This is a genomic window from Bacillus sp. EAC (genome assembly GCF_002156875.1).
Lineage (GTDB): Bacteria > Bacillota > Bacilli > Bacillales > Bacillaceae_G > Gottfriedia.
The window spans coordinates 346,030-461,372 of record NZ_NCSY01000004.1 but is presented as its reverse complement, the minus strand read 5'-3'; the positions used below and the strand labels follow the sequence as shown (position 1 = coordinate 461,372).

Below are 115,343 nucleotides of genomic sequence, written 5' to 3'. Positions count from 1 at the left end.
CCTAGCATGACTTGTGTAATTGCTTTTCTCCACAACTGATCATCAACGAATACAGTACTTTGCGGAATCAAGGAAATCGTTGAACCATTTTGTAATTCCTGTAATTTCGGAATCGTTGTTTCAAATGTTTTTTGCGCTGGACCTGCAAAATTAAGGGCCGCTTTTACTTCTTTTAACCCATCTCCAGCGTGTAATTGTACACCATTCACCATCGTGTCCGCTGTAAGCGTCTCTTGTGGATTTGCTACTGTTAATCCAGCATCGATGGCACTTTGGTTTTTTGCTCCAAAGTTTTTGAAGATGAAATAGAAATCATTGTAGTCGATTCCCCAACCGGATGGGTTTGTGGTTGGAATCCAATAAATATCGTTATTTCGGTTTACTGGATCATTCAACCATGCTTTTTTTGCGGTCGGATTTGCCTGTCCATTATAAGTTGACCAAGCATTCGCTTCAGCCGTCAAATCTTTCATATCAATGACGTTATCGCCATTCACATCTCCACCTAATAGAATTGGGAAAAGACCTGGAAGATCCTTGATGGTACCTGAATTATATCCATATTTATTTTCACCAATGACAGGTGTTTTTGCGTAACCCTTGAAATGTCCTGGAACACTTGCTTCAACCGAATATGGTTTATCACTTACATCCATCGTCACGGCATAATAAGGATTGATAAACGTATAGGCCATTGTATTATTAAATGACGTAGGGTTGTCCGTTGTAAACGATTTACCTTCGTCGTTTCTAACTGTTACCTTCGCTCCTGAATCCACTGTGAACTGAGGATAGTTATTGTTTATGTTGTTTCTTGCGAAAGATTCCGCCGCCACACGACCTCGAAGTACAGAGATGGACTGACGTACATTAGGTGTATTCGTTGGGAACCATGCTACTTTCGTATCCTCACCTGACAACGTTAAATTCGCTTTTAAGAAGATGAATGGAAATGGCCCCACAATTGGGTCCGGGCTCGAAAAAGTAACATCTGCTTCAATAATATTCATATCATGGTCTAGAACTGGAACATTTCCAGATATGGTTACATCCGTGTTTTGACCAACTTGATAAACCGGATGTTTATATGGTTGACCAACCGTTAGCGCATGATCAACAGCATCTTGGCTCATCCCTTTACGAAGGAGATAATTTTTATATTCATCCGTTAGTCGGATATTGCTAAATTTATATACGCCTTGATCATTCAGCGTAATTGTAGCACCATTCATGCCGATTCCATACTTTGTTGCAATCGTCGCTTTAAACGGCTTATTGCTATCAACAACCAATTTATCATCATTCCCTGGGCCTGCATCTACTCCATTCGATGAGGTTAACGTTAAATATGGAGTACCCTTTTTGATGAAATAATAAGTCTCTTTTTTCGTATCATAATCTTCTTCACCCGAGTAGTCGACTGGATTAATAATAAATTCACTACCCATTTTGTTCGCTACATCCTCAGCTGTGACACCAAAGTGGAAGCGACCTTTTTCATCTGTATTAAAGATTACAGTTGGATTATAACTATCTTGGTAGCCGAAAACATGGTTCAATCCTTGGTCAACAGGGACTGGTGTTACCCCGTCATTCGGACTTGGAACGGACGTTTCGCTATTATTTTTCATGACATCAATGTTCGAATCATAGACAGTACCATAAAACCCTTTAATTTCTTGTCCTGGTAGGTACCCTGCTGTATCAATCTCATAAATACCGCCCTTTGAATCATTGTCCATCTTCATCGTTGGCGGTGTACCGTCAACATAGACTGTGTCTTCTGCTGTATAGCGTTTTCCTATTTTGTCCGTCGCAATCATCTCAAGAGAGTAAGCGCCTTCTGGTAAAACGGCTAATTTACTTGAGATTCCGGACTGGTCATACGTTCCATCATAGTCTTTCGTAAACGGAAGATATCCTCCATTAAAAAGGGTGATGATCGGACCGTAGTGAATACCTGGGGTAAAGTTGCTGCCGCTTCGTAACGTGTTCGTAACCCCTATATACTTTCCATCTTTGTCTTTTAAAACAACATAGATGTTTTCCATTTCGTTATTCACCGAGAACGAATAGGCTGATAGATTACCCACTGGTGTAGCTTTTATATTAACTTTAAACGAATCAATACCTTTTTCTGCTACCGTAATCGTAAATGGAATGCGATACGTTTCGCTTGCATCCGCCGCATTGACAACATTGATATACCCTTCATAGGTACCATCTAATGCGTTCGACGGAACGGTGATGGTCGCCGTTGTTTTTTCTGTACTATTTCCACCTACATTAATCGATGTTACTTTCGAACCACCAACTGAAAAATCAACTTTCACATCATTTCCAGTTCCAGGTCCTACTTTATTCGATTGCGCAAATTTCGTTGAAAGAAACTGTGTACTCACCTTAAAGGTTTTACTGCTATTTCCTTGGTTGACAATGTTGAAGTCTTTCGACGAAACGACATCATCCGTTCCGTTTGTTGCACCGTCACCACGGCCTTTATAACCAAAGAAGATGCTTCCCGTGATTTGATCAATTTGTGTTAACGCATTTGATCCATCAAGTGTCGTTGCTTTGTCTACTACTTGGACTTTTACATCCGTTTTAATTGCTTTTACAGGATCAATACGACCTGCACCGACTTGATAGATGCTATACGTTTTCGAATCTGTATTCACATCTTTTGCAGTATTCATCAAAGCTGTTTTCACGTCTGCTGGCGTGTAATCTGGATGAGCCGCAATGACAAGTGCGATTGCGCCTGTTGTATGAGGTGCCGCCATCGATGTACCTGACATGGATTGGTACGCAGAATCATAGTTGTGAGTTGCCTTGTCTTGTGATTCCCATATATCATAAGGAGCCGTTGACATGATATCTACACCAGGTGCGATCACATCTGGTTTAATCGTCCAATCTTTTACAGGACCTGTTGAACTGAAGCTTGCTAGTTCATCGCCATCTTTCTTGATTGATGTATCAAGAGTTGTTGGAAATGTAACAGTCGCATTGTCTGGGTCTGCTTTAATCGCGTTCGATAGCGCAGAACCTTGTGCTTGCGTCAAGGAAATCGAATACACATTATCTTGGCTTACACCTAAGAAGTTTGGGATATATCCTTGTGTTTCCGTATCGTCTTGATTATCCCAAATGATCATCGCTTTTACGCCTGCATTATGAGCATTTGCCATTTTCGTTTGCAAAAACTCTCCACCACGATGGACAAGTACGATCTTCCCTTTTACATCTTTTTCTTGGAAATCCGTTGCACTACCTAAACCAACATCTACGATTGGTAATGTTTGTCCTTTTAGCGCATCATCGGCATCTACAAAACTTTTACCGAATAAACGAGATTGGTAAGACGAATTTCCGTTTTTAATCGTCATCACAGGTATTTCTTCTGGTATCGTACTTGCCCCAACCGTAATCGCTAGTGGTGACGTTCCTGGTGAACCAACTGTTGCAACACCCGGACCACTGTTACCTGCTGAAACCGAACATGTCACACCCGCTAAAGTAGCGTTTGTGATCGCAATACTTGTCGGGTACAATGGGTCGTTTTGATTTGCCCCTAAAGAAAGATTGATGACATCCATATGATCTATTACGGCTTGGTCAATCCCTTTTAAAACGGAATCTGATAAACCAGAACCGCCTGGCCCTAATACACGATAGCCGTGAAGCTCCACATCTGGCGCCATTCCATTTGCTGAATACACGCCGTTATTATTCGTTGTGTTGGCTGCAATCGTCCCCGAAACATGCGTTCCGTGAGATGTGATATAGTGTTTGTAATCTGCTGGAGCCGGCACATCGACAGGACTTGGATTTGAATTATCCTTCGCTTTCACCCAATCCGGATAAATCGTTTCCATTGGGTCATGGTCATCATTTAAAACGATATTTCCTTGCGCATCCAGCGTAGGATTGGCAAAGTCATGCCCTTCATAAAGATTCCCATTCGCATCATGTGTCACCTTGTATAGATCTGGATGATTATAGTCAATCCCCGTATCTAATACACCGACTTTTACTTTTTGACCCATGCGAGGTCCTTTTTTAATAATACCAGTGTACCCCTCAGCTTGAAGTTTATCGACTCCCATTAATGACAGTCCACCTGTTGGCTTACCAACAGAACCTGGTTCTGAAGTCTGTGATGCGTTTCCAGATTCAGACACCGTATATTCCACTACTGGCCAAACGGAAGCGACCTCAGGGTTTTCCGCTAATTTTGCCACTTGATTTCCTGGAAGCGTTAACGCTACCCCATTAAAGGCATCGGTGTATTGTGTTGTGATACTCATCTTCGTTTCCACTTGCTTCCCACCGACGATTTGTGTTTTCGCCTGCTTATTCACAAAGCTTTGAAATGCGGTGTGAGCATCTTTCACTTTTTGCTGTGCTGCTGTATATTCCGACGCAAATGCTTGCGTGTTCGCTGTTGCCATACCTTTTTCAAGAGAATTTTTAATGATTTGGATCTTCGCTGGATCTGTTTTAAATTGAACAATGACTTGAATGTTCGATTTTTTCGTTAAGTCTTTTTGGCCCACACGGATTTTATTCGCGATATCCGCACCCGTTAATTTATTAATGTTCTCTTTTTGCTCAGAGGTAAGACCCGCAAGAATTCGGTTTACTTCATCTGCATTAAACTTTCCACTAGATGCAGCTTGCTGATTTTGTTTCACTTCAGCGTGTGCGAGTGTTGAACTATAAGGTAATGCAACATTTAAAAGCATTGCACTCATCGCAGAAATCGATAAAATTCTTCTTGTTTGTTTCATTCTTAGACTCATAAACTCTTTTCTGACCTTCATGATTTCCCCCCTAGAAGAGCATAATGAAAGATTTAATCATTTGCTCAAACAATATTTAGATTTTCGTTTAAATTTTATAAATATTTACAATATTTAAACGTTAATTTAATATTACTTGAGTCTACATTTTTCGTGTATTGGGGAAATATCGCACTTTTTCACTCGACTTTTGTCGACAAAATTGGTTAAATATAGCATTTAAATTTGGCATATATTTTTACAAATCCAGATCTATCGCTTGAAAAGAGGAAGTTTGAATAATGAAATAAAATCAAATATCCATTAGAGATTGGGGTAATATAAAAGATTTGATAAAAAGTGTCAGAATTTTAAGATAAAGTTATTTTCTCACATCTAAATATTATGATTTTTTAATCTTAGATCCATGTTTAAATTTAATAAACACAAAAAAACAGACAATCCGACCTTTGGATTGACTGTTTTTCACACTCTAGTTTCTTCCTTTATCAAATTTCTAAAAAACTAGTTGTTATTATATTATTTCAGGGAACTCAATTCATTACATGAATCATAATATGATCCCAGTATATATTTTCTAAAATAATTTTATTTGCAATGAAACAACGAGTCACCGAAGCAATTCATAATACTCAGCTAACAATTGTTAGTTTAACATGGAATATTATCTTGAATCGGTTATGTTCAAAATTACAAAATACATTTATCATTATATATTAAAATTGTAAACTTAAACTCAAAATACCTATGGGAAGCTTATTAAAAAAGTAACTCATGCTACTATTCTTATGCAAATGGTTGAAAATCCTAAAGTAGTTTGCGAGAGATTAGGTCATGTAAGAGCTGGAATAACAATTGATATTTACTCACACTCAATTGAAGAAATACAGAAGCAACAGCCGGTCGATTCGATAAGAACTTTAGACTTAATTAAAAAACTCGTGAAGTATTTTGTGCAGTCTTGTGCAATTATTAATATTTCATTCCTAAAAATGAAGTAATAGAAAATAAAGAAAAAGCCCAAACCCTTGATACACTTAGGTTTGAGCCTTCTAAATCGTATGATCCCAACTGGACTTGAACCAGCGACCCCTACCCTGTCAATTACAGTGTACGAGTATTATTCAATATTACTGAATATTTTAGGTCAATTAAGTCTATTAAATCAAGAGGTCACTGTAATTTTATGCATAGCATGTCTGTTATTTCTATTGTTTCTTGTATGTCTGTGCAATTTTTGTGCAATTAAATTGGATGTTCGTGAGGTAGGGTGCTATCAATATTGAAATTTCTTAAATAATAATTTGATAAAGTTCAAATTATTATTCATCATCTTTTGTGGTGAGTAAAACTCGAAACATTAACTACAGAAAACACAAAAATAAGTGCCTGTCTCAAAAATAAGAGACAGGCACTAGTAGTTTAATGAAAATGAAATATTTTTTGGATCTACAATTGAGACTAAATTGATATCTATTCAGTGTCCTTTTGTTAAGTAATACGATATCTTTTATTAAGTTCTATTTTTAAAATTTTTTAAAAAATCATTATAAAATTCCTCAGCTACTTTTGTTAATCCTCTTGTTTCTAAATAAATAAGCCAAAAATCGACTGAAAAATAATTTTCTTCCTTTAAAGGGATTATTTTTATGTCTCCGTTTATAACCATAGGACTGTCTTTCACTGTAAAATCATGTATATAGCAGATTGCTTGACTATCTTTTACTAACTCAAAAAGTATATTAATTCTATTCGATTTTATTAACGCTTTGTTTAAATTCTGAATAGAAATTTTTTTTATTGGTTTATAATCGGATTTATTATAAACAACTAATTTTGAATCTACTAAATCACTCGGAGATACATAGTCAAATGAATAAAATGGTGATTTTTTACCAACTGCGATACAAATGTGCCCCTTATAAATATGTTCATATCGAATATTTTTTTCTTTTTTTAGCTCTTCTTCAGATGCAGGGATCAAAGCAAAGTCAAAATTTTCTTTATTAATATTCTTAAGAATATCTGTAGGATTTTCCTCTACTAATTCGAAAGTTACATCTTCATTTTTCGAATTAAATTGAACCAATGTTTCATCAAGAATATAAAAAAAAGTTGGAGCTGTTAATATTTTCAAATGGCTTTGATAACCACTTTTATAATCATAGAGTTCTTTGTTTAATTCTTTAATAGTGCTTAGTAATTTACTTGCTTTAGAAATAACTATTTTCCCCTCAAAAGTAAGAGTAACTCCTGCTTTTGAACGATTGAAGATTTTTATGCCAAGCTCCTTCTCAAGTTGTCTAATAGATTGACTCATACCGGAAGGAGAAATAAATAAATTATCGGCTGCTTTTGTAATCGACATCTCATTTGCAACATTTACTATATACTCCATTTGTTCAAAATTCATAATTACACCTCAGTATTAAAGAACAATTTGATTAATTATTGTTATTTCACATGATATTTTAAATAAATATTAATCAAGTTCGGTATTTCAGTTCCCGTTTCATTATTTTGATTATACATTAATTACTCTTTGTTGATTAATTAAATATTAACTTATCCTGAAGTATTACTTCATTAAAGACACTAATTTACTAAATGTACTTAGTATGCTGGAAAATGTAGAATTTTATTAACGATTAAAGTTTTAACAATAAAGCCTTTAAAGTTAAGAAATAGCTAACCAAATAGGCGAGGTTTTATTTTATTAAAGTTAAAAAGGAGAAAGAAGACGGTTATAAAGGGGAATCAGCCATGTATGAGGGAAAAATAATTAAGTTCTATCGTGACAAATACAGACTAACTCAAGAGCAATTAGGGAAAGGTATTTGTTCCATTACTCATATTAGTAAAATCGAATTAGGTCAAACAAAATATGCACCCGAAATCATTACTTTAATATCCGAGCGACTTGGAATTAGCATGGAGATGGAAATCGAAAAACTAATAAATTTAAAACAACGCTTATTCCAATGGCATGATGCAATAATTATGCAATTGTTTGAAGAAATGGATCAAATTAATAATGAACTCGAGCAAGAAGAGTTAATTCAAATCTCAGAATATATTCATATGTACGATCTACTCCGAGCTAGATATTTACTAATGAAAAATAATCTTTCTGATACATTAAAGATCATAAATAAAATACAAGGATTAGAAGAAAAATTAACCCCTTTTGAAAGCAATCTATTAAAACATGTCTCTGGAATTTATTATTTAGAAAAGCAAGATTACATCAAAGCAATTCAAATTTTAAAAGTTATTCAAAATAAGATATATAATAATCCAGAATATTATTATCACATTGCAGTAGCTTACCATACAATTCACTCTCCAGTTCTGGCTTATTATTACGCTGAAAAATCTAATCATTACTTTAAACAAATTAATAATTATCTTAGAGTGATTGATGCAGAAATGCTAATGATCATTCAAGTGAATGATGATGGATTTTATGATGACGAGGTTTATGACGAAATTATAAACCGACTTAAAAACTTAATAACAAGTTGTGATATATGTAATGCACCTGCTCGAAAAGCAAAAATACTACATAACTTAGCTTATGTATACTTCCAAAGAAAAAATTATCATCTTGCGAGTAAGTATTTTAAAGAATCTATGTCATTAAAAGCAAAAGAATCTCCATTTTACCTACTTTCTTTAGAAGGTTTCATACGAAGTTCATTTGTTGGAGAACTAACTTCAGCTGATGAATTAATTCAAAATGCTGAAGAGGGATTAATTTTTTCAATTAATACTAATCAATTACTATATATTCATTTATTTAAACTTCTTATTTATTTGTTAAAATCTGAAGAAAAAAAATATCATCAATACTTATTAAACAAAGCAATACCAATGTATAAAAAATTTGGTTTTAATTATTTGATTAAGCGTTCTAAAAAGGAATTATTTAATTATTATTCTAAGAAAAACTTAGGTGATAAAGCATTGGAAATGGCTCAGTTATTAATCAACACTTAAATTAACAGAAAATTAAATTAATTAAAAAAAACAAGAATATCTATTAATATTCTTGTTTTTTTATATTTTAAGGGGAGTATTACTTACAATGGAACAACAAAAACAATTTATTTACTAGATTGTATCAAATGGTGCCTTTTATTAAGGATTAAAATCAACCCTTATTTTAAAGCACCATTGATTTTTTTTATTTATTTTTTATCGTACGTTTTACAGAACTACTTTTGTTTCCAGCTTTATCAACCGCAGATAAAGTAATCGTAATCGTACCTTTATGTTGTTTTGGTAATTTCACCGCAAATGTGCCTTTGCTTGTTACTTTAACTTTTGCAACAACTTTATTCCCTATTGTTACAATAATCGTTGCATTTGGTTCTGCTTTACCTTTAATCACTACCCCATTATTTGTACTAGAAATCAAACTTGAGATGACTGGTGCGTTTGGAGCTGTACGATCTAACACTGTTGTTTTAGACGCAGAACTTTGATTTCCTGCTGCATCTTTGACATATACAGTTAGAACTGTTCCTGCTTTTTGTTTACTTACTTTAATACGATACGTACCTTTTGCATCTGCTTTTCCAGTTGCTATTATCTTGGTCTGATTTTTAATAGTAATCGATGCGTTAGCTTCTGTTTTGCCCGTAATCGCAGTGTCGTTGTTATCGATCGTATTAATTACCGGTGCATTCGGTGCAGTTCGATCTAAGACGATTGTCGATAGTGTCATTTGATCTCCTGACGTTCCTTGCACATTAATTGTTAAAACTGTACCTGCTTTTTGTGGACTAATGTTGATTAAAATTTTACCTTCTGAATTTACTTTTCCTGTTGCGATAACAATATCTTTATTTTTCACAATAATATTTGCATTTGGTTGAGATGAACCTAAAATGCTTGTGTCATTATCATCAACTGTATTGATTGTTGTAATACTTACTGGTGGTTCTACAACAGGTGGCTCAACATAATCTTGTCTTACAACTGTTAAAGCAAAATCTCGAGTCGTGCTTGCATTTCCTTTAGTAATTGTAGCTGTTAATGTGACTAGGCAATTTCCATCTTCAAATTTTGGTCGTAAAACCGTTCCATCTGCTTTGATGACTGATGGATTATTTGAAGACCATGTTATTGTCGTATCATTCGTACCTTTTGTTGGTAAATTTAAATTAGTTGTTACAGCATTTTGATCAGTATTGTTTTGCTTGATCAAATTCCATACAACTGACGATTTAGCTGCCAAAACTGCTGGATCATCATTCGTATCTTTACTTCTTACATAAAAACTATAAGATTTCGCGATGGCAGCTGTACCTAATCTGAAAATGGCAGTTAATCCAACAGCCTGATTCTGTGCAGGACTAGTCACTTTTCCATCATTCGCTATAACTTCTGGAGTATTTGATAACCAAGTGATCGATACGCCATCATTTCCAATGCTTGTTGGTAAAGATAGGTCATGTGTGATCACATATTCTGCTTCATTTTCACCAAGTAATTTTTTGATATCAAGTGATTGATATGCTCGAAGAACCATTGTTTTTTCTTTATTTACACTATCTTTTAATACAGTTAAGTTAAACGTTTTATACTGAATACCACTGTTTCTAGTTATTTTCGCTACTAACTCTACATGAGCATCATCTTCGTCAAATAGTGGTGGATATACTCTACCTTGATTTGTAATGTGCTTTGTATCGTCGGAATTCCAAGTAATTTTAGAACCATTCGATCCTCTTGTTGGTAATGATAAAACTTGAGTTACATCCCCTTGATCAGTGTTCCCTGCACGTATAACATTCCAGTTAATAAATGAAGAATCTTCATCAACTGCTAATGAGTCATCGTGAATTTTAGCGTCCACTGTAACGTTAAACGTCTTCACAGCAGTTGCACCGTTTACAGTCGCCGTAGCAGTAAGTGTGATGTTTGTGTCTTTATCTGCTCTATAAACCTTTCCATCGTTTGTGAGTACAGACGAATCACTGCTACTCCAACTAATATGCGCTTTATTAGCTTCATCAACGAAAGGTAGTGCCAAATTAGTTCTAACGTGAGTTTGATCTGCGTTCTCACCTTTAATTCTGTCCCAAGTCAAATTGTTTGCAGCTATTGTTGCTAATGGTAGATCAGAACTTTCTGCTGCTCCAAGACGATAGATAACCACATTCGAAACTAATGGATGGTTTCCTGCTAATGGGTGACTTGGATTTGCACCCATTGTACTTCCTCCATCGATTTCAAAATAGTTTGGGCCTGGTTTAAGTTCCCCAGAAGACATACTAAAGTTATTTACACCAGGGGCTTGTTCATAGCCTGCTGGTATGTCTTGAGAACTATTTGGATTGTCAAATGGAGAAGTTCTCCATTCTGAATTTTCGTCAAATAAGTTTTTGAGTTTGTATTCACCATTCCAACTTACCCATGTAGCATAAAACTTGTCACTAACTGCCGTTACCGAACCTTTCACTGTATACGTTGAATCATACGTGAAAAATGTTGCAGTATTTGTTGAATCAATAATCGCATCTTCAAATTTGACTTTTGGTATATACGAATTTTTGTGTACAGGTACTTGAATGGTTGTCTCGTGACCTAAATAGTCAATCATTGTTACTGGGAACGTGCTGTCTCCTTCCGGTATACTACCCGGATCATCGTAACCGACTTTTTCAAAATTAAAGAAATAGACATCTCCTACTGGAACGTCATATGCAGCATTAGGGTAATAATAAGTTGACGCTTTTCGTTGTTGATTTCCAACTAACAAGATTGGAGCCAGATCTGGATTCGATGAATAGGTTTTATTGTTACCATACGGCGTTACAAGATAGCCTGAAACTCTTGGATCGAATTGCTCCGCAACATATACACCGTTTCGATAATTATCTAACAGTTTGATTTCTTCATTTCTACTAGCATCTTTATAAGGAACAATATTAATTGGTAGATCAGTATCTGTTCCACCATTCTTAACTGTCACTTTATCATCTGCCACAGTTACATCAAAGGTGATGGTACTTGCATTCCCCATATAGTCCGTAGTTGTAAGGACGATTGAATGATCGCCATTTGCTAACACAACTGGATATCTGAACGTTTGTGCAGTTTTATCAGCGGTTGTGATACTTCCCATTGATTTTGGAGAACCTCCGTCAACAGCAACCTCTACTTTGTATCCTCTTGAATTCGGGATCGTATCTTTCACTGTCGTATTAAGCATCAGTGATACAGGATCCACGCTATTTTCTTTGTAGGCTTTTAGACTACTCGCATTTAATGAAATCGTCGGTGCACTTGTATCGACGAAGGTTTCGATTCCAATGGCTGGTATGTTTGCGTCATTCCATTTTTCACCTTCTCCTAAGATGACAAATTTCACCGCATACTCGCCTGCAGGTAAATCAGTTGGGATCGTCATGTGACCTTTAATATCATACTGACTGTAGACACCATATGCAGGTGTTTCAGTCATGAATTGGTTAAGGTCAAGATCGATTGGATCTCGAACGACCGTACTATTATCGTAATAATTTTTCAAAATAACTGCTTGAATTTTCTTCACGACATTTTTTCGACCAACGGCATTGAAGTTCAAACTAAAATCGTCAACAGGTTTTACATTTGCCGTCCAATAACTGTTTGGCACGTTATCGTTTAAAGTTGCCGAATGTAAATCGATCCAAACATGGTTACTTGTTTTATTCACAAGTATGATTTGGTCTTTCCCTAAATTCCCAACTTTATCCATTGGTGCAATATGAAGGAGATTCAGTCCCTCATTAAGTCCAGAAACTTTCATTTCATAAGACCCATCTTCATTTTGTTTCACATCACCATGATAGTTATAGTACGGCTCACTTCCATTGATAGCTAGGTATACATTCCCATCAACTCCGCCAGCGTCCCCATCATCCATTGTCCAGCGTACAGTATAGCTGTCTTTATTAGTCACCTCAGGATGAGTCTTTTCATCATAATCTGCTGATCGTTTTATATTTAGAGTCGGAGCTTTCGTATCCTTATACATAGGTACATAAACAGTCGGTTGCGGTTTTGCATTCGGTGCATCTGCTGTTGCTGTTACCGCAAAGTAATACTGTCCATCTGGAACAGGTACCGCTTGATTATATAAATACCAAACCCAATTCTCTGAGAGTTGAGAAGGAAGCCCACCAGAATATGGATCAGATTTCACCTGCCACTCTTCATTTGAAATATGAGTAACAAGATTATGCTCCTTATCAACTACATCTATTTTTAAGTTACGTGCGTTTCGGAGTAAAGCAAGCGCTGGGACTGGGTACATTCCAGGACCAAAAGCATAAAACTTGTCACCTAACGCAACTTGAGCTGGCGTTTGTGGTTCACCAAATATCTGGTTGTATCCAAAATAAAAACCACCTGCTTTAAGTGCTAATTGTGTTCCTGCACCTGACTCCGTCCATACATCTGTTGTTTCTTTCGTATCAATGATGTTTGGCTCATCCCAATTCCCGTAAAAACCATTATATGGAACGTTTAATGTTGGGTTACTTGAATCTGTCGGTACTAAATAAATATAGCCCTCTATAAACGTGTTTTTTATCGTAGAGTCTGCTAAAGATAATGTAACCGTAACTCGTTTCGTTGAGTTTGCCGGGATTGTAATTTGATTTAAATCGAATGATAAGTTTGCATCATCCAAATATCGACTACGAATATTGTCCGAATTTGTTTTAAGTGAGTCCTTTAAAACATCCGTCATGACAGTGCCATTTAATTTGTACGTAACAGCCTTATCTGAAAGATTTTGAGCAGTTAGTGTAAATGTATTCGCTTTACCAATTTCTTTCAAACTAATACTGCCAGTACCAGCTGAACCTGTTACGACAATTGGAGATTTCACAGCTAGATCTGGGCGAATCATACCTGCTCCTTGTCTTCTAGGTTGGTATTCAGTCATATAATCAGTACGATCACCAGGATTGTTTGAATTGATATAATCTCTCTTTGCAGGAATAGCTGTATTCATGATTAAATTCTTTGTTAATAGAGAAAAAGCTCTTGTTCCTGGTTTAAATCCTTTTTCTTCTAAAGCTTGCATAACATCAGCTACCGCACCTGCAACATAAGGAGCCGCCATTGAAGTTCCATCTTCACTCTCATAGGCATTGTGCTTACTAGTATCTGCTGTTCTTACAGAAGAAACAATTGCATGACCTGGAGCCATTACTTCAGGTTTTAATAATAAATCACTTGTCGTTCCCCAAGACGTAAAATCTGTTGGTTGTCCTGGGTTTGATTCAGAAAAGGCAGAACCTAATTTTTCGTCTGCAATTTTAAATTTGATTGTCGGAATACTACCTCCAACAGTAGGAACTGAATCCAAAACTGATTGTAACGCCATTCCATCCGCATAACTAATAAATGAAAATGGAATCGTTCCAAATCCTTGAGGATCAGGAGCTGCACTAGTAGCTGATGAGTTATAGACGATAACTCCTGCCGCACCCATCTGTTTCGCATTTGCTACCTTCTCCGCAAAACTAATCGTCCCACGTTTAATTAATACGATATTATTTCTAACTTTGGCCGTTAACTTAGTCGTGTAATCCGAAAGTACGCCAGTGCGGTCATTTCCATCAATATCTTTTCCTAGAGAAACTAATACATAATCTTTGTCCTTGTTTGCCGTCCAATTCCAATCATCAAGTCCTTCTCCAGAAATGTTGTGTCCGACAGCTGTGTTAAAAAATTGAACAGTGTGTTTTGCTACAACATTATTTGCTGCTGCGACTGTAAATGAATCTGGATAAACTCCTGGATTACCAATTTTATTTAAGTCAGGTGTTTGTCCAATTTTGATTGTCTCACCCATCCCACCTGATCGATCTGAATATGCATTAGAGGCATTTCCTGCCGCAACTACGACTACATGCCCCTCGTCAGTTGCGTTACGGATCGCAATTCCTAATGGATCGTTAGCATCTCTCGTATCGAAAGAAGATGAAGAACCTAGACTCATGTTAATAACATCTGCTCCTAATGCCGAAGCATGATCAATTCCTTTTACAATATCTTCTGTTAATGCACCAGCTTGATGGTCCGAGAACACTTTTTCTGCAATAATTTGTGCTTCTGGTGCTACCCCTTGAATAACAGGACCAGATCCAGCTGCGATACCTGCCACGTGAACACCGTGTGAGCTAGTTTGATTAGTTGGATTTTCCACACGTGGGATGATATCGTCATTTTGATCAGCCCAGTTGTATCCATCTACAACTTTAAGAGAAGTAGATCCATCTGCACGCTTAAATTTTCCCGTTTTAATTCGTGCTTTACTCATATCTTTCGGATCAGGAAATGCCTCATGAGTATAGTCCACGCCAGTATCAACTACCGCGATAACCATTCCTTCTCCTTGATAACCATTCGGTTTTCCTAGAGCAGCACCACTCCATAAATTTTTGATTCCAGTAAGATCATGCTGTTGATTAACAGCTGGGAAAAATGTTTGTTGTAACGTAACTGCTTTTACATCAGGTAATGATTTTATATAGTCGATATCTTCATATTTAATATTATCAATACTAAAACCTTTAAAAATGTTCTCAAATTCATGTTTAAATTCAAAATTATTACTACTCTTCGCTTTACCACTAGATAATTCGTTCATAATTTTGTTTTTTGTAGTTTCTATATCTTGCTGGATAATATTTGTTGCTTTACTCACAGACATTTGATTAACGCCAACTGCTGAAGTCATTTCAGAAACCGTTTGACCCTTCAGTTGAACAATAACCGAAACCTTCTCGTCCGGTTTATGTGCTTCTATATTCGAAAGATTCTCTTTATCTGCTAATTTATTTTCTTTATCTCTAGCAGCTGCATCCTCAATAGCCTTATTACCTTTTTCTTTTAATCTCTCAATCTCTTCTTTTGATAAACTAGTTGAATTTGGGTTACCTTTACCATTTGTAACAAAAATGCCTGGATTTGGATCAGGTTCTTTCGTAAGCGATGGATTTTGATTATTTTCTTCGGCATGTACAAATGACAAGTTAGACAATACTAGACCGACCATCGATAAAAGGGACAAACAGTTCATAAAACTTTTTCGGTAAATCTTAAATTTCTTGGAATTCTTGGTTTTCATATTTACCCCCCCTGACTGAGCAAACTAATTGTGGACTTCACCAGCTCAATCAATCTTCATGTTGTATAAATTCAAGTATTTAAACTTTTCTAAATAATCAAATTTATAATCTGATTATACTTTTGCAAGTATCCACGGTAAATCGGGGTAAATCTACATAAAATCCTCCGATTAAAACTGATAAAAAACGACAAAATTCTACATTTTTTATCGAAAAATACAATTAAATATTTTGTTTTTATATGAATTAGTAAAAAAAACGAACTAATTTTAAAATAATCTAAAAAAATCCTATTTTTTATTCGGGCGAATTCCGCTTTTCGACAACTATTTTTGAAGCTTCTAAATAATTTGGCGAAAATTCCCATGTGTTTTTACCTTACAATTTCGAATTGTATTATAAGCACATTTTTATTCTATTTAAGGTTAAGTAAATTAAGTAAAAAATAATTCACCTTAACGTTATCTTTAATAGTAAAAAAATAGTAATCAAAATGACAAAAAATTTTAATGAACTAAGCTTTAACATTAACTATTACAATCACAAACGAAAAGACAAAAATAAAAGACATCAGTCCGGTTAATTACCGAAATCATGCCCAGGTATCTGCCTAACATTTGTGTCTAACTTTTTAGGTTTAGCATAAAAAGGTAACGGGTTCTCTTTAGAGGGAGAAACTTAATAACACTTTCTTAAATCGCAACTAATTTAACAATTCAAATCGAACAGTAAATAGCAAAAGGGGCTGTCTCATAAATCTATTTTTCATGACAAACACACGCCCCTTTACATTTTAGAAGCTTGATATATCAATATTTTTGTATGCTTTCGTAAAATTTGTTGCTATTTTCAAAAGGAAATCCGTCGATTCCCACTACTACCACAGGAGTCTCGCACCTTCCGCTCCAATCACTTTCTTGGTTTTATGTGATATTCTTGTAATCTAAAATTGCCCAGCAAAATGATTAATATATACTTTATTACTAACTTTTTTATACTGCCTACATCTATAAGTTTGTCGCTCTCTTTTTTTAACGATTGAGTAGCTCTTCCTTAGTATTGTCTTTTTTATGAAATAAGTAAGTTTATTTTCATGATAGTTGAATTAGAGTCTGAATTAGGAAAATTTAGTACATACTGAATATTAGGAAATAATAATTAAATGACTAGAGGTGATAAAATATTAAACCGATTGATGAACTAAACGTTACGATTAGTCTGAATAAAAATATCGAAATGATTAAAGAAAAGTTGAATAACACAGCTGACTTATCTATAAGACCTCTTCAAATAGGCGGAGCCCAAAAATACGAAGGCGTACTTTTATATATTGAAAATCTTGTTGATTCACAGGTTATTCGTGATAATATCATTTCACCTTTACTTCGAATACGGAATTCAAGTGAACTAGATCATCAAAACTTAATGAATAGTTTAGCTTATCATCATATCCAATCTCCATCCGTCGAAATTAGTCAGTCGATTGAAATGGCTGTAAACGGTATTGTAAGAGGGAAAACACTCGTCATGGTTGGTGGATTTGATCGAATCGTGATCGCAGAAACGACTCAGTGGCAACAACGTTCAGTTGAACAAAGTAGTCGCCAACGTTCACCTGGTGGTCCAATGATTGGGCTGTCAGAGCAATTAAAAGTGAACTTAAATTTAATTCGCAGTTTTATTCAGTCACCTAATTTAGTCGTGGAGTCAAAACAAATCGGGCGTTTTTCGAAAACAGACCTTTCGATTGTCTACTTAAAGCATAAAGTGGATCAAAAAGCATTAGAAGAAGTTCGAACCCGCCTTGACACATTGGATGTTGAGTACGTTTTAGAATCTAGGGTGGTGGAAGATGCATTGGAAGGAAGAAAGAAAACAATCTTTCCGCTTGTCTTCCTTACTGAAATGCCGGACGTTGTGGCTGCTGCTTTATATGAAGGTCGAATTGCCGTATTAGTGAACGGCACTCCAATGGCTTCCATTGTCCCATCTTTATTTGTTCAGTATATGGCACAACCGAATGAATACTATACAAAATCCGGAAAACTCACAAACCGATTTATTTTGTTCTTTTGTTACTTTATTTCAGTGCTCTTGCCAGGAATCTATGTTGCCGTCGCTTATTTTCATGAAAATTGGTTTCCAGCAAAATTTGCTAAAAAGTATTTTACACATTCCGATACCATCCTCTCATTTTTTTTTGAAATGTGTATACTGTTACTCATTTTATATTTATTGATCTTAGTATCCTTCAGGATTCAAACCGATATGATTATTGTGGCTTCTTTGGTGGGTACAATGGTGGTTAGTACGACGGCTGTTGATGCCAAACTCATCCATCCGCTTAGCTTGATAATTGTAGGGATTGCTTTTCTGACCAATTTACTGTTTGTCACAGGTGGAATGGCCAATGCTGCTTTTACGTTACGCTTTTTCTTTTTAATCCTTGGTAGTTTCTTTGGTTTAACAGCTATGGGAATAGGATTCATACTGTTGATAATTTATATGTCTCGGTTACGCTCAGTTGGTGTTCCGTACTTAGCACCGATCATTCCGTTTCGACCACAAGAGTTCAAAGACGTCTTTTATCGTGGAGATTTAAAGAAACTGATTAATAGTCCACATAAATATCCGCATGACGACAAGGAATAATTGATCATAACCGAGTTTAATATTCGCCTATGAAAAAAGGACCTTCAATTGGTATTCTCCCTATATAGTAGACAGTAAAAAGAAAGGTACTGTTCTGTTTACTGTCTACTATATGGGTAATTTTTTTATGGGGAAAATTAATGTCTAGAAAAGGAATAACCTTAGCCCTATAGAATACAGGGCTAAGGTTACTTAATGAATTTCTATTTTATTACTGCTTACTTGACAGGGGTAGTCCATTCATGGCTACTCTTTTTTCTATTATATATTATCTTTATTTTAACCCTAATTGACTTAACACAGTATCCAAAGTAACACCCTTATATGAAGTTTTTGCTTTAGGTGGGTTTGGAACTGTACTATTTTGTAATCCGAAATTTTTAATAACAAAATCCATATCCTTTTTATCTACAACTCCATCGAAGTTCATATCTGCTCCTGATTTATTAGTACTCCAATATGTTTGTAGATATAGTGCATCTAAAATATCTATGACATTGTCTTTATTTGCATCTCCAGCTTTAGCATCACTTAAAAGATAACCTATTCTTTGTCCTAATGTTTCTCCACGAACATCACTGGATAATAGGAGTTGTTTATTATACATTGTAAAATGTCCTGGTACATCTACTTTAAGCGTATAATCATTTTTATCTGCTTTCAGTGTATTCACAGAGTAATTACCACTTTTGTCTAAAATTGGTGCTTCAGTTACTGTTTTTCCATCGTATGAAGTAACAGTTACTTTTGCACCTATAGTACTTTGGTCTAAAGTATAATTAGGTTCACCTGTTAATGGATCTAGATTTCCCTCAAATTGTAATGAACCATCTAGTCTTGAATATGTTTGTTTCTTATTAAGACTTTCCATATAACAATAGACATTGTTACTTAATGTATTTGATTGATCAATTGTAACTCCACCCTTTTCCATTCTAGACCAGTCAATCGGCGTTTCCGCTGCATATCTGTCAGCTGTTTTTAAGTCAAAATTAACTAATTCCATATCTTCTGGTAAAGGATTATTTCCTAAATACGTAAACTCAATTGTATAAGTCGTGAAAATGTTCGAAGACGTTGATGTTACAGAAACTTGAGCATTACCATATTGTTTAACTTTATCATTTACAACAATATTATTAATTGTTCCGAAGTCTCCATTATCACGGAAAACTGGAATCGTAATTTTAGCTGTTTTTAGGTTTTTCATATTATTCGAACGAAGTGTAAAATTCACTGTATCTCCTGTTGATATCTCTTGTTTATTAGCTTTTATATAATAATATGGGTACGTGTTTGAAACAAAAGCTACTCTTAACATATTAGTAGCGTTATTAGTAAAGTTTCTTGCTGCATCAAAACCATAAAACTGGACTTTTAATGGTGAATTACGCTTTTGAACTAGTATTTGATCGTTGTAATTTCCGTTTTTATCAGTTTTGATTGGTTCAGATGGCCATGGTCCATTATAAAATGAAACAACTGAATTACTTGATTGATCGATTGGAATCCCAATACGATTAGCATCCGCCACTTCAGGATCATTTACATTCATATGAAAATCATATAAAAATTGCCCATTTGAATCGAATTGATTATCTGTATATTCAATAACTTTTTGATCTAATCCATCAAAACTTGAAGTCATAGTCGGTTTGCCTTTTTCATAGATGAAATCTGCTAATTTCGTAAATGTCTTCCCTTGATCATTTGTTCCAACCATTTTTAATTTATAGTGTCCCGTTTTCGCAATTATCCATGAATCGCCAATTGGATTTTTAGAATCACCTGTAATTGGTAAATAAGCTCCACTAAATGCATAAATTCCATAAACTTTGTTTTCTTCGGCTAAACGACTATCTAATGTTCCAAGGAAACCTATATCTTCACCAGTTGTTCCATCTTGTAATATCACGTCTATATATTTCATATGTGACTTTAATGAGAAAAGAATTCCAAGTGAAGGATTTGAAACATCTGGCCAAGCATCATCACCTGAGAACATTGGATTATCTATCGTAAAAGTATCAATTCCTTCATTTACAACTCGTCCTCCAAATGGAATTTGGTATGTTTCAGTTGGGTCAGCATCGTTCGTAAAAACGATATATCCTTCATAGGTTCCTTTTTCAGCTGTCTTCGGTATGAATAAATTAAACTTAATATTTTTTTGACCAATACCGTTTAACTTTACTGAAGCCGGTCCAGTTAGTGTCACTCCATTTTGAGCAGCATCTTTTGATCCTCTTAATCCTGTTTGGAATTTAACATTTACACTAAAGGTTTTTGACTTTTCACTGCGATTTTTTAACGTAACATTTCTAAAATCAGTAATATCTTGGTCATTGAAACCATACGAACCAAAACTGATTCCACCTGTTAACTCTTTCATTGATTTTTGTTTTCCATTAATAATAGTTGGAGTTTTGTCGACTACTTCTAACTCAACATTCGAGTGGATCGCTTCATATACATCAACTCGTCCGCTTCCAACTTCAAATACACTATAATCTTTTGAAAGTGGATCTGCTGTATTCATTAAAATAGACTTAATGTCATCTGGCTGTAAATCTTTGTTAGATTGAAGTAATAACGCAGACACACCTGCGACATATGGAGTAGCCATTGAAGTACCTGACATTCGCTCATAGGCGTATTTATAATCTCCAGATTTTGTGCCATCAACTGTTTTATCGTTTACATAAAATGGAACTGTCGACAAAATTGATACACCTGGTGCAGTTACTTCTGGTTTAATATCATAATTTACACGAGAAGGACCTCTTGAACTAAATGATGCTAATTCATCTTTAGCTGTTTGTACCTTTGAAAAATCTCCATATGTGAAATCTGATACACCAGTTTTCAATGCAGCTGAGATTGCTAATCCTTCATCGTTCGATACTGAGAATGCAGGAATTGCATCCATTGATTCACCTATAAATGATTGAATTGCTCCTTCTGCTTTGTTTGTTTCATCATTATACATCAGTACGCCGATTGCACCTTTTGCTTTTGCATTTTTGATTTTATCAATTAATGCAATCGACCCACGTTTAATGAAAGCAATTTTGCCATTTACATCTTTTCCACTATATTCATATGAATTTCCTAATCCAACGTCTACTAATTGGAAGGTTTGTCCTTTTAAGCTGGTTAAATCATCTTTATAGTTTCTCGCTAATTGTCTTAAAGAATAATTTTTCCCATTTTGTACACCTGCGTATTGATAAACATCAAGTGCGATTGATGATGCTCCAACAGTTAATGCTAATGCAGCAGCTCCTGGTGAACCTAGTGTATACATTTGATCGCCACTATTTCCGGCTGCTACAACAGTTGTTACTCCGCTTAATACCGCATTGTTTACTGCAATTGAAGTCGCGAAAAGTGGATCATTAAGTGATGCGCCGAGTGACATATTAATAACGTCCATACCGTCCTGCACTGCACGATCTATTCCTGCAATAATATCCTCACTTGATCCACTACCATAAGCCCCAAGAACTCGGTATGAATAAATATCTGATTCAGGTGCTGCACCAACCGTTTTATATTCACTATTAGCTACGCCACGTCCCCCAATTATTCCAGCAACATGCGTACCATGTTCAGTATAATAAGTCGATGAACCACTAAGTTCTGGTTGACCTGATTTCTTCCAATCAGCATATGTTGTTTCCATTGGATCATTATCGTCATCGACGAAATCGTATCCACCTTTAAATGCATCCTTCAAATCTGGATGGTTATAATCAATCCCTGTATCCAAAATACCAATTTTAATTCCTTTTCCTGTAATACCTTCAGCATGTAATCGGTCTAGTCCATCATATGGTGTATAGTTTGCAACATTAAAGTCATCCGCCTTTAATTGTTCACTATCTTGGTTTTGAGAAGGTGGGTCTATCGTAAATGTCTCGTTACTCCAAACATTCTTTACAGCTTTTGATTTTAATAGATTCTTAATTTGATTCGCTGGTAGACTCATTGAGACACCATTAAATGCATGTTTATATGAACGATTTATCTTATAATTTACTTTTTTACTTTTTTCATCGGTTAATATTTGTTCAACATCTTTCGAAAAAGTTGCATGGTCTTGATCGACTAATTCTGATGCACCGGTTTCTGTTAATGTTTGCCCTTCCACACTTGCTTCAATTTGAGCAACTTTAGCAGGTTTATTTGCAAACTCAACAATGACATTTGTTTGGCTTGAAGAGTTTAAATCAATATCGGAAGAAACTTGTAGTCCTGTTTCTTCACTTGTTGAAAGTTGTTTAAGGGCTGCCCTTTGCTCTGAAGAAAGACTTGCTAGAATATCCTCTGCTTTTTGGGGGCTTGCTGCTTTTGAAACATTTGATACTTGTCCAAGTGCACCTAGAATAAAACTTGATGTTAAGGCTAAAACTGTGAAGCTTTTTAGAACTTTACTTTTTTCTCTCTTTTTCCCCATTTTTCTTCCTCCAAGTTTCATTAATTAATGCATATGTATCTGTTAATGAATATCGAAACAATTATTCTATAAAGCTATAAGTAGTGTTATTTTAGAAATTATATTTCGAAAGATATCCATGACAAGTTACTTATGTATCTCTATTATTAATAAGAGTCAGGTTTCTGTATATTGGGGTAATATTGTATAATTATTCCTTCCAAAAAACGCTATCTCTCATTAGTTTTTATAAAGATATTTGTCATGAAAATGAAATGAAAGTAGAACTTTCGATTAATTACTAATAATTTGTTATTTATTTTGTCGAATTTAGAGTTGGAATGAATTAAGATTCGGGGGATATATTGTAAAATCCAATAAATTTGTTGGATAAAATTGAAATGACTATTCAATTTTTTTTATATTTTAATAGGTTAATAAATAATAAAAAACTGAGTTCTATGTTATTATCCCCTTTAATTAGACAGTGTAAGAAAACCACAAATATTATGTGGATGTTACACGATACTTGAAGGGGTTTTTTTATGGCTAAAAAGGGACAAACATTTCAATCCTATACTGAGGAATTTAAACAAAAGGCTGTTGAAGCTTATTTAAATGGCGAATGAAGTTATAATTCTCTTGAGGAGAATGGCTATAACAATAAATAGTAAATCTACATGCCACGGGGTATATTTTATATAATTCAAATCGAACTTATTGAAATTAAAAAAGCTGTAAACCTAGTATTACCAAGGCTTACAGCTTCTCTAAAAGTATGATCCCAACTGGACTTGAACCAGCGACCCCTACCCTGTCAAGGTAGTGCTCTCCCAGCTGAGCTATGGAATCGTAATTTAAATGTAAATTAATTATAAATTTTGATAATAATGAAGTCAAATCTTTTCATCGACATTTTTAGCAAGTTTAATCAGAAGCACATCAAGATTAGCAGTTTGATGTGCTTCGTTAGTTATTACATTGTTTGTTCTTCCACCGTTACATTTACTTGTTTTCCCTTAATAAACAAGCTTAGTAAAAATGAGATAAATAAGACGCTTGTAGAAAATACGTATAAAGAATTGATACTATATTTATCTATTAAGAATCCACCTAGCATCATACTAATTGGTGCAGTAATGGCTGATAAAGTTGAGAAAATTGCCATGACTCTTCCATAATATTGTTTGTTTACAACTTTTTGTACGTAAGTTAAGACTGGAATTAGCATCGTAATATTGAGCATGCCGCTACCAATAAACACGACAATTAATAGCGTTAAGTAGATTGTATAGGATAGATATTTCGTATCATACAGACTAAAAAATAGAAACTGGCTTATGATTGCTAAAAACATAATACTAAAAGCAATTTTTAATAGCTTAAAAGGATTTTCTGCAATTTTTAGCTTTGGTAGAATTAGTGTACCACACACCCCACCTAGTGCTGAAGCTGAGTATAGATAGGATAAATGCATTTCTGGTGCATGAATGTATTCCTTCATTAAAAATGGTAAAAGGACAGATTGAATCGGACCATTTGCTAGATTAATAATGTTTACCATAACTAATAACCATAAAATTGGTTTGTTTTTGGAGATAATATACACGATTCCTTCCTTTAATTCGCTGAATACATTCTTGGTTTGTTTTCTTTCTTCTTGAATTGAATTTTCCTTAATAAACATTGCTCCTAGTCCAGAAAGTAAATAGGATATCCCATTAATAAATACGAGTATCGTAGGACCTAAAACTGCATACATGATTCCTGCTAAAAGAATACCAAATACATCTTTAATACTATAAGTTAAGGACATTAGTGAATTCGCTTTAAGTAAGTCCTCTTTATTAACAATTGATGGAACTAATGCTTGAGATGCTGGGGCAAATAACGCTCCATTAACAGCGATCACAAATGTGGTGAAATAAAGTACGTATAAAATCAATTGTTTTTCATCGATTAAAACCATTGTCAAACCACAGCCTATAACTGCGATACCTCTAATAAATTCAGTTATATAAATAATTTTCACTCGATTCCACCGATCTGTATAAACGCCTCCTAACGGTGTTAATACTAACCAGGTTACCGCTCCAATCATACCGTAAAATGATAATTGAAGTGCCGAATGAGTTAAGTGAAGAATATATAATCCAATTGCAAAATTGAAGAGTACATCACCGATACTCGAAGCAAATGTGCCACTAAAAAAATAAAGGAAATTTTTGTTTTTTAAGATGTTAATCATTCATATCCCCCCTATTCCTCATTATAGAGCACAAGGGAATGGTTTGATATGCAGCAATCGTGAGAAATAGCGGCTCCAATAAACCAACTAAAAGTCTAAATAAACAATAAAGTTCTCACAATCGATTATTTTTTAACTTTAAGTAACCTTGTTTATAGAAACGATTACTTTCAATAAAGTAGTTCCAGATATCTTCTACTATTAAATCATTCAATAAATTTTGGTGCCCATCTTGTTCATATCGTTTTTGTAATTCCTCAACCTTTTCCTTATTAATTACCTCATTTGCATTAATCATTTCAAAAATTTCATATAAGTATTGATAATACTTATCTACAACGGCTCCACGATCAAATTGTATGCTTTCATCAAATTTATTTTGAAATAAATATGCTAAAATTTGCATCAAACTAGTATACTCACTTAAAGTTTGATCTGTATTAAGTAAGGTTTTAATGTGATTAAATAAAGTCGTTGCATTTTCTTTCTTCTCTTTTATTTGTATGTATAAATAGAGTGTCAGTGTGGTAAGTAAAATATCATTTCGTTTTATTTTTTGGGCATATAAAATAGCTTTTTCAAAGTAAGATTCGTATAAATCCATTGAGCCTAAATGATAGATTAATATGCCTTGAAATTGATGGATTAAGCTAACACAAATAATATTGACCTCTTCTAAGTAAAAGCTTAATGCTTTCTCTGCGTAGATGACTGCACCATAATAACTTCCTAATTTAAAATCTACATTTGCTAAGAAATAATATAAATGCCCTGATTCCATCGATTCTTTCGCTAGTACTAATTTTTCTTTTGCTCTAATAAAATCCTTCTCTTTTACAAGTAAATTGATAGCCTCGTAAAAAAAGTATCGATGCTTTTGAACCTTATTTAATAACCCCTCAACGCTTTGAATCGTCTTTTTTGCTTTTTTAAATTTGTCTTGATGATTCGTACCACAGTAAAATGCGAGCTTCGCTATGTAATAATCGATGATTAAAGGCGAGTGAATTAATTTATTTTCGTTACTTTCTAATGATTTATAAATCTCTCTCGACTTTATAAAACCATTTAAATTTAATTCTTCAAAAAATGAGACAAGCTTATCTTTATTTCCTTTTACAAAGTGATACTCATCCGTGTATTCAATATGTAACTCCTGAAAAATTAAACGAATCATTTCTAAACTCGGTACAACCTCACCGTTTTCTATTTTACTTAAGTAAGAAGGCACGCATATCCCTTCACTTAATGCTTGTTGACTCATATTTTGATTGATTCGATTAATTTTAATAATCGAACCTAATACAGTTAGATTTTCTTTTTGAATTAAAAGTTTAAGGTTGTTCATGAAAATCACCACATTTCCTGTCCAAATCTCAAAAATTATTTGTCTATGTACCCAGAACTAACATCGGTCATTTCTTATTGTTAGTTCTTTTTCCTTACTTCAGAATATTCCGCTGACGTACTACTCTTTTTATTTACTGTAGTTGAGGTACTTGTATTCTTTCTCTTTCTTTTCTTTCTTCGTTTTTTGCACTTTTTCTTCTCTAATTCTTTTTCCAGCTCTCGTAATCTAGCTAGTACTCTTTGTTCAGAAACAGCCGAGATAATTGAACCACCTGCTTGGATCCAGCTACCACTATACTTTACTAATTCACTCAGTTGAGCATTCATTTTTATATGCTCACTTATTGTATATTCTTCACTTTCAATCGCATATTCCAAGACTGATAATCCATCTTCCTCTTCTAACTCTCCATATTCGCCAATTAATACTTTCTCATCGATAATCTCCAAATCAATTAAACCTGCAATTGCTTGTAATGTATTTCCTATCGACTGCAATAAGTTTCCTATAATGCCTAGTGGAGCTTCTCCATTTGGAACGAGTTCAAGGAATTCAGCAATCGCAGCAAGTAACCCACCAAAAGCTTGTTGGGCGTTACCTGTTACATTTAATTTTATTTTCTTAACCTCATTATCTGTTGTATTTATACTAAATAATACTGTCACATTCCCTGATGCCTGTATTACTTCCCCTGCTTCTTCTAATTTAAAGTCATCAGATGCGCCAACTTCAATAATATTCCCAATGGCTTGAAATGAATTTCCGCCAAAATCTAATTGTTCACTTACGTAATCCCATCTTTTCTTATCTTCACCTTTTAAACTCCTCAGTGGTGTACTACCGATTGCAGCCGCAATGGTCCCAATGGCGGTAACCCATGATCCTATTACCACAACTTTTTGGTTAGTCAAATTTCTAGCCACCAATCCTTGAAAAGTCAATGTGACATAGTATATTCAACTATGTTACCTAAACGTTCCAAATGGGCCATGTTAAATTTCACTTTGGATTATCTTCTTAAAAAAGGCTCTTTTCTAAAAGATTGTTATTTTTAAAAGGTTTTTTAAAGCAACCTGTAAATAAAGAAAATGATGAACGGATATGCGAGACTCCTGTGGGAGTAGCGGGACAGATGAGACCCCGCAGTGGTCAAAAAGGTAGGCATGCTAATACCACGACGTCCTGTCGTAACGCATGCATGACCCACATCGTGTGGGCCCAGGAGGCTCATCGTACGCCACACTAAAAAGCGAGCAACCTGGAGTGAAAATCTACAATTCTCCATGTTTACTAGCAACAAAATTTACGAAAACAGCCTACAAAAATTATCCGATTTTCGTTTTAAAAAATTCAATTTTCGTTTTTTCACCAACTATGAAAATAAGATCTCCACTCTCAAAACGAACATCACCTATATTTGAGACAATTGGTTCACCATTACGTATGATTAAAACAACATTAATACTATATTTCATTGAAAAACCAATTTCCCTTAATGTTTTACCAATTAATATATCTGGAATAACTGTTTCAACCCCGGCAACATTTTTTGTGATTTCAATGTATTCAATGATTCCACTCATTGCTTCTAGTCGTGCGGCTTTGTGACCTGCCTCTTCTTCAGGATAAATAACTAAGTCCGCTCCAATACTTTCTAATATTCCTCCGACTTCACGATTAATGGCTTTACATACAATTCTTTTTACTTTTCTTTCTTTTAATCTTCTTGTTATTAAAATCGAAGTTAACGGATCACTTCCGATTGCAACAAAGACCGCGTCAAATTGAATGACATTTAAATCCTCTAGCAAAGCCTCTTCGCGTAAATCACCAATTACACCATACTCTGTGTATTCTTCGAGTTCCTCTAGTGTAGCTTTTTTTTTATCACATACTGCAACTTCATGTCCTAATCGATCTAATTCTTTTACAATTCCTCGTCCAAATCTTCCTGCACCGATTACCAAAAATTGCTTTACCATTTTGTCACTCCTCTATCCAATCGCTAAGTCTTTTTCAACATATTTAATCTTTTGTTTATCCACTCTCAAGACGAAATAGATCATCGTAAAGATACCTATTCTCCCTATAAACATTAGTAAAATTAAAATAACTTTAGTCATACTATGTATATTTGTTGTAATCCCTAAAGAAAGCCCTGTATTTGTGATTGCTGAAATCACCTCTAACAATATTAAATCTAATGAATATGACTCAATGATTGTAATAAAAACTGTTGCAAAAAAGATTAAAAACAAAAAGCTCATCGCAATAACAAAGGCACGATCTACTACAGTTCTTTTAATCGTTGCTCTAAAAATAATGGTGTCTTCCTGTGATCTAATCACGGCTATCATCTTCGCTACTAGGACTGAAACTGTCGTTAAACGAATACCACCTGCAGCACTCGACGAAGCACCACCAATATACATCAGCATTAAAATGATCAATATAGCTGGTAATGTTAAATGTGCAATATCAAGTGGAGCAAAACCCCCATTACGAGTCGTTACCGATAAAAAAATAGAATTTGTAAGTTTATCGAATGTAGATAAATGTTTAAAGGCATTGTTTCTTTCTAATACCCAAAAAAGTACAGAACCAATAATCATAAACGAAAAATGGAGCCTCATATTAATTCTTGTAAATAATGATTTCTTCTTTTTATATGAAAAAATATACTCCATAATTGTTGGATAGCCTAATCCCCCTATAAAAATAAGTGCTGCAGTCACAAATAGTACAACATTATTCTTCTGAAACGATATTAGACTATTGCCAAATAAATCAAATCCAGTATTTGTAAAACTGGCAATAGAATGAAATGAAGTAACGAGAATAGCCTCAGGTATGGTGTTATATTGATTTTTAAACTGACCGTAAAATATTAAACCACCAATGAATTGAAAAATAAGCGAAGTAAATAAGACGGATAAACTTAATCTCCTAATTGATTTCATACTGCTCTGGTTTTGGTCTTTAGATAAAACAAGTAAGTTTGAGATTGTCATCCGTTTACCGATTACCATAAATCCATAGCTTATAAATACAACTATACCAATTGCACCAATTTCCATTTGGATCATTAGCAAAAGCTTGCCCCAAATATTAAATGTTTCTACAAGATTTACTGTTGTTAATCCAGTCACACTTATTGCACTAGTTGAAACAAATAAACTATCTATAAATGAAAGATTAGCAATTCTAGTAAATGGCATTGAGTAAAGACTTGCAAAAACGAATGTAATTAAAATATAGGCTATAAACATGTAATGAAGTGGATTCTTTTGTTTCTTCCTTTTTTTCATCTAATACTTTTCTCCTTCTAAATCTCCTCAAGAAAATTTATGGAATAAATTGTTAATTTCATTTACTTTCTATTCTACCTATTTTCAAATAAAAATAAAAAACTTTTAAATCAATTAAGTTAAATTGATTTAAAAGTCTATTTGAAATTACTTTTATTTTCGATTAAGCTGATGTTGTGTTATTTGTTTCAATTTGTAGTGACGACACATCTTTTTGTTGGCGAATTAAATACATAAATACACTTACAATTACGATTGTCCCTCCAATTAGTTGGAAGGTTGACAACATTTCATGAAGCAAGAAAAATGCTAAAATAGAAGCACCAACGGGTTCACCTAAAATGCTCATTGAAATGGTTGTTGCATTTACATAATTTAATAAATAGTTATTAATGATATGTGCTAATGAAGGAATAATTGCTGACGCGATAAAAATCAACCAATCTTTTGATTCATAATGAAAGAAGTTATCCATTGTAACTAGATTATAGATTGTTAAAAATGCCGCCGAAAAAGCAAAAACCCAGAAGCTATAAACCCAATGAGATGTATTTTTAACAGTTGTTTGTCCAACCATTAAGTAGAGTACAGCTGCGATTACACTTAAAAATGATAAGATATCACCTTTAAATGCTGTCATACTTAAACCTATATCACCAAAGCCAATTAAAAACACACCGATAATTGCTATAATCATACATATTTTCGAATGAATGGATGTTCGTTCTTTAAAAACAAAATAACCAAGAATCATCGCTACAAGTGGTTGAAGAGCTAAAATAATTGTTGAACTTGCAACTGATGTAAATACTAATGAACCATACCAAAGGATAAAATGAATTGCTAACATTAATCCACCTAGAGCAAAAGATTTATAATGCGATTTTTCTAAGGCTTTTAATTCGCTTTTGCGCTTTAATACGATTGGTAGCATCCATAAACATGTAAACCAGAGGCGATACATACTTAAAACAGATGGAGATGCATCTGTCCATTTAGCTAATATTGCAGAAGTTGAAATGGCAATGATTGATATGATTAATAAAGAGATCATTGCATTCGGTTGTTTTTTGTTCATGTTTCACCTCGATTTTAACTTTTTTTGTAAGCGCTAATTCTTTTTACTTTTCATAATTTTTTCAATGAAGTAACATTAATTATATCATCCTAGTGAATAGAAGAGGAGACATTTTATGATTCAACAAACAAATGGTACTAGAGAAGAACATACTCTTTTTAGTACGCATATTCAAAAAGAAATTACATTTACAATATACTATTCAAGCCAGTACACTCCGTTAATAAAACATCACCTTTTAATTGCCCAAGATGGCCAAGATTATTTTAACCTTGGGAAAATTCATCGTGTGATCGAAAAACTAACAAAAGAAGGCTCAATCCAACCTACGATTATTGTAGGCATTCCTTACTCATCTCCGGAAGAACGTTTTTCTCTATATCATCCATCACAAATTGGACAAAGAAATTATATTCGCTTTTTAGCTGAAGAGTTACTTCCATATTTAGATAATCATTTACCTTTACTTGGATTAGCACATAGTAGAACTTTAATCGGAGATTCTCTTGGTGGAACAGTTTCATTACAAGCAGCCTTTACATATCCAAATACTTTTGGACAAGTCATAATGCAGTCCCCTTTTGTAAATGAAGATGTGACAGACTTTTTAAATAAAATTAATTTAACGTCTATTTTATCAATCATTCAAACAGTGGGAAAACAAGAAGATAATGTTTTTACGCCGAGCAAACAGTGGGTCAACTTTGTAAAAGATGGACTGCATTTAAAAGAAATGCTATCTAAATTCCCTGTAGAATTACAGTATTTTGAGTACGATGGTGACCATACTTGGACGAATTGGGAGAAACAATTAGAAGACTTATTAAAAAATAGTCTAGCTAAATAAGTCGTTGAACTTATCGATTTTCTAAAAATTTGGTATAATTAAAATTAGTTATTCTTATATATAGTTAATTATTAATAATTAAAATATAAAGTTTCGAAAACAGGAGGTAATATTTATGAAATGTGGCGTTGTTCTTTTCCCATCTAAATTCGTTCAAGATAAGGCTAATGAGTATAGAAAACGTTTTGATCCAGCTTATACGTTAATTTCTCCTCATGTGACAATAAGAAGTGGATTTGAATTAAATGAGGATCAGCTTCCAAATGTTATTGCTCAATTGCATGAAGTTGCTAAACAAATTGAACCTTTTGATTTGGAAATTAATAAAGTTAGCTCTTTTGCACCTGTAAATAATGTCATTTATTTTAAAGTTACACCTGTAGAAGCTCTTAAAGAGCTTCACTTAAAAATGCACACTGGTGCATTTCCTGAAACAAAAGAATATGCTTTCGTGCCTCATATTACAATTGGTCAAAAATTACAAGATGCTGAATTCTCGGATATTCTAGGACAGCTTAGTATGATTCAATTCTCATACAAGGAAGTCGTTGATAGTTTTAAACTAGTTTATCAATTAGAAAATGGTGCTTGGGAAGTTTATGAAACATTTAAATTAGGTGCGAAGAAATGAACATTCGTACAATAGTTGCAGCAACAGATAAAGAAATTCAAGACGCATTAAATATTCGAATTGACGTTTTTGTTGAGGAACAACAAATTTCAAAAGAATTAGAGTTTGATGGATTAGACGATGAATGTATCCACTTTGTTTCCTACGATGGTGAGCAACCAATCGCTGCAGGACGTCTTCGAAAGATGGAAACGACTGGTAAAGTACAACGAATTTGTGTACTTAAGGATTATCGAGGTAAACAAATTGGGAATGAAATTATGAACTTAATCCATAAAACGGCTAAAGAACATGGGATGGATCATTTAGTCCTTCATGCTCAGGAGTCTGCGATACCTTTTTATGAAAAATTAGGTTATCACATTTCTTCTGAACGTTTTTTTGAAGCTGGTATCCCTCACGCAGAAATGAAATACACATTAAACTAATAGTTAAAGCTAAGGTTACATTTGTAAGCTTAGCTTTTTTTATTTTTATTAGGCTGTTTTTATGAGCTTTGTTTCTATTAAAAAAGTTATTCGTGGAATTCCACTACAGGAGTCTCGCATATCAGTTCGTCATCTTCTTTATTTACAGTTTGTTTTAATAACCTTTAAAAAAACAACAATCTTTTAGAAAAGAGACTTATATTAAAACATTTACGAATCTTCCAATTCCCGTAATCTGACTAAAAGTTTTTTGAGTCTCAAAATCTTCAATCAAATTATTAATTTGAGTACTTTGATAAATTGTCATAGCATTTTTAAATCTTTTTTCTTGATTGTTCTTGGAAAATTTTATTTTTGGAACTTTTGTAAACATAAACGGCGCTTGTAAAAAACCGCTTTTCTGTGCAGCAAAGTGATGATAAGTTGAGTAATGCAAAGGTGGAATATATCCCATTTTAATTCCCTCTTTCCTTTATGAAAAAATATACTTTTTTCCAATTAGACTTATTCACTGTTCGTACACAATTCTTTTTGGTAACATAGATGAGTCTGCTTTAAATTTCAAGGGGGAACAATATGAAACTAGCACGTTACCAAAACCAAACAATTAATTTACCAGAATTCCCTCGTTCTAGATATGAGGAAATATATCAAGCGAGTATCCGTGGTGAAGTTAAATGTATACATTGTCATTCAAATTTGTATTTAACTTTATCCATATATGATATTCCTCATTTTAATCATACGAATAAAGAACAAAACAAAGAATGTTCGAATGCTTTAATTGAAATAGAGAAGGATTTCGAACCAAAATCAGTTGAAATCTCAGTCATAAAAGAAACAAATGATAGTGGTATTTTTAATCTGCCAATTAAAAGGTCAATTTCGTCTACTACTACAATTGAAAAAGTAGAAGAGGAGAAGTTTAATTCCAGATTACCTTTCTATCATATTCCTCCTTATCAAAAAAATGAAAATCATAGTAGTAATCAAATAATTAACCAAATGTCTTTAGACGAACAACAGTGGAAAGCTGTCACACACACAGGTTCACCTTTACTCGTACTTGCTGGAGCAGGAAGTGGTAAAACACGTGTAATTACTACTCGAGCGATGAATTTAATGAATAGTGGTACATTGCCTCGTGAAATGATGCTCGTTACATTTACTTCTAAGGCATCCTTAGAAATGAAAGAACGTATGAAAAGTTTTGGTTTTCCGATCCAGCAAATGGAAATCGGGACATTTCATAGTATTTTCTATAAAATGCTTTTACGCTTTGATCGTGATAAATGGGATTCTAGTCGGTTAATTAAGTCAGATTTTCAAAAGGAGATTATGCTAAAGCAAATTGGAAGAAGACTTGAAATAGACGAAAAGTCATTCGCATACGATCAAGCGATTCAACAAATTGGCTTATGGAAGAATTCATGTATGTATCCACACGAAATTCGTTCCGCTGATGCATGGGAAGAACAAGTTGCATCCCTATATGAGGGCTATGAATCGATAAAAAAGGAAAATGGTCAATTTGATTTTGATGATATGCTTTTAGGTTGTTATGAAATGCTAAATGAGAATCCTGAGTTACTTACTCATTACCAAAATCGATTTACATGTTTATTGGTTGATGAATTTCAGGATATTAATAAAATACAATTTAATATCTTAAAAATCCTTTTTCAACATACAGAAAATATTACTGCTGTCGGTGATGATGATCAGTCAATTTATGCTTTTAGAGGCAGTGATCCAAAATTTATTTTAGACTTCAAAGAATATTTTACTGGTGCTAAAATCTATCATTTAAGTGAAAACTACCGATCATCCCACGGGATTGTCTCATTAGCAAACGAAGTAATAAAGCCTAATAAAAATCGATTTGTAAAATCAATGCATGCTCAATATGATTCTGATAAAGTTCCTTCTTTTTTCTTTCCATATGATGAAGAAGAAGAAGCTACTATGGTCATTAGCGATATTAAAGAAAAAATTAGTAATGGAGCACATCCTTCTCAATTTGCTATTTTATATCGAACAAATACAGCATCTAGAGCAATATTTGAACGTTTAATAGCTACTAGCTTACCATTCACTATCGATCAAGATGGCGACTCATTTTATGATCGCCCAATTATCCGAAAAATGATTTCTTTCTTATTATTAATAGAAGATGAAGACCATCAATCTGCTTTAAAAGAAATACTCCCTGTATTTTTTCTAAAGCAACAAGCTTTTCAAGAGGCTAAAATGAATAGTGTCCTTCAAAACCTTTCATTTTTAGAGGCATTTACAACAATAAGTAGTGCCGCTACCTTTCAGCTTAAAAAAATCGAAAAGCTTATTAGTGTATTACGATACTTAAAACGAGCTACACCATTAGAAGCAATTGAACGAATTGAAGAAAGTCCGGCATTTGTTGACTACATCAAGAAACGTGGGAATGAATCAAATAAAATTGAAAGACCTTCTGATGATTTAAGAGATTTAAAAGTAGTTAGTAAAAATTTTAAATCAGTTCGAGAATTTGTTGATCATGCATTTCATATTGCAGCTAAATTTAAAGAATATAAACAACAAAAAAACAAGTCTTCTAATGGCTCTATTTCCCTTTTAACTGCTCATCGATCCAAAGGGTTAGAATATGACTTTGTATACATTCTTGGCGCTGTAGATGGTGGATTTCCACATGATTATGCATTAGAGTCATTAAAAAATGGTTCGCTCGATCAATTAGAGGAAGAACGCCGTTTATTATATGTGGCATGTACAAGAGCAAGAAAATTATTATATTTATCAATTCTTCAAAAACGAAGAGGAAAAAAAGCCAATCCATCAAGACTAATTAAAAGTTTTATTCGAAAAGTCACCGATTAACTTAATAGACATAAAAATAAAGGTGAGCATAGATTGCTCACCTTTTTCAAATTGGTTTTTATAACTAACGAGTTGTTCTTCTTCCACTACCACAACCACAGCCTTGTTTTTTTACATATCCATCGGGTTGACTTTGTTGTGTATATTGATTATTTTGCACTTGATTCGTTTGTTGCATTTGCTGTTGTTGTTGCATTTGTTGCCATTGTTGTTGTTGGATTTGCTGCCATTGATAAGGTGTATATTGCCCCTGTTGTCGATTATACATAGCTTCCCTCCTAAAAAAAGTATTCTTCTTAGTATATGAAAGGAATAATTAATCGTTCAGACAAATATCACAGACTTAACCTATTAACCACTGCTTCTACGACTCCTGCGGCACCAGCTATCGATAATAAAATGATTACAATTTCTCCCACATGTGGAAATAATACATATATTAATAGTAAAAACGCTGTACACCACATCCCACTACACCAAGTGCAACTTAATAATTCGCCAATAAAATATTGAATACCTTTACCTTTTATTTTAGTATAAGTGACGGGCATCCCGTCTTCTTCTATAATGATTTCATCAATAAACGGCCTTCTAAGAAATGATGTTATTTTATCATAAACGACTAGTCTAGTTAGTCGAAAACTGGCAAGTGTTAGAAGGACTAACAGTAACCACGTCATATTAATCATTTAGATAGCCTCACTCTTCAAATGTATATATTTCATGTTGCTAATTGTAAATTTATTCATACTATCAACACCATATACCTTTTTTGATTTCTATCTTATAAGCCCATTTATCCAAAAAGCAAAAATCAGCAGTAACCGATTTTCGCCACTTTAATATCATATTAATGTAATATCCATCTTAAATGATAAGGAGTGAAAAAGATGAGTTGCAAAGATAACCACAATAAAAGAAAAAACAACTGCGTTTGTGACGTTGTAAAATTCATAAATGAATTACAAGATTGCGCAACACACAGTTGCCCAACAGGTTGTGATGTTCCATTCTTAGGTGCTAACCCAAATGTACCTCTTGCAAATACTCGCCCTTTCCTATTGTATTTAGCGAACGGTGAATTGTTTAGAGTACCAGCATTCACAAACAACAGAAATCAAGGTCAAGATGAAAATAAAGATGGCAACAAAAACAACAATTGCGTTGATACAGTTGTGTTCCGTGTTGAAAGCGTAGATGATTGCTGTGCAGTTTTAAGAGCATTAGTTCCAGCTGACAATAATAATAATAATAATAATAAAAATGATAATAATTCTTTCTGCGATTTAGTAGGCAATCTGTTCTTCGCTGCCTCTAACACTTGTGTTACTGTTGACTTAGATTGCTTCTGTGCAATCCAATGCTTACGTGACGTTCACGTTACAAATCTGTAAGAAATGTAAACTAAAAAACTATGGGTGGTAGATATCATTATCTACCACCTTTTTACAAGCTTAAATTCCAACCATTTGAATACTTTCTATATCTTTTAAAGGAATTTCAATATTATTATTTCTCGATGCGATCTTTACCGAAACATTTCCTTCGCTATATGCAATGATATAGCCTATAAATAAATCATTATTTGTTCGAATACGACATTCGACTTTCGGGATATAATGAGGTTTATTAACCATAAACTGGACTTTTTCTTCGTTCGTCATCGCTTTAAATGGTTTTTTTACCCAACCTTGATCCACTGGTTCTTGATCAGTCATTTCTTCATCTTCTTCATCGAATTCATCGAATTCTTCTACTTCTTCATATTCTTCATCTTCTACATACTTCGAGTCTACATATTCTTTCTCTTTTGTTTTTTGGTCTTGCTTACCTACTTTCACTACATAAGATTGTTGTATATTTAATTTGGCTTCTTCAAGGTCAGGTTGAGCAATGTATAGTAAAGGTTTTACTGCTTCTTTTGATTCTTTTCTTGCCATTGTTGTTCCTCCCTCGTAAGTGTGCTCTTATAAAATATATGTAAGGACAACAATTCTCATGTTAGTTTTTTTAGCACTGAATAAGCTATCACTTACTCTTTTTGTATACATTGCCCATCAACAATTGACTAATTTTATACATATTTGTAGAAATTGGACAAATATACTAGTACAAACAATTGACAGGGCACATATAAATACATTGTAACCGCACAGAAAAAACAAGGAGCGATGAAAAAGTGAATAAAGAGTTATTCTCAGTATTCGTAGGTAAAGGAGTTAAGATTGGTCGAGGAGGTCACGAATCTAAAGAAGGTTTGTTACTTGGTGCATATGATACGCATATTGCTCTTTTTAACGAGCAAGAAGGTGTAATTTATTACTCATATTCTCATTTAAAAAGTGTAACTTCATTTGCAAAAGGTAAATTAAGCTATGATGAGATGTACAATACGATTGAATTATTACCAAATGATAATTTTGTAGATTTATTAAATTCACAAGTTAGAGGATGGGTAAAAATTAATCGTGGTGGCCCTGACAAAGTAGAAGGTATTCTTCTTGATGCAAACAGTGATTATGTAGAAATTTCTTTTAACGATGAACTAGTTTATATAGCTACTTATCATATTAAAAGTGTAAGTTTCGGAGAAAGATTTGAAGTTTACGAAAGAAGTAATACGACAAGCCAAACATTAAGAAGAAGAAAATAATGTTTAGATCGGTCGTTTTATACTTATAAAACGACCCTTTTTTTAACAATTATTTTTCATGCCATTCTAATTATGTGACTCATCGTACCATTAATCTTGATTTTCTATTATGAAACATAAAATCATAATTTCGATAATTTATGTAGTAGTTAAAACTTATACTTAATTTTGAGTGGTACTTCCATATTTTTAAATCAATAAAGGATGTATGATTACCTAAATATCATAAAAATCTAACTAAAATCATACAGATATCATTTATTTTAGACAGGCACTAATACAATTTGACTATCTTTAAATGAAACTATTTCTATAAATATAGACAAACTATCAATTCTACCAGATGAAATTCTAAATCTTTCTCATTTTTATAACAAACTATCATGACCATCATACAAAGTCTAAATATATGTAGATTCATATGGTTTATCTTTAAAGAAAGGAGAAAATCATGGCAAGTTTTAAAAATTTTCTCAACAAACAAGTTACAATCGAATTATCTGGCAAAAATCTTGTAACTGGTATCTTAATTGAAGTTGGAAATGATTTAATCGTTGTTTTCAATGGAGAAAATTTCCTCTATATTCCTCTGCTGCACATTCACCACCTTTCCGAAAGTTATATTGAAGAGTCTTATGGAACGGTTCCTTCATTACAAGAATTAGAACATGAAAAAGATGACTTATCTTTACGTAAAGTACTAACAGCAGCAAAAGGAATTTTCGTTGAAATTCAACTCTCAACCGATCAGTCTTTTCATGGATATATTACGACAATCATGAATAATTATTTTGTTTTTTATTCACCGATTTATAAAGTAATGTATATCTCATTACAGCATTTAAAATGGTTAACCCCTTATCTCACTGAACAAACCCCGTATATGTTAAGTAATAATTTACTACCTGTTAATCCTTCGAATATTCCACTAGCAAGAACGCTAGATGTTCAATTAAATAAGTTATTAGGTGAATTAGTCGTAATTAATAGCGGTGAGAATAATGAATATATAGGTAAACTCGATACAATTGATTCAAATTTTATACAATTAGTTACATCAAGAGGAGAAAGTCTATTAATAGGTCTACGTCATTTAAAAACAATATTTATCCCTTAAAATATTACACGTTCAATTAAAAAAGGTGCCCAATTATGTGAATATCACAAATCAGGCACCTTTATTTTTTTGATGAATTAACCCATAATATGATAGCCAGAGTCTACATGAATATTTTCTCCAGTTATTCCTCTTGCTAAGTCACTAAATAAGAATAAAGCAGAATCTCCTACTTCTTCTTGCGTTACATTTCTACGTAATGGTGCTTTTTCTTCAATCTCTTTTAAGATTGAGTTAAAGTCTCCTACACCTTTTGCTGAAAGCGTACGAATCGGTCCAGCAGAAATAGAATTTACACGGATATTATCTTTACCTAAGTCATTTGCAAGATAACGCACTGACGCTTCAAGGGCAGCTTTTGAAACACCCATTAAATTGTAGTTTTGCATTACGCGTTCTCCACCTAAGTACGTTAAAGTAACAATACTTCCGCCTTCGACCATAACTTGCTTCGCTTCACGGGCAACTGCTACTAATGAATAAGAGCTAATATTTTGTGATAATAAGTAACCGTCACGGCTAGTGTCTACAAAGTCACCTTTTAAATCTTCTTTGTTTGCGAATGCGATACAATGAGCAACTCCATGAATCGTTCCTACTTGCTCTTTAATAGAAGCAAAGCATTTTGCTAAGTCTTCATCACTTGTTACATCACATTGAACAAGAATGTTTCTTGGGTTTTCAAGACTATCAGATAATTCACGTACACCTTTTTCTAGTCTTTCATTTGCATAAGTAAAAATTAAATCTGCTCCTGCACTATGTAAAGATTGTGCGATTCCCCAAGCGATACTACGGAAGTTTGCAACTCCCATAACTACAAACGTTTTACCTTTTAATGATATCATAATTCCGCTCTCCTTTATTATTAGTTATTAGTAGTAGATACTAAAATAGTAGCACAAATTATTTCAATTGGAAATAGCAAAGTTAGTTATTATATTTATCACATAAATTCATAAGAAAATCATTAAATTAGTGACAGTTCAAAGTTTTGAATTCCTTTCATGACAAAAATAAACTATAATGATGATTGGCGTACATTAAAATTACCTATATATAGTCATACTAATAAAACATAATATAGAGAGGTGAGGACATGAAGGAAGACCGTACATCTCCCTTTCAAATTGATTTTAAATTACTTTTTATTCTATTTTGTATAGCTGCTGTTAGTTATTTAGCAATTACAAGTGCACAACCTAGCCTTCCTGCAAATCTAAGAAACATAAACTTTGCTGCCCAACAAATTAAATGGTATATCATTGGTTTCGTTGGAATTGCTGTCATAATGATAATTGATTTTGATCGTTATAAAAATGTGATCTGGTATATGTATGGAATTGGTTTACTTCTATTATTAGGATTAGAATTCCATGTTCCAGGCGCTAAAACCATTAAAGGTGCAACTGCATGGTACAGTATTCCCGGTGTGGGTAATTTCCAACCATCGGAGTTAATGAAAATTTTCATGATCATTATACTAGGAACAATTATTTCAAAACATAACGAAACTTATGCAGTTCGCGGAAAAAGAGAAGATTTTCTACTTTTAGGTAAAATATTCGGTATCGCTTTACCACCTTTATTACTTATTGCAAAGGAACCTGATTTAGGTAATACAATGGTTATGTGTGCCATTATCGCTACGATGATCTTAGTGTCTGGAATACGCTGGCGCTACATTTTAGGACTAGTTGGCCTTACTCTTGCACTAGGTTTATTCATGGTTTATCTTTTCTTATATCATTTTGACTTTTTTACAGCTCATGTATTAGAAGAGTATCAATTGAACCGTTTTTACGGATGGCTAGCACCATATGAATATCCTTCTCAAGGATATCAGCTAACACAAGCCCTAATGGCTGCTGGTTCTGGTATGTTATCAGGAAAAGGATATCATAATGGAGAAGCTTATTTCCCTGAGCCACATACCGATTTTATTTTTACTGTAATATGTGAACAATACGGATTTATTGGAGCAAGTATTGTAATTTCTTTCTTCTTCCTATTAATATATCGTATGATTCACATTGCTTTAGAGAGTAATGACAAATTCGGAAGTTATTTATGTGCTGGTGTAGTAGGTATGTTTACCTTCCAAATCTTCCAAAACATTGGAATGACAATTGGTTTACTGCCAATCACAGGAATTACATTACCTTTCGTAAGCTACGGGGGAAGTTCACTTGCAACCAACCTTCTAGCAATTGGTTTTATCCTAAACGTAAGATCAAGAACAAATAAATATATGTTTTAATTAATTCCGTGGAGACACATCGTTTCATAGGTAAGCTTAAATTGCTTCTAACGTATAAAATTTGATGTAGACTTTAAACATTAAAAGGACCAATGAAGGTTGAGAATTCACCTTTAATGGTCCTTTTTATATTGAGTTTTATTAATTCTTTATGCTCGATAATAAAAGATTGTTGATTTCCACTTCGTGATGCTCACTTTCCGCGGGGCTATGCGTTGAGCCTTCTTGGCGCTATGCGTCTTGCGTGAGTCTAAACTGTCCCGCATCTCCCACAAGAGTCGAGCACCTTATGCTCCATTCAACTTCTATTACTAATCGATTGTACTTAACGTTAGCCTGACCATAAAAACACTCTTTTAATGGAACCCTTTTTTAAGTATCAGCATTATACACTAACAGAGCGATTCTTTAAAAAGTCGCATTTCTTTTTGAATTATGAAGAATTGCATATACTAACCTTAAGCTATTTTGCCTGGGATATTTCTAATCCGAAAATTTATAAAAGGACTGATTTGATGAGTTATGATGTGATTGGGGATATTCATGGTTGCTATGATGAATTCGTACAATTGACTCGAAAACTTGGTTATTCATGGGTTACTAATGTACCAATTCACCCCGAAAATCGAAAATTAGTTTTCGTAGGAGATTTAACAGATCGAGGGCCACAATCATTAGAAGTCATTAAAGTTGTTTACGAATTAGTTATGAAGCAGAAAAATGCATTTTATTCTCCAGGTAATCATTGCAATAAACTGTATCGGTATTTTCTTGGAAGAAATGTAAAAATTCAACATGGACTCGAAACAACAGTAGCAGAATTAGACGCTTTGAACGGGAAAGAACGCCAACATATTCAGAATATGTTTATAAAGCTTTATGAGGCCACTCCACTTTATCATGTATTAGATCATGGAAAATTAGTTGTAAGCCACGCTGGCATACGAGAAGATATGATTGGAAAGCATTCAAATAATGTTAAGACATTTGTTTTGTATGGTGATATAAATGGAGAGGTATTACCAAATGGTATGCCAGTAAGAAAAGACTGGGCAAAAGAATATAAAGGGAAATCATTAATCGTCTATGGTCATACTCCTATAAAAGAGCCAAGAGAATTAAATAATACAATTAATATTGATACAGGTGCTGTATTTGGAGGGAAACTAACTGCGTTATCTTACCCAGAGCTTAAATTTTCTTTTGTGCAATCAACTATGCCTCTAATTGAAGAGAAATTTAGCCACTATGAGGACTAGCCGTAATTTCCAAATAAAAAAGTAGGTAACCTAAAGGTACCTACTTAATTACTGAATAAGCTGCGTCCGCTCTTCAGTTATTTTAGTTTCTTCCATCCCCATGGTAGAAACACTACATTTACTAAAATAAGCTATTAGACTACTATTGTCAATAAATTCTACAAAATTTAGACAAATAATCCACTTGACATATATGAAAAAATTTCACCATTTCATTTGGCAGTTATTTGAGATTAACCAGTCGGATAAATCTTTTGGGAAACCGATTTCAAACAAATATTCTTTTTTTTCAATTGGATGTTCAAATGATAATTTAAAACTGTGTAGTGCTTGTCTACTCAACGAGTCAGTAGAACCACCATATAGATCGTCTCCGACTAACGGATGCTGAATGTGTGACATATGTACACGAATTTGATGAGTCCTACCAGTTTCAAGTTGTAATTGGACAATTGAATAGGCATCCAACGATTGGATTACTTCAAAATGAGTAATTGCTTCTTGCCCTTCATCCGAAACTTCTCTTTGGATTATACTATCACTCTTTCGTGCAATTTTAGCCCGTATAGACCCCTCTTTTTGATCCAAAGTCCCATGGACAATTGCCATGTACTTTCGACTAACACTTTTTAATTCATTTTTAGAAAATAAGTAATGAATATAACGATTTTTTGCGATTAGCATTAAACCCGATGTATCTTTATCTAGACGTGTAACTATATGAATGGTTGATTGAAGACCAATCTTATTATAATAATGTAATATGCCATTAGCTAATGTCCCTGTTGGATGTTCCCTTGAAGGAATACTAGGAATACCAGCAGGCTTATTTACGACCAATACAGCGTCGTCTTCAAAGATTATTTCAAATGGAACATCCTCAGAAATTAAATCTTCACTAGGCTTTTCGATTGGAAAGCATACAGTAACAATATCCTTTTCGTTTACTACGGATCGAACCGTCTTTTCTAACTCATTAACTGTTATTTTTCCACCTTGAAATTTAATATCGGTAAGCGCACGTTTAGAGAGTTCCTTTAATTTTAGGAACTCTCTTAAGAGCATACCATCATGTTCTCTGTGTGCTTCCCATGTTAAACTAAACTGTTTCATTTCTTCACCTATTCTTTTACAAAAGAATCCACTACTCGTTTCCAAAATGGGAAAGGTCTAAAACGAGCAAAGCGTACTTTTTCTTGTGCAACTCGGCATTGAATCGATTTCACGTCTTGATGAACAATTGTTTTATGATCTAATGTAATTTGAAAATTGGCATTTCGTACTGGTTTAAGTAAACATGTATGATGTTTTGGTAGTACAAGTGGTGAACCTATTGTACGGAAAACACGATTATTAATCGAAGCCATTTCAGCGATCTGAATTGCTTCAATCGAAGGATGAATAATCGCTCCACCTAATGCTTTATTGTAAGCAGTACTGCCTGAAGGTGTAGAAATACAAAGTCCATCACCTCTAAACGTTTCAAAATGTTGACCTTTTATTTCAACATCAATTACTAAAGTACCTTCAAGTCCTTTAATCGTACATTCATTTAAGGCAAGTGTTTGGGTTTCTTTACGACCGTCTTTATAACGGATGATCACTTCCAATAGTGGATATTCCACTACTTGGAAAGGAGTTTTAGCAATTGCGATAACTAGCTTTTCAACTTCACTTGGTACCCAATCCGCATAAAAACCTAAATGACCAGTATGAACACCTACAAAAGACACTTTATCTAATAGATGTGTATATCGGTGAAATGCATGAAGTAATGTTCCATCTCCACCAACCGATATAACAATCTCTGGTTCAGCCTCATCATATTTAAAATTAAAACTCTCTAAATAATCCTTCATACGCTTAGTAAGATTATTAGATTCCTGATCACCCTTTGACATTATAGCGAATTTCATTTTCTCGCCCTTTCCTTATTGGTCGTTTTTTTTCGAGAATTCAGCTTGTGCTTCTTGTATTTCCCCTCTAATAAGCGACATCTCTTCATCAAGTAAAAATGCTGCTTCAGCTGCTCGTTGTAATCGCTCAAGAATGTTTTCAGGGTATTGCCCTTTATATTTATAGTTTAGTGAATGTTCAATCGTAGCCCAGAAGTTCATCGCAAGCGTACGTATTTGAATTTCAACAAGAACGTTTCTTTCTCCTTCAATCGTTTGAACAGGATATTCTACTACTACATGATAAGATCGATATCCACTCTTCTTTTTGTTCGTTATATAATCGCGTTCTTCTACAATTTTAAAATCTTTCCGTTTTCGAAGAAGTTCAACTACAGTTTTAATATCTTCAACAAATTGACACATCATTCTCAGACCAGCAATATCTTGTAATTCCTCATTTAACTTTGATAATGGAATTCCCTTTTTGATCGACTTATTAACAATACTATGAATAGGTTTAACACGACCTGTAACGAATTCGATCGGTGAATGTTGACTAGTCTCTTCAAACTGCTTTCTTATGCCTTTTAACTTGATTTTCAATTCACTTACTGCCTGTTCATAAGGTGCTAAAAAACTTTCCCATTGACCATTCATTTAAATCACCACCAACTTACTTCTCTTCTAAAAATACCTTTTGAATTTGTTTTACAAATTCTTCCCCATAATTAAAGTTACCTTCTACATTTTGAACTAAATAGGTTAGTTCATCATTCCAACTATTTAATTCAAGCTGACCGTCTCTAGATTGTAGAAAAACCTTTTGATGTTGATCATTTGCCTTTTTAATATGAGCCCAAAGTGTGACTGGGATTGTAATATATACAAACTCTTCATTTTCTTCTATTATATACAGTAATGAATTTTGTTCAGAATCTGCAATCATCGTACCAATCTCATGGCAATTATCAAAATTTAGGGTTTCATTATCTTCTATTTTAAAAAATAAACCATCTTCATTTTGAATGATTTCTTCTATTGTAAGCATTTTTCTCATTGTAAATCCTCAACCTTTTTAATGTATGTATTTTATTCAAATTTGACCAATTCTATTGTAACATATCATATATAAATTAGACGACTAGCTCTATCATTTACATTAAATATACAAAACATAAGGAGTATAACATGGCGAAAGAAATTGAAATCGAATTTAAAAATTTATTAACAAAAGATGAGTTTGAAAAACTTCAAAATTATTTTCAAATAAGTGATCATGATTTCAAAACTCAAATTAATTATTACTTTGAAACACCAACTTTTTCAATTAAAAACTACGGAGGAGCACTTCGCATACGTCAAAAGTCCCAAACTTTTACCTTAACTTTGAAAATTAGACAAGCTATTGGTCACTTAGAAATTCACCAAAAATTATCTGAAGCTGTAGCCAACGAAATGCTAGAAACGTGCATTATCCCTGATGGTGAAGTAAAAGATACGCTACTAGAGGACAATATTTCATTAGTAGATTTGGCTTTATTAGGAGAATTAAAAACAAAACGAGTAGAATTGGCTTATGAAAATGGACTGTTAGTTTTAGACCATAGTACTTATTTAAATCAAGAAGATTATGAATTAGAATATGAAGTGTCGGATGAAATGATTGGCAAACAAATTTTCATCAACCTTTTAAAGAATCATATGATACCCGAGCGTAAGACTTTAAATAAAATTAAACGCTTTTTTAACGCAAAACAAGGGTTATTGGGAGAGAAATAGAATGGATGTTGGAGTAATCCAAAAATTAATTCAGCTTCAAGCATTATCGAATATTAATCAGTTATCAGGTACGAAACAAAGTGAAAAAGGCGATAGTGCAACTTCGATATTTGGAACTTTATTTAATGACGAACTTGCTTCAATGGGTTCAACTTCAAATATTATCGATGTACCTCAACCTCAATTAAGCTATGGTGAAACCGTTGCTCAATTGTTAGGTAGTAACTTTTCATCTTCAATTCAACCAGTGATCAATGAAATTTCTTCATCTTTATCTTCTACTAGTTTTACGAGTAGTAAAATGGCAAAAGGTGACTTTGATGAGATTATTAATGAAATGGCCAAAAAATATGATGTTGATCCAAAGTTAATTCAATCAATTATTAAACAAGAATCAGGTTTTAATCCAAACGCAGTTAGTCATGCTGGTGCTAAAGGTTTAATGCAAATTATGCCATTTAATTTTGAATCATACGGAATAACAAATCCATTTGATCCAAAGCAAAATATTGAAGCTGGTACTCGTATGATTAAATCACATTTGACAAAATATAACGGAAACATCGAACTTGCACTAGCCGCATATAACGCTGGTAGTGGCAATGTTAAAAAATATGGTGGAGTTCCTCCATTTAAAGAAACTCAAAATTATGTTCGTAAAGTAACTGACTCATATTACGCTTAAAACCATATCAGAAATGATATGGTTTTTTTATACTTTCATAAATTTAGAGCAAAATAAAAGAAGTTTCACGAATAATAGTGCGTCATATTTGAAATATTAACAATCCGTTGCTACAATACGAATAGAGACCAAATGTGTTATATCTTACAAAATAAAATTTAAGCCTGTTATAGTACGGCTATATGAATTGCATTAAGGGTGAAATATATGAATGACAAACAATTTAAAACTGAATCAATCAAACATCCCGAGCATAATTGTACAAAAAAGGCGATTGAATTGTATGTATTCATAGATCCTCTTTGTAAAAATTGCTGGGATTTTAGCACACTTTTAAAAAAGTTTCACTTAGAATATGGTCAGTATTTTTCAACAACTTTTATTCCTGTAAATCGATATTACACGACGAAGCAATTGCTAGAAAAAAGGCCATCCCCACTCTCATTTGTTTGGGAAAAAACAGCCAGCCGTTCTGATATACTTTGTGATGATCATTTATGGATTGATAATAAAGAGCTTTATCCGTATTACTCTGCTATTGCTATAAAAGCCGCCGAGCTTCAGGGGCGAATTGCTGGAGTAAATTATTTAAAAAAATTACAAGAATATTATTTCTTAATGGATTATGACATTACAAATAAAGATGTTCTTATCCAATGTGCAAAAGATATCGAAATCGATGTAAATGAGTTTATTGAGGATTTACATAGTCCCTTATCGATTAAAGCATTTCAATGTGATATAAAGGTAACTAAAGAAATGCACGTGACTGAAATTCCAAGCGTAGTATTTTTTAATGAGAACATTGAGGAAGAGGGCTTAAAAGTATCAGGACTTGAAAATTATCAAACTTATGTTAACCTTTTACAGTTAATGCATAATGAAAAAGTTGAAAAAAGAAACCTTCCAGTACTCCTAGATTTTATAAGATTCCAACCATTTGTTACGATAGATGAATTATGTACGATTTATGAAAAAACAACTCAACAAATTGAGTTGGAGTTAAAGAAGTTAATTTTACTTCGAAAAGTGAAAAAGATTGTACAAAAAGATAACATCTATTTTCAATACTTAGATATAACTATATTTTAATTTACACTTTGTTAATCTGTATTCTCGAATCTTAATAAGAATAGTTGTAATAAAAGAAAAAGGACCTAGTTTTCACTAGGTCCTTTTTCCGATGTCAAAATTGACATCTAGGGGATGGGAGAAATTTTCACGTTCAACAAAGGGGTATTTGTGTTTGTGAAGTAATTCACACCCCTATAATAACATCTAAATAATCTATTTAGCAACTGTTTGAGAAATAATTCACATTTTTGACACAAACTAAAAAATGACATAAAAAAACGATGCAAATTACTTGCACCGTTTTTATGATCAATTATAAATCATCTTAATTATAGCTTTTTAGTTGAATAATAATTCTTCCATTTCATTTAACATCTCTTCAAAAACTTTTAACGCTTCAACAATTGGTTCTGAAGAAGTCATATCTACTCCTGCTTTTTTCAATACTTCGATTGGATAATCAGAACTTCCTGATTTCAAGAATCCTAAATATCTTTCTACAGCAGGTTGACCTTCTTCAAGAATTTGTTTCGATAATGCAGTAGCTGCACTAAAACCAGTAGCATATTGATAAACATAATAGTTGTAATAGAAGTGCGGTATTCTACTCCATTCTAATCCTATCAATTCATCAATAACTAATTCATTACCAAAATATTTTTCGTTTAATTCATAATATGTTTTCGTTAATAAATCTGGCGTTAATGCCTCACCATCTTGAGCTAACTTATGAATAGTGTGTTCATACTCAGCAAACATTGTTTGACGGAATACTGTGCCTCTAAACGTTTCTAAGTAGTGATTTAATAAGTATAATCTTTGTTTAGGGTCTTCCGTATTTTTTAACATGTAGTCATTTAAAATCGCTTCGTTACACGTAGATGCAACTTCTGCAACAAATATAGAATAATCACCGTATACATAAGGCTGATTTTTTCGTGTGTAATAACTGTGAACAGAATGTCCAAACTCATGTGCTAAAGTAAATAAGTTGTTTACATTGTCCTGCCAGTTCATTAAAATGTATGGATTTGTTCCATAAGCACCTGATGAATAAGCTCCACTACGTTTCCCCTTATTCTCAACAACATCAACCCATCGATTTTCGTATGCTTCATTCAGAATATCTACATACTCATCTCCAAGCGGTTTTAATGCTTTTACTAAAATTTCTTTAGCCTCATCATATGTTACTTCCATTTTTACTTCTTCCACTAATGGTGTATATAGATCATACATGTGCATTTCGTCTAATTTCAAAGCTTTTTTACGAATCGCCACATAGCGATGCAATAAATGTAAATGGTCATTTACAGTCGATACTAATTGATCATACACTACCTCTGGAATCGCATTATTACTTAATGCTGCTTGACGTGCATTCTCATACTTTCTCACTCTTGCATTAAAGTTATTCTTTTTAACAGAACCACCTAGTGTACTTGAAAACGTATTTTTATACGCATCATATGTGTGGTATACGGCTTCAAAAGCATCTTTTCGTACTCTTCGGTCAGCACTTTCTAAAAAGTGAGTATATCGCCCGTGAGTGATTTCTACTTCTTCGCCATTTTCATCTTCTATGGTCGGAAATTTTAAATCTGCGTTATTTAACATTCCAAAAGTATTACTTGAAGAAGATAATACTTCTGACGCTTGAGCCATAATCTCTTCTTCGGCCGCTGAAAGTACATGTGGCTTCTGTTTTAAGATTTCTTCTAAAGAATGCTCATATAATTTCAAATCAGCATTCTCTTCTAAGTATGACTTCAACTTTTCATCAGGAATTGTTAATAGTTCAGGCACAAAAAATGACATTGCACTTGATGCTTTTGTGTATAAGTTTTTTGCACGATCATCTAAAGCTTGGTATGTAGAATTAGTCGTATCTTGATCATAACGCATATGAGAATATGTATACAATTTACCTAACAAAAATGAAATTTCGTCTTGTCTTTTCAGCGCATTTAAAAGAGCTGATGATGATTCTCCTAATTTCCCATTGAATTCAGAAAAAGTCGGAATTAGTTCTAACACTTTTTTGTATTCAGCTTCCCATTGCTCGTTTGTCTCATAGATATCTTCTAATTTCCATGTTAAATCTGCTTGTACTTCATTTCTAGTTGGTAATTTTTTAACAGCTTTTTGTTCTAGCATGTCTGATCCCCCTAAAATAATTATTAGTATTAATAACATTCCAGTGTCTGAGTTATTGCCCATTCGAACCAGTTGTATTATTAAACAGCAAATCAAATGCTTTACTAGCTGTCAGACAGTCTTCATCCAAAGCTTGTTGGAATGATGTTGGAATAATAGCATTCGCTATCTTCATTATTTTACCATTTTTCGTCCGTTTTACGATTCTAAAATGTTCTAAAAAATCAATATAATTTTCTACACAATTCTCCATATTTATTATTTCTTTAAATTGCAATTCATTGACTTTCCACACACCACTTATTATTTGATTGTTTAAATAGAATTTCAGCTCATTTAAATCAATCGTTTCTTCCAATTGAGCTGGATGAATAAATAATAAATATAACATTCCTTGCCATACAATACAGTGTTCACTTAAAACATAATTACTATTTAATGGTACTCCAATAATTGAAGGTAAATAATCTATTTGAAGATTATATAAGATCTCCTTCAAGCGATAAAAATTACCTTTGTAGTTTAAATGCTGGCTTTTTCGATAAGTCATTTTCAATTTTGTCCAAGTAGTAATAAAATCTTTTTTTCGAATGGTGGAATGATTTGAGAACTTCTGAAGATTATAGTGTTCAATTTTAATGTCCATTATTTTACCGGCAAAAATATTTGAAGAGAATGCGATTATTGATGATAAGATTCTAAAGGTTTTAGATGAGGAATCATAAAAATAGAGTGTAGGATAATTGGGGTTTATTAATGAATAAATTGATAATGGATTTAGAGTAAAAGAAAATCTACCTTTTTGTGAAAGTAAGTTTTTTCCTAAAATCCAAAATACTTTCATACCTATCAGCTTATACGATTCAGTTCTTTGCTGAATATCTTCTAATGGTATTTTTGAACATTGGTACTCTATACTAATTTTCTCATTTTCAGCTTGAATCATAAGATCTGGACGCTGATTTATTTCGGGAATAAATTGCTCAATTAATACCTCCACAGAATATCTATTAAAGAAATGATACAAATCAAATTTCCCATCAAGATGCTGCTTACTTTCTTTTCGTTCATTTACACAATCATTTAATTGGATATGGGCAAAATGTGCCCTCCTTTTATTTCCTGTTTTCAGTCTGACTGCATTCTGACAAACTGGACAATAAAAAGGTCCATTTTTTTTCATTTTTACGATTTCGTCAGTTACGGTAAACTCAAATAAATTAATTTGAGATTTATCGGATCTTAAAGCAATTATCATAGACTTACCTCCTTACCCGTATATTCCTTGTAAGTATCTCTTTTTCCTGCTGAAAAATTAAAATCGGATTTTAACATAAAAAGCCGACTACAACTTGAATTTTCAAATTGTAGTCGGCTTTCATTTCTTTATAATAGTGGAGCCATCAATCTAGATAAGGATTCAAATATCCGTTTATAAAATGCTCTCTTTTTAAAATCACTCAAGAGTATTGCGTCAGAATCAATAATATCCTGATTAAAGTCCTTCACTAAGTGTTTAATACTTTCTTCTAAATATAGAAATGCTGTTACTTCAAAATTCAAATGAAAACTTCTCATATCCATATTAGCAGTACCTACAGATGCAACCTCACCATCTACAATTAAAATTTTGCTGTGTAAAAATCCTTGTTTATACTCGAAAATTTCGACACCTGCTTCAAGTAATTCTGGAAAATATGAACGCGATGCATAAAATACGATTTTTTTATCTGGACGGTCCGGTATTAGTATTTTTACTTTTACCCCACCATTAGAAGCGACCTTTAATGCAGTTAATAAATCTTCATCTGGAACAAAATACGGTGAAGCGATTTGAATACTTTCCCTTGCACTCGTAATCATTGCGAAGAATAAATCTTTTATCACTTCATTTTTTCGATCAGGTCCACCTGATACTAGTTGGATTGCCCCAGTAGAATGTTTATTTTCAATAGGAATATCAAAGTAGTTTTTATCATCAATAATCTCGTTCGTCATATAGTACCAATCTTGTAAAAAAATAAACTGTAATGACCGAACTCCTTCTCCATTTAAAAATAAATGGGTGTCTCTCCATTTACCAAAGTATAGATTTTTACCCAAATATTCATCACCTATGTTTAAACCTCCAACAAACCCTACCTTGGAATCAATAACAATAATTTTACGATGATTTCGATAATTTATCGTATCATTAATAACAGGGATTTTAACAGGTGAAAAAGGTAAAACTTCTACACCTTCTTTTAATAAATCTCTTACGAATGACCTAGATAATTTCCAACTTCCAACTGCATCATATAAAAAACGAACCTTTACTCCATTTTTTGCTTTATCAATCAAAATTTCTTTAATTTGTTTTCCAATTTCATCATCTCTTACAATATAAAACTCGATATGAATATGATGCTTTGCTTTTTTTAGTTCTTCAATTATCTTAGGAAATGTCTCACTACCATTAGTTAGTACCTTTGTTTCTGTATTCATCGTAACTGGAATATTACTTTGTTTGGATGCGATATTGATTAAATACTCCAGCCTTTTATTATTTGCAATAAACTCTTCTACTTCCTCATAATTCGATTGTTTTAACAGCTCACTTGCATTTTGGTCAATTATTGCTTTTTTACGGTAGATTCTCTTTTTTTGATAATTTTGTCCAAATAGAAGGTAAAAGAAAAATCCAAATAGAGGGAAGATAGCTAAAAGTATTATCCAAGTTAATGTTCTAGCGGGATTTCTATTTTCCAAAAATATGATGATTGCTACACCAATTGCTGTAATGGAGAACATTAACGTTATCGTTCTAATAATCGTTGAACCCTCAAAAAAAGCAAAATTCATTAACCAAATAAATTTAATCGTTGGAGAAGCGAAATATAATATGCATATAATAATTGTTAAAAATAATAAAAGCTTTAATCGAAATTGCATATAGTGTCTCCTTTTAACAGAAAAGAAACCGATCCCTATGGCATCGGTTTTTACAGTAATGGAAAAATGGATCTAAAATGCGGAATAGCTGTTTTTTCATGGATAATTTTGCCGTATTCTTCTAGAACATGAATCGTTAGCTTTGAGCGATGTCCATATTCAAGCATCATAGATGACAAATATTCAATTTGAGTTTCATCATAAATATTCTCTTCAAACTTAACATGTAGATAATAGAAATCCTGATAAGAATATAACGAACTTTCATATGACTCTTGGATGACAGAATGAGATAATGAAATAAAATCTTCTAGATTTTTAAAGTACAAAATAATTTCATTTTCATCTTCTTCCATTGATTCAAAAAGTTCATCATCTTCCTCATCTTCATCTGTTTCATCATCTTCATCATCTACAGAAAGAAATGGAATTTCTAAATTTTTCTCACCTTCACCTAAGTTAACCTCGACTTTTTTACCATCTTTCGAAATGACTGCTTTTGTCACAACAACTTCGAGACCTTTGTCTAGTGCCTGTACTTGAATCCATAGGGGTCCACCAGCAATGAATTCTTCAGTTAAATGTGCTTCATCGATTAATTCCCAAAAAAGTTCTTCACTTCTTTCTCTATCTAACCAAACTTCATCTTTAGAGAATCCTCTCTCTTCAATGTCTAAGTAGGATATGGAGAACTTAAACGTGTTTTCATTGATTCTTTCTATTTCCATTGTTTTCCCCCTCCTTATTGAACAACAAGTAAATTGCGTTAGGCTAAATAGAAAAAATAAATTTATGATAAATATAAAATTCTGAAATAGTAACTTAAAAACTTACAGTATAAAAAATTAGCCAAATAGGTAAATTTTTATCTATCTTACCATGAAAAAATATTAAATGCGAATAGTAACTACAATTATATTTTATGTTACAAATTCATTTTTTGGAAATAAAATTCACCTATTTTTTTAAAATCATCATATACCTATTATTATTAGGACAATCATCTATAAAGCAATTTATTAAGTGAGGTGAATACATGATTGATCTACCATATATATGGTCTATTGTTATGATTGTCACGATTGACATAGTTTTAGGTGGAGATAACGCCATTGTAATTGCATTGGCGTGTAGAAAATTACCTTTGAAACAGCGAAATATGGCCATTGTTTTTGGAAGTATAACCGCAATTATTTTACGAATTGTTTTAACGATTGGAGCAATTTATGTTTTAAAAGTTCCCTTCCTTCATTTCATCGGCGGAATACTACTTTTATACATAGCATGTAAGCTTATAATTCAGGATGAAGATACAATGTCATCCGTTAAAGAAAACTATACTGTTTTTCACGCAATACGAACAATTGTGTTTGCAGACTTAGTTATGGGAATCGACAATGTCTTAGCAATAGCTGGAGCTTCGAATGGAAATCCAACGCTTGTTATATTGGGTTTATCAATTTCAATACCAATTATCATTTGGGGAAGTAAAATTGTATTATGGTTTTTAGAACGATACCCAATACTAAGTTTTGTTGGGGCCTCAGTTCTTTCTATAACAGCAAGTAAAATGTTAATTGAAGAACCTCTGATTAGTCGATATATTAATGGTCGCAATGAGATTGAATTTATAATGTATACTCTTTGCGTATTCATTACAATATTAGTTGGATTTTACTTTAATACAATTCGATATAAAAGACGAACATCATAAATGATTAGAAAAAAAAGCTGTAAAAAGTAGTTTAATTACTTTTTACAGCTTATTATATCTTTATGATTAAGTATTTGTATTATATGATTGAGAATCTTAATCAATAATTGTATCTTTTTTCACAATTCAAAACAGAAATTTACTCATTTACTAAACGTTGAGCTTCTCGTAATTGATATGTGCGAACAGAACGTGGTAAGAATCTTCTTATTTCATCCTCGTTGTAGCCAACTTGTAATCGTTTTTCATCAATAATAATTGGTCTTCTAAGTAGGCCAGGATATTTTTGAATAATTTCATATAAGTCTTGTAATGGAAGGCTCTCAAGGTCTACATTTAATTCTTGGAAAATTTTAGATCTTGTTGAAATAATTTCATCAGTTCCGCTCTCAGTCATTCGTAAAATTTGTTTAATTTCATTAATAGATAACGGTTCTGAAAAGATGTTTCTTTCTTTGTAAGGAATGTTATTATCTTCTAACCACATTTTTGCTTTACGACAAGACGTACAACTTGGTGAATTATACAAAATTACCATTTTGCTCTCCCCCTAACTATTCTTTCCTTTAAAAAAGTTATATAGTTATGTGTTATACTTTATAAGTATTTGTTAATTATAATAAGTTTAATCTATCACTATATGTTCACATTATACAATAATGCTGTAAAGAAATATAGACTATTTGTAAAAAAACTTAAAAAAACTTGTACAAAAGGTGTACAATTTTCTGTAAATTTAAAAACTTAGGTCATGCGTTAAAAACAACAATCTTTTAGAAAAAAATTTTGTTTTTATCCCTAAGTACATTTGTAATCAAGATCGAATTTAATTTAAATAAAGTAACTTTGTAATTTACAATATATATTAAGTAAATTCTCACTTTTCCCTTTATTATTTCCACATTTTTTAATACAATAATAGTAACGCTTACATTTCTAGGAGGCTTAATCAAATGGCAGCATATGGAATTGATTTATTAATTGTTGCAGTTTTAGTAATTGGTATAACTGCATTAAATGGTGTGTTTACAAACGCTATTGGCGAGAAGATATTTGGAAGAAGTAAAAAAAGTCAATTTGTTGATATGTCTAACCGAATGACAGCTAACTTTAAACAAGTTGGTGGCGAAGGAAAATATCGTAAAAAAACGTATTAAAAACACCGTGATGGTGTTTTTATTTTGCTTTTTTCACTCTTTTTACTTCTCATTTATTGTTCTACATGTTTAGTTTGATTAATGTCCTCAAATTCTTTCCAATTTCTTTTCTAATTTCACACACTTATTAAATAAACAGCTACTAATATGTACAATAATTGTATAAAGGAAAGTTGTTTACCTAAAAACTGTTTCATTTTTATAATGGTTATTTTACGTTTCCAGAATATACTTTCACATTCTTTACAAACTAACTGCTTTATATTTTTTTCTAAGAAACCTTTTTTAACAACAATCTCTTATCAAAGTGCCTAAAAAAAAACCTAGTGAATATCACTAGGTTTTTTCAATTATTTATAAAGTTGTTGATAATTTTTAAATTCAGCTTCTGAGCAAAGAACAAAATGTCCTGGACGAACTTCTCGTAATTTTGGCTCTTCATTTGCATAATCATGTTGAGATGGATCATAAACAATACGTTTACGATTGCGCTCATAAACAGGATCTGGAAGTGGAATCGCTGATAATAATGACTTCGTATATGGATGCATTGGGTGATTATAAAGCTCATCACTATCTGCAAGTTCAACAATTTTACCGTGGTACATTACACCGATTCGGTCACTAATATACTTAACCATTGAAAGGTCATGGGCAATAAATAAATATGTTAAACCTTTTTCCTTTTGAAGCTTTTTCATTAAGTTAACAACCTGAGCTTGAATTGAAACGTCAAGAGCTGAAATTGGCTCATCGGCAATAATAAAGTCTGGTTGTACTGCTAGTGCTCTTGCGATACCAATACGTTGACGTTGTCCTCCTGAGAACTCATGAGGGAAACGATTAGCATGCTCTTTATTTAAACCTACTGTTTCTAGTAAGTCATAAACCATTTTTGTACGCTCTTCTCTGTTACGAGCTAAGCCATGAATGTCGATTCCTTCAGCAATGATGTCGGCAACTTTCATACGTGGATTTAATGACGCGTATGGATCTTGGAAAATCATTTGCATACGACGGTTAAATTGTTTTAAATCTTTACGACTTTTCTTACCATGTACATCTACGCCATCAAATATTACTTGACCGTCAGTTGCATCATATAAACGAATGATTGCACGACCTGTAGTTGACTTACCAGAACCTGATTCACCTACTAGACCGAATGTTTCACCACGGAAAATGTCAAATGAAACATCATCAATCGCCTTAACTGTCGTTTTACCAGTATTGAAATATTGTTTTAAATTCTTAACTTCAACTAATTTATCAGCAGTCTTATTTGACATTTACTTCACCTTCCTTCATACGTCGGATACGCTTCTTAACTGACTCAGGTGGTTCAACATTTGGTGCATCTTCATGAAGTAACCAAGTAGCAGCGTAGTGTGTATCAGACACTTTGAACATTGGAGGTTCCATCTCAAAGTCAATTTTTAGAGCATTTGGATTACGTGGTGCAAAAGCATCACCTTTAGGAGGATTTAATAGATCCGGTGGCGTACCAGGGATTGCTACTAACTCTTCTCCTTGTTCGTTATCAAGATCCGGCATTGAAGCAAGCAGACCCCATGTATACGGATGTTGAGGGTTATAGAACACATCATCAACCGTTCCGAATTCAACTACTTTACCTGCATACATTACAGCTACTTTATCAGCAACATTAGCTACTACACCTAAATCATGTGTAATGAAGATAATTGCCGATTCAGTTTTTCTTTGAATTTCTTTCATTAATTCAAGAATTTGCGCTTGAATTGTAACGTCTAGTGCTGTTGTCGGCTCATCCGCAATTAATAATTTTGGATTACAAGCTAACGCCATTGCGATTACAACACGTTGTCTCATACCACCAGAGAACTGGTGAGGATATTGTTTAAAACGCTCTTCAGCATGTGGAATACCAACAAGATTTATAAGTTCTAAAGCGATTTTTTTCGCTTCAGTTTTGCTCATTTTTTGGTGTTTTAAAAGACCTTCCATGATCTGATAACCAATTGTAAGTGTTGGGTTAAGAGATGTCATTGGGTCTTGGAAAATCATCGAAATATCTTTTCCTCGAATAGCTTGCATTTCTTTATCGCTTAATTTCGCTAAATCTTTACCATCAAATAAAATTTCGCCGCTTTTAATTTTACCTGGAGGGCTTGGAATAAGCCCCATTAATGCTTTAGATGTTACTGATTTCCCTGAACCTGATTCACCTACGATTGCTAATGTCTCACCTTTTTTAAGATCAAATGAAACTCCGCGTACTGCTTGAACTTCACCAGCATGAGTATAAAAGGAGACACACAGATCTTTTACTTCTAATAATTTACTCATAGTTACATTCTCCTTCCAGTTTTTACTTACTCATTTTTGGATCTAAAGCGTCGCGTAATCCATCAGCAATTAAGTTGAAACTTAAAATTAATAAACTGATAACAATCGCCGGAATTACCATCATATGTGGGAAAGTTTGTAAAGACTTAAATCCTTCACTTACTAATGACCCTAATGATGCGAATGGTGGTCTAATTCCAAGACCGATAAAGCTTAAGAACGCTTCAGCAAATATCGCATTTGGAATTGTGAACATCATCATAACAATAATTGGTCCCATAATATTAGGGATTAAATGCTTACCAATTAATTGTGCACTTGTAGCACCTAAAGTTTTTGATGCTAGTACGAATTCTTGATTTTTAAGTTTTAACATTTGACCACGAACAATTCGTGACATACCAATCCAACCTGTAATAACCATCGCTAAAGCGATTGAAAGGATACCCGGATTTTTAAATACAAGGATAAATAGAATTACTACGATTAGATATGGAATACCCATTAATACTTCTGCTATACGTTGCATAATCGTGTCGACCCTACCGCCGTAAAAACCAGAAATACCTCCAAATGTAACACCAATTAACATATCGATTACTGCTGCTAATAAACCGATCATGATTGAAACTCGTGCACCTTTCCATGTTCTAACAAAGATGTCACGGCCTAAATCATCTGTTCCAAACCAGAAGTTATGTTTAATACCTTTTTTTGCATATTGGTCAACACCATTTTGGTCTATACCGTCAAATGGTAAGAATTTTACGTTTTCTAAAATACCGATTTTAGGTGGTAATTTTGATCTTTTTAAATCTTGGTCTTTGTATGAATATTTACTCATCATTGGACCGAAAAGTACGAAGAATACAATTACCGCTAAGATTGTAAATCCTAACATCGCACCTTTATTTTTCAAGAATCTTCTTCTAGCATCTTTCCAAAACGAATCTGATGGTCTAGAGATTTTTTCAGCTTGGGCTAAATCTAATTCAGCAGGTTGAAATAAATCTGATGAAATTTTTTGTGCAGTATTCTTATTCATTATTTATTACCTCCCGCTAAACGAATTCGTGGATCAATTACACCGTATAAAATATCCACTAAGAAAATTACGATTAATAATAAAGCACTATAGAAGATGGTAGTACCCATAATTACTGTGTAATCATTTGTTACGATTGAGTTAACAAATTGAGAACCTAGTCCAGGTACTGCATACATATTTTCGATAACTAATGTACCAGTCATTAAGTTTACAGCCATTGGGCCTAAAATTGTTACTACTGGTATTAATGCATTACGTAATGCATGTTTAATGATAACTCCTACTTGAGATATACCTTTTGCTCTCGCAGTAACGATATATTCAGAGTTCATTACTTCAATTAGCTCAGTTCTTGAGAATCGAGCAATATTTGCTGTTACGAATACTGACAATGCAATTGTCGGTAGAATCGTATGTTGAAAACTTTCCCAATAAGCAACTGGGAAGATTGGAAATTTAACTGCTAAATAATATTGTAATAAAGCACCGAATACGAATGATGGTATGGATATACCTAAAACTGCTAGAACGGTAGATGAATAGTCATATATAGTATTGTTTTTTAGAGCTGCAATGATACCGAATATTAATCCTACGAATGAACCTAATAATAATGCTTGTGCACCTAATTGTGCAGATGGACCGATACGGTCTTTGATCATACTTGTTACAGAACGGTTATCATATCTATATGAATCTCCTAAATCACCTGTTGCTAGATTCTTCATATAGTTTAAATATTGAACTGGTACAGGCTTATCTAGTCCATACTTTTCAAAAATAATTTGCTTTTGTTCAGGCGTTAATTTCTCCGCATTCTTTAGTGGAGAACCCGGTAATAACTTCATTAAGAAAAATGTAACAGTACAAATTAAAAACAGTGTGACAAACATGTAAATGAATCTTTGTAGCACGTAACGTCCCACAACAGCACCCCCTTGTTAATTTTAAAAAGTTTTTATTTTTTTGATAATTCTTTCTATAAAAGTAGTGAGCTTAGGGTATATTCCTTACACTCAACAACACTTTCTACTATAGTTTTTGATACTTAATGACGAGCAATATAATCAAGCTCGTCTGTTTTTAATAAATCAGGACAATAGTACGATTCTTAATCAGGATCAATTGCCTTAAATTATTACTTATTGATGATGAATTTACGAAACCAGTCATAATGTAAGCGTATTCTTTACTGCATTCCAGGTCAAGTGTTTTTCAGTGAATATTCAAAATCTTCCACTTGCAATTATACGTATTTTGAACACTTTCCAACGAAAAGCTAACAGTTTTTTAGTCATACATTTTTAACCTGAATTGTTGCACTCTAATCTATATCGTCGTTCGATCACTTAAAGATTTATAAATCAAAACTGGTACAAATGATACATTTTTTAAGAAACTCAGTCACTTAAGGTAAATTGTTAGATTTACTCGTTAAATTCTTTATTTCTATATGACTGGATAATTTGTTAGTATATCATTTTGAAATAACAATTTTCACTTACAACTCATGATGCAAACCTCCTAGGTGATTGTTCCACGTTGGTTCATATTGTACGGAATTAATATACAATTCTGACTTTTTGTTGTAGAATTTTCGATAAGTATCGATTCTTTTCTACAAATTTTATTATACATTTTTGTGAGAGTTTTACAACAATTTTGACAAACAAAATTTAATAATTTGTTAAAATTAAATGAATTCTCTTAAAAATGTTAACAATTAAAATTAAATGGTAAAGTTAACTTGTAACAGCTTACATTATTATTATAATATAATGTTATATGGTGTTCAATATATATTTTTTTCAAGGAGGAGCAATAACAACAATGTCTAAATACTACATATTCACCTTGGTACCAACGGTTTTACTCGCTTTAATCTATTCATTTTTTCAAGGAACAACAGATTTTTTCCTTCATTTTACAAATTCCATTTTCTATATTGGACTAATATTATTTGTGATAGCTGGCTTTTTATTAATTGTTCAAAGTGGCTTCTTTAATATTACAAGATACGGACTTCGAAAAATTTTCGGTTCAAAAGATGAAAAAATGGCACAAATGACTGGAGATGAATCACTAACTGTTAAAAAGGATATGATCTATAGACGTTATTCTTTCTCAATTACAAAACCGTTATTATTGTCTTCCATCACATTAGTAATTTTATCTTTTGTGTTTAGTTTTATTCTTATTTCATGATTCATGTATCAACATCTTGAAAGTTGAATATAATTAAGATATTATCTATAGAAAGAATATAATTGCTATGACGAAGAGTAGTAAGCAGATTAAGCATGTTAAGAGAGCTTGTGGTTGGTGAAAACAAGTCGTGCAAACTGTCAGAATGGACTTCTGAGCTTCGAACCGAACGGTGCAACCTTGTAGGCTTCGACGTAACTCAAACGATAAATGAGGGCATGTTTTCATGCACGAGTGATTCCTAACATGGAATAACTAGAGTGGTACCGCGGTTTAATCGTCTCTATTTTTTAGAGAGATTATGCCGCTTTTTTTATTTTTATAATGAATCATGGAGGTATTTTAAAATGCAAACGATTTTTAGTGGAATTCAACCTACATCAAGCGGAGGGATTACTTTAGGTAATTACCTTGGCGCAGTAAAACAATTCATTGAACTACAAAATGATTACAATTGCTACTTTTGTATTGTTGATCAACATGCAATAACTGTTCCCCAGGATAGACTAGCGCTACGTAAAAATATACAAAGTTTAGCTGCTATTTATGTAGCAGCTGGATTAGATCCTGAAAAATCTACTATCTTTATTCAATCTGAAGTACCAGCTCATGCCCAAGCTGGATGGATGATGCAATGTATTTCATACATTGGTGAATTAGAGCGTATGACGCAATTTAAGGATAAATCCGCAGGCAAAGAAGGGGTATCGGCTGCTTTATTAACTTACCCACCTTTAATGGCTGCAGATATTCTATTATATGGAACTCATTTAGTTCCTGTTGGGGATGACCAAAAACAGCATTTAGAACTAACACGTGACTTAGCAGAACGTTTTAATAAGAAGTTTAATGACATTTTTACAATCCCAGAAGTTAGAATTAGTAAAGATGCAGCTAGAATTATGAGCTTAGCTGACCCTACTAAGAAAATGAGTAAATCAGACGAAAATCAAAAAGCTACAATTTTTGTGTTAGATGACCCTAATCTAATTGAAAAGAAAATCAAAAGTGCTGTAACTGATTCTGAAGGTATCGTGAAATACGATAAAGAAAACAAGCCTGGTATTTCAAATTTATTGAGCATTTACTCAGCATTTACTGGTGAAACAATTCAAGAATTAGAGACTAAATACAACGGTAAAAATTACGGAGAATTTAAACAAGACGTTGCAGATGTTGTTGTAAACGGCTTAAAACCTCTGCAAGATCGATATAAAGAAATTATTACTTCATCTGAATTAGATGACATATTAGATAATGGTGCGTCTAAAGCGAATTTCGTTGCAAATAAAATGATCAAGAAAATGGAAAATGCAATGGGACTAGGAAGAAAAAGAAAGTAAAACGAAAAGTGGAAGCACCTCGGTCAGCCCCGACAAGCATAAGTCGAAGTGCGGTGAAGGTTGCTTTTTAACCTTTGCTGCACTTTGGCTTATGACCTCGAGGGGCTAGGTGCTGGAACTGGACAATCCGAAAAGTGGAAGCACCTTGGTCAGCCCCGACAAATGGAAATGTGGAGAAAGCTCGCTCAGCTCTGAGGGGAAAATCTCCATTCAACAGTAGGAGTGGAGGTTTTTCCACTTCGATGATGAATGGAATTTTACCGAAGAGCTAGCTTGTGGAACTAGACTAGCATAAGTCGAAGTGCGGTGAAGGTTGCTTTTTAACCTTTGCTGCACTTTGGCTTATGACCTCGAGGAGCTAGGTGCTGGAACTAATTTATTTAATGTGCATTTCTTAATTATAAGAAATGCTTTTTTTTATGGCTCTTTTCTAAAAGGAATATTATTGGAACTGCAGTTGCAAGACTCCCGTGGAAATTACGAGACAGGTGAGACCCGTCGCGTATGCGCCGAGGAGGCTAAAGGTCCGTCCTATAGAATGCGAGCATCCTTTTAGTGAAATCTAGCCCCTGTTACACAACAATAATAATATATTAAAAATTGATACTTTTTTATTGTAAAACGATAAATTTTATTTTAAAATCAAATTAATATTAAATAAGAGAGGTGCTTTTATTGAAACGCGAAACATTATTTTTAAAGTTCGTTGTCGTCCTTATCGGACTTCCTGTTCTTGCTTTGTGTATATATGTGTTTCCTGAGATCACTGAATATTTTGCAGAATTAAACCCAAAGTTTGATTATTTGCAATATCCCTTTTTAATAGGGTTGTATGTGACAGCTATGGTATATTTCGTTGCATTGTACCAAACTTTAAGACTTTTAGGTTATATTGACAAGAGCCAAGCATTTTCGGAACTATCTGTAAATGTCTTGAAGAATATCAAATTCTGTGCCATTACGATCAGTGGCTTTTTTGTGGTATTTATGCCTCTCTTATATCTCATGGCAGAGGTAGACGATGCGCCAGGAATAATTTTAATCGGAATGGTCATTATTTTTGGTTGCATTGTGATCGCGGTCTTTGCGGCTGTTCTTCAAAAGTTATTAAAAAATGCCATTGATATCAAATCAGAGAATGATTTAACTGTGTGAGGTGTAAACAATGGCGATTATAATCAATATTGATGTGATGTTGGCTAAAAAGAAAATGAGCGTGACAGAACTTTCCGAGAAGATTGGAATTACAATGGCGAATCTTTCTATATTGAAAAATGGAAAGGCAAAAGCGATACGAGTATCAACTTTAGACTCTGTTTGTAAGGCTTTAGAATGTCAGCCTGGAGATATTTTGGAATACAAAATTGACGAAGACACTCAAGCAACATAATAATACACATTTACTACCAAGTGTTTATGTAATTGAAACGACAGTTATCTGTCGTTTTTTTGTTTTTAGATTTAATAAGTCGATTCAAACCATAAATGAAGAAGCATTGCCTATTTCTTCTTTTTACGATGTTAATCTGGTATACGCAATCTTACAAACCCTTTCTTATCAATAAAAAAAGCAGAGATAATTCATATACGAATTACCCTGCCTTTCAATTTGCTTTTAAATATTTTCTTGCTGCGCTTTTTCCAAAGTGAACAGCTATAATAAAAGCATTTTCATTAGTTTACTTTTTGTTCATGTTCCATTTCCCATAGCTTCTCAAAGAATGGTTGCCCTTTTACGATTCGCCCACAAAGTTGCTCGTGTCGTTCTGACCACCCAGACTTAATTTCTTCATATAATTGTGACCAAATATCCTCAAATGTAGAATCTTGTATATGTTGATACGATGTTGGATTCCATTCTGTATACCAATATCGAATTTCTGATGGATTTTTTGACGAATGAAGTTGATCTAACGCCATAAACAATAATTGCTTTAATTGTCTCTCTTTTCTCGTTAATCCGCTCATAATTATTGGAGACGGAGAAAGGATATGATGTTCCTTCTGATCATCACTTACAAAGCATTGAATATTGTAGTTATTCGCTTCAACTTCCGCTGTCATGTCATACACCATTTGTTCCTGTCTTGGTATTAAGCGGCTTTTTCGAATTGGAATATTATATCCAATTGTATCTACTGCAATGATTCCATTGCCGTCAGTTACGACAAAGCAATAATCTAGTTGAATTCGTTCATGATTTTTTCGAACATAAGACTTTTGAAAAACTTCAGTTAATAGACCGGATGGAAGTTCTAATAATTCATTTTCAATGTACTGAAATAACTCTGGAGTAACTTTAATGATTGGAACTTGGTCTAATAATTCAACACTATCATCTTTTCTCCATTCAAAAAAATGACAGACATTGTAACCATTTTCTTCACCTTCAAACCAATTGACCCATACATCATGTAAATACAACATTTACTACCCCTCACTTCACAACTGTATGTAACTTTCAGTATGGTCAGTGATTCACTAAATTATTCCATTTATCCACTGAATTACAAAAAGTGTTCTTCAAACTGAATGTCTTTTGCCAAATTCGTATGACTTTTACGCCACTTCAAATGAGTATACGAGATAAATATTAAATAGTCTTCCATAAATTTATAAATTGATTGTTTTCAAAAAATATATTGCTATTCAGCAGTTATTGGTTGATTTCCGCTTCAGGATGCTGGCTTTGCGCCTGCTGGGTTTCACCTATCCCGCTGCTCCCGTAGGCGTCTCGCACCTTCCGCTCCAATCAAAATCTATAACAAAACCTGCTAACAACAGTCTTTTTGAAAAGAACCTACTCATACAAGCAACTTCCCAATGAAACCGCTTGCAGTCAAAGTGAAATATAATTTATTGCATTATCTTTTATCTTTTTGCTCGAAGTTCGCATTAGCCTATCATTTGACCATTCTGTTTGTTCCAAACAATTTTTAACAATATCATAACCGACACCGTAACCCAATAATTTTGGAATTCCATTTCCACCATACAAGTATTTGGAGAAATCTTCATCATTACTTGGTAATTCAAGATGATCTTTTAAATATTTATTATAATAGTATTCACATTGTCTAGTTGAATACAGTTTAGTCCATGGAGCCTGAACTTCTTCGCCATATCTTTCTAAAACAGCATGCTCTGCTAGCCCCTCTAAAATCATTGCATCTAATAATGTTACTTTTTTATTTTTATAAAACTTAGTCAATCTTACAATATGATGATACTCATGTAATAATACGGCTTTATGTTGTAAAATTCCTTCTAATGGAGACAAAAATAAACAAATACAGTTTTTATATGCTAATCCACCACGCTGATAAGTTGAATTAAGAAACATTCCTCGAGCTTGTTGACATGGAAAAATAAATATAGGTACATCCGGACCATTAAATTCCTTCTTGATCTTATTAAACTCAGTCTGTAGACTTTTCCATACATTATTCTTAATAAGTAGTTTAAAATCATTTTTACTATCTTTTGAGAGCTTTGATAAGCCATGTGAAAGGAGATAAGTGTATAGACTTTGTTCATCATAATTAGGAAAATACGGAAGCAGCTTTTTCATAATTGATTTCTTATCTTCAATTATATCTATCCATTTATAAGTAGGCATTACCCCAATTCCATCACCTCATTTACTATAAGGTATGATATTGACCTAGAGATAGTTACTTGATTATGAATAAATCTGTTTTCGTAAACTTTTGTATTTTCATATGTAGATCAGTTGATTTCCTCTCCCATCAATTTCTAATATGCATTCAAAATACTTTTAACAACAATCTTTAGTAAAGAGACTAAATAAAAAAAGCTTAGGAATAATCCTAAGCTTCTTTGTTGAATTCTTTAAATGCTAGAGTAACGTTATGTCCACCAAATCCTAATGAATTTGAAATAGCTGCTTTTACATTAAAAGGTCTAGCTACATTTGGTACATAATCTAAATCACATTCGCTATCTTTCTCTTGATGGTTAATCGTCGGAGCAATCACTTTATTATGGATCGTTAAAGCTGTAATAATTGCTTCAATCCCACCAGCAGCTCCAAGCATATGTCCAGTCATAGATTTTGTTGAACTAATTGGTACATTGTATGCATGCTCACCAAATACTTCTTTAATTGCCATTGTTTCAAATTTATCATTAAGTTCAGTACTTGTTCCATGAGCGTTAATATAGTGAATATCTTCAGTTGATAGTCCTGCATCATCAAGTGCCATTCTCATCGCACGAGCTCCGCCTTCTCCACCAGGAGCTGGGGCTGTAATATGATGAGCATCTCCAGTAGTTCCGTATCCAACGATCTCAGCATAAATTTTTGCACCACGAGCCAACGCATGCTCTAATTCTTCAAGGAAGACAATACCTGCACCTTCACCAATAATAAATCCGTCACGTGCATTATCAAATGGTCGACATGCTGTTTCTGGATCTGGATTTAATGATAACGCTCTTGCTGCACAGAAACCTGCAAGACCCATATCAGTAATTGGAGCTTCTGCGCCACCAGTGATCATTCCAACCGCATCTCCGCGTTGAATAATTTTAAAAGCATCTCCAATTGAACTTGCACCAGATGCACAAGCAGTAACTGTACAACCGTTTGGACCTTTAGCTCCAGTAAGAATAGATACTTGACCTGATGCCATATCCGGAATCAACATTGGAATAAAGAAAGGACTTACTCGTCTTGCACCTTTAGATTGGAATGTATTAAATTGTTCTTCATACGTTTCCATTCCTCCAATACCTGAACCAATCCAAACCCCAACTTTTGGAGCATTTTCTTCATTAATTGTAAAGCCAGCATCTTCTAAAGCCATTTTTGAAGCTGCGATTGCATAATGTGTAAAACGATCCATACGTTTTACTTCTTTTTTATCAATATATTGTTCTGGATCAAAGTCTTTTACTTCACCAGCTATTTTAACAGGGAAATCATCAGGATTTTTACGAGTTAGAACTCCAATACCACTCTTTCCATTCATTAAACTTTCCCACATTGTATTTACATCATTACCAATAGGTGTCACTGCACCTAAACCTGTAATTACTACTCTTTTATTCATTTGATTCTTTCTCCCTTCAACTAGTTTATCTTCCAAATCGAAGTGCTATTGCGCCCCAAGTTAAGCCTCCGCCAAATCCAACTAAGACTAGGACATCATCTTCTTTAATATTACCTTTTTTATATTCTTCAACTAAAGCAATCGGAATTGATGATGAAGAAGTATTACCATGACGGTCAATTATAACACTCATCTTTTCTTTCGGAAGTTGTAGTCTTTCTCTTGCCGCATCCATTATGCGAGTATTCGCTTGATGTGGAATTAAGAAACTAACTTCTTCTTTTGTTAAACCAGCCAATTTTAAAACATTTTCACAAGAGTCACCCATTTGACGAACTGCAAATTTAAACACTTCGCGACCATTCATTACAAGATGGTCTCCACTTTTAAATAAGTGTTTTCCACCCGTACCGTCTGCACCTAGTTCGTAAGATAGAATTCCTCTACCCTCACTAACAGGTCCAATGATCGCAGCACCTGCACCATCACCAAATAAAACTGCAGTATTACGATCTTCCCAATTAACAATTTTCGTTAATTTTTCAGCACCAATTACTAATATTCTATTGTAAGTTCCTGAATTTACAAATTGAGTAGCTGTAACAACACCATATATAAATCCTGCACAAGCAGCACTAATATCCATTGCAGCCGCATTTTTTGCTCCAAGTCTTTCTTGAATCATACATGCTACCGAAGGAAATGACGTATCTGGTGTCACAGTCGCGACTAAAATTAAATCAAGGTCTTCTGCTTTTACATCAGCATCTTTTAATGCTGCAACAGCTGCTTCATATGCTAAATGTGATGTATCTTGTTCATCTGAAGCAATTCTTCTCTCTTTAATTCCTGTACGACTAACAATCCATTCATCAGAAGTGTCCATCATTTGTTCTAAATCATAATTTGTTAATTTTTTTTCGGGTACGTATGAGCCAATACCTAATATTCCAGCATTCATTAATATCCCCGCCTATCTTTTTAGTTTTATACTTAATATTATTATCTGGTACTAATTTTATGAAATAAAAAGTATTTTGTCTACTCTTTTATCTTTTTAATTTTTGATTCCCTTTTAAAATACACTATGTAAAAAGGAAATAGTATGGAAACTATTCCCTTTTAGTAACACCCTATCTCATTTTCGATTTTGTCAAGTTTATAAAATATGGCTCCTTTTAAATGGTTTTGTTAAATCGAATATCCCTTTAAAAAGTTGATTGGAACGTAAGCTCCGTTAATCCTACGATGTTGAGCTAAAAAGACTTGCCACCCGCCTTAAGGAATGCGAGCACCCTAAAGTGGAAAATTCACTCTTAATATAAATGAAAACATTGTTGAATTTGTTGTTTTTGTTTTTGAATGCCATCATCCAACGAAGTAGTTTTTAAGATGACAAATGGAGTTGCATCAATATGTTTTCTCATTTGTGAAACGACTATCCCATCAAGCATTTCTTGCATTCCTTTAAAATTGCTTTTTTCTGGTAAAAACATACTATGTTTAGCTGTAATAACGTATTTATGTTCTTTTAATTCTTTCTCAGAAATCAGTCTAATCGCTTTCCCAACATCCTCAACGTACAAAATTTCATTTGATCCATAAACATTTTTAATCAATTCACTTTTCTTCCCTAATTCTGAAACAATTATTTCATGAATTAAACCAGACGAAGGTTCCCACGGACCATATAATGATGGAATTTCAATAAAGGTAACTTGACATTCAGAATTTCTTTCATTCGCTTGTCTTTCTAATTCAGATAGGCTTTTTGTAGTCGGCAATAAAAAAATTACTTCCTTCGCTTTTGAACTGATTACATTATACTCAGCTTCAAATTGTTCTAATTGAGTACTTGCCTCGTTTAAATTTATATCATCGAAATAATGACAAATGAAAATTATATCGTAATGCTCATTTTCTGATATGAATTGTTCTTCCTCAACAAATACTACTTTGGAATTTCGCCCGATTGAAAATATTTTTTCTTCACATATTACATCACTTTCATTTCCCTTTTCCGTAATTACTGCAGTAACATCATTATACTCCATTAATTGACAGACCAGTTCATATCCAATGAATCCACTCGAACCTATTACCGCACATTTTTTCATCGTAGCCCTCCTTTAGTTAAGATTTGAGGCAACTTTATCTTTACAATAATCTTTGATATTTCTTCAAAAATTTTATTAAATTACTTCCACAATCAAATTTCTTTTCTTCTAATGAAATAAGGATTGAAATAGGTAAGTTATTTCTATTTCTTTCATCTTCTAAAAGCCGAATATCCCGTTTCCATTTGAAATGATTTCTAGTCGTTGAATAAATTTTTATTGGTGAAATCGTTTCATAAAAGAAACATTCTCGCCCAACAGCCGAATACAAATCGGTCGTTTTATAAGCTTTTAAAATTTCATGCACAGTTCTCTTATAAAAAAGTTTATTTTCTCTTTCCAAATCTAATTCATTTTTTAAATTTAAGGAGGGATTTATTAAACAAATACTTCGGACTTTGTCTTTTAAATGGGATAATAATTTACAAACGACTAATGCTCCAGTTCCTTCACCAATTAAGTGAATTGAGGGATTAAGTATTTCTTTTCTCATTACTGAATGATATAAACTTTCAGCTAATTCTACCGCATCGTCCGATCCCCAATTCTTACCATATAAATTGGAGGTAAATACGGTATAGCCCTCTGAAGTTAATTCGGAAAGAAGTTTTCTTTTATCAAAATGTTGTAGTAAACAGCTTTGATCATTATCTACGTAATGTGTATTCCCACCAATATAAAGAACGCCAAACCCATTTGGCCTAATTGGCAGGTGAATTACTGCATATTGATCTTCTTGTTGAAAATACCTTTCAGTTACTGGCATTCTTATCACCTGATTATTTAAATTAGTATTTTGGGAATAATAAAATTGGTATAAATTAATCCAGAGTTTTTCCTTTTTTAATTAAAACTTTTTAATTAAATCTTCAATTATCTATTTACTAGGTATATAATATGATAAGAACCAACTAGAATAGGAGTGATTTTAAGTGCGCGTAGTAATGGCATTTTTCTGGTGCTTTATTTTATCTCATATGGGAGCTTATGTTTTAAGTTCTATGACTGGCGGAGAATATAACTTTACTTCTGCTTCATTAATGGCAATTGCCTTCACAGCAATTATCATGATTTTAAGCGAAGCAGTTATTCCAAACGATCCAGCTCCAAAACACCACTAAAATCTATATTTAACATATGTAGTAGAACCCAAAAACGTTCAACCGATACATACATATGAAACAAATTGTGGTTAAACAATTGTTAAAATACCTATGTTTCGATTGAATCTATTGAGTATTTTGATTTTTGTAAACGCATAAAAAAGCGCCTCGAAGTTTTCGATTAGCGCTTTTTTATTTTATATTTATTTCTTTACTTTAAGCGCTTAAATCATGCGCTTCATTTTTTTATCAAGTTTTATGCTTATATGACCATTTTCGATTGTGGTTTTGCGTTTCAGGAAAGACTTCGCCAGCTTGCAATTTAATTTGTTTCGGACGATTAACATTGCTTCCGGTCTCGCCAATTTCAATATAAACTCCGTTATTTGGTGCTTTATCACCTGGTCGAAATTGATGTGCTTGGCCCATTAAAAATTCCTCCTTCCAAATACATTCTTATTGTCCCTCGAAACTAATAGAAATTTCTTTGAAAAAGATGGTACTATTAGTAATTATTGGAGTTAAAATCATATATATATTTTTAATAATATAATCCAACAATAACTATAAAAGGTTGATGAAAATGAATTCGAAATATTTAATAGCATTAGACTTAGATGGTACTTTATTAACAGACGAAAAAACCATTACTGAAAAAACAATGAAAACTATTGCTCGAGTGAAGGAAGCTGGTCATGAAGTAGTAATAGCAACTGGTCGACCATACAGAGCAAGTAAAGCGATTTACCAGCAATTAGATCTAACTACACCTATTGTTAACTTTAATGGTGCTTATGTGCACCATCCTTTAGACTCTTCCTGGGGAGTATATCATGAGTATTTACCATTAGAAGTTGCCCAAGAAGTTATTAGTTCATGTAGAGAATATGAATTAAAAAATATGTACGCAGAAGTATTAGACGATATTTATGCTGAAAAGCAAGAAGAAGAAATTATACCAATTTTCCACTATTTAAAAGATGATATTATACATGGAGATCTACTTAAGAATTTAAAAAATTCACCAACTTGTCTTCTGATTGATAGTGATGAATCACATGTAGCAAGTATTCGTGAACACCTGTCAAATGTGCACGCTGAGGTAATTGATCATCGACGTTGGGCTGCTCCACATCATATAATCGAAGTTGTAAAAGCAGGTATGAATAAAGCAATTGGACTTCAAAAAGTTGCGTCTTATTATAATATCCCGAGAAAAAATATTATTGCATTCGGTGACGAAGATAATGATTTGGAAATGATTGAATATGCTGGTCATGGTGTCTCAATGGGTAATGCCATTCATCCATTAAAAAATTTAGCAAAACATATAACACTTAGTAATCAAGAAGATGGGATCGCTATTTTCTTAGAAGATTTTTTTAATATGAAATAAATAACAATCTCAGAAAAATTAACCAGACATAACAATGTCTTTTCTGCTAAAGATAATAGAGACTTCTCCAACAGGTAATAACCACTTTTTGATACCATTCAATTACTATTTGGAATTGCTATGGAGATTGTCAAATGCTTTCCTAACTGGGAGGGAATTCATCATGGGCAAAAGTAATAAGTCAAAGCGCTTTATACAACAAAGTTCTGATTCTGTTACGAAATACTCTGAAAAGTTCCCTTATCATTTCACTTTAGCCGAAGCTGAGGAACGTAAGGCTAAAAACAAAAGCTATTAACAAACATGCTTAAGCCAATATAAGCAAAAAACAACCATAGGATTATACCTATGGTTGTTTTTTTTATTCAAACTGCTGTAATGGAGCAATCAATGATTTTGTAACCTGGTCGTCTTTATTTTTTTCGTAAATGACAAGTGTGATTACACCATTGTTCGGCAAACTCTCTTTTGGTATATCTAAACTAAAATCTAATAAGTTAACTGAACCACTTTTAATTTTAACTGGTAATACAGTTTCATCAATTAGATTATTGTGTCCATCTTCAACAGAATAATAAATAGTATCTTGATCAGATAAATATGTACCTTTTACCTCGTAATGACCATTTTCACCACTAATTACAATTTTAGACCCATTATCATTAACTGTTGAAACTTTATGATAAGAAAACGATTGTTGGATTGGTTGGATCGCACCTTGAACATCTTTATCATTAATCGATTTTGCTACAATATTTGCTGTTACTTCATAATTACCAAAAGGAAGATTTTTATCTGCAAGGTTTACTTGCTCTTGCCAAACCTGGGCCTTTTCTTCAGGTATCGTTACATCAGTAATAGCTTGTGCATAAGATAAATCTTTTGATGATTGGTATATAACTTCACCTTGTGCATTTTTAATTGTATAATCAATTATTTGCGCTGATGGGAAAGTTAATTTAGCAGGAATTGTATCTCCATTACGAAGTGAATATCTCATTGTAACAAGTCCATTTGCTTCTGTAACTTCTAATTTCGTTGAGAGTTTAGAAATATCAATATCATTATTCTGTTCAATTGTTTGTTTTGTACTTGGTGTTGGCTTTATTTCCTTTTCATTATTTGCTCCACAGCCAGAAAGTAGAAGTGAACAAGTTAATAAGAGAATGTATCTCTTTTTCAAAATAATCTCCACCTTTTTAGTATCCTTATTCTAAATTATACCAAAAAACTGAAAAATAGGTTTAAAAAAATAAAAAAGGTAGGGAAGTCCTACCTTTTTTTAGGCATTGTTAAAAATGTTGATTTCCGTTACAGGATGCTCTCTTTCCGTGGGGCGTGAGTTGAGCCTCCTCGGCAAGCCTGCGGGGTCTCATCCTTCTCGCTACTCCCACAGGAGTCTCGTACCTTCCACTCCAATCAAATCTCTATATAAACTCTTTGATTCAAATCCTGTTAAATCTTTCAGAACAATGCGTTTTTAATATCAACACTAAACATAAACAAGCGTTGTTTTAAATAATTTATTGAAGGAGTGTTTAATTAATCTACTTAATATTTTCTAAATTCACCAAGTACGTCTACTGTCTGTACAACGTTCGTGAAAGCTTTAGGGTCCACTTTTTTAATAATACGCTCTAAATCATATAATTCGTAACGAGATAAAACAATCATTAAAACGTCTTTATCTTGGTTAGTAAATCCACCTTTGGCATCCATAAGCGTAATACCGCGAACTAATTTCGAATGAATTTCCTTGCTTAATTCCACACCTTTTGTAGTAATGATCATTGCTGTTAGTTTTACGTGGCTAGTATGAACACTATCGATGACTCGTGTAGTCACATATAAATTAATTAATGTATAAAGTGCTTTTTCCATCCCATAAAGTTGACCTGCAGTAATAATAATTATCGAATTAAATAGTAAGAAATAAGTGCCTACGGGCTTACCTTTTGATTTAGATAATACTAGGGCAATAATATCTAATCCTCCAGTTGAACCACCGTACTTCAACGTCATTCCAATACCGATAGCAGCAATTAATCCACCGAATACAGCATTTAGTAAAATGTCATCTGAAAAAATCGGTTTTACTGGTAAAAGTTCTAAGAAAAATGTCATTATTGCGACACTAAAAAAACTATAATAAGTAAAAGAACGACCTACTTTTTTCCAAGCCAATATGATTACTGGAATATTTAAAATGGCTAATAATATCCCCGTAGTTGCTGTAAATGGAGTATAATCCGTAATAATATTTGCAAGTAATTGTGCTAATCCTGCAAAACCACTTGAGTAAATATTAGCAGGAATTAAAAAACAATTCATCGCAAAAGCGTTTAAAAATGCTCCAATTATGACAACAACCAGCTTAATAATAAGCTCTTTATTTCTTTCCAACTCTATTCCTCCCCAAAATAAAAACAACTTCTATCTATATGAAAAAACTTTAAAATAAGACCGCTCTTACATAATTAACTTAATAAAGGCAAAGCTAATATTATCAACTTTGAAAAGGAGCTTAAACATGCCAAATACTAGTGATAACGATAAAAAAGCAAAAGATAATAACGCTTTGATTGAAAAGAAACATGCTCAAGAACATAAAAATGCTCAAGCTGGTAAAAAATCTTTTTCTAAGAGTGTTGATCATCTTTAATTCCGTTCGTTTAATTAAACTTAATACAAATTTAAACTTCTAAATTAAACTCAAAATTTTATCCAATAGTTTAAGTATATTTATTTCTTTATGAAAGACAATAACAACTTTATAAACTATAAAAAGCCTTATTATTAATAAGATTCAAAAAATAGCTGTTCATCTATCCCTTTTATAGAATAGATGAACAGCTATTTTTCATTTCTTCTACTTACTATCTACAAAAGTTGCAGCGTCGTTAGTGTTCAAGGTTTCTTCTCTAAGATGATTACCTTTTAGTGAGACTGACGCTGACTCCTTTTCGTATCCACGCCATTCCTCAATTTCAGGTACGTTAAATCTTTCTAAACTCTCCAAACACATCTACTGTTTGAACGATATTCGTAAATGCTTTTTCATCAACAGATTTAATAATTCGATTTAAGTTATATAATTCATAACGAGAAAGGACGATCATAAATACCTGTTTCTCTTGATTCGTAAATGCCCCTTTTGCATTCATCGTAGTTATCCCTCGAATAAGTCTTGAATGAATTTCTTTTCTGAGTTCATCACCTTTTGTAGTGACGATAAAGGCAGTAACTTTAATATGACTAGTGTGAATAGCATCAATAAATCTTGATGTTACGTAAAGGTTTATTAACGTATAAAGTGCTTTTTCCATTCCGTATATATAACCAGCAATTAAAATGATTATCGCATTAAATAAGAAGAAATATGTACCGACTGGTTTTCCTTTTAATCTCGAAAGTACAATGGCAATTATGTCTAAACCACCTGTAGAAGCTCCATATTTTAATGTGTAACCTATCCCAATTGCTGCAAAAAGACCACCAAAAACTGAATTAAGTAAAATATCATGTGAAAACAATGGGGTAACTGGAATGATTCCTAAAAAGATTGTCATGACCCCTACACTTAAAATAGTAAAATAAGTAAAAGAATGACCTATTTTTCTCCAGGCTAATATGACGACTGGTATATTTAAAATTGCTAATAACACCCCTGTAGAAACGTTTATTGGAGTAAAATCACTTATCAAATTTGAAAGTAATTGAGCTAACCCTGAAAAACCACTCGAGTAAACTTTTACCGGTATCAGAAAGCAGTTCATTGCAAAAGCATTTAATAACGCTCCGAGTATAACAACTAGTACTTTAATAACTAATTCTCTTTTTTCACTCACTTACTAGCCTCCTAATTGTTCATAAATATAGTATGCCTGTAAATATAGAAAAAATAGCAAAAAAACCACTTCAAATATTGAAGTGGTCACGCTAACTAATACTTACTCTTTTTTTTCAAACATTTCTTTAGCGTAAGTCCATCCACCTTCTTGGTAGACTTTATCTTCTTTCATTAAGCGCCCAATTGAACGTTTAAATGAAGCTTTACTTACTCCGAATCGAGTTTTTATATCTTCTGCATCACTCTTATCCCAATAAGGCATAGCTCCACCACGACTCATAATATACTCATATATTTCTGCCGCCTCTTGGTCCATTCCCTCATGTACTCTAGGTAAAAGTGAAACATTTACACTTCCATCCTCTTTAATATCTATAATACGACCACTAACTCTTTGACCAATTCGTGGTTCTGATTTACGTTGAGATTCATGTATAAATCCAATAAAACGTTCATCAGTTAAAATATATGAACCCACTCGTAAAGTACGATAGATTATTCCTGATACATTTTTATTTAACATACTGTCTTCTGCTGGCACAGAATATTCCTGCATGACTGGTTCAGTTGCTAGCTTAATTAACAAGCGACCTTTATTTGTTTGTTTAAGCGTACAAAAAATTTCATCATCTTCTTGTGGCCAAACTTCTTCTAAAGGAGGTAGATCACCTTTTTCTAATAGAATATCTTTTGAAATACCAATATCCACAAATACACCTATGCCATCTAATTTATCTACTACTTTCGCAAATCCATAGCCTTCTGTTGTAATGTGCGGCATACTCATTGTCGATGATAAACGCCCTTTAGAATCATGATATAAGAAAACTGTAACTTCTTGGTCTAACTCTATTTCACCTTGTGTCTCATTTCTATGTAAAAATACCTCTTCATGATCTTGGACAAGCATATACCCAATATCTGTTTCACGACTGCACACTAAAGTTACAATCTCTCCTGCTTGTAAACTCATTCTTTGTTACATCCTCTCTTCACTTTCAAACTAAAATTTATTATATCACGCCAACTGAAAGTTTGTTACTTCGACTATCATACACTATAATACAAGTATTAACGATTTGGAGGGATTCTATCTATGTCAAAAGAAAGTTCATTTGATATTGTTTCTAAGGTAGACTTACCAGAAGTCTCAAATGCAATTCAACTTGCAACAAAAGAAATTGCTACACGCTATGATTTCAAGGGTAGTAAAAGTTCAATATCTTTAGAAAAAGAAGAGCTTGTTTTAGTATCTGATGATGATTTTAAATTGGAACAATTAAAAGATGTATTAATTAGTAAATTAGTTAAACGCAATGTACCAATTAAAAATTTAGATTACAGTAAAGTTGAATCAGCTTCTGGTGGAACAGTTAGACAAAGAGCTAAATTAGTTCAAGGAATTGATAAAGAAAATGCAAAAAAAATCAACACGATCATTAAAAATAGTGGTTTAAAAGTAAAATCACAAGTTCAAGATGATCAAGTTCGTGTAACAGCAAAAAGCAGAGATGATCTACAAGCAATCATCGCCGCTGTAAGAGCTGCTGATTTACCGATTGATGTACAATTCTTAAACTACCGATAGAAATACATAACAAAAAAGGATGACAATTTGTCATCCTTTTTAATTTATAGATCTTTAAACTAAATTGTTGATTTTCATGAGTATCAATTTTTCTTAAATACGCCATTACAAATAACAAAGCCAAATAAAAAAATTAAAATAAAGGCTCTTTTCTATACGATGTTGTTTAAAAAAAGGTTTTGTTTTGCCAACAGTAAATTAGAAAATGATTGAAAAGGAAGGTGCGAGACTCCTGTGGGAGTAGCGGGACAGTTGAGACCCCGCAGGCGCGAGTGCGCCGAGGAGGCTCAACGCACGCCCCACGGAAAGCGAGCATCCTGGAATGGAAATCTAGAAGTCTCTATATTTATAGCATTAGAGTTTTTTTAAGCCTAAAAAAAGAAGCTACGGACTGAATTTCCCTTAGCTTCGAATTAATTCTAAATTTTCTTTTCGTGCGCATGTTTCTCTAATAATCAATTTATAAGGAACAAGAATACTTTTTTCTGATCCATCTGGCTCTTCAATTTTAGAAATAATATTTTTAGTAGCCTCGTATCCTAATTGATAAATATTAATATCAACTGATGTTAAAGGTGGATTTGCAAGTTCCGCAAGAATTGCATTATTGAAGCTTACAATCGAAATATCATTTGGTACTGAAATGTTATGTTCTTGCAATACACTAATAATTCCTAATGCTAATACATCATCTGTTACAACAATAGCGGATGGTAATTCTTCAAGATTTAATAATTGATTAACCGCTTTTCGACCGCCATCTCTTGTAAATGAAGTGTAGATAATTTCCTGCTCACTTACTTGTAAACCGTTTAATTGCATCGTATCTTGGAAGCCTCGTAAACGATTTTTCGTTACAAGCAAACTACTCTCACCACCGACGAATGCGATTCTTTGATGCCCTTGATCAATTAAATAGTTCGTCACTTCTCTGGCAGCTGCATAATTATCATTATCAATATAAGTAATATCCTCAATATAGTGATATGGTTTTCCTACTAATACAAATGGAAACTGTTGCTCAGTTAAATAATCAATAATATTATCATTTTCTTTCGAGTACAGAAGTATAATTCCGTCTACCCTTCTTCCTCGTACTGTTTTATTAACAGTTAATTCAACTTCTTCTTCGTTTTTACCAGAAATAAAATAAAGTGAATACTCTTTTTGATTTGAATAAGCAGTTACACCTCTAATAACTTCTGCAAAAAATGGATTTTGAAATGAAGTATCTAATGCAGGCGGAAGTACTAATCCAATTGATTTTGTTGAACGGTTAGCTAATGACCTTGCATTTAAATTTGGATGGTAATTCAACTCATCCATAACTTTTCTAACTTTTCGTTTTGTTTTTTCACTAATTCTAGGACTATTTGAAATTACACGCGACACCGTAGAAGGTGCTACATTTGCTAATTTCGCAACGTCCTTTATCGTAATAGTCATTTTAATACTCCTTATCCCCAATGTTTGTAACCGTTCTCATCTATCTATTTAGCTAAGCGCTTTAAAGATTCCTTCAAATCAGTAAAGCACTTAGTCTTTATCATTTAGGCTATTTTATATACTTTAACAATCGTTTAGAAATGAGCCTCTTTTTAATTAGCCTACTTGTCATTCATTTTACGTTGGCGGCGACTTGCAAACCATAGGAAAATGATGAATCCAATAAAAATTGATGGAATTGCAATAATAACCCCAATATTTAAACCTGACTTAGGTGCCACTGCGTATATGTTTGATGACTCTCGTTTTAAGACGATGTCAAATCCTTCCTTTGACGGACGGACTAAATCATCATTTAAAAGACCTCTTAGTTCTTTATTTTTATTTACAACATCATAATCCAAGTGAACCTTATGATCATATGAGCTATTATTTATCGCTATAATCGTAGTCTCATTTTTAAATGTACGTTTAAATAGTGTCATGCCTTTTTTGTCATAAAGTAACTTAGAATCACCTTTAGTTAGTGAAGGTAACGTACTTCTTAACTCAGTCAGATTTTTGATATAATTCGAGAAATCCTCATCCGATCTGAAATCCATCCCTTTACGATTATCCGGAATCTTTCCACCATTTAATGCAATTTCAGTTCCGTAGTAATTCAATGGAGTACCCGGTGTTGAAAACAAATAAACAAGTGCTAATTTTAATCTGGATGGAGGATACTCTCCCCTTTTCAGCGCAATTGAAACAAATCGCTCTGTCATTTCGTCATCTACATAATTAACTAAAGATGTTGAATTTAGTTGATTAGACATGTCATTTTGATAAGTATATAACTCTTTAAGCGCCTGATTTTGCGAAGCAAACGTGTTGACAAGCTTGTTTACTAATGGCAGATCAGTAATTCCATCAAAACCTACGTTTTGATATTTTTTCATATCCTGATTGCCTTGCTGACTCAAATCAGCAATTAATACAAAATCAGGATTTTGTTGTTTCATTTCTTTATTAAAAGATTCCCAAAAAGATGTTGGAACATGATTAACCTCTTGTAAGTTATACCCATCAATATCCGCTTGATTCATCCACCATTTTCCTAAATCAATAAAATATTGCTGAACTTCTTTGTTATCCTGATTAAAATCTGGTAATCCATTTATCCACTTTTGTTCAAAACTTGTACTATCTTTAGAATTGAACCAGTTTGCATAATCTTTATTTTTTGCGAATTCTCCATTTGGTGAAGAATTATTTACCACAAAATCAAGATAGATTTTTAAATCACGTTTATGAGCCTCTTTTATTAATTTTTGTAAGTCCTTCATCGTTCCAAATCTTTGGTCAATCTTTTTAAAATTTGTAACAGAAAAACCGTCGTAAGAATTAATATCATTTTCAAAAATAGGTGAAATCGATATTGCTGTATATCCATAATCCTTTAAATAGTCTAGTTTTTTTGTAATTCCTTCTAAATCGCCACCTTGCGATTTATTTAGATCATTCGGATCCGTATCTTTATCATTTCTAGGATTCCCATCAAAAAATCGATCGACTAAAACACGGTAAATCATATCCGTTTTTAAATCATCTTTTTTCTCTGCAAATCCGATACTTGGCATTGTATTAAAAAGTAATACAAATACAAGTATTATTGAACTTAATCGTTTCATTTTTTCTCCCCCTGCAACAACTGTGCATGTACATTTTTCGGTCTCTATCATTATTTTGCAAAATATTAGAAGGAAATACAAATATTATATTAAATATCATAGAAATGAAAACGATTGCACAACCTATTTTTATTATACTGCTTACTGTTTATATAGCAAGAATATTTCTAACATATTTATACTCAACAAACATTTAACAATTAAAGGACGGTCCCATGCAAATTGAATCAATTTTTCATCAGCCATACGATCAATATACATTTTTAATAAACGAGCTTACTTATTGTATACGATTACGTACAAAAAAGGGAGATTGTTTGGGTATCGATTTCTATTATGGAGATCCATTCCAATTCAATGAAGCTGGATGGAAGATCGAGGAAATCCTTCAGATGTATCTTGCATTTTCAACGGAACATTTTGATTATTGGGAAGTCACTGTTTCTCCACCAAACAAGAGAATGAAATATTTATTTTATTTAAAAAGTGAACAATATAGCGTTTTTTATGGTGAAGGTGGCTATTCCAATGAGTTTATTTCGCATGATTTATCATTTTGCTTTACGTTAGCTTATTTACATCGCAATGAACTGATCTTACTTCCTAACTGGGTAAAAAAAACGGTATGGTATCAAATTTTCCCAGATCGCTTTGCAAGTGGTAATCAATTAAATAATCCAAAAGATGCATTAGCTTGGGGATCGAGTAGACCCACACAGTCAAGTTTTTATGGAGGTGACTTAGAAGGCATTATTCATAAAATAGATTATTTAAAACAATTAGGAATAACTGGTATCTACTTAACGCCTATATTTGAGGCAAATTCAAATCATAAATATGATACGATTAATTATTTTAAAGTAGACCCTACATTCGGGGACGAAAAAGTATTAAAAAAACTCATTCAAACATGTCATCAAAATGATATTCGTGTGATGCTAGATGCTGTTTTTAATCACGCCAGTGCGTCATTCCCCCCTTTTCAAGACGCCCTACAAAATGGTAAAAACTCACCATATTTTGAATGGTTTCATTTTATGAATGGTAATCCTGAATCGAACGAATTGTCTTATGAAACATTTTCATTTGTAAAAGAAATGCCAAAACTCAATACAGAAAATAAAGAAGTTCAAAACTTCTTATTAGAAGTAGGAGCATACTGGATAAAAGAATTTGATATCGACGGATGGCGTTTAGACGTTGCCAACGAGATTGATCATCATTTTTGGAAATTATTTAATAAAAAGATGAAAGGTATTAAACATGATTTATTTATTGTTGGAGAAATTTGGCATCATGCTATGCCGTGGTTACGTGGAGATGAATTTGATTCAGTCATGAATTATCCTCTTTTGAAATCATTACTTTCATACTTTGGGTATCAGTCAATTTCAACGGCTACCTTTCAAAATTCAATAAATGATCTTATTTCACTCTATCCACTGACAATATTAAAAGCATTATTTAATGTCTTAGGTACCCATGATACGCCTAGAGTACTGACACAATGTAATTTGAATGAAAAACGAGTAATTCTATTATTTGTTTTTCTATTTACATTTTACGGTACGCCATGTATTTATTACGGTGATGAAATCGGGCTTGAGGGAGGTAATGATCCTGAATGTAGAAGTTGTATGGAATGGGACTCATCAAAACAAAATACGATCATTTATGAATCTATAAAGAAATTAATATTGCTTAGAAAACAATATCCTGCTATAGAAAACGAGGGCACGTTTAAATGGCTTTTTACCGATAATGATCAAAACCTACTGTCTTATGAAAGAAAAACGGAAAATTTATCGATTGTAATACTTATTAATAACTCATGTGAAAATCGCTCAATATCTCTTCCCTATCATATTAAAGGGAAAAGGATTATTAATTTATGGAACAATGAACAATTTGCTACAGATTCAGATTCAATCATGATTGATATACCCCAAGTTGATTTTATCATCTTGCAAATTGATGCACAGACTCATAACTTCTGAGTCTGTATTTTTATGCATATTTTTAATCATGTTACATTTTCTTACATTTCACTATTTTGTTAGCGTTTTCATAAATATTTTTTAAAAAAAATTGAATTTTTACGAAAATATTTATTGAATTTTGCATATATTCTGAATATGATATGTTATATAACATTTAATGTTATAAAATCTAACATTAAAGAAATGGGGAATGAAAATGAACGGTATTCAATCTGCGGATAGTGTATTTCTCTTTATTTCAACCGTCTTGGTTATGATTATGACACCTGGTTTAGCTCTCTTTTATGGAGGGATGGTTAAAAGTAAGAACGTATTAAGTACGACCATGCATAGCTATTCTGCAATGGCCATTGTTTCAATTCAATGGGTACTTATTGGTTATTCACTTGCATTTGGTCCTGATGTAAAACACCTAATAGGTGATTTTTCTTGGGCAGGATTAAAAGATGTAGGGTTCTCAGCAAATGAAAATTATAGCGCAACAGTTCCACACAATCTCTTCATGATGTTCCAACTAATGTTCGCAATACTTACTCCCGCTCTTATTTCCGGTGCTTTCGCCGAAAGGATGAAATTTTCTGCATTTCTACTATTCACATTACTTTGGACAACACTTGTATATGATCCATTAGCTCATTGGGTTTGGGGAGTTGATGGATGGTTACGTAATTTAGGAGCTTTAGACTTTGCTGGTGGAACTGTAGTTCATATTTCGTCAGGAGTGTCTGGTTTAGTTTTAGCATTATTATTAGGTAAACGAAAAGATTTTGGTTCTTCTTCTCCCCATCATTTACCTTTAACCGTTTTAGGTGCGGGGTTATTATGGTTTGGATGGTTCGGTTTCAATGTTGGTAGTGCATTAACTTTAAATGATGTTGCATTAACTGCTTTTATTAATACGAATACTGCCGCTGCTACTGCCTCGGTTTCATGGGTTCTAGTTGAGTGGTATGTAAATAAAAAACCTACTTTACTTGGTGGTGTTAGTGGTGCTGTTGCTGGATTAGTTGCGATTACACCAGCATGCGGATTTGTTACACCACTGTCTTCTATAGCAATAGGATTCTTTGGGGGAATCATTTGTTTCCTTGCTGTAACCTATTTAAAAAACAAATTTGGTTATGATGATGCATTAGATGCTTTTGGTTGCCATGGTATTGGAGGTACATGGGGAGCTATTGCGACAGGATTATTTGCTACAAAATCAGTAAATAGTGCAGGTGCAGATGGTTTCTTCTATGGAAATGTAACATTATTGTGGAAACAACTCATTGCGATTGGAGCAACTTATGTATTTGCAGGAGTTTTAACTTTCCTAATTGTGAAAGTGATAAGCTTATTCATACAAGTTCGCGTCGATCAAGAAGAGGAAAATCTTGGTCTTGATTTAGCGATTCACGGTGAAAAAGCATATCATGATGCAAGTATATAAGGAGGGTTTTAAATGACTGCGAAATTAACAAAAATAGAAATTATCACTAGACCTGATAAGTTTGATATATTAAAAGATGCTCTCTCAAAGGTTGGAATTACAGGCATGACTGTAACGAATGTATTAGGGTGTGGCATGCAATCAGGCTATACAGAAGTCTACCGGGGAACGAAACGTACTATTAACCTTCATGAAAAAATTAAAGTCGAAATCGTTGTATGTGACGTTCCTGTCCAATCTGTTGTAGATGCAGCTAAAAAAGTATTAAAAACAGGCAAGCCAGGCGATGGCAAAATTTTTGTTTACCCAATCGAAAATGCGATTAAAATTCGTACTGGTGAAGAAGGTAGAGACGCATTACAAAACGACTATTAATCAAATACAAATAACCTAGTCATTTAACGGCTAGGTTTTTTGTATTTACTAAACTCACACTTCAATCTTACTTTAATTCTGATTTTTGCTTTCAGGCAAAATAAATCTTCAAACAGAAGTTGATTGGAACGGATATGCGAGACTCCTGTGTGAGTAGCAGGACAGATGTGCCCCATGGAAAGGGAGCACCCTGTAACGGAAATCAACATTATTTTTTACAGAGCCAAATAAAAAAAGAGGTGAATACCCACCTCTTTTTATGCCTTAATATTGATATTGTACTTTTTAAACCAAACATGAATTTGATATAGATGAGCAAGTAATTGTGGACCAGACATCAACTGACCATACCACGGTACTTGAAATGCATTTCCTTCACTTTCAACTAAATTATTAAGCTGTTCTTTATCAAAAAACTCATATAGTGCTGAGCTTTTATCCTTTAAACTTTCTTTTAATTTTTGGACGACCAGTTTTGTATACACAGGGTTATGCGTTTTTGGGTAAGGACTTTTTTTGCGATATAAAATTTCATCTGGCAATAATCCTTCCAACGCTTTTCTTAATATACCTTTTTCTCGATTACCATACATTTTTAATTCCCAAGGAATATTCCATACATACTCAACTAAACGATGATCTGCAAATGGAACACGAACTTCTAAACTAGCACCCATACTCATTCTATCTTTACGATCTAATAATTGTGCCATAAACCATTGGCGATTTAAGTAAAACAACTGTCTTCTTTTCGCCTCTAAATGGCTTTCTCCTTCAAGAATTGGCGTTTCACTCACCGTCTCATTATATCGATCCTGAACATAAGCAGCTAAATTTAATTTACAACTCCATTCACCTTTTAACAGATGCTGTCTTAATTCAGTTGACCTCATCCAAGGAAATGCCGGTCTATTTAAATCTTCTTCTCTATGAAACCATGGATAACCACCAAAAATTTCGTCTGCACACTCTCCTGATAAGCCAACTACGAATTTTTGTTTAATTTTTTGACAGAACCATAATAAGGATGAATCAACATCTGCCATTCCAGGTAGATCACGACATTCTGTTGCTTCTTCCAAATATTGCACAAGTTCTTCATTTGAAATTACACATCGTTGATGATTCGTATTAAAAGTAGATGACATTAAATCAATCCAAGGAGCATCTGAATTCGGTTGAAAAACACTAGATTTAAAGTACTTTTCATTTTCCTCATAATCAATTGAATAGGTTGTTAATTGTCCCTTACCTTCTTTTGCATAATGATTCGCTGCAATCGCTGTAATCGAACTCGAATCAACTCCACCTGATAAAAATGTACATAGTGGAACATCAGAAACCAATTGTCTGACGATTGCATCCTTAACTAGGAATTGAACTTTTTCAATCGTTTCTTCAACTGAATCTGTATGAACATTGCTAACTACATCCCAATATTTCCAAACACGTAATCCATTTCTAGAAAATATCATCGCATGCCCACCACGAAGTTCTTTAATCCCGTTAAACACTCCATTACCAGGTGTGCGTGATGGTCCTAATCCAAATACTTCAGATAATCCTTCCTCTGTTAATTCAGCTTTTACATCAGGATGAGCTAATATCGCTTTTACCTCCGAAGCAAACAACAATCTTTTATAATCTTCCTTATAAAATAAAGGTTTTACACCTAATCGGTCTCTCGCAATAAATAAGCTTTCTTTTTCTTCGTCCCAAATTGCAAATGCAAAAATACCATTAAATTTGTCTACACAAGCCTCTTTCCACTCTATATAGCTTGTAAGCAGCACTTCTGTATCTGAATGCCCTTGAAAAGTGTACCCTCGTTTTAAAAGTTCTTTCCGTAAATCTTCAGTATTGTATAACTCACCGTTATAACATAACGTATAAGTAAAATTCCCTTTAGACTTACGCATTGGTTGTTTTCCACCTTCAGGATCGACAACAACTAATCTTTTATGACCAAAATTGCAATGATTCGATGCCCATACATTTGTATCATCAGGACCACGTTTTGATAACGTGTCAGCCATTTTTTTTGAAATATCGGTCAACTTTAACAAATCATTTTGATAATCTGCCCACCCAGTTATTCCGCACATATTTCAATTTCTCCTTTCTGGGCTATTTCCCTATAGAAATAAATTTAATTCTATATCGTATTATTGTTCATAAAAATAGGTGCCATAAACCATAAAAAAAGTTACAAACCCATCCTTATTTGTCCATGCGTTTTTTCAATTTTTGCATAGTTATAAAATAGTAAAGTTATGTCAATAAATGAAAAAAGTAGCAGCTAAATTTTAAACTAAACATGATTTAAAATTAGTTGAAAACAAAACACTCCTATTAATGCCTACGAGGCAAGATATGTTAAATCTCTAACTATGGAACGATTATCGACTTTAAAATACAGTTAGTTGAAAAGGAAAAATATACTTTCACCTTCTTATTTTATGTTTACACAAAATGTCCGAATCATTAAATTTTCCAGATAACAAATCTAATTATATTATCGAAAAGAATTTAGAACGCTTGTAACTGGAGGTTACTTAATGCAATATAAGCTTCGAACACAACTTTTTAAAGAGCAACCTCGTGCTTTTACCATTGGAACAATTGAGGAAATTAATGATGAATGGGTCTTTTTCGATGATGAAACTGATGAAGCCTTTTTACTCGAAGAACTTATCGAAGTAGAATTTGAGGTTTCTATAAATGAAGAATGGACACCAGCTTCATTAAAAAATGGGACGTATAGTATCAATCATTCAAAAAAGAAAAAATTACAAAACGGTGACTTATTGCGAATTCAAAAGAAACTATTATATAGCTTTGATTCATTATTAAAGAATTTAAGTGATGAATCGTTTTATTCTTTAGCGTACTTACTTAATACTCACGGGTTTTCTCTTTACGACTGTCTATACTGTCATAATTTCCTTTCATTCCAACCAGAAGATACGCCTGTAGAAGGGGTAAATTTCATCGTTTTTGATAACGGAGAACTAGTTTGCTCTTTGTACCATCAGTTTAGAATTTCACCAGAAGAACAAAACCATCGATTTGAATTAACGAAAGCGACAGGTAACCGTTATTTATTAACTCAACTATCATAAAACTATAATTGCTTTATCAAATAAAAAAACTGCCACATCAAAATGTGGCAGTTTTTTTATGCAAAGAAATGAAAACCTAAAGGTAATCTGAATCCTATGTACAATAAAGCTAAAATAATAACAGTAAAAACTGTAGCTGGAATAACCATTTTTCTTTTTTTCTTTGAAGAAACAGTAAAGTATTCAAATACCCCTAACATGATAATGCCAAGTGTCATTTTGATATTGTACAGCATTTTAATATCTGACGGCATTGCATCCTTATCTAAACCGATAAATAAATACAGACCAGTTCCTAAAATAACAAAGTATAATAAACGTAAAATCATGTGAGCTATTTTCACATTTTGACCATTTTTATACCCATGTCCAACATAAAGAGCTAAAATAATAGCCAATACCCACGAAGTAATATGTAAGTGAACCATTTCATTTCCTCCCAAATTTCATATTCCAAATTATCATATCATACTATCGAATAAATTAATAAATTTAGCCATAACTCTAAAAAGAAGAAATTCTAATTTTGTCACAAATTCGCCATTTTTTAAGAAATACCTACTTTTCTAGGTCTTAAAAGTCACTAAATCAAGGCCCATATAAGGACATATTACTCACTTAATAACTGTTTCATTGAAATTATCTTTCTTAAAACTTATGAACATATCATACGATCTTAAATACCGTAACTTTATTCCTAACATCCATTTAAAACATCGTGACTTTCGAAGGATTTTGTTTATTTTTAAATATCAATCTAAAGGAATTGTAATCTACTGTCGAAAATAAATATATAGAGAACAACACATCTTTGTTTTTCGACATTCCACAACCTTTTTACTACAAAAACGGTTGAAATTCCACTTTTCATATGAAGTATTTAGTTGGGAATTGTAGTTATTTGTAACTTTTACACTTCTTTTAGCGAATGCCTTTTCATATGAAAATGATTTTGTATAATAGCATTACATACATCGCGAGACCTAGACATAATTCCCTATTCTTGAACAAAGTTGGTGACTAAATTGCTACTTCATGTTATAGAGAAAAAACGCGCTCGCATGGTATATTTTGCGGGGCGGTATGGCTTTACGAACAAGAGAACTGTATTATGCAGTCAAGAATTGGACAGGCTCATGAATATGATTTCTATTTCTTCTTTTACTAAAAAGAGAGCATAATAGCTGGTTGCGATTAGAATGTATTTTCTAATTGCGATTAGCTTTTTTTCTTTTTCATTAAATAGGATAACGCCTAAGTAATACACTTACAGTAATCACGTTTTAGGGCATTTAGCCATATAATACATAATCATAAAAAGACAAAGGATGTACAATCATGCCTGCTTATGTTGGAGTTATTAATATTGTAAGTATCGGAAGTAGCGCTGTAGTAAACGTTGGCGACGCATATCACATTCAACCTAAAAGTAATTCTCAAACATATGCTGGCGCTGGCTCATTTAATACAGGTGATAATGTAACTGTTTATAACAACAAGAGCATTTCGAATGTTTATGATCAAGATCAAATTGACCAACCAATAGTTGGAAACATGTAGAGGAGGGTGTTGTTTGAATATATATATACATCAAACAATTATTATCAATCAGCTTAAAACTGGCGGAATTGTCAATTCATCTGTTTTTCAAATAGGTACCTCAGGAAATATAAATGCAAAAACGATAACAAATAATACGGGCGATTATTTATCACCTGCACCACCAATTACTGAACCAGGTCAAATCGTTCGAACATCCCAAGAAGACTCGATTTAATTCCTGTAGCAAATTGAAAGCGAGGGAATGAAATGAATCAACTCGAAATGAGATACACTCAGATCGAACAAATTCTGTATGAACAATCACAAATGATTGAGCAATTAAAGAATCGAATTGTTCAACTTGAAACCACTGTACATGAGCTTTCCCAACGACCTGAAACAACGATTGAAAAAATTGAATATAAATTTGACCAATTAAAAGTAGAGAATTTAAATGGTTCGTTATCGATTGGATTGAATCCACTTCAAGCCCCAACATTTGATGATTTAACAGTTGAAAACCAACAAATTACAATTAAGTCAGATACTCAAATGAAAGAATTAAAATCGTATATTCAAGAACGAATTAATTTCCATTTAAAAGAAGAAGCATTTGAAACAATCCATCAATTAGAAATGGAACTGAGATGTTCTGTAGATGATTACTATCGTCAAATGATGATTGATGATATTCGAAATCAAATGGATATACGGATACCTTACTATATAGACTTATTTAAAAATAAGCCTAACTTTGAAGAAAATCCTATGAAGTATTCTGAAGAAGTTGTATTACACATGTTACGAGATATTCAAACAGCTTATCGTGCATTTTTACAAAACTTACCTAATAATATCCGAAAGGAGAATAAAGGATGAATTTAAATGTAACAAACTGTAATTTACAAGTTGATACAATAAAGTTTACAGCAGTTTCATCATCCTCATTATTTTTGATCGGTGATGCTCATAACATATCACTATCCTCCATATTTGATACTCCCCCCGAATCGTTAATTATTGGACCATTTGTGCCTTTATCTATAAGCTAATGTTTAAGATTGATCCTAGATTTCGATTAGCTGCAGTGGAGAGATTCGATGTGAACTCTACATTATTTTCTAGTATTCTACAATTTGGGGATGTCTTTTCGATTAATTCAGAATCGAACGCTCTTGCATTACATCAAGAAGGAAAAATCATTGCCAATCCAGAAAGAGATGTTTTCGAAATTTATCCAGTTTATAAAGTAGTACCGACCCATGATCCTTATGTTCCAATTGTTAATTTGAATCGAGTAAATATTAACCCTACAATCCAAGTTGGATACATTACTTTTAACGGTATCAGTGCGGCAAGTGTCTCACTCATTGGATCAGTTCATAGTGCATCCATGTTATCACGTGTTCATCAAATACGACGTTTTGAAAAAGAAACTCAAATACAGTATCAATCTCATTCCAGTGCTACTTCTACACCGATTCATGAAGAATATATTACTGGTGCTACTGGTACACCGACAATACAATCTTAAATAAGAAGGGAGAGAGATTAATGCCTACATTTCTAGGAGCAATCGTTATACAAAACAATGAAGGTAGCATTAATACAGGTGATTTGAACAATATTTCACCAAAAACTGCTACAAAATCATACTTTGGTTCCGGTTCAGGTAACACTGGATTTATCCCAACTACTGTAAGTGGTGCAAGTGCTACAAATACACTTGATGCAGATTTAGCAGATCAAAATGACGTTGCGACATTATAATTCTGTAAAGTACTCCGAAAAAACTAAAAAGAAAAGCGATGCCCATTGGCATCGCTTTTCTACTTTCTTTAAACTTATTTTTAAAGTTCAATAATATGTCCACCGTCAAAGAAATAAAGAAATTTTGATTTGATCCTCTTTTCCATCCCTGCTTCAATTGCTCTAGTATAAAGATCTAATTGGACCCCATATCGTCTAATTGCTTCATTTCTTAATTCATCAATCGAAGAAAATGAGTCCGTTCGATCTGTTTTATAATCGATCAAAATGGCCTCATCACCCTCAATTAAGAGTAAATCAATAATGCCTTGAATTAGGACAACTTCTTCCTCGTCTTCCCAATCTTTATATATTTCATTTGTTGGCACACCAAAACTAAATGGTACTTCTCGTAATATCCGATTCGATTTTTGAACTAATTGACCTAATTCAGACTGACAAAACTGATAAATATCTGAGCTATTAACCACTTCTCCTTGTTCAATAGTGATTAATTCTTTTGAAATCATCTGATTTACTTGTTCCTGAATTTCTTCTTTAGATGAAACTTGTAAATAATTTAGATTCTGCATAACTGCGTGAGTAGCCGTTCCCTTCTCGGCTTGATTCATCTTAGTTTCAGACATAAATTTAGGTCTCTCTAGTGGGAAACTTTTAGAAGATGTATAACTCCCGGTATATGGATCTTCTTCCTGCATTTTTCGTTTCAACTCAGTAACAGATTGTTTTGGTCTATATAATGTAGATTGATTGTATTTATATTTCCAGTTTAATTGATGTTCTAGCGTTTCTTTCCATTGATTATTATCGAGTTTAATGGCTTCTTTCAACTGCAATGATTGATAAATACTTGATTTGTTATTTTCATCCTCTTCTTGTTCCAATTGTTTAATCGTAGAAGCATCAACTATGGAATAAGTCCACCTACATGGATAAAATTGAATTTCATTTGAAGTATTCCATAACTCATCTTCAATTCGAATTGCATTACTTGATTCATGTCTAATTACTGATGGTCCAATCCAATCAAGATAGCATTTTGCGCCACTGATTACATTTAGTGGCAGAAGCCAATCATTATGGTTTTCAACTTCTTTCCATTTATCAATTGTTTTTTGCGATGTGTCCTTCGCTCTTCCTACTAAAATCAATTTTTCTTTCGCACGTGTTAATGCTACGTAAAGAATACGTAATTCCTCTGAAATTAATTCTTCCCGTTCTTTACGTTTAATCGTTTCTTTCAACAATGTAGTGTTTGTCGTACGATAGATTGGATGGACATAATTCATGCCCAATCCTAATTCCTTTTGTAAAATAAATTTCCCATTAAGGTCCTGCATATTAAATTGCTTTGATGTATTTACCACAAATACTACTGGGAATTCCAAACCTTTACTTTTATGAATAGTCATCATTTGTACTACATTCTCTTGGTCACTTACTATTCGAACCTCGCCTAACTCCTCATCTCTCTCCTGCATTCGATCTAAAAATCGAAGAAATTGAAATAGACTTCTATAATTCGTTTCTTCTAACGATTTAGCTCGATCAAATATTGTTAATAAATTGGCTTGTCTTTGTTTTCCACCAGATAATCCGCCTACAAAGTCAAAATAAGTAGATTCAATTAATACTTTCCAAATAAAAATTGATAAAGACTCCCTCTTAACTAACTGTTTCCATTTCGTTAATTGAAGAAAGAAGTTTACTAATTTATGTGATAATGCTTGTTTACTTTTATCAAAATTATTCATATAAGCAAGACACGCATCATAAAAAGAACCTTTTTTCTCATTTAATCTTATGAGTGTTAACTCTCGTTCGCTAAGACCAACTATTGGAGACCGTAATACTGAAGCAAGCGGAATATCTTGAATCGAATTATCAATAATTTTTAATAGATTTAGAAAGACTGCTACTTCAATTGTTTCAAACAAATTATTAGATTTCTCCGCATAAAGTGGTATTCCAAGCGACTTACATTCCTCGATATATAAATCTGCATTTGATAGTGAACGTCCTAATATAGCAATATCACTATATTTAATTGGCCTCATTTCACCTGATTTTTCTGTAACTAGATAATGACTTTCAACTAGTTCTTTCATTCGATTTGCTACATATCTTGCTTCAATTCGATCAAGTTTTTCCTCAATTATTTCTTCACTTTCTACTTGTTCATCAGAAAATGCTTCATCGTCAGTCTTTGTTAAAAGAACTAATTCCGCTGCACTATCCTCATATTCAGGATAATTCGCGCCAAGCTTTAACATGGCATCTTCATCGTATTCGATTCCACCTATTTCTCTTCCCATAATTTGTTGGAAAATAAAATTTGTAGCATCTAACACTTCAGATCTACTACGAAAATTTTTAGATAAATCGATCCGTAAACCTGTATTGCTATTTTGTTCTTTTTCAAAGTGATTATATTTCGTAATAAATAATTGCGGTTCAGCTAAACGAAATCTGTAAATTGATTGTTTAACATCACCTACCATGAATAAGTTACCTGAAGCACCTGTTCCTCTAGTAATTAATCTTAAAATCGATTCTTGTACATAGTTAGTATCTTGGTATTCATCCACTAAAACTTCAGTAAATTTTTCTTGATAAACTTTAGCTACAGAAGAAGGAACTAGTTCATTCTGATGATCCTTGTCCTTTAATATTTGAAGTGCATAGTGTTCTAAATCATTGAAATCTAATATCCCATTTTCTAGTTTCGCTTGCTTAAACATTACAATAAATTGATTGACTAACCCTATTAACTTTTGACATAGTGGCTTTAATTCATGAATTTGTTTTAATTGAACATCAATATGTCGACTAAAATATTTATCTTTTATATCATCAATTTTCTTTTTAATTTCATCTCTAAAACTCTTTGCAAGTTCTTTCTTGTGTTGATCCCCTTCAGTCTTTTTGATGATAGGAAGTCTATTAAAAGCTATATTTTTTAGTTCATCATTAATAGTTTCCCAAGATTTTTGTGTGACATGAAGTAACGATTCTAATCTGAAGCATTCTTCCTTAAATAAGTCTGCGTATTTTATTGGACCATCTGGACTGTCTATTAAATCAAGTGCCTGCTTATATCCGTTGATGCAAGTAACAATGTCCCCTTGAATAAATTTCTTTAGTTCTTTTATGAACGGAATATCATCAACTTCTTTATTCATGACATCATATTGATCTATAAATGAATTTAAGAACTCACTTGGATTCGGATTTGAAATGGCATGTCGATATAATTTTAAGATTAATTTTGGTAAATCATTATCGTCACGGTCGCTCGTATAACGATCGATAAAATCGAAAAAGTGTATATTCTCTTCATCGCTATATTCATTCTCTAATAATTCTTCCAAAACCTCATCCATTAATAGTTTTATTTCCACTTCTTCTGCAGTTCGGAAATTCGGGTCTAATTCAACCATATAATAATTCGAACGTATTACTTCAGTGCAAAACGAGTGAATTGTAGAGATAGACGCCTTATTTAACAGGGAGGCCTGTTTACGCAAATGTTCTGAACTAGGATTGAGTTCCAATTGCTTTTCTAATGCGATTCCAATTCTCTCTTTCATTTCCTGTGCACTGGCTTTTGTAAATGTAACGACAAGTAATTCATCTACATTAATCGCATTCTCATCACGGATAATTTTTTGAATGATTCGTTCAACTAATACCGCTGTTTTACCAGATCCAGCGGCTGCTGCTACTAAAATATCTGACCCTTCCCTATCAATTGCTTTTTGTTGATCCGCTGTCCACATAGTCTTTTTTGCCTTATTTTCTTCCTGACTCATCATATTTCACCGCCTCTATCATTTTATGTAACGCTTCATCATCTTTTAAAGGAGGGAGAATACGATATTCGTTTCCTTTTACATTTTTATCAAATTGACAAACAGATTTAAATGAGCAATAAGTACAAGGGATTTTATCTTTTTGTTGATATGGATTTGCTTCAACAACCCCTTGAAAAATTTGTTGGCCAGCTTCTGTAAATTTTTGTTTAATATAATTCGTCATCATCGGATATTGCTCGAGATTTACAGTTTTTGACTTTGCTGTGTATTCACCACTTTTTTTAATTGCGACCGGAATTATATCCGAAGATCCGCCATCTTCAATCAACTCTTCATCCATTAATATATTGCTCTCTCGGTTTGCTAATAATAGTCCATTCATCTTAAACTTTTTAAAGATTTCATTTTGAATATCATCCAGTCCAACAAACTTATTACCAACATCTACTATTGGATTTTGTACATGGAAATATAAAATCCCTGCAGGATCTGCCGGCTTTCCAAGTAAGTTGTTGGAATTCGCAACCGCAATATCAAGATAAGTAAGTAACTGTAAAGCTAGTCCATAATAAACATCAGACAATTTTAATTCTTTATTTGTAGATTTATAATCTAGTATTCGTAAATAATCACCGTTTTCACTAGATGCCTGGTCAATACGGTCAATTCGTCCATTTAAAACCATTTTTCGTTTTTGATCAATTGGAAGGTCGTAGGAATTTAATTGCTTCCCTGCACCAAAAGGAACCTCTAATGCAATTGGTATAAATTTCCCCGCACTCTCTTGCTTACTCAAGATTGAAGAAACCTTTGATATAACATCTTTCATTTTTTTCTTTAAGAAGAGATAACGATTTGTGCTAAGTAATATTTCACGTTGAAACTTTGGAGAGATTTCGTCCACTACTTTTGAGGCCAATTCCTCGCACTCAGAATTAGTTAAACCGCTCCAGCTTTTACCCTCTTGAAGGAGGTTTTCTCCAATAATTGTTAAAGCACTATGGAATAATTGCCCCATATCAAATGCTTCAAATTTATATATTTCACGGTCCTGCAGTTGCAAACCATAACGAGCGAAATGAGCATAAGCACATTGATGGAAAAGTTCTATTCGCGACACTGAACCTTTCAATTCTTCCCCATAAAGCTCCGTGCTTAAATCCTCACCAAGTGGTTTGGCAATATTGTTATACATCACACTATTTAGTACTTTATAAAGCTTATCTTTGAAGTCACCGTCTTCGCGGAGTAAATTATAAACAGTCCACCAAATATCCATATTAACTTCTCGATCTTGTGAGGACCAAATTTGAACTTGCGACACTAAGTGAGAAATAGCCGTACCATGATTTGTTAAATAAGATAACTGATCATCGGTAGCACTAAATGTTAAATCACCACTTTCAAATCGTTTACGTATTGTTGGAAAAATTGTTTTAATCCTTTGAATAATACTTGAAGGTGTCAAAATTTTCCCTTCATCATTTGCTAATGGGTAACTAACGATTAAGCAATCACTTGCTCTATTCATCCCCATATAGATATTAAAGTTCTCAGCGAATAATTGTTGTTTACTAGTAGGTGCGACTTCAAGACCAAATGATTGTAAATATTCTCTTGCTGCATCACCTAATAATCCGTCCTCACTTACTTTACTAGGAATGACTCCTTCATTTACTCCTAAAATATAGGCACATTTTATATTTTGTAATCGAGAGTGATCGAAGTCAGCAATATTCACTTGATCTAAAGATGCTGGAACATTTGCAAACTGAAGTGAAAGAAATCCTGTTTGTAAAATTTGAAAAAATGTTTTACGAGACATTTTTTCAGTTCCAATTAATTCAACACATTCATCAAGAAGTTGGATGAAACCTTTCCATACTTGATCATGATCCTTACTTTCTATTAAATTTGACTGAGATTCTGCCTCATCTTTTAACCTTTGAAGCTTTCTTGAAATGTCCATCGATTCAATATACTGATATAGTGCGACACACATTTCTTTTACATTTTGAGCTTTCTTCAGTTCATTTTGAAGTGTGAGTATAGGGTTTACTAATAAATCACGTTCTTTATTTATAAGGTCCTCAAATTCTAATTCTTCATCTGTTTTCCCAATGGAAATCCCATCAGTGGAGCGATATTTCCGATAATTCCACCGTTCATCTTTTGTCCACTTTTTACCTTGTTTTCCATAGGCAATACAATAGTTTTCGAATAGTTCGAGATGCTCTCTATTTTTATGTACATCACTATCATATGGATAAACTAACTCTGTTTTATATGCAGTAAAAATTGCTTCATAGCGCCAGTTCTTCTGAATGATATCAAATGTTGCTTGTAATAAAGTAAATAATGGATGTGTTAACATTGAGCGTTTTTCTTCTATGAAAATGGGTATTTGATATGTATGAAAAATAGTAGATATCAGATGTGAATATGAATCACTATTTCGAAGGAAAATAGCGATATCACGGTACCTATATCCTTCATCACGAACCTTTCTAATTATATCTCTAGCTATTGCATGTACTTCTGTTCTACGATTAGCAGCAGAAATAACCTCTAATCCTTCTGAATCGAATGAGGCTTTTAGTGGTCTACGATCAAAATTTTCTTCAAAGTATTTTAAAGCATTCGTTTTACCTCTTTGATTTACTTTACATATTACTGGTGCTTCTATTGATAGATTCAAGCTTAAAGCTAATTGTTTCATTTGAAAATATAACTGTGCTGGTTTGTGAAACAAGTTTAGTTCATGAGGTAAACCATCATCATAAGGTTGGTCTAATGTTAATGAGAACTTCACTTCGCTGCAATGCTTCATTAACATCTCAACGACACTTCGCTCTTGTGGAGCTAAATCATAATATCCGTCTATGTAAATAATACTGTCCTTTAGATAATCACTTTTGGGAATTTCTTGAATAAGAAGATTTAAATAATCCTCTGAATCAAGATACTTATCCTTCATATATGTATTAAAAGCCTCAAAAACGATTTGAATATCGTTTATTTTTTGTTGGATAAAAACGCGATCATTTGAAGATTGTTGCTCCATTTGATGAATAACAGTTGCCAATTCCTCATCTGAAACTTTGAAACCTTTAAATTCAGCGATGAGTGCTGACAATTCTTTATAAAAACCTTGTTGGTCAGCAACGTGATGAAATACTTTTAATTCTTCTTTTCTTTCTTCAATGATTTTACGAAGAATCATTGAAATTCCAATCTCACCAATATGTATTCTACTTATTCCACCAGTTTCTTGTAATACTTTCCAAGCTAGACGAGTAAAACTAAATACTTGTGAATTTAAAAGTGCTTTCTTTTCTTGTCTTTTTACAAGTTCATATTCCATTTGAAAGGTCATTTGATCTGGAACAATTAATATAATATTTTTTAGTTCATTTTTTATTCTTTTTGACATTTCATTTAAGATTGAATATGTTTTCCCACTACCTGTACGTCCTAATATGAATTGAAATGACATATCATACCCCTTCCTTTCTAATCTATTAATGTTCAAAATTAGTTAATTTCCGCTTCAAGATGCTCGCTTTTCCGCGGGAGGCTGCTTTAGCCTCCTGGGCCCACAAGACGTGGGTCATGCATGCGTTACGACAGGATGTCGTGTTATTAGCATGTCTACCTTTTTGGCATCTTGCGTGAGTCTCACCTTTCCCATTACTTCCACAAGAGTCGAGCATTACCTTTCCAATCATCATTACTATCAACAGTATGAATTGACAGTACTTACTTATAAAGAAAAGCCCCCAAAAAGGAGCTTATTTGTTAAAATTCGTATTCATATTTGAAAGTGGCCAATATAGCAAATCTACTTTACCAACTATTTTATCAACTTTTACAAAACCAAACAAACGACTGTCATAACTTTTTGGACGATTATCCCCTTCTACAAAGACGTAACCTGACGGAACTCTAGTTTTTCCTGTTATTTCGTTCAAGCTAAAATCCCCAGTAAAAGGAACACCTTTTAATATACTTTTATATTCATTAAGATATGGTTCGCTCATTTTCTTGTTATTAATATAGAGATGATCGTTTTTATATTCAATCGTATCACCCGATAATCCAATAACTCGCTTCACATAATCCTCTTCTTTATTTGCATGAAAAACGATTACATCAAAACGTTTAATTTCTCCCAATTGATAACCAAACTTGTTGATTACTAGTAAATTTCCATCTTTTAGTGTAGGCATCATTGATTCTCCATCAACTACATACGTTGAAAACAAAAATGTCCTTACAATAAAAGCAATTGCTACTCCTAGAATTAATGCCTTACCCCAGTCAAAAACTTCTTTTTTTAACATTTTAGTAGCTCGCTCCCCTGAGTAATAATTAGTTATTGCTCATCAGATGGTTGAGGCGTACCGTTATTCTTTGATGTATTCTCGTTGATGTTCATACGTTTCTCAATCACTTTTCCAACAATCCATAATACAAAAATAAAAATTCCTATGTATAATGCTTTTATCGGATTTCCAAAGACTGAAGTTAAATCCTTACCTAAATAACTAATCACAGCAATCATCGTAAATTTCCCTAATACAAGAGCAATTAAGAATTGAGTAATTTTTATACGAGATAAACCTGCAACTATGTTAATTAAAAAGGAAGGTGAAAAGGGAAATGAAAACATTATAAAAATTGGACCAAATCCTCTTTTTTCAATCCATCCAATTGAAGACTTAACCTTTTGATGCTTATTTAGGAAAGAAAAAAATCGTTTCTGCCCAAACTTTCTCACGAGATAAAATAATAAAATTGAACCTAAACAAGATCCAATCCATGAATATAAAAATCCCAATAAAGGACCAAATGCTGCAGCATTCGCAAATACGAAAACGACCAGAGGTAGTATTGGAAATATAGCCTCAAGAAATGGAATTGAAATCCCGATTAATGGACCATAATCTTTGTATTGCTGAATTAGATGTAAAAAATGTTCCTCTGTAAAAAAATCCTTTATGTCAAAAACGCTCATCTAAATATGAATCTCCTTAAACCATTTTTCAATAATGATATCCTTACTGTTAACATTATCACATATAACTATTTATTCAATAATAATAAATGCTACTATTAGTAATTTTTCATGAATTATTCGTTCCTTTTTAAAATGTTAATTGTACCATTGTTACTTCTAATATAGCGTTTTGTAAATTTCCACTTCAGGATGCTGACTTTCCGTGGGGTGGGCGACGGGCCTCCTTTGGCACAATCATGCCTGAGGGGGCTTACCTTTTCGAAAACAGCACAATATAAAAAAACTACTTCTTAATCTCACCGAAAGTAGTTTTAATATAACCTATTATTCCTATTTATTTTTCGTGCACCATAACCCCTTTAATATAAGATGTAATTTCTTGATCTGGAATTAATTTGTAGGATTTTTGTTTATTATTTTCGGGATTAAGTCGATCTTCATAGATCGCTCGTAAGTGGGCCGTACGATACAATTGATTTTCAAATGAACCTCTAGAAATTTCTAACGGAATTTCTACTCCGTTAAAAAATTCAACTACAGACCGATTGAACTTTCCGCCTTTGAAACTGCCAACATGGTTGTAGGAGATCCAAGAACATTCTATTTTCAGGGAAGATGAAGTGGGGAAAAAGAATATTTGATTCATCGCACTAATGGCAATTGGTGGTTTGTGAGTAATAGAAATCATTTTTTTCGTGCCTTCTCTTCTCCCTTTATAGCTTGATCCAAAGTAAGCACAACTTCTTTCTATTATTTCAAGTGGTTTCATCAATACATAGAAATTGTCGTCTGTTTCATAAACTTTTGAAATTACTGCTAAATCGACTGTAAATTCTGGAATAATAGCCATAGTCGATTTATTTACCTCGTACTCTGTTAATACCTTTACTTTTCCTTTCACATGATCCATACTTTGCCTCCTCCTAAGCCTCATTCTACTAGTTAAAAAATTTAAAGATTTAATAGCTTTAAGACAAAATTTTGCGAAAACAAGGTTGCTAAATGCAATAATATCATAAAAAGAAAATCTTACTATCTAATTGTGAATTGTTTAACATAATTGTCAATCTTTACTAAAAACCTTAGATATGTGTTGGATTTTTGCAGTACGTTTTATTTTAAAATTCCCTAATATATTAGAAGTGGTTAACTCTAGTTTTGCTTTAGGGACGCTGACAATATTATAGTCAAGTCAACGATTTATCCGACATTTAGTCATAAATTGAACAACTTTACTAATAATTAGTGGAATATAAAAAACTATCCTAATTAAATTAGGATAGTTTGGATTTTTAATTATTTTTCAGTAAATTGTTCTTCTTCTGTCGACCCTTTTAATGCTGTTGTTGAAGATGTTCCTCCTGTTATAACTTGAGCCACTTCATCAAAATAACCTGTTCCGACTTCGCGTTGATGACGTGTTGCAGTATATCCAAATTTCTCACTAGCAAATTCTGCTTGTTGCAATTCTGAATAAGCACCCATTCCTCTTTCTTTATACTTTCTAGCAAGCTCGAACATACCAAAGTTTAAAGCGTGAAAACCAGCAAGTGTCACAAATTGGAATTTATAACCCATTTCAGCAATTTGTTCTTGGAATGTTTCAATCGTTTTTTCATCTAATTTCTTCTTCCAGTTAAACGAAGGTGAACAGTTATAAGCTAAAAGCTTCCCAGGGAACTGAGCATGAATTTCGTCTGCAAATCGTTTTGCATCTTCTAAATTCGGCTCTGATGTTTCACACCAAATTAAATCTGCATACGGTGCATAAGCAAGACCACGCGCAATTGCTTGGTCAAGCCCCGCTCTTGTTCGATAAAAACCTTCAGGGGTTCTTTCGCCTGTAATAAACTTTTGATCGACAGGATCAATATCACTTGTTATTAAATCCGCTGCATCAGCGTCCGTTCTTGCAACAATAATTGTAGGAACACCCATTACATCAGCTGCTAATCTAGCTGAAATCAAATTACGAATAGCAGTCTGTGTCGGTAATAAAACTTTACCACCTAAATGTCCACATTTCTTCTCAGAAGATAATTGATCCTCAAAGTGAACACCTGCTGCACCAGCTTCAATCATCCCTTTCATTAATTCAAACACATTTAATTGTCCACCGAAACCAGCCTCTGCATCAGCAACAATTGGGGCGAAATAATCAAGCTCTTCTCCGCCTTCAACGTATTGAATTTGATCAGCACGTTGAAAAGCTTGATTGATCCTTTTTACAACAGCAGGAACAGAATTTGCAGGATATAAGCTTTGATCTGGATACATTTGCCCTGATAAATTTGCATCAGCCGCTACTTGCCATCCACTTAGATAAATTGCTTTTAACCCTGCTTTTACTTGTTGAATAGCTTGATTTCCAGTAAGTGCACCAAGTGCATGAACATAGTTTTCTTCGTTTAATAACTTCCAAAGTTTTTCAGAGCCTCGTCTTGCTAGTGTTTGTTCAATGTCAATTGAACCTCTTAATTTAATTACTTCTTCAGCTGAATATGGTCGAGTAATTCCATTCCATCTAGAATCAAACTCCCAGCTTTCTTGTAATTGAGCAATACGGCTTTCACGATTTTTTTTCATTTTTATTTCCTCCTAAATTTTTATAAGTAGCTATAACCTTTTAAAGTTAGAAAATCAGCGAACTCATCATTACTTATTAAGTCATCAAATAAATCAATTGCTTCATTAAAACGTCTAGCTTTAAAGCGATCTTTACCAAGCTCTAACTCTAGCTTCATCATCTCTTCAATTTTTAGTAAATCTACTAATGGAAGACTTATTTTTGTACCATCTTCTAATACACCTTTTTCATGACGAACCCATTGCCAAATTTGTGCGCGAGATATTTCAGCAGTAGCTGCATCCTCCATTAAGTTATATAAAGGTACGGCACCTCGACCACTTAACCAAGCTTCAATATATTGAATAGCTACAGTGATATTCGTTCGAAGACCTTGCTCTGTAATGACACCATTTGGAAGTCTCACTAAATCTTCTTCTGTAACATTTACATCTTCGCGTTTAACGTGGATTTGATTTGGTGTAGGCATATATTTATTGAATTGTTCAAGAGCAACAGGCACCAACCCAGGATGTGCTACCCAAGTTCCGTCATGGCCATCTCTAGCTTCTCTTTCTTTATCTTTTCTTACTTTCTCAAAGGCATTTTCATTTCTTTCCTCATCATCTTTTATAGGAATTTGTGCAGCCATCCCTCCAATTGCTGGAGCATTGCGACGATGACAAGTTTGAATTACTTTCTGTGAATATGAACGCATAAATGGAACTTCCATCGTAACGACTGAACGTTCTGGAAGAATAATAGATTTGTCATAACGCATCATCTTTATAAAACTAAATATATAATCCCATCTTCCACAATTGAATCCTGCAGAGTGGTCTTTTAATTCATATAAAATTTCATCCATTTCAAATGAAGCAGCTATTGTTTCAATTAACACAGTTGCTTTGATTGTTCCAACAGGAATATCCAACTGGCTTTGAGCAAATAAGAATACATCATTCCATAGTCTTGCTTCTAAATAACTTTCCATTTTAGGTAGATAAAAATAAGGACCTGAGCCATTTTCAACTGACTGTTTTGCATTATGGAAAAAATAAAGACCAAAATCTACTAGACTACCAGACATGGATTCTCCATTTACTGTGATATGTTTCTCCTCTAAATGCCAACCCCTTGGTCTAACAATTAACACAGCTGGCTTTTCTTTTAACTTATAGGTTTTCCCATTCGACTGAAGTGAAATTGTGCGATTTACAGCATCTCTTAAATTAACTTGACCTGAGATTATATTTTCCCAAGTTGGTGAAGTGGCATCTTCGAAATCAGCCATGAAAACAAAAGCATCTGAATTTAGTGCGTTAATAATCATTTTCCGATCAACTGGTCCTGTTATTTCAACTCGTCTGTCTTGTAAGTCACTCGGAATTGGCGCAATTGTCCAATCACTTTCACGAATATGTTGAGTTTCGTTTAAAAATTGAAGCTTACCTCCATTTTGTAAAAAACGCATTCTGTCTTTCCTGTTTAAAAGTAACTCTTGTCTACGTTTTTCAAACTGTGTGTGTAATTGCTCTAAGAAACTTAATGCCTCACTCGTAAGAATGTCTAATGAACCTTCCACTTGTTTACCAAGTACCTTTATTCTTGAAAGCTCAGTCGTCATGTTGTTCCTCCTATCAGTTATATAACAGTTATTGTTTACTTACGTTATTATATAACAGATAATTCAAAATGGATATTAAATTCAGAATTTTTTTTCAAAAGATTTTTCGACACCTTTAATCAGAATAAAGGGAAGGTTCACAATTTATTTACAGGTTTTTTACATAAGATTCTGACTTCTTTATATTTCCTCAACATTAAGATTGTAGGATTAACATTGTAATAAGATTACATAATACCTAGGGGGAAAAAATTAATGAAGAAAGTAATTCCTGCGTTGGTTGTAGCATCTACAATCTTAACGAGCCAAGCTTTACCAGGTCTCCACGATTCTGTTAGTGCCGCTACTAAAGTAACATCAGTAAAATATGTAACAGCTAAAAAACAGATTTCGATTGATGGATCATTAAGAAACATTGCTACTATTAAACACGGTAGTAAAACTCTTTATTCATTAAAAGACGTAAGCTCAGCATTAAAAATTACTACTATCTTCAACAAGAAAAACAACACGACTGAATTTAAAGTAGTTTCTGGTAAAAACAAAACAAGTTTACTATTTAACTCTAAATCCAAGGCAATTCTTTTAAATAATAAAAAGTTTTCTATGACAATAGTAAACAATAAAGGCGTACTTTACGGAGACGTAAATGTATTTGCATCAACTTTTGGAAAAGAAGTTTTAAAAGCTGAAAATACTTCAACAGTTTATATTAGTTCTACAAAACTACTTCAAGCCGATACTTATGAAACTCAATTTATCGCTGGTGGAAAATTACTTGTAACTGGTGATACTGAAGAAGCATCAAATTCATATATCGTAAATCCAATGACAATGAAAATCGAAAAAACTTTACCATACCAAGATTTAACTGTTTCGAATGATGGTAAAAGTGCTGTTTATGTGGATGACGAAGGAATTATTAACATTGTTGATTTAAATACTGCCAAAGTTTCTAAATTCGATCAAAATGTTGAACCAAAAACAAGTGTTATCTGGTCTACAGATAATAAAAAGATCTACTATATTGAAGGTGACAAAAATGCATCAATCTCAGAATTAGATCTTACATCTGGTGCGTTTAAAGTTCTTGTAGCTGACAAAGTAGAAAATAAATCAGATTTAATCGTTGCTTCAGTCTCACCTTTGAAATTTATCTATAATGTTACAAAAACAGCTACTTCAACAATAGATCCAATCACAGGAGAACAAACTGAAATTGATGATTCTAATGCAGGACAAGATTTATGGTCAATCGATGCGTCAGTTTCTGGAGCTACTGCAGTTCAATTAACAAATTCAAAAGATAATAAAGTTTACCCTACTATTCTTCCAAGTGGTTTTTATAGCTACTTGTCTCAAAGCACGGAAGATGAAAATGCTTTAGAAAAGTTAATCGTACAAAACCCATTAACTAATCAAGCTATGCATTTATATGCAGGTAAAGATTTCAGTTTAATGACAAAAACAATGGATGGAAAAGTATTAGTTGTTCAAATGCTAGCTTCTGGTGATCAAGTATTTGAATTAACTGAAAGTGGAATGTTAAAACCAATTTTTAAATCGGTTAAAAGAATTAACTCACTAACTGCTTTAAATACAGCAAAATTAGCTTTCACTTATGGTGATGATGGCGAAGAAAAAACTGCTTATGTAACTAATGGCACTGTAACTTATATCACAAAATAATAACAAAAAGGGGAAAAAAATCATGAAATTAACAACTAAAAAATTATCTATCGCAGTATTATCTACAGCTCTTGCATTTGGTGTATCTACTTCTTATACAAAGGAACATGCAGGTGCTGCAATCGATAAAAACCGTATTGTAATTGCAGGTTCAACTGCATTACTTCCATTAACAAACCAAGCTTCAAAAGAATTTAAAAAATCAAATCCAAAAATTAAAATTTCAGTTTCAGGTTCATCTTCAATCGCCGGACCACAAGCTGTAACAAAAGGTTCTGCAACAATCGGTGCATGTGACTGGGATGCTACTACTGAAAAAGTTACTGGTCTAAGTACTTTCTCAAGTTTAGAAGCACATAAAATTGCAGTTATTCCATTCGCTGCAGTAGTTAGTAAAAATAATCCTGTTGATAACCTTTCAACTTCAGATTTAACTGATATCTACACAGGTAAAATTAAAAACTGGAAAGAAGTTGGTGGTCCAGATCATACAATCAACGTTTATACAAGAAGCGTTGGTTCTGGAACTCGTGTAAACTTTGAGAAAAAAGCATTAAAAGGTGAAGATATTAAAGACTCAGGTTCAAATGTTTCTAAAGCTGCTAGTAGTGGTGCAATGAAAACTAGTGTTGCTGGTGACAATTATGGTATTGGTTACATCGATTTAGCTTATATTACGCCTTCTAGTGGATTAAAAGCATTAAAATATAATGGTGTAGCAGCTACAGTTGCTAACGTAAAAGCAAAAAAATACCCAGTCTGGGGCTATGGTTACCTTATCACTAAAAAGAATGTTTCTGATGCGAACATGAAGTTTATTAAATTTATGCAAAGCAGTAAATTCCAAAACAAATCATTAAAAAGCTTAAAATTTATTCCAGTTAAAGAAATGAAATAATAAAAAAAGGATAGCAAGCCCCAAATATTTGGGGTTTGTTTTTTCGAGAAGGGGGATTTTCAGGTGGGTGTTCCACATATAGAGAGCAATCAGCTTTATAGTCAATTAGATAAGAAAAAAAACGTATATCAGACAACTTTCTTTAATCGTTCATTTTTAATTGCCTGCCTTTGCAGTTCTTTATTACTAGGAATTATTCTATTTGCAATTGTTTATTTTATTGGAAAAACAGGTATACACGTGTTTCATGCTGTTTCATTTAAAGAATTTTTCTTTTCATTAAAATGGGAACCATATGACAATCATTTTGGAGCAGCCTCTTTTATTATTGGTACGCTAAGCTTAACAGCCTTAACTTTACTATTTACAGTACCTATTTCTTTAAGTATAGCCATTTTTAATACACAGTTTGCACCTGCTTGGTTACGAAATATTTTATCATTATCACTTGATATTTTAGTTGGGATCCCTTCAATTGTTTATGGATACATTGGATTAACTTTATTAGTCCCTTTCCTTCGTGATTTGTTTCACACTAGCCTAGGAAGCGGATTACTGTCTGCCTCACTTGTATTAACATTAATGTGTATTCCTACTGTAGTAAAAATTTCGGAAGATTCATTTATGGCCGTTCCAGCCGATTTAAAAGAGGCAAGCTATGCACTCGGAAGTACACATATTCAAATGATTCGTCGAGTATTAATTCCAACTGCTTCTTCGGGTGTAACGACAGCTATTATTCTAGGAATGGCTAGGGCAATTGGTGAAACTATGGCTGTTGTTATGGTTATTGGAAATACTGCACAGCTTGCAAAGTCTCTTTTTATGCCAACTTCTGTTCTTACAAGTAATATAGTAATGGAAATATTAAATGTGGATTATCATTCAACATGGAATTACGCACTTTATATGATGGCATTTATCTTATTATGTATCTCCCTGATCTTAATTGTCATAATTAGAAACTTACGTAAAAAAGGAGCATGAATATGAGAACGACTCCTATAAACATCGAAAAAAGTATAAAGAAAAATAGAACAATTAATAAAGTAATCAAATTCTTACTATCTGCTATTACAGTTTTCTCATTTTCAATCATTCTTTTTTTATTATTGAAAATTATTAGTAAGGGACTATTTACGATTAATATCCACTTCTTAACTGGCCTACCAGAAGAAATTGATGCTGGTGGAGGTGTTGGCCCTTTCCTATTTAATACTTTTTATGTTTTATTAATCTCTCTAGTTATTTCAATTCCGATTGCATTGGGTGCTGGGATCTATTTAGCTGAATATGCAAAGAAAAATAAAATGACAGAATGGATTAGCACTTGTGTTGAAGCACTCGCTTCAGTTCCCTCACTTGTATTTGGTTTATTCGGATATGTATTATTCGTTGAAGTGTTTGATATAGGATTAACTGTTATTGGTGCTGCAATTACACTATCATTCTTAAATTTACCTGCATTAACGCGTATTACTGAAGAATCGATCCGTAATGTACCTTTAAGTTATCGTGAGGCAGCCTATTCATTAGGTGCATCAAAAGCTACATGTATTTTAACAATCATATTACCTGCAGCATTAAAAGGTATCTTCACTGGAATTTCTTTAACAGCTTGTCGAGCATTAGGTGAATCGGCTGTAATCCTACTTGTCGGAGGAACAAGTGCATCAGATAAAATGTGGGATTTTTCTCTAACAGGACCTGGAGCGACCCTCCCTGTACAACTATGGTATATTCAATCTGAGGCATTAGTAGACGATGCCAGGAAAATAGCCGATCAATCTGCAGCAATATTAGTCATCATTATTCTATTATTATCATTAATTCTTAGACTCCCATTTATGTTTAAAAAATATAAACAATAAAAAAACATCCTCTTAGGATGTTTTTTTTCGACTATTTTCATTAACTACATTGCTATAAAAATAATTTGTTTAGCGTATCTTAATTTGTTTATTTTCCTTTTTTCGCTGCCTCTAAATAGTTCATGCGTTCAAGCATAGTTGGATGATCATATCTAAAGAACTTCACAATGAATGGTGGGTTCACCTGAGATAAACTGTTTTTTGTTAATTTTTGAAAAGCAGTAATACCTGATTCTGGATCATTCGTTAATTTTACTGCAAATAAATCTGCTTTTTTCTCTGCATTTCTTGAGACAGTATTAGAAACCGGTTCGGAAATGAAGCCAACAATTCCACTAAACAATAAAAACAGTGTTAAGATAACAGTCATTTTATCTGATGAATTTAGTTTTCTTTTGTTTGATAGTGCATATTTCATTAAACGATCAATAATATATAAACCGACTAAGCTGCCTGCCAATGTTCCGAACATCGCTTTATAAATATCTTTATTCACATAATGGGACATTTCATGAGCCATTATAAACATAATTTCATCTTCAGTTAATCCTTTTAAGGTAGTATCCCAAAGGACAATTCTTGCATTCTTACCTATACCGGTAACATATGCATTATATGTAGTTGTTTTTTCAGACATATTTACTTCATATACCCTATGTGCTGAAATATTTGCCTCTCCGGCTAAAGCAACTATTTTCTTTTCTAATTCCTTATTCTTTAATGGATAAAAGTCATTGTACAATGGATCAATTAAGACCGGTTGAATAAACGTTAAAAAAATTGTAAAAGGAATACTTAGCAACCAAACAGATATCCACCATTTTTTAGGCTGCTTCTTAATCAGGAGATACACGACATACAACACTAAAAACGTCATCCCAAAATTAACCCAAAAACTGATAACCTCGTCTTTCATCCAAGCACTAAAAGATTGAACGGACAATCCATACTTTGTTGATAGGTGAAATCGATATATATCGATTGGAAACGTTATTAAATAGGTTAATATGGACACGAAAAAGTAATACAAAAAGACTTGAATAAACTTAAATCTAGTTAACTTTGATAATGAGTTACCTAGTTTCTCCATAAATCCACTAATTAATAATAGTGATAAGACGATCCAATCTAAAGGTAAACTAATAAAGTATAAAACATTTTTAATCGTACTATAGCTCGTCGTTAAATTAGCTTCTTTATGGTTCATAAATGTATTTGGATCGACAAATGTTCCTTGATATTTAGAAGGAAGATTAGCATCTGTAAAAACATAAAAGTATAACAATACAAGTATGATATAAATCGCATAACCTATTAAGATAATTTTTGATGTTTTAGATTTAGTTGTATTTTTCATAACATCCCCCCACTTCTATATTATCAACTTTGTCCAATTTTTTAGAACTTCAACCTATTTAAATTATAGATTTAATATTGGAATAAATCTCCATTTTAATTAAAACTTAAAATTTTTTTGCAAATTTATGCAGATTTGTAGTTTTTCACTCCAGGATGCTCGCTTTACGTGGGGCGGGCGGTGTGCCTCCTCGGGCCCACACGATGTAGGTCATGCATGCGTTACGACAGGACGTCATGGTATTACATGCCTACCTTTTTGACCACTGCGGGGTCTCACCTTCCCGCTACTCCCACAGGAGACTCGCATATCCGTTCATCATCTTCTTTATTTACAGTTAGCTCTAAAAAAAAGTAATCTTATAGAAAAAAGGCTAATAAAAAAAAGTACACCTGATCATGGTGTACCTTCTTACTGTAAATTTTATGATTGAACAATTGATTCCTTTAATGCTCTTCTTAATATTTTACCTGTCGCATTTTTTGGAAGTTCTGCGATAAATTCGATTGATCTTGGCACTTTATACTTCGCTAAATGTGCTTTACAATACTCAATCAACATCATTTCAGTTAATGCAGGATTTTTTGATACGACATATGCTTTGACACTTTCGCCAAAATTATCATCAGGTAAACCAATAATTGCACATTCAACAACATCAGGATGATTATATAAAATTTCCTCTACTTCTCGAGGATACACATTAAATCCTCCAACAATAATCATTTCTTTTTTTCGATCAACGATAAAGAAGTATCCGTCTTCATCTTGTCTCGCTAAGTCACCAGTATATAACCAGCCATCTTTAATCGTCATTGCCGTTTCCTCAGGCATATTATAATAGCCTTTCATTACATTCGGCCCTTGTACAATTAATTCACCAACTTCACCTACTTTTACATCTTCACCAAGTTCATTAACGATTCGATTAACTACATTACTAATATTCGTTCCAATTGAACCAGCTTTTCTTGGACGGTCTAATGGATTAAATGTAGTGACCGGTGAAGCTTCAGATAATCCGTATCCTTCTGAAATCATCACATTAAATTTTTTCTCAAAATTCTCTAATAATGCAACTGGAAGTGATGATCCACCAGAAATACATAAACGAATTGATTCAAAATCTTCTGTTTTTCCTTCTGGATATTGATATAAGAAATTATACATCGTTGGTACACCTGCAAATACCGTTGCCTTTTGTGAACGAATAATATTAAATATTTCATTTGGGCTAAATTTCGGTACAAGTATAACTGTTGCACCATACATTAGCGGTGCATTTAATGCTACTGTTAAACAGAAAACGTGGAATGCTGGTAGCGTCGCAATAACCTTTTCAGAGCTAGTAAAGCCTAAAAAGTGCCCTGCATCTATTGCATTTGAGTAAAGGTTTTTATGTGTTAGCATTGCTCCTTTTGGTTTACCAGTCGTACCTGAGGTATATAAAATGACTGCTAATTCATCATCATGTAATTCTGGTCCTTGGAATGATTCATCTCCAAGCCCAATTACGTTTGTAAACGATTTCAATTTATTGTCTGTAAATTCATAAGGATTCTCTTGCTTTGTTTCACAAATAATGAAGTGTTCTATTTTCGGAAGAATTGGTGAAGCTTTTTCAACTAGTGGGAGAAATAAATCTAAGGTGATGACCGCTTTTGCATCGCCATTCGTAAGAATATAAATTAATTCGTCTGGTGAATAGAGTGGATTTACTGGAATTACTGCAGCTCCAACTTTTAACGCACCAAATAGGCCAATAATAAAATGTGGAGAGTTACCAACTACTAAGGCTATTTTATCTCCTTTTTCAATTCCCATTTTGGAAAGTCCACTTGCAAACCGTGAAACATATGTATTCAGCGTCGAGTAACTATACGATTGCCCTTCAAAGACAATTGCAGTATTTTCTGGATGTTTTAGTACAGATTGTGAAAGTGTATGAACTAAATTCAAGAAATGACCCCCTTTGAATAATAATTTAAAATATTCTAAATATATTATATTGCTAGAAAACATTTCTGACAAGTAAGAATATTCAACTTCCTTATTTATATGAATTTTATTTAAAAAACAAAAAAAAGAATGGTTTCCCACTCTTTCTTAAAATAACAAACTCATAAATTCTTCTATTGATACGTTTCCAAAATAATGCTTTAAATCAACTTCGCTCAGTTTATTTTCTATTTCTTGTTTATCAAATTTTGTTCCAATTAGAATCTGTTCTATATCAGCCACATCCCCTACTCCAAAGAAGTCGCCATAAATTTTAACAAACTCTATAACTCCTTTATTCACTTCTAAACGAATATCAATCTGACCAACTGCAAATCGCTTACTTTGCTGAATATTACATTTTGGTGATTTCCCATAATTCCAATCCCAAGAACGATATCTTTTTTCGGCAAGTTCTTTTATATTCTTAATATCGTTTTCTGTCCATTCGTAACGCTCAATTGAACCAAGTTCTTTAAAGATAGATTCTAATAATAAATCTTTAAATTGCTGAATTGTTAGATCTTCTTTTAAAAACTCTTTTATATTTGCTACCCTGCTTCTAACCGACTTGATTCCTTTTGATTGGATTTTCTCAAGTTTTACATTTAAAGCATTTACAACTTCATCTATATTACTATCAAAAAGTAATGTTCCATGGCTAAACATTCTGCCTTTAGTAGAAAACTGAGCATTCCCCGAAATCTTTCTACCCTCAGCTAAAATATCATTTCGACCACTTAATTCTGCATTTACCCCAAGTTCTTTTAACGCTTCTATCACTGGTTCTGTGAACTTTCTAAAATTATGAAAACTATTTCCATCATCTTTTGTAATAAAACTAAAGTTAAGATTTCCTAAATCATGATACACTGCTCCTCCGCCAGATAATCTTCTAACTACGTGGATATTGTTATCATTTACGTAAGATGCATTAATTTCTTCAGCTGTATTTTGATTTTTACCTATTATAATTGAAGGTTCATTGATATAAAACAGAAAGTATGTATTTTCAGGATCCAAATTTTTTAAAGCATATTCTTCCATAGCTAAATTTAATGTTGGATCAGTGATTCCTCTATTATCTAAAAAAAGCATTTTAATCCTCCTAATTTCTAAAACGTTTTCCATTCAAAACCAGTATAAGCTAGATGGATACGACCATTATAATACTTTTCTGCTTCATTTAATAAATGATTTGTATCACCATTATGAGGTAAATGGGATAAAAGTAATTCCTTTACGCTAGCTTTGTCAGCTATTGTAGCAGCATCTTTACTATTCATATGCCCCGCTTTTGTTCCGTCTTGGTCTTCATACATATTGCAATCACATACTAATAAGTCTGCATTCATTGAAAAAGGTATGAACTCTTCCTTATAACTCGAATCTGCAGTGTATACAACTGTACTATCCGCTGTTTCAATTCTCATTGCAAAACAATCTACTGGATGCTTAGTTTTCAGAAACTGAATAGTAAAAGGTCCTAAATTAAGCACTTCATTTGGTTTATATTCATATCCCTTTGTTGATTCCTTATAAGTTAAAGCATTGAATTTATCTTTGTCTAGGTTATGACCATAAATAGGTAAAGCAAATCCATCTGTACGTGCATTAATAATTTTGTAGTATTGTAGAACTCCGATATCAGCAATATGGTCATGATGATAATGTGAAATGATTACACAATTTAGGCTCTTAAGATCTATGTAATTTTGCAAACTAGCTAAAGCGCCAGACCCGCAATCGACTAGTAACCTGAAATTTTTTTCCTCAATTAAATAACATGATGTGGCTTCTCCCTTTTCAGGATAGCCTCCCCAATAACCAATAACCGTCACTTTCATAACGACACACTCCTTAATGACAATATTATTATTCTTTCCAAATTCAACATTATTAGATACTTACTATATGTAGTTAGGTATTTGAATTATTTTTTAAAATTGTACTAATACAGATTGACACTTTATACATTGTAGTAATACAATACTAATAAGATAAATTAAGGGAGTGGACAGCATGTTAATTAAAATGTCTGAATTTTTGAAACTTTTACCTAAGAAAAAATGTTTACAATGTAATTCGGCGATTGAAGAACAACATGATTGTTATAGTAACACTTGCTCAAATTGTTTAAAGAACAGTTTTTAAAAAGAATAACTTTAATATAGAAAAAAGCAGTCAACCATTTGAAAGTTCCATTTTAGGAAAATCAAATAGGTTTGACTGCTTTACTTTTTATATTAATTTAATGCCGCTTCTCTTTGATTAGAAAATAAAAATTCAATCGTATCTTTAACTGCTTTTTCACCTTGATCTATACAATCTGGTAAACCAGATCCATAGAAAGAGCAACCTACTACAGATACACCTGGCATTTCACTTTGTAAATATTTCTCCATATTATGTGTACGATCTAGGTGGTTTATCGTATATTGTGGCATTGCTTCCTTCCATCGCGAAACAACATAAAATTCTGGTCGCTCTGTTATTTCCATTGTTTTTCTTAAATCTTCTAATACAATTTCAACAAGCTCTTCATCTGTTTTATCGACTATCTCTTGGTTATGAGGTCGTCCTACATAACAACGTAATAAT

The 115,343-nt window shown here is 33.0% G+C and carries 98 protein-coding genes, 1 tRNA gene and 1 other annotated feature (2 of these 100 only partly in view); of the genes, 43 read left to right on the top strand and 56 right to left on the bottom strand.

Annotated elements, in window-relative coordinates:
- A protein-coding gene (locus B7R65_RS09695) for an Ig-like domain-containing protein (protein WP_088042556.1) crosses the window boundary here: on the bottom strand, positions 1-4,826 show its 5' portion. Its footprint begins 3,919 nt before the window's first position; only the first 4,826 of its 8,745 coding nucleotides appear in the window; it begins with the start codon at positions 4,824-4,826; its stop codon lies off the left edge, out of view.
- Between the two features lie 767 nt (positions 4,827-5,593).
- Here B7R65_RS09695 and B7R65_RS21505 point away from each other — a divergent pair.
- Positions 5,594-5,806, top strand: a complete 213-nt coding sequence (locus B7R65_RS21505) for a hypothetical protein (protein WP_218780413.1) — start codon at positions 5,594-5,596, stop codon at positions 5,804-5,806.
- Between the two features lie 512 nt (positions 5,807-6,318).
- On the opposite strand, the gene B7R65_RS09690 is transcribed toward B7R65_RS21505, so the two are convergent.
- Positions 6,319-7,218, bottom strand: a complete 900-nt coding sequence (locus tag B7R65_RS09690; protein ID WP_088042555.1) for a LysR family transcriptional regulator — start codon at positions 7,216-7,218, stop codon at positions 6,319-6,321.
- Positions 7,219-7,568: 350 nt separating this feature from the next.
- On the opposite strand from B7R65_RS09690, the gene B7R65_RS09685 reads away from it, so the two are divergent.
- Complete coding sequence (locus B7R65_RS09685; protein ID WP_088042554.1) at positions 7,569-8,804, top strand: helix-turn-helix domain-containing protein; 1,236 nt, start codon at positions 7,569-7,571, stop codon at positions 8,802-8,804.
- Positions 8,805-8,991: 187 nt separating this feature from the next.
- Here B7R65_RS09685 and B7R65_RS09680 read toward each other — a convergent pair whose 3' ends face one another.
- Positions 8,992-15,942 (bottom strand): immunoglobulin-like domain-containing protein, encoded by a 6,951-nt coding sequence (locus B7R65_RS09680; RefSeq protein ID WP_088042553.1) that lies wholly within the window; start codon positions 15,940-15,942, stop codon positions 8,992-8,994.
- A gap of 1,237 nt (positions 15,943-17,179) precedes the next feature.
- Between B7R65_RS09680 and B7R65_RS09675 the strand changes: the two genes are divergently transcribed.
- Complete coding sequence (locus tag B7R65_RS09675) at positions 17,180-18,595, top strand: spore germination protein (RefSeq protein WP_088042552.1); 1,416 nt, start codon at positions 17,180-17,182, stop codon at positions 18,593-18,595.
- Positions 18,596-18,869: 274 nt separating this feature from the next.
- On the opposite strand, the gene B7R65_RS09670 is transcribed toward B7R65_RS09675, so the two are convergent.
- From B7R65_RS09670 to B7R65_RS09630, 8 genes are all read right to left on the bottom strand, one after another.
- Positions 18,870-23,054: a S8 family serine peptidase gene (locus B7R65_RS09670; RefSeq protein WP_088042551.1), complete on the bottom strand. Its 4,185-nt coding sequence runs from the start codon at positions 23,052-23,054 to the stop codon at positions 18,870-18,872.
- A gap of 758 nt (positions 23,055-23,812) precedes the next feature.
- Positions 23,813-23,885, bottom strand: a tRNA-Val gene (locus tag B7R65_RS09660).
- 124 nt (positions 23,886-24,009) lie between these two features.
- On the bottom strand, positions 24,010-25,281 hold the full coding sequence (locus B7R65_RS09655) for an MFS transporter (RefSeq protein ID WP_088042550.1): 1,272 nt from the start codon (positions 25,279-25,281) through the stop codon (positions 24,010-24,012).
- A 115-nt stretch (positions 25,282-25,396) separates the two neighbouring features.
- Positions 25,397-26,629: a helix-turn-helix domain-containing protein gene (locus B7R65_RS09650; protein ID WP_088042549.1), complete on the bottom strand. Its 1,233-nt coding sequence runs from the start codon at positions 26,627-26,629 to the stop codon at positions 25,397-25,399.
- 80 nt (positions 26,630-26,709) lie between these two features.
- Positions 26,710-27,543 carry a DUF6944 family repetitive protein gene (locus B7R65_RS09645; RefSeq protein WP_088042548.1) on the bottom strand — a complete coding sequence of 278 codons (834 nt, stop codon included), beginning with the start codon at positions 27,541-27,543 and terminating at the stop codon, positions 26,710-26,712.
- Between the two features lie 414 nt (positions 27,544-27,957).
- Positions 27,958-28,614 carry a potassium channel family protein gene (locus B7R65_RS09640; RefSeq protein WP_088042547.1) on the bottom strand — a complete coding sequence of 219 codons (657 nt, stop codon included), beginning with the start codon at positions 28,612-28,614 and terminating at the stop codon, positions 27,958-27,960.
- A gap of 12 nt (positions 28,615-28,626) precedes the next feature.
- Positions 28,627-29,940 carry a TrkH family potassium uptake protein gene (locus B7R65_RS09635; protein WP_088042546.1) on the bottom strand — a complete coding sequence of 438 codons (1,314 nt, stop codon included), beginning with the start codon at positions 29,938-29,940 and terminating at the stop codon, positions 28,627-28,629.
- Positions 29,941-30,103: 163 nt separating this feature from the next.
- Positions 30,104-31,018 (bottom strand): DMT family transporter, encoded by a 915-nt coding sequence (locus tag B7R65_RS09630; RefSeq protein WP_088042545.1) that lies wholly within the window; start codon positions 31,016-31,018, stop codon positions 30,104-30,106.
- A gap of 115 nt (positions 31,019-31,133) precedes the next feature.
- On the opposite strand from B7R65_RS09630, the gene B7R65_RS09625 reads away from it, so the two are divergent.
- From B7R65_RS09625 to B7R65_RS09615, 3 genes are all read left to right on the top strand, one after another.
- Positions 31,134-31,865 (top strand): alpha/beta hydrolase, encoded by a 732-nt coding sequence (locus B7R65_RS09625; RefSeq protein ID WP_088042544.1) that lies wholly within the window; start codon positions 31,134-31,136, stop codon positions 31,863-31,865.
- Between the two features lie 115 nt (positions 31,866-31,980).
- On the top strand, positions 31,981-32,496 hold the full coding sequence (locus B7R65_RS09620) for a YjcG family protein (RefSeq protein ID WP_088042543.1): 516 nt from the start codon (positions 31,981-31,983) through the stop codon (positions 32,494-32,496).
- On the top strand, positions 32,493-32,924 hold the full coding sequence (locus tag B7R65_RS09615; RefSeq protein ID WP_088042542.1) for a GNAT family N-acetyltransferase: 432 nt from the start codon (positions 32,493-32,495) through the stop codon (positions 32,922-32,924). The genes B7R65_RS09620 and B7R65_RS09615 overlap by 4 nt, the downstream gene beginning before the upstream one ends.
- A 196-nt stretch (positions 32,925-33,120) precedes the next feature.
- Here B7R65_RS09615 and B7R65_RS09610 read toward each other — a convergent pair whose 3' ends face one another.
- On the bottom strand, positions 33,121-33,378 hold the full coding sequence (locus tag B7R65_RS09610; RefSeq protein ID WP_088042541.1) for a hypothetical protein: 258 nt from the start codon (positions 33,376-33,378) through the stop codon (positions 33,121-33,123).
- A 122-nt stretch (positions 33,379-33,500) separates the two neighbouring features.
- Between B7R65_RS09610 and B7R65_RS09605 the strand changes: the two genes are divergently transcribed.
- Complete coding sequence (locus B7R65_RS09605) at positions 33,501-35,801, top strand: ATP-dependent helicase (RefSeq protein ID WP_088042540.1); 2,301 nt, start codon at positions 33,501-33,503, stop codon at positions 35,799-35,801.
- Between the two features lie 64 nt (positions 35,802-35,865).
- On the opposite strand, the gene B7R65_RS21720 is transcribed toward B7R65_RS09605, so the two are convergent.
- Positions 35,866-36,069, bottom strand: a complete 204-nt coding sequence (locus B7R65_RS21720; RefSeq protein ID WP_088042539.1) for a cytochrome C oxidase subunit III — start codon at positions 36,067-36,069, stop codon at positions 35,866-35,868.
- 67 nt (positions 36,070-36,136) lie between these two features.
- Positions 36,137-36,490, bottom strand: coding sequence for a DUF1360 domain-containing protein (locus B7R65_RS09595; RefSeq protein ID WP_088042538.1), 354 nt, complete (start codon positions 36,488-36,490; stop codon positions 36,137-36,139).
- A 201-nt stretch (positions 36,491-36,691) separates the two neighbouring features.
- Between B7R65_RS09595 and B7R65_RS09590 the strand changes: the two genes are divergently transcribed.
- Positions 36,692-37,195: a CotY/CotZ family spore coat protein gene (locus B7R65_RS09590; RefSeq protein ID WP_088042537.1), complete on the top strand. Its 504-nt coding sequence runs from the start codon at positions 36,692-36,694 to the stop codon at positions 37,193-37,195.
- A 60-nt stretch (positions 37,196-37,255) separates the two neighbouring features.
- Here the strand turns inward: B7R65_RS09590 and B7R65_RS09585 are convergent, their stop codons facing one another.
- Complete coding sequence (locus B7R65_RS09585) at positions 37,256-37,741, bottom strand: CotO family spore coat protein (protein WP_088042536.1); 486 nt, start codon at positions 37,739-37,741, stop codon at positions 37,256-37,258.
- A gap of 239 nt (positions 37,742-37,980) precedes the next feature.
- On the opposite strand from B7R65_RS09585, the gene B7R65_RS09580 reads away from it, so the two are divergent.
- Together B7R65_RS09580 and B7R65_RS09575 are read left to right on the top strand one after the other, a co-directional pair.
- Positions 37,981-38,454 carry a spore coat protein gene (locus B7R65_RS09580; RefSeq protein WP_088042535.1) on the top strand — a complete coding sequence of 158 codons (474 nt, stop codon included), beginning with the start codon at positions 37,981-37,983 and terminating at the stop codon, positions 38,452-38,454.
- Positions 38,455-38,905: 451 nt separating this feature from the next.
- Entirely contained in the window at positions 38,906-39,571 is a 666-nt protein-coding gene (locus B7R65_RS09575; RefSeq protein ID WP_088042534.1) for a DUF2642 domain-containing protein, read from the top strand.
- Between the two features lie 77 nt (positions 39,572-39,648).
- Here the strand turns inward: B7R65_RS09575 and fabI are convergent, their stop codons facing one another.
- Positions 39,649-40,419 (bottom strand): enoyl-ACP reductase FabI, encoded by a 771-nt coding sequence (fabI, locus tag B7R65_RS09570; protein WP_088042533.1) that lies wholly within the window; start codon positions 40,417-40,419, stop codon positions 39,649-39,651.
- A gap of 251 nt (positions 40,420-40,670) precedes the next feature.
- Between fabI and B7R65_RS09565 the strand changes: the two genes are divergently transcribed.
- Together B7R65_RS09565 and prpE are read left to right on the top strand one after the other, a co-directional pair.
- Positions 40,671-41,831, top strand: a complete 1,161-nt coding sequence (locus B7R65_RS09565; RefSeq protein ID WP_088042532.1) for an FtsW/RodA/SpoVE family cell cycle protein — start codon at positions 40,671-40,673, stop codon at positions 41,829-41,831.
- A 515-nt stretch (positions 41,832-42,346) separates the two neighbouring features.
- Positions 42,347-43,090: a bis(5'-nucleosyl)-tetraphosphatase PrpE gene (gene prpE, locus B7R65_RS09560; protein ID WP_088042531.1), complete on the top strand. Its 744-nt coding sequence runs from the start codon at positions 42,347-42,349 to the stop codon at positions 43,088-43,090.
- A 204-nt stretch (positions 43,091-43,294) separates the two neighbouring features.
- On the opposite strand, the gene B7R65_RS09555 is transcribed toward prpE, so the two are convergent.
- Genes B7R65_RS09555 through B7R65_RS09540 form a run of 4 tightly spaced genes read right to left on the bottom strand, consistent with a single transcriptional unit; the run spans position 43,295 to position 46,045 of the window.
- A complete protein-coding gene (locus tag B7R65_RS09555) occupies positions 43,295-44,203 on the bottom strand; it encodes an RluA family pseudouridine synthase (protein WP_088042530.1) in 909 nt (302 codons plus the stop codon).
- 8 nt (positions 44,204-44,211) lie between these two features.
- Positions 44,212-45,006 (bottom strand): NAD kinase, encoded by a 795-nt coding sequence (locus B7R65_RS09550; protein WP_088042529.1) that lies wholly within the window; start codon positions 45,004-45,006, stop codon positions 44,212-44,214.
- A 15-nt stretch (positions 45,007-45,021) separates the two neighbouring features.
- Positions 45,022-45,645, bottom strand: coding sequence for a GTP diphosphokinase (gene yjbM / locus B7R65_RS09545; protein ID WP_088042528.1), 624 nt, complete (start codon positions 45,643-45,645; stop codon positions 45,022-45,024).
- 16 nt (positions 45,646-45,661) lie between these two features.
- Positions 45,662-46,045 (bottom strand): UPF0738 family protein, encoded by a 384-nt coding sequence (locus B7R65_RS09540; protein ID WP_088042527.1) that lies wholly within the window; start codon positions 46,043-46,045, stop codon positions 45,662-45,664.
- Between the two features lie 131 nt (positions 46,046-46,176).
- Between B7R65_RS09540 and B7R65_RS09535 the strand changes: the two genes are divergently transcribed.
- The 3 genes from B7R65_RS09535 to B7R65_RS09525 all read left to right on the top strand — a co-directional run bounded on the left by B7R65_RS09535 (position 46,177) and on the right by B7R65_RS09525 (position 48,544).
- Complete coding sequence (locus B7R65_RS09535; RefSeq protein WP_088042526.1) at positions 46,177-46,767, top strand: CYTH domain-containing protein; 591 nt, start codon at positions 46,177-46,179, stop codon at positions 46,765-46,767.
- 1 nt (position 46,768) lies between these two features.
- The gene (locus B7R65_RS09530) at positions 46,769-47,452 is read left to right on the top strand and encodes a lytic transglycosylase domain-containing protein (protein WP_088042525.1); all 684 of its coding nucleotides are present in this window, start codon (positions 46,769-46,771) and stop codon (positions 47,450-47,452) included.
- 207 nt (positions 47,453-47,659) lie between these two features.
- A complete protein-coding gene (locus B7R65_RS09525; protein ID WP_088042524.1) occupies positions 47,660-48,544 on the top strand; it encodes a DsbA family protein in 885 nt (294 codons plus the stop codon).
- A 321-nt stretch (positions 48,545-48,865) separates the two neighbouring features.
- On the opposite strand, the gene pepF is transcribed toward B7R65_RS09525, so the two are convergent.
- From pepF to mecA, 4 genes are all read right to left on the bottom strand, one after another.
- Positions 48,866-50,683 carry an oligoendopeptidase F gene (pepF, locus tag B7R65_RS09520; RefSeq protein ID WP_088042523.1) on the bottom strand — a complete coding sequence of 606 codons (1,818 nt, stop codon included), beginning with the start codon at positions 50,681-50,683 and terminating at the stop codon, positions 48,866-48,868.
- 52 nt (positions 50,684-50,735) lie between these two features.
- Complete coding sequence (locus B7R65_RS09515; RefSeq protein WP_088042522.1) at positions 50,736-51,941, bottom strand: competence protein CoiA; 1,206 nt, start codon at positions 51,939-51,941, stop codon at positions 50,736-50,738.
- 128 nt (positions 51,942-52,069) lie between these two features.
- Positions 52,070-53,617: a cardiolipin synthase gene (cls, locus tag B7R65_RS09510; RefSeq protein ID WP_088042521.1), complete on the bottom strand. Its 1,548-nt coding sequence runs from the start codon at positions 53,615-53,617 to the stop codon at positions 52,070-52,072.
- A 50-nt stretch (positions 53,618-53,667) separates the two neighbouring features.
- Entirely contained in the window at positions 53,668-54,345 is a 678-nt protein-coding gene (mecA, locus tag B7R65_RS09505) for an adaptor protein MecA (protein WP_088042520.1), read from the bottom strand.
- Positions 54,346-54,656: 311 nt separating this feature from the next.
- On the opposite strand from mecA, the gene B7R65_RS09500 reads away from it, so the two are divergent.
- Positions 54,657-55,331 carry a TerC family protein gene (locus B7R65_RS09500; protein ID WP_088042693.1) on the top strand — a complete coding sequence of 225 codons (675 nt, stop codon included), beginning with the start codon at positions 54,657-54,659 and terminating at the stop codon, positions 55,329-55,331.
- Positions 55,332-55,470: 139 nt separating this feature from the next.
- On the opposite strand, the gene spxA is transcribed toward B7R65_RS09500, so the two are convergent.
- Positions 55,471-55,869 carry a transcriptional regulator SpxA gene (spxA, locus tag B7R65_RS09495; protein WP_056473638.1) on the bottom strand — a complete coding sequence of 133 codons (399 nt, stop codon included), beginning with the start codon at positions 55,867-55,869 and terminating at the stop codon, positions 55,471-55,473.
- Between the two features lie 415 nt (positions 55,870-56,284).
- On the opposite strand from spxA, the gene B7R65_RS09490 reads away from it, so the two are divergent.
- Positions 56,285-56,488 (top strand): hypothetical protein, encoded by a 204-nt coding sequence (locus B7R65_RS09490; protein ID WP_088042519.1) that lies wholly within the window; start codon positions 56,285-56,287, stop codon positions 56,486-56,488.
- Between the two features lie 350 nt (positions 56,489-56,838).
- Here the strand turns inward: B7R65_RS09490 and B7R65_RS09485 are convergent, their stop codons facing one another.
- The 4 genes from B7R65_RS09485 to opp3b are packed head-to-tail and all read right to left on the bottom strand — an operon-like array spanning position 56,839 to position 60,790.
- A complete protein-coding gene (locus tag B7R65_RS09485) occupies positions 56,839-57,777 on the bottom strand; it encodes an ABC transporter ATP-binding protein (protein ID WP_088042518.1) in 939 nt (312 codons plus the stop codon).
- On the bottom strand, positions 57,767-58,816 hold the full coding sequence (locus B7R65_RS09480) for an ABC transporter ATP-binding protein (protein WP_088042517.1): 1,050 nt from the start codon (positions 58,814-58,816) through the stop codon (positions 57,767-57,769). Before B7R65_RS09480 ends, B7R65_RS09485 begins: the two co-directional genes overlap by 11 nt.
- A 22-nt stretch (positions 58,817-58,838) precedes the next feature.
- Positions 58,839-59,861 carry an oligopeptide ABC transporter permease gene (opp3C, locus tag B7R65_RS09475; protein ID WP_088042516.1) on the bottom strand — a complete coding sequence of 341 codons (1,023 nt, stop codon included), beginning with the start codon at positions 59,859-59,861 and terminating at the stop codon, positions 58,839-58,841.
- Positions 59,861-60,790, bottom strand: coding sequence for an oligopeptide ABC transporter permease (gene opp3b / locus B7R65_RS09470; protein WP_088042515.1), 930 nt, complete (start codon positions 60,788-60,790; stop codon positions 59,861-59,863). Before opp3b ends, opp3C begins: the two co-directional genes overlap by 1 nt.
- Positions 60,791-61,694: 904 nt before the next feature.
- Here opp3b and B7R65_RS09465 point away from each other — a divergent pair.
- From B7R65_RS09465 to B7R65_RS21495, 5 genes are all read left to right on the top strand, one after another.
- Positions 61,695-62,069, top strand: coding sequence for a DUF3899 domain-containing protein (locus tag B7R65_RS09465; RefSeq protein WP_179194826.1), 375 nt, complete (start codon positions 61,695-61,697; stop codon positions 62,067-62,069).
- Between the two features lie 58 nt (positions 62,070-62,127).
- Positions 62,128-62,357: a binding site (T-box leader), on the top strand.
- Positions 62,358-62,416: 59 nt separating this feature from the next.
- Positions 62,417-63,412 carry a tryptophan--tRNA ligase gene (gene trpS, locus B7R65_RS09460; RefSeq protein ID WP_088042513.1) on the top strand — a complete coding sequence of 332 codons (996 nt, stop codon included), beginning with the start codon at positions 62,417-62,419 and terminating at the stop codon, positions 63,410-63,412.
- A 675-nt stretch (positions 63,413-64,087) separates the two neighbouring features.
- Positions 64,088-64,567 (top strand): DUF2975 domain-containing protein, encoded by a 480-nt coding sequence (locus B7R65_RS09455; RefSeq protein ID WP_088042512.1) that lies wholly within the window; start codon positions 64,088-64,090, stop codon positions 64,565-64,567.
- A 10-nt stretch (positions 64,568-64,577) separates the two neighbouring features.
- Positions 64,578-64,802 carry a helix-turn-helix domain-containing protein gene (locus B7R65_RS09450; protein ID WP_088042511.1) on the top strand — a complete coding sequence of 75 codons (225 nt, stop codon included), beginning with the start codon at positions 64,578-64,580 and terminating at the stop codon, positions 64,800-64,802.
- Positions 64,777-64,977, top strand: coding sequence for a hypothetical protein (locus B7R65_RS21495; protein ID WP_142288233.1), 201 nt, complete (start codon positions 64,777-64,779; stop codon positions 64,975-64,977). The genes B7R65_RS09450 and B7R65_RS21495 overlap by 26 nt, the downstream gene beginning before the upstream one ends.
- 109 nt (positions 64,978-65,086) lie before the next feature.
- Here B7R65_RS21495 and B7R65_RS09445 read toward each other — a convergent pair whose 3' ends face one another.
- The 6 genes from B7R65_RS09445 to B7R65_RS09420 form a co-directional block, all read right to left on the bottom strand.
- Positions 65,087-65,839, bottom strand: a complete 753-nt coding sequence (locus B7R65_RS09445) for a YjbA family protein (RefSeq protein WP_088042510.1) — start codon at positions 65,837-65,839, stop codon at positions 65,087-65,089.
- 412 nt (positions 65,840-66,251) lie between these two features.
- Positions 66,252-67,031, bottom strand: coding sequence for a DUF2268 domain-containing putative Zn-dependent protease (locus B7R65_RS09440; RefSeq protein WP_088042509.1), 780 nt, complete (start codon positions 67,029-67,031; stop codon positions 66,252-66,254).
- A 211-nt stretch (positions 67,032-67,242) separates the two neighbouring features.
- Positions 67,243-68,487, bottom strand: a complete 1,245-nt coding sequence (gene fabF / locus B7R65_RS09435; protein WP_088042692.1) for a beta-ketoacyl-ACP synthase II — start codon at positions 68,485-68,487, stop codon at positions 67,243-67,245.
- 25 nt (positions 68,488-68,512) lie between these two features.
- Complete coding sequence (locus B7R65_RS09430) at positions 68,513-69,448, bottom strand: beta-ketoacyl-ACP synthase III (protein WP_088042508.1); 936 nt, start codon at positions 69,446-69,448, stop codon at positions 68,513-68,515.
- A gap of 355 nt (positions 69,449-69,803) precedes the next feature.
- The gene (locus B7R65_RS09425; protein ID WP_088042507.1) at positions 69,804-70,604 is read right to left on the bottom strand and encodes a hypothetical protein; all 801 of its coding nucleotides are present in this window, start codon (positions 70,602-70,604) and stop codon (positions 69,804-69,806) included.
- A 40-nt stretch (positions 70,605-70,644) separates the two neighbouring features.
- Positions 70,645-71,370, bottom strand: coding sequence for an alpha/beta fold hydrolase (locus B7R65_RS09420; RefSeq protein ID WP_088042506.1), 726 nt, complete (start codon positions 71,368-71,370; stop codon positions 70,645-70,647).
- A gap of 166 nt (positions 71,371-71,536) precedes the next feature.
- Here B7R65_RS09420 and B7R65_RS09415 point away from each other — a divergent pair, with 166 nt between their 5' ends.
- A complete protein-coding gene (locus tag B7R65_RS09415) occupies positions 71,537-71,725 on the top strand; it encodes a YjzD family protein (RefSeq protein WP_088042505.1) in 189 nt (62 codons plus the stop codon).
- A gap of 231 nt (positions 71,726-71,956) precedes the next feature.
- Here the strand turns inward: B7R65_RS09415 and B7R65_RS09410 are convergent, their stop codons facing one another.
- Complete coding sequence (locus B7R65_RS09410; RefSeq protein WP_088042504.1) at positions 71,957-72,136, bottom strand: YjzC family protein; 180 nt, start codon at positions 72,134-72,136, stop codon at positions 71,957-71,959.
- Between the two features lie 154 nt (positions 72,137-72,290).
- Between B7R65_RS09410 and B7R65_RS09405 the strand changes: the two genes are divergently transcribed.
- Together B7R65_RS09405 and B7R65_RS21715 are read left to right on the top strand one after the other, a co-directional pair.
- Positions 72,291-73,103 (top strand): Cof-type HAD-IIB family hydrolase, encoded by an 813-nt coding sequence (locus B7R65_RS09405; protein WP_088042503.1) that lies wholly within the window; start codon positions 72,291-72,293, stop codon positions 73,101-73,103.
- Between the two features lie 163 nt (positions 73,104-73,266).
- Positions 73,267-73,401 carry a hypothetical protein gene (locus B7R65_RS21715; protein ID WP_256941234.1) on the top strand — a complete coding sequence of 45 codons (135 nt, stop codon included), beginning with the start codon at positions 73,267-73,269 and terminating at the stop codon, positions 73,399-73,401.
- 63 nt (positions 73,402-73,464) lie between these two features.
- Here B7R65_RS21715 and B7R65_RS09400 read toward each other — a convergent pair whose 3' ends face one another.
- Complete coding sequence (locus B7R65_RS09400; protein ID WP_088042502.1) at positions 73,465-74,286, bottom strand: BsuPI-related putative proteinase inhibitor; 822 nt, start codon at positions 74,284-74,286, stop codon at positions 73,465-73,467.
- A 368-nt stretch (positions 74,287-74,654) separates the two neighbouring features.
- Positions 74,655-75,506 (bottom strand): YitT family protein, encoded by an 852-nt coding sequence (locus B7R65_RS09395; protein WP_373419557.1) that lies wholly within the window; start codon positions 75,504-75,506, stop codon positions 74,655-74,657.
- Positions 75,507-75,633: 127 nt separating this feature from the next.
- Here B7R65_RS09395 and B7R65_RS09390 point away from each other — a divergent pair, with 127 nt between their 5' ends.
- A complete protein-coding gene (locus tag B7R65_RS09390; protein WP_088042501.1) occupies positions 75,634-75,765 on the top strand; it encodes a DUF3941 domain-containing protein in 132 nt (43 codons plus the stop codon).
- 334 nt (positions 75,766-76,099) lie between these two features.
- On the opposite strand, the gene B7R65_RS09385 is transcribed toward B7R65_RS09390, so the two are convergent.
- Together B7R65_RS09385 and B7R65_RS09380 are read right to left on the bottom strand one after the other, a co-directional pair.
- Positions 76,100-76,951, bottom strand: coding sequence for a YitT family protein (locus B7R65_RS09385; protein WP_256941233.1), 852 nt, complete (start codon positions 76,949-76,951; stop codon positions 76,100-76,102).
- A 102-nt stretch (positions 76,952-77,053) separates the two neighbouring features.
- Entirely contained in the window at positions 77,054-77,926 is an 873-nt protein-coding gene (locus tag B7R65_RS09380; protein ID WP_088042500.1) for a CvfB family protein, read from the bottom strand.
- 123 nt (positions 77,927-78,049) lie between these two features.
- Between B7R65_RS09380 and B7R65_RS09375 the strand changes: the two genes are divergently transcribed.
- Positions 78,050-78,541, top strand: coding sequence for a YajQ family cyclic di-GMP-binding protein (locus tag B7R65_RS09375; RefSeq protein WP_088042499.1), 492 nt, complete (start codon positions 78,050-78,052; stop codon positions 78,539-78,541).
- A gap of 402 nt (positions 78,542-78,943) precedes the next feature.
- On the opposite strand, the gene B7R65_RS09370 is transcribed toward B7R65_RS09375, so the two are convergent.
- Complete coding sequence (locus tag B7R65_RS09370) at positions 78,944-79,987, bottom strand: LacI family DNA-binding transcriptional regulator (protein ID WP_088042498.1); 1,044 nt, start codon at positions 79,985-79,987, stop codon at positions 78,944-78,946.
- 161 nt (positions 79,988-80,148) lie between these two features.
- Positions 80,149-81,660, bottom strand: a complete 1,512-nt coding sequence (locus B7R65_RS09365) for an alpha-amylase family glycosyl hydrolase (protein WP_179194825.1) — start codon at positions 81,658-81,660, stop codon at positions 80,149-80,151.
- Positions 81,661-81,875: 215 nt separating this feature from the next.
- Here B7R65_RS09365 and B7R65_RS09360 point away from each other — a divergent pair, with 215 nt between their 5' ends.
- From B7R65_RS09360 to B7R65_RS09350, 3 genes are all read left to right on the top strand, one after another.
- Positions 81,876-83,657, top strand: a complete 1,782-nt coding sequence (locus tag B7R65_RS09360) for an alpha-glycosidase (RefSeq protein WP_088042496.1) — start codon at positions 81,876-81,878, stop codon at positions 83,655-83,657.
- Between the two features lie 208 nt (positions 83,658-83,865).
- Positions 83,866-85,092, top strand: a complete 1,227-nt coding sequence (locus B7R65_RS09355) for an ammonium transporter (protein ID WP_088042689.1) — start codon at positions 83,866-83,868, stop codon at positions 85,090-85,092.
- Positions 85,093-85,104: 12 nt separating this feature from the next.
- Positions 85,105-85,467, top strand: a complete 363-nt coding sequence (locus B7R65_RS09350; RefSeq protein ID WP_088042495.1) for a P-II family nitrogen regulator — start codon at positions 85,105-85,107, stop codon at positions 85,465-85,467.
- A gap of 257 nt (positions 85,468-85,724) precedes the next feature.
- Here B7R65_RS09350 and asnB read toward each other — a convergent pair whose 3' ends face one another.
- Positions 85,725-87,572 (bottom strand): asparagine synthase (glutamine-hydrolyzing), encoded by a 1,848-nt coding sequence (gene asnB, locus B7R65_RS09345; protein WP_088042494.1) that lies wholly within the window; start codon positions 87,570-87,572, stop codon positions 85,725-85,727.
- Between the two features lie 453 nt (positions 87,573-88,025).
- Here asnB and B7R65_RS09340 point away from each other — a divergent pair, with 453 nt between their 5' ends.
- Positions 88,026-88,589: a DUF2777 family protein gene (locus tag B7R65_RS09340; RefSeq protein ID WP_088042493.1), complete on the top strand. Its 564-nt coding sequence runs from the start codon at positions 88,026-88,028 to the stop codon at positions 88,587-88,589.
- A 56-nt stretch (positions 88,590-88,645) separates the two neighbouring features.
- Here the strand turns inward: B7R65_RS09340 and B7R65_RS09335 are convergent, their stop codons facing one another.
- Positions 88,646-89,017, bottom strand: a complete 372-nt coding sequence (locus B7R65_RS09335) for a DUF1516 family protein (protein ID WP_088042492.1) — start codon at positions 89,015-89,017, stop codon at positions 88,646-88,648.
- Positions 89,018-89,614: 597 nt separating this feature from the next.
- Between B7R65_RS09335 and B7R65_RS09330 the strand changes: the two genes are divergently transcribed.
- From B7R65_RS09330 to B7R65_RS09300, 7 genes are all read left to right on the top strand, one after another.
- Entirely contained in the window at positions 89,615-89,770 is a 156-nt protein-coding gene (locus B7R65_RS09330) for an aspartyl-phosphate phosphatase Spo0E family protein (RefSeq protein WP_088042491.1), read from the top strand.
- A gap of 157 nt (positions 89,771-89,927) precedes the next feature.
- Positions 89,928-90,149 (top strand): spore germination protein, encoded by a 222-nt coding sequence (locus B7R65_RS09325; protein ID WP_088042490.1) that lies wholly within the window; start codon positions 89,928-89,930, stop codon positions 90,147-90,149.
- Between the two features lie 13 nt (positions 90,150-90,162).
- Positions 90,163-90,366: a spore germination protein GerPB gene (locus tag B7R65_RS09320; RefSeq protein ID WP_088042489.1), complete on the top strand. Its 204-nt coding sequence runs from the start codon at positions 90,163-90,165 to the stop codon at positions 90,364-90,366.
- A gap of 32 nt (positions 90,367-90,398) precedes the next feature.
- Positions 90,399-91,010, top strand: coding sequence for a spore germination protein GerPC (gene gerPC / locus B7R65_RS09315; RefSeq protein ID WP_088042488.1), 612 nt, complete (start codon positions 90,399-90,401; stop codon positions 91,008-91,010).
- Positions 91,007-91,183: a spore gernimation protein GerPD gene (locus tag B7R65_RS09310; protein WP_088042487.1), complete on the top strand. Its 177-nt coding sequence runs from the start codon at positions 91,007-91,009 to the stop codon at positions 91,181-91,183. Before gerPC ends, B7R65_RS09310 begins: the two co-directional genes overlap by 4 nt.
- Positions 91,183-91,665, top strand: a complete 483-nt coding sequence (locus tag B7R65_RS09305; RefSeq protein ID WP_142288231.1) for a spore germination protein GerPE — start codon at positions 91,183-91,185, stop codon at positions 91,663-91,665. Before B7R65_RS09310 ends, B7R65_RS09305 begins: the two co-directional genes overlap by 1 nt.
- A 20-nt stretch (positions 91,666-91,685) precedes the next feature.
- Entirely contained in the window at positions 91,686-91,901 is a 216-nt protein-coding gene (locus B7R65_RS09300) for a spore germination protein (protein WP_088042485.1), read from the top strand.
- 80 nt (positions 91,902-91,981) lie between these two features.
- On the opposite strand, the gene addA is transcribed toward B7R65_RS09300, so the two are convergent.
- The 7 genes from addA to aceB form a co-directional block, all read right to left on the bottom strand.
- Positions 91,982-95,713, bottom strand: coding sequence for a helicase-exonuclease AddAB subunit AddA (addA, locus tag B7R65_RS09295; protein WP_179194824.1), 3,732 nt, complete (start codon positions 95,711-95,713; stop codon positions 91,982-91,984).
- The gene (addB, locus tag B7R65_RS09290) at positions 95,694-99,212 is read right to left on the bottom strand and encodes a helicase-exonuclease AddAB subunit AddB (protein ID WP_088042483.1); all 3,519 of its coding nucleotides are present in this window, start codon (positions 99,210-99,212) and stop codon (positions 95,694-95,696) included. Before addB ends, addA begins: the two co-directional genes overlap by 20 nt.
- A gap of 295 nt (positions 99,213-99,507) precedes the next feature.
- Positions 99,508-100,059, bottom strand: a complete 552-nt coding sequence (gene lepB / locus B7R65_RS09285; protein ID WP_088042482.1) for a signal peptidase I — start codon at positions 100,057-100,059, stop codon at positions 99,508-99,510.
- Positions 100,060-100,091: 32 nt separating this feature from the next.
- Positions 100,092-100,733 (bottom strand): TVP38/TMEM64 family protein, encoded by a 642-nt coding sequence (locus B7R65_RS09280; RefSeq protein WP_088042481.1) that lies wholly within the window; start codon positions 100,731-100,733, stop codon positions 100,092-100,094.
- A 337-nt stretch (positions 100,734-101,070) separates the two neighbouring features.
- Positions 101,071-101,646, bottom strand: coding sequence for a competence protein ComK (locus tag B7R65_RS09275; protein WP_179194823.1), 576 nt, complete (start codon positions 101,644-101,646; stop codon positions 101,071-101,073).
- A 386-nt stretch (positions 101,647-102,032) separates the two neighbouring features.
- Complete coding sequence (gene aceA / locus B7R65_RS09270) at positions 102,033-103,322, bottom strand: isocitrate lyase (RefSeq protein WP_088042479.1); 1,290 nt, start codon at positions 103,320-103,322, stop codon at positions 102,033-102,035.
- Between the two features lie 20 nt (positions 103,323-103,342).
- Entirely contained in the window at positions 103,343-104,929 is a 1,587-nt protein-coding gene (aceB, locus tag B7R65_RS09265) for a malate synthase A (protein WP_088042478.1), read from the bottom strand.
- A 255-nt stretch (positions 104,930-105,184) separates the two neighbouring features.
- Here aceB and B7R65_RS09260 point away from each other — a divergent pair, with 255 nt between their 5' ends.
- The 4 genes from B7R65_RS09260 (at position 105,185) to pstA (ending at position 109,387) form a co-directional block, all read left to right on the top strand.
- The gene (locus B7R65_RS09260) at positions 105,185-106,618 is read left to right on the top strand and encodes a stalk domain-containing protein (protein WP_088042477.1); all 1,434 of its coding nucleotides are present in this window, start codon (positions 105,185-105,187) and stop codon (positions 106,616-106,618) included.
- Positions 106,619-106,640: 22 nt separating this feature from the next.
- A complete protein-coding gene (locus B7R65_RS09255; RefSeq protein ID WP_088042476.1) occupies positions 106,641-107,516 on the top strand; it encodes a phosphate ABC transporter substrate-binding protein in 876 nt (291 codons plus the stop codon).
- A gap of 63 nt (positions 107,517-107,579) precedes the next feature.
- Entirely contained in the window at positions 107,580-108,503 is a 924-nt protein-coding gene (gene pstC, locus B7R65_RS09250) for a phosphate ABC transporter permease subunit PstC (protein ID WP_088042475.1), read from the top strand.
- 2 nt (positions 108,504-108,505) lie between these two features.
- Positions 108,506-109,387 carry a phosphate ABC transporter permease PstA gene (gene pstA, locus B7R65_RS09245; RefSeq protein ID WP_256941232.1) on the top strand — a complete coding sequence of 294 codons (882 nt, stop codon included), beginning with the start codon at positions 108,506-108,508 and terminating at the stop codon, positions 109,385-109,387.
- 88 nt (positions 109,388-109,475) lie between these two features.
- On the opposite strand, the gene B7R65_RS09240 is transcribed toward pstA, so the two are convergent.
- The 4 genes from B7R65_RS09240 to B7R65_RS09225 form a co-directional block, all read right to left on the bottom strand.
- A complete protein-coding gene (locus B7R65_RS09240) occupies positions 109,476-110,744 on the bottom strand; it encodes a M48 family metallopeptidase (RefSeq protein WP_088042473.1) in 1,269 nt (422 codons plus the stop codon).
- Positions 110,745-111,167: 423 nt separating this feature from the next.
- The gene (locus tag B7R65_RS09235; RefSeq protein ID WP_179194822.1) at positions 111,168-112,703 is read right to left on the bottom strand and encodes a fatty acid--CoA ligase family protein; all 1,536 of its coding nucleotides are present in this window, start codon (positions 112,701-112,703) and stop codon (positions 111,168-111,170) included.
- Between the two features lie 147 nt (positions 112,704-112,850).
- Entirely contained in the window at positions 112,851-113,840 is a 990-nt protein-coding gene (gene lplA / locus B7R65_RS09230) for a lipoate--protein ligase (protein ID WP_088042472.1), read from the bottom strand.
- A 17-nt stretch (positions 113,841-113,857) separates the two neighbouring features.
- The gene (locus B7R65_RS09225; RefSeq protein ID WP_088042471.1) at positions 113,858-114,589 is read right to left on the bottom strand and encodes an MBL fold metallo-hydrolase; all 732 of its coding nucleotides are present in this window, start codon (positions 114,587-114,589) and stop codon (positions 113,858-113,860) included.
- Positions 114,590-114,764: 175 nt separating this feature from the next.
- On the opposite strand from B7R65_RS09225, the gene yhfH reads away from it, so the two are divergent.
- The gene (gene yhfH / locus B7R65_RS09220) at positions 114,765-114,896 is read left to right on the top strand and encodes a protein YhfH (RefSeq protein ID WP_088042470.1); all 132 of its coding nucleotides are present in this window, start codon (positions 114,765-114,767) and stop codon (positions 114,894-114,896) included.
- Positions 114,897-114,988: 92 nt separating this feature from the next.
- Here the strand turns inward: yhfH and hemY are convergent, their stop codons facing one another.
- Positions 114,989-115,343, bottom strand: the 3' end of a protein-coding gene (hemY, locus tag B7R65_RS09215) for a protoporphyrinogen oxidase (protein ID WP_088042469.1). 1,064 nt of this gene lie beyond the right edge of the window; 355 of the gene's 1,419 nt are visible here — the last part of the coding sequence; the start codon falls outside the window, past its right edge; the stop codon is at positions 114,989-114,991.

Coding starts and splice junctions, on each gene's coding strand:
- B7R65_RS21505 (WP_218780413.1), top strand. CDS start 5,594: ATGCAAATGGTTGAAAATCCTAAAGTAGTTTGCGAGAGATTAGGTCAT.
- B7R65_RS09690 (WP_088042555.1), bottom strand. CDS start 7,218: ATGAATTTTGAACAAATGGAGTATATAGTAAATGTTGCAAATGAGATG.
- B7R65_RS09685 (WP_088042554.1), top strand. CDS start 7,569: ATGTATGAGGGAAAAATAATTAAGTTCTATCGTGACAAATACAGACTA.
- B7R65_RS09680 (WP_088042553.1), bottom strand. CDS start 15,942: ATGAAAACCAAGAATTCCAAGAAATTTAAGATTTACCGAAAAAGTTTT.
- B7R65_RS09675 (WP_088042552.1), top strand. CDS start 17,180: ATGATTAAAGAAAAGTTGAATAACACAGCTGACTTATCTATAAGACCT.
- B7R65_RS09670 (WP_088042551.1), bottom strand. CDS start 23,054: ATGGGGAAAAAGAGAGAAAAAAGTAAAGTTCTAAAAAGCTTCACAGTT.
- B7R65_RS09655 (WP_088042550.1), bottom strand. CDS start 25,281: ATGATTAACATCTTAAAAAACAAAAATTTCCTTTATTTTTTTAGTGGC.
- B7R65_RS09650 (WP_088042549.1), bottom strand. CDS start 26,629: ATGAACAACCTTAAACTTTTAATTCAAAAAGAAAATCTAACTGTATTA.
- B7R65_RS09640 (WP_088042547.1), bottom strand. CDS start 28,614: ATGGTAAAGCAATTTTTGGTAATCGGTGCAGGAAGATTTGGACGAGGA.
- B7R65_RS09635 (WP_088042546.1), bottom strand. CDS start 29,940: ATGAAAAAAAGGAAGAAACAAAAGAATCCACTTCATTACATGTTTATA.
- B7R65_RS09630 (WP_088042545.1), bottom strand. CDS start 31,018: ATGAACAAAAAACAACCGAATGCAATGATCTCTTTATTAATCATATCA.
- B7R65_RS09625 (WP_088042544.1), top strand. CDS start 31,134: ATGATTCAACAAACAAATGGTACTAGAGAAGAACATACTCTTTTTAGT.
- B7R65_RS09620 (WP_088042543.1), top strand. CDS start 31,981: ATGAAATGTGGCGTTGTTCTTTTCCCATCTAAATTCGTTCAAGATAAG.
- B7R65_RS09615 (WP_088042542.1), top strand. CDS start 32,493: ATGAACATTCGTACAATAGTTGCAGCAACAGATAAAGAAATTCAAGAC.
- B7R65_RS09610 (WP_088042541.1), bottom strand. CDS start 33,378: ATGGGATATATTCCACCTTTGCATTACTCAACTTATCATCACTTTGCT.
- B7R65_RS09605 (WP_088042540.1), top strand. CDS start 33,501: ATGAAACTAGCACGTTACCAAAACCAAACAATTAATTTACCAGAATTC.
- B7R65_RS21720 (WP_088042539.1), bottom strand. CDS start 36,069: ATGTATAATCGACAACAGGGGCAATATACACCTTATCAATGGCAGCAA.
- B7R65_RS09595 (WP_088042538.1), bottom strand. CDS start 36,490: ATGATTAATATGACGTGGTTACTGTTAGTCCTTCTAACACTTGCCAGT.
- B7R65_RS09590 (WP_088042537.1), top strand. CDS start 36,692: ATGAGTTGCAAAGATAACCACAATAAAAGAAAAAACAACTGCGTTTGT.
- B7R65_RS09585 (WP_088042536.1), bottom strand. CDS start 37,741: ATGGCAAGAAAAGAATCAAAAGAAGCAGTAAAACCTTTACTATACATT.
- B7R65_RS09575 (WP_088042534.1), top strand. CDS start 38,906: ATGGCAAGTTTTAAAAATTTTCTCAACAAACAAGTTACAATCGAATTA.
- fabI (WP_088042533.1), bottom strand. CDS start 40,419: ATGATATCATTAAAAGGTAAAACGTTTGTAGTTATGGGAGTTGCAAAC.
- B7R65_RS09565 (WP_088042532.1), top strand. CDS start 40,671: ATGAAGGAAGACCGTACATCTCCCTTTCAAATTGATTTTAAATTACTT.
- prpE (WP_088042531.1), top strand. CDS start 42,347: ATGAGTTATGATGTGATTGGGGATATTCATGGTTGCTATGATGAATTC.
- B7R65_RS09555 (WP_088042530.1), bottom strand. CDS start 44,203: ATGAAACAGTTTAGTTTAACATGGGAAGCACACAGAGAACATGATGGT.
- B7R65_RS09550 (WP_088042529.1), bottom strand. CDS start 45,006: ATGAAATTCGCTATAATGTCAAAGGGTGATCAGGAATCTAATAATCTT.
- yjbM (WP_088042528.1), bottom strand. CDS start 45,645: ATGAATGGTCAATGGGAAAGTTTTTTAGCACCTTATGAACAGGCAGTA.
- B7R65_RS09540 (WP_088042527.1), bottom strand. CDS start 46,045: ATGAGAAAAATGCTTACAATAGAAGAAATCATTCAAAATGAAGATGGT.
- B7R65_RS09535 (WP_088042526.1), top strand. CDS start 46,177: ATGGCGAAAGAAATTGAAATCGAATTTAAAAATTTATTAACAAAAGAT.
- B7R65_RS09530 (WP_088042525.1), top strand. CDS start 46,769: ATGGATGTTGGAGTAATCCAAAAATTAATTCAGCTTCAAGCATTATCG.
- B7R65_RS09525 (WP_088042524.1), top strand. CDS start 47,660: ATGAATGACAAACAATTTAAAACTGAATCAATCAAACATCCCGAGCAT.
- pepF (WP_088042523.1), bottom strand. CDS start 50,683: ATGCTAGAACAAAAAGCTGTTAAAAAATTACCAACTAGAAATGAAGTA.
- B7R65_RS09515 (WP_088042522.1), bottom strand. CDS start 51,941: ATGATAATTGCTTTAAGATCCGATAAATCTCAAATTAATTTATTTGAG.
- cls (WP_088042521.1), bottom strand. CDS start 53,617: ATGCAATTTCGATTAAAGCTTTTATTATTTTTAACAATTATTATATGC.
- mecA (WP_088042520.1), bottom strand. CDS start 54,345: ATGGAAATAGAAAGAATCAATGAAAACACGTTTAAGTTCTCCATATCC.
- spxA (WP_056473638.1), bottom strand. CDS start 55,869: ATGGTAATTTTGTATAATTCACCAAGTTGTACGTCTTGTCGTAAAGCA.
- B7R65_RS09490 (WP_088042519.1), top strand. CDS start 56,285: ATGGCAGCATATGGAATTGATTTATTAATTGTTGCAGTTTTAGTAATT.
- B7R65_RS09485 (WP_088042518.1), bottom strand. CDS start 57,777: ATGTCAAATAAGACTGCTGATAAATTAGTTGAAGTTAAGAATTTAAAA.
- B7R65_RS09480 (WP_088042517.1), bottom strand. CDS start 58,816: ATGAGTAAATTATTAGAAGTAAAAGATCTGTGTGTCTCCTTTTATACT.
- opp3C (WP_088042516.1), bottom strand. CDS start 59,861: ATGAATAAGAATACTGCACAAAAAATTTCATCAGATTTATTTCAACCT.
- B7R65_RS09465 (WP_179194826.1), top strand. CDS start 61,695: ATGTCTAAATACTACATATTCACCTTGGTACCAACGGTTTTACTCGCT.
- trpS (WP_088042513.1), top strand. CDS start 62,417: ATGCAAACGATTTTTAGTGGAATTCAACCTACATCAAGCGGAGGGATT.
- B7R65_RS09450 (WP_088042511.1), top strand. CDS start 64,578: ATGGCGATTATAATCAATATTGATGTGATGTTGGCTAAAAAGAAAATG.
- B7R65_RS09445 (WP_088042510.1), bottom strand. CDS start 65,839: ATGTTGTATTTACATGATGTATGGGTCAATTGGTTTGAAGGTGAAGAA.
- B7R65_RS09440 (WP_088042509.1), bottom strand. CDS start 67,031: ATGCCTACTTATAAATGGATAGATATAATTGAAGATAAGAAATCAATT.
- fabF (WP_088042692.1), bottom strand. CDS start 68,487: ATGAATAAAAGAGTAGTAATTACAGGTTTAGGTGCAGTGACACCTATT.
- B7R65_RS09430 (WP_088042508.1), bottom strand. CDS start 69,448: ATGAATGCTGGAATATTAGGTATTGGCTCATACGTACCCGAAAAAAAA.
- B7R65_RS09425 (WP_088042507.1), bottom strand. CDS start 70,604: ATGAAAAAATGTGCGGTAATAGGTTCGAGTGGATTCATTGGATATGAA.
- B7R65_RS09420 (WP_088042506.1), bottom strand. CDS start 71,370: ATGCCAGTAACTGAAAGGTATTTTCAACAAGAAGATCAATATGCAGTA.
- B7R65_RS09410 (WP_088042504.1), bottom strand. CDS start 72,136: ATGGGCCAAGCACATCAATTTCGACCAGGTGATAAAGCACCAAATAAC.
- B7R65_RS09405 (WP_088042503.1), top strand. CDS start 72,291: ATGAATTCGAAATATTTAATAGCATTAGACTTAGATGGTACTTTATTA.
- B7R65_RS21715 (WP_256941234.1), top strand. CDS start 73,267: ATGGGCAAAAGTAATAAGTCAAAGCGCTTTATACAACAAAGTTCTGAT.
- B7R65_RS09390 (WP_088042501.1), top strand. CDS start 75,634: ATGCCAAATACTAGTGATAACGATAAAAAAGCAAAAGATAATAACGCT.
- B7R65_RS09380 (WP_088042500.1), bottom strand. CDS start 77,926: ATGAGTTTACAAGCAGGAGAGATTGTAACTTTAGTGTGCAGTCGTGAA.
- B7R65_RS09375 (WP_088042499.1), top strand. CDS start 78,050: ATGTCAAAAGAAAGTTCATTTGATATTGTTTCTAAGGTAGACTTACCA.
- B7R65_RS09370 (WP_088042498.1), bottom strand. CDS start 79,987: ATGACTATTACGATAAAGGACGTTGCGAAATTAGCAAATGTAGCACCT.
- B7R65_RS09365 (WP_179194825.1), bottom strand. CDS start 81,660: ATGAAACGATTAAGTTCAATAATACTTGTATTTGTATTACTTTTTAAT.
- B7R65_RS09360 (WP_088042496.1), top strand. CDS start 81,876: ATGCAAATTGAATCAATTTTTCATCAGCCATACGATCAATATACATTT.
- B7R65_RS09350 (WP_088042495.1), top strand. CDS start 85,105: ATGACTGCGAAATTAACAAAAATAGAAATTATCACTAGACCTGATAAG.
- asnB (WP_088042494.1), bottom strand. CDS start 87,572: ATGTGCGGAATAACTGGGTGGGCAGATTATCAAAATGATTTGTTAAAG.
- B7R65_RS09340 (WP_088042493.1), top strand. CDS start 88,026: ATGCAATATAAGCTTCGAACACAACTTTTTAAAGAGCAACCTCGTGCT.
- B7R65_RS09335 (WP_088042492.1), bottom strand. CDS start 89,017: ATGGTTCACTTACATATTACTTCGTGGGTATTGGCTATTATTTTAGCT.
- B7R65_RS09325 (WP_088042490.1), top strand. CDS start 89,928: ATGCCTGCTTATGTTGGAGTTATTAATATTGTAAGTATCGGAAGTAGC.
- gerPC (WP_088042488.1), top strand. CDS start 90,399: ATGAATCAACTCGAAATGAGATACACTCAGATCGAACAAATTCTGTAT.
- B7R65_RS09310 (WP_088042487.1), top strand. CDS start 91,007: ATGAATTTAAATGTAACAAACTGTAATTTACAAGTTGATACAATAAAG.
- B7R65_RS09305 (WP_142288231.1), top strand. CDS start 91,183: ATGTTTAAGATTGATCCTAGATTTCGATTAGCTGCAGTGGAGAGATTC.
- B7R65_RS09300 (WP_088042485.1), top strand. CDS start 91,686: ATGCCTACATTTCTAGGAGCAATCGTTATACAAAACAATGAAGGTAGC.
- addA (WP_179194824.1), bottom strand. CDS start 95,713: ATGAGTCAGGAAGAAAATAAGGCAAAAAAGACTATGTGGACAGCGGAT.
- addB (WP_088042483.1), bottom strand. CDS start 99,212: ATGTCATTTCAATTCATATTAGGACGTACAGGTAGTGGGAAAACATAT.
- lepB (WP_088042482.1), bottom strand. CDS start 100,059: ATGTTAAAAAAAGAAGTTTTTGACTGGGGTAAGGCATTAATTCTAGGA.
- B7R65_RS09280 (WP_088042481.1), bottom strand. CDS start 100,733: ATGAGCGTTTTTGACATAAAGGATTTTTTTACAGAGGAACATTTTTTA.
- B7R65_RS09275 (WP_179194823.1), bottom strand. CDS start 101,646: ATGGATCATGTGAAAGGAAAAGTAAAGGTATTAACAGAGTACGAGGTA.
- aceA (WP_088042479.1), bottom strand. CDS start 103,322: ATGAAAAAAAATCGTGAAAGCCGTATTGCTCAATTACAAGAAAGCTGG.
- aceB (WP_088042478.1), bottom strand. CDS start 104,929: ATGACGACTGAGCTTTCAAGAATAAAGGTACTTGGTAAACAAGTGGAA.
- B7R65_RS09260 (WP_088042477.1), top strand. CDS start 105,185: ATGAAGAAAGTAATTCCTGCGTTGGTTGTAGCATCTACAATCTTAACG.
- B7R65_RS09255 (WP_088042476.1), top strand. CDS start 106,641: ATGAAATTAACAACTAAAAAATTATCTATCGCAGTATTATCTACAGCT.
- pstA (WP_256941232.1), top strand. CDS start 108,506: ATGAGAACGACTCCTATAAACATCGAAAAAAGTATAAAGAAAAATAGA.
- B7R65_RS09240 (WP_088042473.1), bottom strand. CDS start 110,744: ATGAAAAATACAACTAAATCTAAAACATCAAAAATTATCTTAATAGGT.
- lplA (WP_088042472.1), bottom strand. CDS start 113,840: ATGCTTTTTTTAGATAATAGAGGAATCACTGATCCAACATTAAATTTA.
- B7R65_RS09225 (WP_088042471.1), bottom strand. CDS start 114,589: ATGAAAGTGACGGTTATTGGTTATTGGGGAGGCTATCCTGAAAAGGGA.
- yhfH (WP_088042470.1), top strand. CDS start 114,765: ATGTTAATTAAAATGTCTGAATTTTTGAAACTTTTACCTAAGAAAAAA.